We start from the raw sequence: 96,429 nt of genomic DNA, 5'->3' as shown, positions 1-96,429 counted from the left end.
TACTACCTTGTTGCGATGCTTGCCGTTGGTCAGGCGCAGCGCGCAGTCCAGCTTTGCCTTGGCAACGTCGATTCCTAAATGAAACATGTTGTGGTCCTCTTGCGATCTACCTTGTGAATGCGGGCTATCCGGCGTGCCGGTGCCAAAGATACTGTCCGATCTTGACATTGAGGGGTGGGTAACTGGTGCGAGATCTACGATGCTGGCTTTGAGCCTAAGGGCGGATACGGCATCCAGTTACCCGGTCTTGATATGCCTACCAAGAATTTTGACAGCGGTTAATGTTGTTCGCAACACCATCAACTGCATGAGAGGAATAATACAAGGTCGGATTAGGCCCTCGTCCGTAATCCGACAACATTGTTGGCTTGGGCCGGTGGTGATGTCGGATTACGCCGCTGCGCGGCTAATCCGACCTACCGAGATCCCATGTATCAGTTGATGTAATTAAACAGCGACAATCCCGACACCTGGGTAAACGACTTCTGCGCCGCCTGCAGCGTGATCTGCTGCTGGGTAAACAGCGACACGGTCTTGACCATGTCCAGGTCCTGCAGATCGGACAGCGTGGCCGAGTATTGCAAGTCAAGGTCGTCGCCGGAGCTGGCCAGGTAATCGAGTTCCTTGGTGCGTGCGCCCACTTCGGCGCGCACCGACAGCACGTTGTCGTAAGCGGTGCTGAGGATGCTGCTGGCGGCGCTGAGGTTGTTGGCCAGGCGCGCCTGGCCGGCGTCGCCGTTGCCCGAGGTGCGCAGCGCACCGATCAGGTTGGTCATGGTGGTAAACAGCGACTCCTTGGCGCTGGGCGCGACGCCGAACTTGTCCTGGTCCGACGGCTTGCCGTTGAGCACGATCTGCTGGCCGTCGAAATTGATCGCCTGCCCTGCCGTAAAGGGCAAGGGCGTGGCCGGGTTGGGCACGGTCTGGCCCAGCGTCAGGTCGTTGACGGTATAGGTGGTGACGGCCGCGTCGCCGGTGCCGGTCACGGCAAAGCTGATCTCGTACTTGTGGCCGGTCAGCGCGGTGGCGTCGGTGACGGTGCTGCTGGTCACGATGCCGGCGCCGCCGCGGCCGTAGTTGCCGCTGTCGGGCGTGACGGTAAAGGTGCCGTTGCCGGTCATATTGTTCTCGAACACGGCCGCGCCCGAGTCGCTGACGGCCAGGTAGCGCGCGGAACCGACCTGCAGTTCGCGCTGGCCCTGGTCGCCAGCGTAGGCAGCGCCGGTCGGCGTCTGGCTGAACGGCTGGGTGGTCGATTTATAGCCGCCAAACAGATAACCGCCGGAACCATCGGCCGTGTTGGCAATGCCCAGCAGGTCGGTCATGCGCCCTTCGAGTTCCTTGGCAATGGTGGCGCGCTCTTCGTCGCGCAGGCCGGGATTGCCGGCCTTGACCACCAGTTCCTGCACATCGGCAATCAGGTTGTGGGTGCTGCCCAGCGCCAGCTCTTCCTGCGACAGGAAATTGGTGGCGTTTGAGCGGTTGGTGGCAAATTGCGTGTTGAGCGACTGCGACTGCGTCACTTCCAGCGCGCGCGCCGAAGCGATCGGATCGTCGGCTGGCGTCAGGTTCTTGCGGTTGGTCGACAGCTGCATCTGCGTGCGGTTCAAGGCGCTTTGCAGATTGTTCAGCTGCGTGCTGCCCTGGTCATAAATCATTCGTGTGCTGATGCGCATAAGATGTCCTTGTCTGCGGCATCATTGCCGCACGAGAATAATTAACGACCCAGGCCGATGACCACGTCAAACAGGGTACTGGCAATCTGCATGACCTTGCCGCACGCCTGATAAGCCTGCTGGTAGCGCAGCAGGTTGGCCGCCTCTTCATCGAGATTGACACCGGACACGGCCTGCTGCTGGTTGGTAGTCTGGTCCAGCAATGCCTTGCTGGCCAGCCCGGCCACCTGCACTTCGCGCGTCTTGTTGCCGACAAAGCTGACTGTCTCCGCGTACGAGCCCTGGAAAGTGGCTTTGCCACCGTCCATGATGTTCTTGGTTTGCAAACTGGCCAGCGCCACCGCATTGCGGTTGTCGCCCACGCCGCCGGTATTGGGGGCAATGGTAAATTTGTCGCCATTGGCCGGCGTGCCGGTCATGCTGACATTGATGCCGCCAAAGCTGAAACTGTCGCCTTCGGCATAGGGAATGCTGGCGGTGCCGGCCGGGTAGGTGGTGCTGGCGCCGTTGACGCCCTTGACGGTTACGGCCTGGCCGGCCGGAAAACCGCTCAGGGCGTTGCTGGCCTTGTCATACGTGAGCGTGATGGTCGAGCTCAACTGGTTGCCCGCCGCCAGATAGGCGCTGTCAACCGAACCGGCCGACAGCTTGCCGTTGCCGGTATTGGCCACTGGCGCACCGGTGGCAATCGGCGCAGCGGCGGCCAGCTTGTTGCGATCGGTAATCGCCACTTGCAGGCCCGCAGCGCCGTTGATGGTCGGGCGAATCACATAGTTGTCGCCTTCGGCGGCGGTGCCGGAGATCGAAAAATCGACGCCATCGATGGTTTGCGGCCCGGTCTGCGGATACGGGTCGATCACCGTACGCGCGCCATCGCTCTGGCGCGTCACCACATAATTGCTGCCGTCATAGCGCAACCGGTAGTCGCTGCCGGTCAGTTTGGACGGATCGCTGATCTTGGCCGACAGCTCGGTGGTGCTGGTCGGACTGTTGTTGCGGTCGCCACCGATGACCGGCTCGGGAATTTTGAAAAAGTCGCCGCCCAGGTCGCCGTTCAGGTCCAGGCCCAGCTTGTGCTGCTCATTGAAGGTGGTGGCCAGCGCAATGGCCACCTTGCCCAGCGAATTTTGCACGCGATCGAGCGTGCCGCTGCGAAACTCCAGCAAACCGCCCAGGGAACCGCCCGTCAGGGCGTTGTCCGGCAGCACCGTGACGGTCTTGCCGGTAACATAACCGACTTCCACCCGGTTCGGGTCGGTCAGCGACGGCGTGGCCGCCAGCTCGAAGCTACGGTCGGCCACCACCAGCGGCTGGCCGGAGCCGATGGAAATGGTCAGCGTATTGTTCGAGCCCGGCTGGGCCGTTGCCTTGACGTATTTATTGAGTTCCGTCACCAGCTGATCGCGCTGGTCGAGCAGGTCGTTGGGCGCCAGGCTGGGGTCGACCGTCAGTTGCGAAATCTTGGTATTGAGTTCGGCAATCTGCTTGGCGTAGGTGTTGATGACGTTGACGTGCGAGGTGATCTGCGAATTGACGCCATCGCCGATTTCGGCCAGGCGGCCATCGAGTCCCTGGAAGCGTGAGGTGAGCGAACTGGCGCTCGACAGCAAAGCCTGGCGCGAGGAAACTGATGACGGATTGGAACTGAAATCCTGCACGCCCTTGAAAAAGTCCTGCAGCGAAGGCGACAGGCCGGCCGTGCTGTCGGCCAGCAGATTGTCGATCTGGCTGATCTGGGTGTAATAGGCGTCGAGCGAACTGGTTGAGCTTTGCGCGGCATTGACCTGGGTCGACATGAAACTGTCGTACTGGCGCTTGATCTGCGACACTTCGGTACCGGTGCCCACATAACCATAACCGGCATAGTTGGCATTGGCCGTCTGCTGCTGCACCGTCTGGCGATTGTAGCCAGGCGAGTTGACGTTGGTAATGTTATGCCCGGTCGTGGACAGGCCCACCTGTGCTGCAAGCAGGCCGCTTTTGCCGATAGCGAGTAGATTCGAGGTCATGATAGCTGTATGGGTTCCTGTCCAGATTATTTACGGCAGTATCGGCGAAAACTTGAAGCGGCAAGATCGGATCGCTCAGCCCACCAGCGAGCCCTTGATGATTTTTGTCAGTTTGGCAGCATAGTTCGGGTCGGTGGCATAGCCGGCTTTTTGCAGGCCATGCGCGAAACTGCTGGCGTCGCCGGCGTTGGCCAGCACTTTTTCATAGCGCTTGTTGGTGGTAATCAACTGCGCATAATCCTTGAAGCTGTCGGCATAGCTGTCGTAGGCGCGGAATTTCTCGACCTTGCGCTGCGCCTTGCCGTTCACGTATTCCGTGGTGACGGCGTCGACCACCTTGCCCTTCCAGTCGGCGCTGGCCTTGATGCCAAACAGATTGTGGCTGCTGCTGCCATCGCGGCTGATGATTTCGCGCTTGCCCCAGCCCGTTTCCAGCGCGGCCTGGCCCAGCATGAACTTGGCTGGAATGCCGGTGGCGCGGCTGGCCTCTTCGGCGTGTACGCCCAGCTTTTCCTGGAATGCGCGCACATGCGGCGCCTGGCTGGCATTGGCCTTGTCCGACAGGCTCTTGCCGTCGGCCGCGCCAGTGCTCTCAGTACTACCGGTGGCGGCGGCCTGCTGCTGGCGAAACGCGGCCAGTGCGGAGGCCATGCTCGAGGCGCGCGGCGAAGCGGCGGCGTCTTCGGCGCTGAACTGGGTGGTGTTCGACAACTGACGCATCAGCACATCGGCCAGACCAGTGCCGCGCTTGGCCAGATTCTGGCTGGTTTGCTGGTCCAGCATCGAGGTATACATCTTGCTTTGCTGACTGTCGAGCACGCCATCTTGCGGCGTGGCGTCACGCATGCTTTTCATCATCATATTGATGAACATGGCTTCGAACTGCGTGGCTGCTTCTTTCAGCGCGGCCGGATCGCGCGACTTGGCGGACTGGCGCAGGCCGTCCATGCCCTTGACGTCGTAGGCGGCGGTATTGCTGAGGTCGGTCTGGCTGATCATGGCGTCCCCAATCAAATAATTTCAAGTTCGGCGCGCAGCGAACCGGCCGCCTTCATTGCCTGCAGGATGGCCAGCAGGTCTTGCGGCGAGGCGCCGATCGCATTGAGCGCCTTGACCACGTCCGACAGCGAGGCGCCGCCTTTGACCAGCATCACCTTGCCCGGCTCCTTCTTGATATCGATCTGCGCCGTCTGGGTGGTCACGGTGCGACCGCCCGACAGCGGCGCCGGCTGGCTCACCTGCGGCTCGGTATTGATGGTTACCGACAGATTGCCGTGCGAAATGGCGCACGTTTCCAGCGTAACCGACTGGTTCATCACCACCGAACCGGTGCGCGCGTTCATGATGACTTTGGCGGCCAGCCTGGCCGGGTTGACTTCGATGCTTTCCAGCTGGCCCAGGAAGGCCACGCGCTGGTCGCTGCCGGCAGGCGAACGCACCTGGATCACGCGTCCGTCAAGTGCGGCGGCGGTGCCAGGGCCGAAGCGGCTGTTGACGGCGTCGACCACGCGGCTGGCGGTGGCGAAGTCGGTGGCATTGAGTTCGAGGCGGACAATATCGTTCGCACCGAGCGCCGACGGCACGCTGCGCTCGACGGTGGCGCCGCCGGAAATGCGGCCCACGCTCAGGTGGTTGACAACCACCGAACTGCCGGCCGCCTGCGCGCCCACGCCGCCGACCAGCACATTGCCCTGCGCCATGCCATAAATCTGGCCATCGGCGCCCTTCAATGGCGTCATCAGCAAGGTGCCGCCGCGCAAGCTCTTGGCGTTGCCCATCGACGACACGGTGATATCGAGCAACTGGCCGGGCTGGGCAAACGCCGGCAGCGAGGTGGTGACCATCACGGCCGCCACGTTTTTCAGCTGCAAACTGGTGCCTTGCGGCAAATTGACGCCCTGCTGCTGCAGCATCGCCGCCACGCTCTGGATGGTAAATGGCGTCTGCGTGGTCTGGTCGCCGCTGCCGTCCAGGCCCACCACCAGGCCATAGCCCATCAACTGGTTGTCGCGCACGCCGGCAATGCTGGCCAAATCCTTCAGGCGCTCGGCATGCGCGGCCGGCGCCAGCATGGCCAATACCACGGTGCAGGCGGCCAGCAGGCGGGAAAGAGTGTTGGTCGCCATGATCAGAACGGCAGGATGCTGAGGAAGAAGCGCGAGGCCATCGAGGCCAGCTCGGCGCGGTCGATCTGGCTGTTGGTGCGGTATTCCACGCGTGCGTCGGCCACCTGGGTCGACGGCACCACATTGCCGATGCCGATGGTGTCGGGATTGACCATGCCCGAGAAACGGATGAATTCGGTGCCCTTGTTCATGGCAATCTGCTTTTCGCCAGCCACGATCAAGTTGCCGTTTGGCAGCACTTCAATCACCGTCACGCCGATCGTGCCGGAAAAGGTATTGCTGGCCGACTGGTTGTCGCCATCGGCATGCTTGAGCGCGCCTTCCACCGCCACCGAGCTGCCGAAGCGCCCCTGCAGCAAACCCGGCGTGCCGAAACTGGCGCTGCCGGTCTTGTTGCCCGAACTGGCGCCGGCCTTGACGGCGTTGGTGCGTTCGGTAATGGCGATGATCATGGTGTCGCCCACATGACGCGCGCGGCGGTCTTCAAAAGCCGGACGGTAGGTCGACGGCTGGTAGATCGAACCGTTGGCCACCACTACCGGCTCAGGCATGGGCGCGCGCGTGGTGGTTGGGTACTGCACGATGGAGGTGGGAGTGATGGCGCAGCCGGACAACAGAGCGGCGGCAAGAACGGCAAGAATCGGGGTGTGCATGACAGGTCTCCGCAGCCAGCGCCGCGCACGGCGCTGGCTGCTGGCGTGATGAGTAAATGAAAAATCAGAGTTGCGACAGTTTTTGCAGCATCTGGTCAGAGGTGGTAATGGCCTTGCTGTTGATCTCGTAGGCGCGCTGCGTCTGGATCATGTTGACCATTTCCTCGGCGACATTGACGTTCGAGGTTTCGATATAGCCCTGCATCAACAGGCCGGCGCCGTTGGTGCCTGGCGTATTGTTTTGCGCCACGCCCGAGGCGCCCGTTTCCATATACAGGTTTTCGCCTTTGGACTCGAGGCCGGCCGGATTGACAAAGGTGGTCAGTTGCAGCGCGCCGATCTGCGCCGGCGCCACCGTATTGGGCAGGGTCACCGAGACGGTGCCGTCGCGCGCGACCGTAAGGCTCAGCGCATTGGTCGGCACCGTAATGGCCGGCTGGATCACGAAGCCTTCGGAGGTGACCAACTGGCCGTTGGCGTCGGTCTGGAACGAGCCGTCGCGCGTATAGGCGGTGGCGCCGTCGGGCAGCAGCACCTGGAAAAAACCGGTGCCGTTGATCATCACATCGCGCGAATTGCCCGATGCCTGCGGATTGCCCTGGGTATGGATGCGTTCGGTAGCGACGGTGCGCACGCCGGTGCCGATCTGCAGGCCCGAAGGCAGCTGGGTTTGCTGCGACGACTGCGCACCGGGCTGGCGCACGTTCTGGTACAGCAGGTCTTCGAATACGGCGCGCGACTTCTTGAAGCCGGTGGTACTGACGTTGGCCAGGTTATTGGCGATCACGTCCATCTGCGTCTGCTGTGCTTCCAGGCCGGTCTTGGCAATCCAAAGGGAACGAATCATGATTTTCTCCGATAAACAGCGCCGCTGGCCCTGTCGACAATTTCTATGTGACCATTATGCGGCCGCTCCTATCAATTCAAAGCGAGGATCTGGGTGGCTTTCGCCGCGTTATTCTCGGCATTCTTGAGCAGACTCATTTGCGTTTCAAACTGGCGCGCCAGCGCAATCATGGTCACCATCGAGTCAACCGGGCTGACATTACTGCCTTCGAGCGCGCCGGTGGTGAGCTTGACGGCCGGGTCGGCCGTCGGCACGCTGCCGTCTTTCAGGCGAAACAGGCCGTCGTCGCCGCGCACCAGGTTCTGTTCGGGCGGGTTGACCAGCTTGATGCGGCCCAGCACCGTTGACGGTCCCGGCGGCACATCGGTGGAGATGGTGCCGATGGTGCCGTCGCTGGCAATCGATACCGTCACGCCCGGCGGCACGGCCAGCGGCCCGGTATCGCCCTGCACCATCAGCCCGGACTGGGTCTGCAGCATGCCGTTTTCATTGAGCTTCAGGGCGCCGTTACGGGTGTAGGCTTCGGAGCCGTCGGCCGACTGTACCGCGATCCAGCCGGCGTTTTCCACCGCCACATCGAGCGCGCGCCCCGTATGCTGCATCGGTCCTTGCGTAAAATCGGAACCGACCGTCGAATCGACCACAAAGGTGCGCGTCGGCATCATGCCGTCGGCCACCACCGGCACCGCCCGAAAGCTGTCGAGCTGCGCACGAAAGCCGGTGCTGGTCGCGTTCGCCAGGTTGTTGGCCGTGGTCGCCTGCTTCTCCATGATGTGCTTGGCGCCGGAGCTGGCGGTGTAGATAAGACGGTCCATTTTTTTCTCCAGGGGGCGGAGCCCCCAGCATTAACGCAGGTTGACCAGGGTTTGCAGGATCGAATCCTGCGTCTTGATGGTCTGCGCATTGGCCTGGTAGGCGCGCTGGGCGGTAATCATGTTGACCAGCTCGGCCGTCAGGTCGACGTTTGACACTTCCACCGCCGAGGCGCGCAGGTTGCCGGCGTTGCCGGTGCCCGGCACGTTGGTAATCGGACCGCCAGAATCAGGCGATTCCGACCAGGCATTGTTGCCCAGCGGCTGCAAACCGTTCGGATTGGTAAAGCTGGTCAGCACTACCTGGCCCAGGTCGCGCGTGCGGCCGTTGCTGTATTGCCCCTGTATCACGCCGTCCGAGCCGACCACGAAACGGCTCAGCTGGCCAGCCGCATAGCCATCGGCCACGGTTTTCTTTTCACTGGTCGCAATACCGAGCTGGGTCGAATTGCTGAAATCAACCTTGATCGACAGGGTATCGTTGGCGCCGGTAGCCGGGAAGATCGGCAGGCTGACGGTCACCGGCAGCGTTTGCGGCGGTGTCTGCGCCAGCATGGCAGCCTTGTCCAGGCCGCCCAGGCTGTTGAAAATCAGCGAACCTGTCTTGACCGCAGGCACCACGGTGGCGGAAGCGATGGCAGCGTCGATCTGGTCGGGCGTACGGCTGGAATTGACGCCGTTGGCGACCGCCGAACCATAGGTTTCGGCAATCGCACCGAGCTGGGCCGTGCTGGCGCCGGCAGCGGCTGCGGCACTGCTGACGGCGGCGCCGGCCGCATTGGCATAGGCCACGGCGGCGGCCGACACATTGGCCGGCACCTGCGGCACGGCAGTCACGGCCGCCTGGTAGGCGGCGCGCGCAGCGAGCGCCGCCGGATCGGTCTGCAGGGAAGCGGCAGCCTTCATGCTGGTCACTTCCATATCGTCGTTGGCCGTATAGACGTCCCAGGTATTGGTACCGGTCTTGACATAGAACATCGACATGGTGTGCGCATTCCCGAGCGTGTCGTAGACCGCCACCGGGATCTGCTTGTTGTACGACTTCGGATTGGTCATCGTAAATGGCGTATCGGTCGGCATTTCCGAATTAGAATTGAGATTGACTTGGGTATCGACCGTGGTGGTGGCTTGCGGGCGCATGTCGGACGGGTCGATCTGCAGCGGCACAATCGCGCCAGCGAGAATCTTGCCATTGACATCGGCCGAATAACCGGTCAGCTGCGCATTCTGGGCATTGATGACAAAACCGTTCTTGTCGACCTGAAACTGGCCATTGCGCGAATACTGGACGGTGCCGCCAGCCAGGGTGCGGAAGAAACCGCCGCCGTTGATCGCGATATCGAGCGGATTGGACGAGGTTTCCAGATTGCCCTGGGAGAACGACTGCGTGACTTGCGAGACTGCCACGCCGATGCCGGCCTGGTTGCCCGATACGCCATACAGCGAGCTGGCATAAATGTCGGCAAACTGCGCCTGCGACTGCTTGAAGCCGACGGTGCCGGAGTTGGCAATATTGTTGCCGATCACGTCCAGCGATTTGGCGGCGCCATTCAAGCCGCTCAGGCCTTGTTGGAAAGACATTGTATGCTCCTGGAAAGGATATTTCTTAAGTAAAAGGTCGTACTTACAAAATCTGTTTTACATCGGCCATGGTGATGCTGCCCACGCCCGGCACATTGAGTTTCACGCCGGACGAGCTGGTCGACACGCTGGCCACCGAACCAAAGGTCAGGCCGACCGCATCCTTGAGCTTCTCGCCGCCGCGGGTGGCCACCACCTCGAAGGTATAGTTGCCATCGGCCAGCACGACCGCCTTGCCATCCTTGTCGAGCTCGCCTGTCTCGCCATTCCAGCCCATCGGCACGGCGCCGGCGTCCTGTGCGCCCAGGTCGATCGAGTGTACTTCCTTGCCGGAACTGTTGTAGATCACCACCTTGACATTGTCGGCCGGCGTCGCCAGTTCCACCCCCAGCAGCGAGGCGCTCTTGGTGAGCGTCAGGTTCTTGCCTGGCGTCAATACACCGTGGCCGATAATATTGGCGGCCTGCATCGACTCGGCCTGCTGGTAGCTGGTTTTCAGCGTTTCAAGCGTGGCGTTAAGCTTGTTGACGCCGGTTACCGTCGACAGCTGGGCCAGCTGGCTGGTCAGCTGCGCATTGTCGAGCGGATTCATCGGATCCTGGTTTTGCAGCTGCGTGACCAGCAGCGTCAGGAACTTGTTGGTGTCCGCTTCCACGCTGCCGTCGGCCGCCGTGGTTTTCTTCGGATTCATGGTTGCCATCAGATCGGTCGTGATGGCGGGAGCGTTGGTGTCGATGGTTGCCATAAGGGTCTATCCGGCTTACTGGCCGAGGGTCAAGGTTTTCAACAGCAGCGACTTGGCTGCATTCATGGTTTCCACATTGGTCTGGTAGGAGCGCGAGGCCGACAGCATATTGACCATCTCATCGACGGTATTGACGTTGGGCATGGTGACATAGCCCTTGTCGTCGGCCAGCGGATTTTTCGGGTCGTACACCAGTTTCATCGGCGACGGATCCTCGATCACCTTTTGCACCTTGACGGCCGTGCCGCCATTGGCCAGCGGCACCGCTTCAAACACCACCTGCTTGGCGCGGTAGGCTTCGCCGCTGGCGCTGGTGGCGCTGTCGGCGTTGGCCAGGTTGCTCGCGACCGTGTTGAGGCGCTGCGCCTGGGCGCTCATTGCCGAACCGGAAACATTAAAAATATTAAACAGCGACATGATTATTGTCCTCCCTGTATCGCGTTGAGCATGCCCTTGATCTGCGAATTGAGCAGCGTGATGCCAACTTCATAACGAATTGAATTGTCGGCAAAGGCGTTGCGTTCCAGGTCCATGTCGACCGTATTGGCGTCGACTGCGCCCTGCGCCGGCGCGCGGTACAGCAATGGCGTGCCGTCTGGCAACGTTTCCGGACGCCCGGGACCGGCCGTCTTGCTGTCCGGACCCACGCCCTTGCCCGGCAGATGCTTGTTCGCCGTCGCCATCAGGGCCGCAGGCGCGCCTTCGGCCTTGGCCAGCGCGCCTTTCAGGGCGCTGGCAAAATCGATATCGCGCGCCTTGTAATTGGGCGTATCGGCATTGGCAATATTGGACGCAAGCAGTTCCTGGCGCGTCGAGCGCAGGCTCAGCGACGTTTCATGAAAACGCAGGTAATCGTCGAGTTTTCCTATCATGTCCGGCTCCGCAAAATATCCGCCACTGGCGCTTCGATCAGGCAAGCATGGCGACAAGACTGTTTACTAATGATGACAGGAAGCATGGTACGGTTCAGCGCGGCCGATTCATCGCCCGATCAGACCTGGCTTTCCCCCCTTAATCAGCGCTTCAATGGGTTTGTGGGCGACTATCATGGCAGTATTCCGGAGGTCCATCATCATGCAAACACCGCGCATCCTGCCCTTATTTTTTGCTGCACTGGCAATACTAACCCAGTTGCCGGCGCAGGCCCAGGCTGGCCGCCAGTCGCCGGAGGCGCTGCGTCAGACCGTACAGCAATTTTTGCAGCTGCAAAGCAACGGCCTGCCCGGCCAGGTCAAGGTGACTGTGGGCGCCGTCGATCCGCGCCTGAACCTGGCCGCCTGCCCGGCGCCGCAGGCGTTCATGTCGCCCGGCAGCCGCGCCTGGGGCAAGACCACGGTGGGCGTGCGCTGCACGGCGCCGGCCAGCTGGACTATTTACGTACAAGCGAACGTGGCCGTGATCGGCGACTATATCGCCAGCGCCGTACCGCTGGCGCCCGGCCAGGAAATCGACGCCAGCCAGCTTGTCACCATGCAGGGCGACCTGGCGGCACTGCCGGCCGGCGTGGCCAACGACATGGCGCAGGTGGTCGGCGCCAGCACCATGATGTCCTTGCCAGCAGGCACGCCGATGCGTGTCGATACCTTGCGCCGCAAGCCCGTGGTGATGCAGGGCCAGCTGGTCAGGGTAGTATCAAGTGGCAATGGTTTCCAGGTCGCCTCGGAAGGGCGCGCCATCGGCAACGCCGGCGAAGGCCAGACAGTACAGGTACGCACCCAGGGCGGCGCCCAGGTCAGCGGCGTGGCGCGTGCAGGCGGACTGGTGGAGGTTGCCTTCTGAAGATAGGCAGAGCGCAAGATAGACAGCGAATTAGTAGTCTGGCACACTAAAGTTTCGGCGTAATGCGCCGATAAGAAGTCATATACCGGAGTTTCCTGACTTCGACCAGACGAGGATCACGCTGTGAAAATTACCGATAACATTAAAACCAACCTTGGTTTGCCCGTCACGCCGACGGCAACCAATGGTGCGCGCAACGCCGAGAAGGCGCAAGCCACACCGACTTCGTCGGATAGTGTACGCCTGTCCTCGCAAGGACAGGCACTGGCGACCAGTGCAACGACCAACAGCGCAGCCGTGTTCGACACCAAAAAAGTCGAACGCATCAAGCTGGCTATCGCTGACGGACAGTTCCAGGTCAATTCTGAAAAAGTGGCAGACGGTCTGCTCGACACAGTCAAAGACCTGCTGCACTCCCGAACCCGATAGGTTTTCCCATGCAATCCGTGACGCCATTTTCCAGCCTGCGCAATGAACAAGAACTGATGAGTTGCCTGCTGGTGCTGATGAAACAGGAACAGCTGCATCTGGTTGTAGCTGATATTGAGGCGATCACGGAGCTCACGGTAGAAAAAACTGCACTGGTCGGACAATTGAGCCAACTGGCATCGCAACGCCACCAGGCGCTTGCCGCCTGCGGCTTTGCACCAGCCGAGTCCGGCATGGACGCCTGGCTGGCAACCACCGACGAGGCCGAAGCGGCGCCGCTGTGGGCCAGCCTGCTGGAAACCACGCGCGAGGCAAAAGAGCTGAACCGCCTCAACAGCCTGCTGGTCAACAAGCACATGCTGCACACGCAAAGTGCACTGGCGGCCATGCGCCCACCGGCCCAGAGCGGCAACTTCTACGGCCCCAGCGGCCAGACCACCAGCAATACCGCCAACCGGCGCGTGGTGATCGGCTAGCTTCCAGCGATCGTTGTACCAGCCTGGCCGGCGAGCTGCTGGCGGCGCTGCAGGTGTTCGCGCCAGCGCAGTCCCGGTCTTTCAACCAGTACATGCAAGCCATATGCGGCCAGCAGCGCGGCGCCCAGGTAGACGCCAAACGCGGCCAGCGGCAGGCCGTCCAGGCTGTCGCCCAGCCAGGCTGAGACCACATGAAATACCTGCTTGTGCGTCAGATACAGGCAAAACGCCAGCGTGGCCAGCAGCTGCACGCCTGGTACACGCACCGGCCAGGTCTGCCTGCTGCTGCAAGCGACCAGCAGGCAGGCAAAACTCCAGGCCAGCAAGGGATAGCCGAACACGATGCCGGCAAAGCCTGGCACGCCCTGCATCAGCCACATCACACCAGCCACGCCAAGCAGGCCGGCACACAGCAACAGCCAGCCGTGCGACTGCAGTACGCTCCAGGCGCCGGGGCGAAAGGCGCGCAGGGCAGCAAGCAAGGTGCCGGCCAGCAGGCCGTCAAGCCGGGTTGGCGTTGGAAAATAAATCAATCCCACGAAGCGCTCGAAGTAGTCGGCCGTGCCCTGCACCGGCGCCAGCTCGTGCTGCCACAACCAGGCGCGCAGCAGCATGCCGCCCAGCAGCACGCCGATAGCCAGCAGCAGGCTCTTGCCGATGCCGGGCCGGCGTGCCAGCAGCCACACCACAAGCGGCAGCAGCAGGTAGAAATGCTCTTCCACGCATAGCGACCAGGCATGCGAAAAGGCGCGCTGGTCCAGATCAGCGGGCAACAAATTGACGGTAAAGCTTAAAAACTGCCAGACAGGGCGCATGCTTTCGGCCTCGCTCCAGGCCGGCAGCAACAGATACAGCGCCAGCACGGCCAGATAGGCCGGCAGGATGCGCAAAGCGCGGCGCAGCATAAAGTCCTGCCACCACGGCCACCAGGCTGGCCGCGCGCCGGACGTCAACGGACGCAGCACCTGCCAGCCGATCAGATAGCCGCTCAGCACGAAAAACAGGTCGACGCCCATCCAGCCATAGGCTACCAGCGGCCCCGGCAGGCGCGGACCCAGGCTTTCCAGGTGGTACAGCATGACCCAGGCGATGGCCAGCGCACGCAGCAGATCGAGCCCCGGCAGCCGCCGGGCCGCACCCTCAGCCACCGGCCTGTTTCGGCTGGTGCCCCAGCTTGACCAGCGCCGCCATCAGCGTGGCCACATGGTCGCCCTGCACTTCGATCACGCCATCCTTGACGGTGCCGCCCGAGCCGCAGGCGCTGCGCAGCTGCTTGCCCAACAGCGCCAGCGCCATGGCGTCCAGTGGCAGGCCTTTGACAACGGTGACGCATTTGCCGCCGCGTCCCTTGGTCTGGCGCGCCACGCGCACCCGGCCGTCACCGATCGGCGCGGCGTTCGCGTTGGCCTTGCACGCGCATTGCGCCAGCGCCTTGCGGCAATCGGGGCACATGCGGCCGGTTTCGGTGGAATACACCAGGCTGCTGGAGGAGTTGTGTTTCATGCTGTTGGATAAATTTAAGGTATTTTCACGTATTTCACGTAGGTCGGATTAGCGCTACGCGCGTAATCCGACAACACCACTGACGCCAACAATGTTGTCGGATTACGCGGGGCGTTGCCCCGCTAATCCGACCTACGAGGAGCCGGGGGTCGGCACTTCCGTCACCGTTTCCGGTATGCCCGACAGAATGGTGACAGCCACGCGCCGGTTGCGCGCGCGCCCGTCTGCAGTGTCGTTTGGTGCGACCGGGATATTGTCGGCGTGGCCGACGGCCGTCAGGCGTGCAGCCTGCACGCCGCTGGCGATAAACAGGCGCACCACGGCGCTGGCGCGCGCCGATGAGAGTTCCCAGTTGGAGGCAAAGCTGGAGTTGCTGATCGGTAAGATATCGGTGTGGCCCTCGACCTGCACGTCGTGGCTGTCGTCCTTGAGCAGCACGGCCACCGCGCGCAGCGCCTGGTCCGATTCGGGCGTGAGGCCGGCCGCGCCGGGATCGAACAGCACGCTGGCGTTGATTTCCACGCTCACGCCGCGGCTGGTCTGCGTCACGCGCACCTTGCCCTCTTTCACCAAAGGGGCCAGGGTCGAGGTCAGGTCCTGCGCCAGGCGCGTCATGTGTTCGCGCTCGCGGCGGATCGCTTCGGCGCGCCGTTTCAGGGCCGGATTGGGCAGCTGGATCGATTGCGGCGCATGCATGATGATCGGCGGCGCACCCTTGTCGAGGCTGAACGCCTGGCCGATGGCGTCGGAAAACACGCGGTACTGGCCGGTATTGACCTGCGCCAGCGCATACATCACCACGAAGAAGGCAAACAGCAGCGTGATAAAGTCGGCATACGAGATCAGCCAGCGGTCCTGGTTGTCCGGCTCTTCGTCATACTTCCTGCGCGCGCGCCGCATCATGCTCAATGCTCGTGCAGCAGGCTGGCCACGCGCTCTTCGATAATGCGCGTATGGTCGCCGGTGGCGATATCGTAGAACACGGCAGCGGCAATTTCATACTGCACCACGCGGCGCGAGACGATGGCCTTGAGTTTGTTGGCCACTGGCAGGAACAGCAGATTGGCCAGCCCCACGCCATAGATGGTCGAGACAAACGCCACCGCAATGCCGCCGCCAAGCTTGCTGGGGTCGGCCAGGTTTTCCATCACGTGGATCAGACCCAGCACGGCGCCCAGAATACCAATGGTGGGCGAATAACCGGCCGCCGACTCCCACACCTTGACGGCCTGGCGCTCGGCCAGTTCATAGGCGGTGATTTCCACATCGAGCAACTGGCGCAGCTTGTCGGGCGCAATGCCGTCGACGATCATGCGCAGGCCCTTGGCATTGAAGCGGTCGCTGGTATTTTCCATCAGCTTTTCCAGCGCCAGCGGACCGTCGCGGCGCGCCGTCAGGCTCCACTGCGCGATATCGCGGCCCAGCTCGACGCGCGTGTCGGCCGGTGGAAAAAACACCCAGCGCAGCATCTCCAGCCCGCGCACAAAGGTGCGCAGGCGCGTCTGCAGCAGCACCGCACCGAAGGTGCCGATCACCACGATGGCAAATGCGGCCGGCTGCAGCAGCGAGGCCATCTTGCCGCCCTCGAGCGCCTGGCCGACCAAGAGGCCGGCCAGCGCCAGCGCCAGCCCGATTACGCTGGACCAGTCCACGCCTGCTCCCGTAAAGTTGCGCGCAGGCGCGCGACGGCTTGCGTATGGAGCTGCGAGACGCGCGACTCCGATACGCCCATGACCGCGCCGATCTCTTTCAGGTTCAGCTCTTCCTCGTAATACAAGCTCATCAGTATTTTCTCGCGTGGCGGCAAGGCATCGATGGCGTCGATCACGCACTGGCGGAAATCGGTGTCGAGCAGGGAGCGCAGCGGATCGCTTTCCTCGTCCACGCAATGGCGGTCGAGGAAACTGTCGTTGCCGTCCGGATCATGGAAGTCTTCGTAGTAGACCAGCTGGTGGCCGCCGCCTTCGCCCAGCATTTCCTGGTAGTCGTGCAGCGACATCTTGAGCAGCTTGGCCACTTCCGATTCGGTCGGCGGCTGGCCCAGGCGCTGCTGCAAAATGCTCATCGCCTCCTCGATCTTGCGCATGTTCTGGCGCATGCTGCGCGGCAACCAGTCGCTGGTGCGCAATTCGTCGAGCATGGCGCCGCGGATGCGCAGCACGGCATAAGTCTCGAACTGCGCACCATGGGTTTCTTCATAACGGGTAATCGCGTCGAGCAGGCCGATCATGCCGGCCTGGATCAAATCATCGACCTCGACCGACGGAGGCAGTTTCGCCTTCATATGGTGCGCCAGACGCTTTACCAACGGAATATGCTCCGTCAGCAAATGGTCCTTGTTCGATTTCCCTTTTACCGTGTACATAGGCTGCTTGTTATTATCTTTATCAAGTACTGCTGCTTATTCGTCAGGCGCTGAAATGGTGCGGGCTCCCCGTCTGGTACAAGGTGGAACCCAGCACCGGCGCCGCCGAACGGGCCAGCCGCTCGGCCAGACCGCGAAACGCCACCGACGCACCGGCCAGCGGAAACGCATCGACCACGCTGCGGCCCAGCCGCGCTGCCCGATGCAAATACTCGTCGGCAGGCACCGAGCCCATCGACGTCAGCTTGACGGCAAGATAACGACTTGCCGCTTGTGCCATATTATCGTATACCACTTTCGCTTCATTTTCGGAAGCGCCGGTGACCAGAATACCGAACGGACGGCGGCCCAGTTCCTGGTTCAGGCGCTTGATCAGGCTGTAGGCAGCCTTGATCGAGGTGGCGCTGGTCGACACCTGCACCACGATATCGGACGAGGCCATCAGGGGCACCGGGAAGCACACGCCGCCCTGGCCGCCTTCATCGACTTCGCCGTCGACCAGCACGATGCCGCTCTGGCGCGCCAGCACGTCGAAGGTCTTGGCCAGGCGGCGCGCATCGTCGTCGCTGGCGTAATCGGGACTATCCATCAGATAGTTCGGCAGGCCCAGGCTGGCCACGCCGAAGCCTTGCGGCACCTGGTGGATCACCTGGTTCAGGCCGCACTGCTGGCGCGCCACGTCGCGCAGGGTGGCGCCGTGCGCCAGGCCCAGGCGCGAGGCGACGCCGTCGCCGCTGGAGCTGGCGTCGACCAGCAGCACTTCATTGCCCACGTGCGCCAGCGAGGCGCCCAGATTGATCAGCATGGCGCCCTTGTCGTCCTGCGGCGTGGCCGACAGGAACGTCATCACCCGCGGTTTCGGGCCGGCAAGCATGCGGCGCAGGCCTTCGGCCTGGTCGAAATCGAAATTAGCCAAGATGCCCCCCACGCGCTTCGTTGTTACGGGCCGCCGCCTGCGCCATCAGCAGCGGCAGTTCGGCGTCGGAATACTGGGTGGCGGCGCTGTCGCGCTTGAGCTTGAAGGCGCGATCGATCAGGTAGGCGCGGTCGGCCAGGTGCAGGTCTTCCGGTACGCGCTGGCCATTCGAGACGTAAAACAGGTTCAGTTTCTGGCGGATGATGACGTCGATCACATTGCCGATCGAAGCTGCTTCATCGAGCTTGGTCATGATGCAGCCGGCCAGGCCGCTACCCTGGTAGGCGCGCACCACTTCGTTCAGCGTTTCCTGGGTGGCCGTCGAGTTGAGGCACAGCAGGCGCTTGACGTCGGCGCCGGCGCCCGACAGCATCGCCACCTGCTCGGTCACCATCTGGTCGCGCTGGCTCACGCCGACCGTATCGATCAGCACCGTATGCTTGTTTTTGAGTTCTTTCAGGGCAATGCGCAGGTCGGCCTCGTCCTTGACCGAATGCACCATCACGCCGAGGATCTTGCCGTAGATGCGCAGCTGCTCATGGGCGCCGATACGATAGGCGTCGGTGGTGATCAGCGCCAGTTTTTCCGGGCCGTGGCGCATCACGCAGCGCGCGGCCAGTTTGGCGGTGCTGGTGGTCTTGCCCACACCGGTCGGGCCGACCAGCGCAAACACGCCGCCCTGCTCGAGCATCGCGTCTTCGTTGGCGACCGAGTTCAGGTTACGACTCAGGACGGTTTTAATCCAGCGCAGGCTTTGCGCACCGTCCAGGCCGGCCGGCAGCTTGTCGATCAGGTAGCGCGCCAGGCTGGCCGAAAAACCGGCCGCCAGCATTTCGCGCAGCACCACGTTCTTTTGCGGCTCGCGCTGCTGGGTCGAGCCCCACGAAATTTCGGCCAACTGGGTTTCCATCATGCCGCGCATGGCGCGAATTTCATTCATCATGCCGTTCATTTCGGCAGCGGCGTTTTCTTTGACGTGCGCCAGCGCGCTGGCCATCATCTGCTGCATGCGCGCCATATCGACCGCTTCAGCGGCCGGCGCAGGACGTGCTGCCGGCGCGGCGCTCGGACGCTGCGGCACGGCAAACTGGGTCTGCAGCTGCGGGCGCGGCTGGGCCATGTCCGACGCTGCCGGCGGCGACGCCAGCGAAGCGGCATCGTCATTGGCCAGCGCCAGGATTTCCACCACGCCGTCGGCCTGGCGGTTCGACAGGATCACGGCGTCCGGCCCCAGCGCTTCGCGCACCTTGCGCAAGGCATCGCGCGACGTTGCGCCGATAAATTTTTTCACATTCATGGACGCCCTCCCGTCATCGGGACTGCACGCTGTGAACTGGACTGTGTGACCATCTTCGACTCCTGTTGCATGAGTGCGGTCTTCAAGATGAGACGCAAATCACTCTGACAGTCTTGATTATCGACGATGCACTGAGGAAATGATCGAAAGAAAAGGCGGGGAAAGTGGGCTTATTTCGAGGAGGTAGGTCGGATTAGGCCCCAACGGGGCCTAATCCGACCTACGGTCTTCATCGATACCACCCTTACTGAGCGCCCACCAAACTGGTCACGCGAATGGTCTTGGTTTCCGGCACCTCGGCGTGCGACAACACTTTGAGCTGCGGCAAGGCGCGGCGCAGGAAGCGCGCCAGCAGTGCGCGCAGCGGGGCCGGCACCAGCAGCACCGGCGTCAGGCCCAGCGCTTCCTGCTGCTGCGCGGCCAGGCTGGCCTGGTGCGCAATCGTGTCGGCCAGGCCCGGCTCAATGCCGGCGCCGTCGCCGCCGGCGCTCATGGCCTGCATCAGCAGGCGTTCCAGGCGGTTGTCGAGCGTCATTACCGACAGTTCGGCAGCGCCAGGGAACAATTGCTGCACGATGGCGCGGCCCAGCGAGACGCGCACCAGCGCCGTCAGGTCGTTGGCGTCCTGGGTATGCACGGTATGTTCGGCCAGGGTTTCAATAATGGTGCGCATGTCGCGGATATGCACGCCTTCCATCAGCAGGTTCTGCAGCACTTTTTGCAGCGTCGACAGCGACAGCATCTTCGGCACCAGGTCTTCCACCAGGCGCGGCGCTTCCTTGCCCAGATGGTCGAGCAGCGACTGCACTTCGGCGCGGCCCAGCAGTTCGGACGCGTGCGAGGTAATCAGATGGTTCAAGTGAGTGGCCACTACCGTACCGGCGTCAACCACCGTGTAACCCATCGACTGGGCCTGGTCGCGCAGGCTGGCGTCGATCCAGGTGGCGGGCAGGCCAAAGGCCGGGTCGCTGGTGGCCACGCCGGGCAGGCTGCCACTGGCCATGCCGGGGTTGATCGCCAGGAACTGGCCGTTGAACGCTTCGCCGGTGCCCACTTCCACGCCCTTGAGCGTGATGCGGTAGGCCGAGGGTTTCAGTTCGAGGTTGTCGCGGATATGCACGGGCGGCGCCAGGAAACCCACTTCCTGGGCAAACTTCTTGCGGATGCCCTTGATGCGCTTGAGCAGCTCGCCGCCCTGCGACTTGTCGACCAGCGGAATCAGGCGGTAGCCCACTTCCAGGCCGAGGGTGTCGACCGGCATGATGTCCTGCCAGCTGGCCTCCTCCTGCTCCGGCGCCACGGTGGCCTGCGGCGCTTCAGGCGGCGCTTCGGCGGCAGCCTGTTTCTTTTGCGCGGCCTTGGCGGCCAGGTATCCGGCGCCCCCCAGCAAACCGGCCAGCAAAATGAACACCAGATTGGGCATGCCGGGAATCAGGCCCATGCCGCCGATAATGCCGGCAGTGATATACAGCACTTGCGGCTTGGCAAACAGCTGGCCGACCAGTTGGGTGCCGATGTCCTGGTCGCTGGCCACGCGCGAGACCACGATACCGGCAGCGGTCGAGATGATCAGCGATGGAATCTGCGCTACCAGGCCGTCACCGATGGCCAGCAGCGTGTAGTTCTTGACGGCGTCGGCAAAGGGCATGTCATGCTGGATCAGGCCGACCAGCAGGCCGCCGACGATATTGATAATGGTCACCATGATGCCGGCAATCGCATCGCCGCGCACGTATTTGCTGGCGCCGTCCATGGCGCCGTAGAATTCGGCTTCCTGTGCTACCTCAAGGCGGCGGCGGCGCGCTTCGTCTTCGGCGATCAGGCCGGCGTTCAGGTCGGCGTCGATCGCCATCTGCTTGCCCGGCATCGCGTCAAGTGCAAAGCGGGCGCCCACTTCGGCGATACGGCCGGCGCCTTTGGTGACCACGGTGAAGTTGATGATGGTCAAAATAATGAACACCACGATACCGACCGTGTAGTTGCCGCCAATCAGGAAGTGGCCAAACGCTTCGATCACTTTACCGGCCGCATCGGCGCCGGTATGGCCTTCGGTCAGCACCACGCGGGTGGAGGCCACGTTGAGCGACAGGCGCAACATGGTCGACACCAGCAAAATGGCCGGAAAGGCCATGAAGTCGAGCGGCTTGACGGTATACAAGGCCGTCAACAGCACGATAATCGACAGCGCGATATTGAAGCTGAAGAAAATATCGAGCACAAAGGCCGGCAGCGGCAGGATCATCATCGCCAGCAGCATGACGATCAGGATCGGCGCGGCGAGTCCCTTGCTGGCGCTGCCTTTGAGTCCGCTGAGCCAGCTGGGCATGGTCAGGCCGTTCATGGGTTACTTCCTTTATCGTTCTTGTTCTGCTCGGCAGTGTTTTGTGAGGCGGGGTTGTGCGGGTCCAGTTCAGGCGGCACATCGAGTTTGTTCGGCTTGTCCGGCCGCTGGCCGTGGCCCTTGCCATAGCTGCGCAGCTGGAATACATAGGCCAGCACTTCGGCCACGGCGCCATACAGCGCTTCGGGAATCTCGTCGCCGATCTCGGTATGCTTGAACAGCGCGCGCGCCAGCGCCGGTGCTTCCAGGATCGCCACCTTGTGCTCGCCGGCCAGTTCGCGGATCTTGGCGGCCACCTCGTCGGCGCCCTTGGCCACCACCTGCGGCGCACCGCGCGAGTTTTCACCATACTTGAGCGCCACCGCATAGTGGGTCGGGTTGGTCACCACCACATCGGCCGTCGGCACATCGGCCATCATGCGCCGGCGCGACATCTCATGCTGCATCTGGCGGATCTTCTGCTTGATCTGCGGATTGCCGTCGGACTCCTTGGCTTCCTGCTTGACTTCCTGCAACGTCATCTTCATCTTGTTGGCGTAATGCCACATCTGGTACGGACCGTCGATGGCGGCAATCAGGCCCAGTGCGCCGACGATAAACAAAAAGGCACTGATCAGCATGCTGATCATATGGGCCGAGCCGCTGCGCAGCGCTTCGACCGACAGGCCGATCACGGCGTCCTTGTGGTACTGCATCACCAGATAAGCCACGAAACCGACCACGATGGTCTTGCCGATCGCCTTGATCAGCTCGACCAGGGCGTTTTTCGACACCATATTGCCCAGGCCGCGTATCGGGTTGAGCTTGCCGAACTTGGGAACAAACGCCTTGGAGCTGAACAGCCAGCCACCTACCAGCAACGGCGAAGCGAGCGCCACGATCATGATGGCAATCGCATACGGCAGGCAGGTCAGCAGCACCGAGCCGACATCGTGGCCCACGCGCAGCAGCATCACATTGGGATTCATGATCTGCTCGCGGTCCAGGCTCAGGCCCGACACCAGCACCGCCGACAGGCGCCGCACGATCGATTCGCCGGCAAACCACAGGCAGCAGCCGGCCGCCATCAGCACCGTAAAGGTCGCTACTTCACGCGATCGCGGAACGTCGCCTTCCTCACGCGCCTGCTCGAGGCGCTTCGGTGACGCGGATTCGGTCTTTTCTGCGTCGCTGTCGTCCGACATCAATCAACTCCGGTGAAGTCCTGCGCCTGGCTAGGCGCAATGGGACTGGGCAAGCTGTATTATCGGCGCACCGCAGGGGCGCCCATCAGGCGAACAGCAGGCAAAACCCCCTGCATTTCACGGATGAAACGTCAGGCCGGGCGCGCACGCCGACCGTCGAACTGCCTGACGTTCTGCTCGATGGCGCCGAACACCGACTTGCCGTCGTCGCCCAGCATCTCGATGCGCAGGCTATCGCCAAACTGCAGATAGGGCGTACTGGCAGCACCATCGGCAATGATCTCCTGCGTACGTCGGTCAACGATACTGGAAAAACCCTTTTTGACTTCCTTGTTGGCGACGCCGCCAGCACTGATCACGGCGCCGGCCCTGACCGGACGCGTGCGGCACAGATGGGCCAGCAGTTGCGGATAATTGAAGGTCATGTCGGCGCCGGCGTTGGGCTGCCCCGCCAGCTTGCCGTTCACGCTCGAGCGCAGTGGCAGGTGCACCCTGCCGCCACGCCAGGCGTCACCCAGTTCATCAGGTGTAATGGCCACCGGCGAACAGGCCACGGCCGGCTTGGCCTGCAGGAAACCGAAACCGGTACCGGCCTCTTCGGCGGCCACGTTGCGCAGCGTAATGTCGTTGAACAGCATCAGTAGCTTGATGCCCATCTGCGCCTGGTCGGGCGTGGCGGCCATTGCCACATCGTCGGTAATCACGGCCAGGCCGGCCTCGTAATCGATGCCCCACTCCACATGGGCCAGTTCGATATCGGCGCAGGCGCCCAGGAAATTGTCGCTGGCGCCCTGGTACAGGCGCGGCGTCTCGCGCAGGTCGGCCGGCACCTCGCGTCCGGCGGCCTTGCAGGCGCGCTCAATCTGTTGCAGGTAAGACACGCCAGCCACGCGCGCACTGCTGCGCGGCAACGGCGCCAGGCAGTTGGCGGGATCGAAGTCAAAGGCGCGATGGCCGCGCCCACTGTTAATGGTCTGATACAGCAGGTCGAGCTGGGGCGCGATAAAGGTCCAGTCATCGAGCGCCTTTTGCAGCGTGGGCGCAATGCCGTCGGCCAGGTGCGCCGTCTTCAGGTCGCGCGAGACGACAGCAAGCTGGCCATCGCGCGTGCCGTCATTTAATGTAGCTAACTTCATGGTTTCAAATGATGGGGTCAGGCCAGCAACGCCAGTTGCTCACGCGTCAGGTAGCACCATTCGCCTTCGGCTATGTCCAGCGACGCCAGCGTCAGACTGCCGATGGCGGAGCGGTGCAGTGCGCTGCAGTGGTTGCCGGCGGCGGCCAGCATGCGCTTGACTTGGTGGTATTTGCCCTGCTCGAGCACGATTTCCAGCTGGTGCTCGCCGCGCTTGATGCAGGTCAGCGCAGCGAGCGGCGCCGGTTCGTCATGCAGTTTCACGCCGGCCAGCAGTTGCGCCACCAGCTCATCGGTCACCGGGTCTTGCGTGGTGGCCTGGTAGATTTTCGGAACATGGCGCTTCGGCGACGATTGTGCATGGATAAAGGGGCCATCGTCGGACATCAACAGCATACCGGTGGTATCGTGGTCAAGCCGGCCGACCGGCTGCACTTCGCGCCAGCTGAACTGCTCGGGCAACAGCGTCAGCACGCCGGGGTGATGGCTGGGCTTGCGTGAGCATTCGAAATTGGCCGGCTTGTTGAGCGCGATATACACATGCTCATGGTAGACCCACTCTTCATCAAATACATTGAGCACCAGGCCGTCGGTTTCAACGGTGGTGCGGTAATTGGTCTGGGTGACGCCGTCGATCACGACGTCGCCGTCTTCAATCAGGGAACGACAGTACTTGCGGGTGCCAAAACCCTGCGATTGCAGGATGCGGTCTAGGGATAATTTGCTCATGGGCGTGACTTTACCAGATGCGGCAGGCAGCGGGAAGTCGCGCTGCTGCACAGTTACTGACGAGTTCAAGGACTGTTTTTGGCCTGGCAGGCCATTTCTTTTGAGATATGTCAAATAGCAGGAAATTTGCTTGGCTAGACTGAAAACCTCATTAGGAATTTGCCTACTGAGCATTAGGAATATCGACCTGAGCCGCTAGTTAGCCAAGAAAGATTGCCATGACAAACCCTACCCGTTCACTGGAAAGCTGTGTCGCCGAGATGCGGACACGCATTGCCGCCGAACACAACGCCATGCACCTGGCCCAACTGACCCTGGCGCGCTGGCGCGCTCCGCTTGCTGGCGCCAGTGCCGTCGCCAGCACCATGCCGGCCAGCCAGTCGCGCTGGTACGCACAGACGCAACAGCACTTTCATGCCTGGCTGGCCGACGGCGGCTTTGCCCGCACTGGCGCCAGCGAACCAGGCACGGCGCTGACAAGCTGTCGGCATGAGCAGGAACAAACAAAGTGATCAAGTCGGCAGCCAAAAGGAAACGGCGGCATTGCGCCGCCGTTCCCAAGTCCCATCGGGACTATAGTGAGGAATATAAATTCACTCAGAACCGCATCGTCGATGCGGCAAGTAGTTCAAGACCTGCATTCAAGTTCGTACCGACCACTTGTGAAGATTGTCGTCTGATTTATCTCATCCTCCCTTGAAGTGAACTACGATACCAATATAGCTCACCTGACAGTATTTTCAAGTGAAAATTATTCAGCGTAATAACGGCTGGGTTTGCTGCGCAGCAGCCTTGATGGCGCCCGCGCCCATGGCCGCGCCAAATTTTTTCAGCACCCGCTCCGGCAAGCCTTCATGCTGGGTATAGTCGACGATGTCTTCGGCCTTGACGATGTCGCGCGCCACGCTGTCGACCGTGCCAAAATCATCGGCCAGGCCCATTTCCACGGCGCGCGCGCCGGTCCAGTACAGGCCGGAGAAAGTGTCGGCAGTTTCTTTCAGGCGCTTGCCGCGGCCGCTGCGCACCACCTCGATAAACTGGTCATGAATTTCGTCCAGCATGCCCTGGGCATAGGCCTTCTGCTTGTCGCCCATGGGGCTGAACGGGTCCATAAAGCCCTTGTTGACACCGGAGGTGAGCAGGCGGCGTTCGACGCCGACCTTTTCCATGGTACCCGTGAAACCAAAGCCGTCCATCAGCACGCCGATCGAGCCGACCACGCTGGCCTTGTTGACATAGATGCGGTCGGCCGCTGCCGCTATATAGTAGCCACCCGAGGCGCACATCTCGTCGACCACCACATACAGCGGCTTGTCAGGATAGCCTTTGCGCAGGCGGCGCATTTCATCAACGATCATGCCGGCCTGCACCGGGCTGCCACCCGGACTATTGATATGCAGCACCACGGCCACCGAACCGCTGTCGGAAAACGCCTTGTCCAGCGCCGGGATCACCACGGCGGCCGAGCCGCTGCCTTCGGCCTCGATGCTGCCGTTGATATCGATCAGCGCCGTATGGCGGCCCAGCGTCTCGCTGTCGTCGGTATTGTTATAGTCATAAAAGACCCACAAGGCGAACAGCACGATCAACAGGCTGAACAGCTTGAAGAAAATGCTCCAGCGCCGGTGCGCGCGCTGCTCCTGCAAGGTGGCAAACACCAGCTTTTCCAGCACGTCCCGTTCCCAATGGCCGGCCGGCGCGCCGCCGACGGGCTTGTCATTCGTGTTATCGCTCATAATTTGCCTTGCAAGAATCTACTATTTTTTTACCGGCGTAACATAATCGTCGGGCTGCCAGTACAACTGGCCGTCGCGCTCGCTGACCAGGATCGGACGCAGTCGCCCGCCCTTGCAGGGGCCGCCTGCACACAGGCCACTTTCCGGCACATACACGGCGCCATGCGTCGAACACATCAGATACAAGCCGCTCGATTCGAAAAATTCGCCTTCGGCCCAATCGAGTTCGATCGGCACATGGGCGCAGCGGTTCAGGTAGGCATACGCCTTGCCTTCGTGACGCACCACGAAACCGGTCGCGGCCTGGCCGCCAGCGAGCACGGCAAAGCGCACACCCTTGCCGCCGCTGGCGACCGCATCGGCCGGGCCAATCAACAACTCTTCGGGCGCGTCCATCATGCGTGCTCGCTCAGCCATTGATGCAGCTGCGCCACGCTCGGCGCCGAATACAGGGCCGGACAGGTTTTGAGCTCGTGGACCGGATGGGCGCCATATTCGACGGCAATACCGGCCGCCCCCGCGTTGCTTGCCATCTGCAGATCATGCGTGGTGTCGCCGATCATCACGGTGCGGCGCATGTCCTGCCCCAGTTCACGCGTCAGCTCCTGCAGCATGGCCGGATGCGGCTTGGAAAAAGTTTCATCGGCGCAACGCGTGGCATCGAACAGCGACAGCAATTTGACGGCGTTGAGCGAACGGTTCAGGCCCACGCGGCTCTTGCCGGTGGCAACGGCCAGGAAATAGCCTTCGCCGGACAGCTCCTGCAGCATTTCCTGTACACCCGGAAACAGCGTCATCTCATGATCACGCGACAGCGCGTGATAGCGGTAGCGCTCGGCCATGCGTGCGTGGAACTTCGGCTCGAGACCGGGCATGGCCAGCTGCATCGCTTCGAGCAGGCCCAGCCCGATCACATGCGAGGCCAGCAAATCGGTCGGAACCGGCAAGCCCAGATCCCTGGCCGCGGCCTGGATGCATTTCACGATGGTCGAGGTACTGTCCATCAGGGTACCGTCCCAATCGAAGACGATCAGATCAAATTGCTTTCTTGCCATGTTTCCCGACGACCCAGCCGCCGGCTCCTTGAAGTAATGTTGGCCGCCAGCCGCCTTGTGAGCAGCTGCTGCGGCAATTAGCGTGCAGCCATGGACAACGGTTTGCCCAAGCTTACCAAGAAACGCTGGCACTCGGCGGCCAACGGTGCATTGAGCGTCATCGGCCGGCTGCTGTCCGGGTGGATGAACGTGATCTGGTGCGCGTGCAGGAACATGCGTTTGAGCGCGCCGCGCGTGGCGTCGGCCTTCAACAAGGCGCGATTGAGCGCAAAGTCACCGTATTTGTCGTCGCCGACAATCGGAAAGCCCGACGACGACAGGTGCACGCGGATCTGATGCGTGCGGCCGGTCTTCAGTTCAGCTTCCAGCAAGGCAAAGTCATTGTACTTATGCAATAGCGAAAACACCGTATGCGACGCCAGACCATCGGCCTGTACCGAAACGCGGCGCTCACCATCCGCAGTTGTATATTTATGCAATGGCAACTTGATATGCTGGCGCGCATTCTTCCAGTCGCCAGCCACCATCACCAGATAGCGCTTGTCGGTCACGCCGTCGCGCATCTGCTCGTGCAGATTAGTCAGCGCCGAACGTTTCTTGGCCAATAACAACAGGCCCGAGGTGTCGCGGTCGAGCCGGTGTACCAGTTCCAGGAACTTGGCGTCCGGGCGCGAAGCGCGCAATTGCTCGATCACCCCGAACGACACGCCCGAGCCGCCATGCACGGCCACGCCGGCCGGCTTGTCGATCACCAGCAGGTGGGCGTCTTCAAAGATGATAGCGAATTCGGCGGCCGGCGCGCCGGTATGGGCCTTTTCGGCCACGCGCACCGGCGGTATGCGCACCACGTCGCCGGCGGCCAAGCGGTACAGCTGGTCGATGCGGCCCTTGTTGACGCGCACCTCACCGGAACGCAGGATGCGGTAGATGTGGCTTTTAGGCACGCCCTTGCATACTCTTAGCAAGTAGTTATCGATGCGCTGACCGGCCTCTTCTTCGGCGATCGTGACGAATTGTGCTTGCGGTTGAACCGGGGGTGTTGAAGGGGGAACAACATCATTTTGACTCTTCATTTACTATGTCTTCCCAGAAATCTCTCTAAGTCCTTCATTTTGAATATATAATCATTTCGCTGCGGCCCTGGCTGCTGCTGGTGTAAGAATAAAAGCACATTTTACACAGGGGCGTCTCCACCGGCCCCGCCAAATTGCAAATTCGGTGGAAAAAAATGTATACGCACCAGCCTCGCGTAGATCAAGGTTGCACCGTAGTTGTAATCGGATAAGGCGCGGGGATGCTGAAGAGAGTGACCTGGATTATAAGGATAAGTACCCGTTAGCGAGGCTGATCGAGCCGGGCTCGCGGGTTGATGAAGTTGATAACGCTTGCCGTTTTCGCCAAACCCCGTATGAAGCCACAGTATTGAGGGTTGTCGATGAATAGGCTGAGGCTCGGGCCTCGCCATCGCGATTCCAGTATGTGAGCCTTACGATTTGGCTCTGAATTTGCTGACCGCTTGCATTCTCTGCACCTGACACGGGTGCATCAGATGAGTGCAGGTGTCATGTCACTCGGCATGTCGATCGACCTCATGCGCCACGTTGCGGCCGTAACGTCATCACGTTATTGCGCCGCACGACCCGGCATTTCCCCCGCCATCACTCCCGTTCTCGCGTATATCCCTGTACTTTTGCTGTTTCTCCGGAAACAGCTTTGAGACGGCCTACGGGTCGCGGAGTTATAAAAATGAAACGCATGTTGTTTAATGCAACGCAGCAAGAAGAATTGCGCGTTGCCATCGTCGACGGTCAGAAACTGATCGACATCGATATCGAGACCGCCGGGCGCGAACAGCGCAAGTCGAACATCTACAAAGGCGTGATCACCCGCATCGAGCCTTCGCTCGAAGCCTGCTTCGTCAGCTACGGCGAAGACCGCCATGGTTTCCTCCCCTTCAAAGAAGTTGCCCGCACGTATTTCCGTGAAGGCGTCGATGTGCGCAATGCGTCCGTCAAGGAAGCGCTGCGCGAAGGCCAGGAAATCATGGTCCAGGTGGAAAAGGAAGAGCGCGGCAACAAGGGCGCGGCGCTGACCTCGTTCGTGTCGCTGGCCGGCCGCTACCTGGTGCTGATGCCGAACAACCCGCGCGGCGGCGGCGTATCGCGCCGTGTCGAAGGTGAAGAGCGCCAGGAATTGCGCGAAACCATGGACAAGCTCGACTTGCCAGCAGGCATGTCGGTGATTGCCCGCACCGCCGGCATCGGCCGCAACGTCGATGAACTGCAGTGGGACCTGAACTACCTGATGCAACTGTGGCGCGCCATCGAAGGCGCCGGCAAGTCGGCCAACGGCGCGTTCCTGATCTATCAGGAAAGTTCGCTGGTGATCCGCGCCATTCGCGACTACTTCCAGCCAGATATCGGCGAGATCCTGATCGATACCGACGAGATCTACGAACAGGCACACCAGTTCATGAGCCACGTGATGCCCGATATGGTGCACCGTGTAAAACGCTACAGCGACGATGTACCGCTGTTCTCGCGCTTCCAGATCGAACACCAGATCGAGACGGCCTACTCGCGCACGGTGCCGCTGCCATCGGGCGGCGCGATTGTTATCGACCATACCGAAGCGCTGGTCTCGGTCGACGTCAACTCGGCACGCGCCACGCGCGGTTCCGACATCGAGACCACCGCCTTCAACACCAACTGCGAAGCGGCCGAAGAAGTGGCGCGCCAGCTGCGCCTGCGCGATCTGGGCGGCCTGATCGTGATCGACTTTATCGACATGGAAGTGGCCAAGAACCAGCGCGAAGTCGAACAGCGCCTGAAAGACGCGCTGCACCATGACCGTGCACGTGTACAAATGGGCAAGATTTCGCGCTTCGGCCTGATGGAACTGTCGCGCCAGCGCCTGCGCCCTTCGCTGTCCGAAGGCTCGCACGTGACCTGCCCGCGCTGCTCGGGCACCGGCCATATCCGCGATACCGAATCGTCCGCCCTGCAGGTGCTGCGCATCATCCAAGAAGAGGCGATGAAGGAAAACTCGGCCACCATCCACGTGCAAGTGCCGGTGGACGTGGGCGCCTTTTTGCTCAATGAAAAGCGTGGCGAAGTGCTGAAGATCGAAAGCCGCCACCGCATCACCGTGATCCTGATCCCGAACAAGCATCTGGAAACGCCGCACTACAAGCTCGAGCGCATCAAGCATGACGATCCGCGCCTGGAAGACGCGCAAGCCAGCTACAACCTGGCCGAGCACGCTGAAACCGATATGGCCTACAGCAAGCGCCAGAAGGAAGAAGCCAAGCCGCGCCAGGAAGCCATGGTCAAGACCATTACGCCTGAGGCCGCACCTATCGTCGAGCGTAAACCGGTCGACGTGGCGCCAGCACCGGCGCCAGTGCCAGCGGCACCGGAAGGCATTATTGCCAAAATCATGCGTTTCTTCAGCGGCGCGCCAGCACCGGTGGCGGCAGCGCCTGCACCCGTAGCGCCGGTCAAGCCGGCAGCGACGACAGACCGTGGCGACCGCAACAGCCGTGGCCCGCGTGGCCGTGGCCGCAACGGCAAGCCGGGCCGCGACGAACGCGAACCTGGCCAGGCGCGTCCAGGCCAGGAAGAAGCAGCCAAGGAAACCGACGGCCAGGACAAGGCAGCACGTCCGCCACGCCCGCCGCGTCCGCCACGCGAGCCGCGTGAAGCACGCGACCCGGCAGACGCAGCAGCACCACAACGCGCAGAGCGCGAGCCACGCGGCGAGCGTCCTGAGCGCGGCGAGCGCGGTGAGCGTCCTGCACGCCAGCCACGCGAAGCGCGCGAACCACGCGCCGACAAGGCCGCCTTTGAAGTCAAGCCGGAACTGAAAGCCGACGTCAAGGCCGAAGAGCTGGCCGCCGTGGGCGTCACGGCCACCGCCATCAATGTGGTGGTGCCGTCGGCAGGTCCGGCAACGGATGCACCAGCGCCAACGAGCCTGGTCAAAGCCGAGGGCAATTCCGGTCCGGAAGGTGAAGAAGGCGAAGAAGGCGAAGGCGAAGAGCCGCGCCGCCGTCGTCGTCGTGGCGGCCGCAACCGCAATCGCCGTGACCGTGAAACCGGTGAGTTGATCGAATCGGCAAACGGCGAAGGCCAGGACGCACCGGTGATCAGCTTTACGGTTGCCCCCGCGCCAGAAACCTTGATCGCCAGCGTGGCAGTGGCCGTGGAAACGACCGAAGTTGCCGCCACCGACACCACGCCAGCACTGGTGGTCACGGAAGTGGTGGAAGTGACCGATGTGGTCACGGTCACGCCAGTGCAGGAAGTAAAGCCAGCATCGACTCCTGCAGCGGCCGCCGAAGCGCCTGTTGCTGAAGCACCTGCTGCTGAAACCGCGCCAGCCGTGGAGACGCCAGTACAGGCACCAGTACCGATGCCTGAAGCAGCTGTTGCCGATACCGCTCCGGCAGCCGAAGTCATCGTGCCTGCCGCTGCCACGGAAGCCGTGATTGCTGCAGCCCAGGCCGTGCCGACAGAAGCGGAACCGGCACCAGCGGCCGAGTACAGCTTTGCTGCACCAGTGGAAGCGGCGCCGGCAGTGGTTCAGGAAGCTGCACCAGTGGCTGAGCAAACCAGCGCTGCGCTCGCCGAGCCTGCGCCAGTGGCAGCAGTAGCTGCAGAGCCTGCAGTTGTCGAGCCTGTCAGCGCACCTGTGACGGCACCGGCAGCAGTGACCGAGGTGGCTGCTGCCGAGCCGGCACCCGTTGTAGCCGACGTTGCAGCACCAGCATCGGCGCCAGTGCCAGTGCCAGTGCCAGCAGCAGCGCCAGCCGTTGCCGCGCCGGTGGACCTGAACGCCGTACTCGGTTCGGCTGGCCTGACCATGGCAGCGACCGACCCGGAAAAACTGCGTCTGGCGCGCGAAGCTGCCGCCAATGTCGTGAAGCCGGAGCGCAAGCCGCGCGAACGCAAGCCTTTGCCGCCGCAATCGGATGAGCCGCTGATCCAGGTCAATACGCTCAACAAGTAATCAGCGCCGGGTTCGCCCTACGCAAACCAGCCAAAAGGGAAGCGTGAGCTTCCCTTTTTTCATGCCGCCAGCAAACACGCCGCCAGCCATGTCCACCACACTGCCTCCCGACCACGTCACCTTGCGTACCGCCTTCTGGTACTGGCTCAAACTTGGTTGTGTCAGTTTCGGCGGCCCGGCCGGGCAGATCGCCATGATGCACGCCGAACTGGTCGAGCGGCGGCGCTGGATTTCTGAACAGCGATTTTTGCATGCACTCAATTACTGCATGCTGCTGCCCGGGCCCGAAGCGACCCAGCTGGCCATCTATATCGGCTGGCTGTTGCACCGCACCGCTGGCGGCGTGCTGGCCGGGCTGCTGTTCCTGCTGCCTTCGCTCGGCGTACTGATCGCGTTGTCCTGGCTGTATATGGCCTACGGCCAGCTGGCCGCGGTGAGCGCCATCCTGTACGGCGTCAAGCCGGCAGTGGTCGCCATTGTGGTGGCGGCAGCGTGGCGCCTGGGACGGCGTACCTTGCGCAGCCCGGCCTTGCTGGCCCTGGCTGGCGCTGCTTTTCTCGGCATCGCCGTGCTGCATCTGCCATTTCCCTTGATCGTGTTGGGTGCGGCCCTGCTGGGCCTGATCGGCGGCATGCTGCTGCCGCAACAGTTTGCCCCTCCTGCCGCCCCTTCTGCCGCCCCTGGCACCGCTGCGCAGCCGCATGCGGCAGCGCTGATCGACGACCATACGCCAACGCCATCGCATGCCAGGCTGAGCTGGCCGCGCCTGCTGCGTACCTGCCTGCTCGGGCTGTCGCTGGCGTTGCTGGCCTGGGCCCTACTCGCCTGGGCCGGTGGGCGCCATCACCCGCTGTCGCAGATGGCGGTCTTTTTCGGCAAGGCCGCCTTGCTGACCTTTGGCGGCGCCTACGCCGTGTTGCCTTATTTATACCAGGGTGCGGTCGAGCATTTCCACTGGCTCACTGCTGCCCAGATGATGGACGGCCTGGCGCTGGGCGAGACCACGCCGGGGCCTTTGATCATGATCGTGGCCTTTATCGGCTTTGTCGGCGCCTGGGGCCAGGCCGCTGTCGGTGTGCCACTGTGGCTGGCAGGCTTGTGCGGCGCGCTGGTCACGGCCTGGTTTACGTTTCTGCCATCGTTTATCTTTATTCTGGCCGGCGCGCCGCTGGTCGAAGCCACGCGCGGCAACCTGCGCCTGCAGGCGCCGCTGACGGCCATCTCGGCCGCCGTGGTCGGCGTCATGGCCAGCCTGGCCGTATTTTTCGGCCGTCACGTGTTTGTACCGGGTGCCGATCCGGGCGGCATCGACTGGCTGGCCGTGGCGCTGGCCGGCACGGCTTTGCTGGCGCTGTTACAATTTCGGGTGGGCACCATCAAACTGCTGCTGTCCTGTGCCATTTCCGGCCTCGTGCTATCGTACCTGCCTTGACCTTCCTTACCGTGTTCTACCTTCATGCCTGACAAGATCATCTACCTTGCCGACGCCCGCCATGGCGCGCTGTCGATACCGAAGCTGCTGGAGCCGGCAACCGGCCAGCTGTCGGACCGGCGTGGGCGGCCGCTGCATGACTTGCGCATTTCCATCACGGACCGCTGCAATTTCCGCTGCGTCTATTGCATGCCGAAAGATGTCTTTGACAAGAACCATGTGTATCTGCCGCATAAGGATTTGCTGTCGTTCGAGGAAATCACCCGCATTGCGCGCCTGTTCGTGGCGCACGGCGTGGAAAAAATCCGCCTGACCGGGGGCGAGCCGCTGCTGCGCAAAAACATCGAACGCCTGGTCGGCATGCTGGCCGAACTGCGCACGCCATCGGGCCAGCCGCTGGACCTGACGCTGACCACCAACGGCTCGCTGCTGGCGAAAAAAGCGCAATCGCTCAGGGACGCCGGCCTGAACCGGGTTACCGTTTCGCTCGACTCGCTCGACGAGACCACCTTCAGGCGCATGAACGACGTCGACTTTGCGGTAGCCGACGTCCTGCACGGCATCGATATGGCGCACCAGGTGGGGCTGGGGCCGGTAAAGGTCAATATGGTGGTCAAGGCCGGCATGAACGATCAGGAAATCGTGCCGATGGCGCGGCACTTCAAGGGTACGCCGACCATTTTGCGCTTTATCGAATACATGGATGTGGGCGCCTCGAATGGCTGGGACCTGAAGGAAGTGATTGCATCGGGCGAAGTGGCGCGCCGCATCGGCGCACACATGCCGATCGAGCCGATCGACCCCAACTATGCGGGCGAGACGGCAGCGCGCTGGCGCTACAGCGACGGTAGCGGCGAAATCGGCCTCATTTCCAGCGTGACGCAGGCGTTTTGCGCCGACTGCAGCCGCGCCCGCCTGTCGACCGAAGGCAAGCTCTATACCTGCCTGTTCGCCACCGGCGGGCACGATCTGCGCGCACTGCTGCGCAGCAGTCATAGCGATGCAGAAATTTCTACCGCCATCGGACGGCTGTGGCGCGTGCGCGGCGACCGCTATTCCGAATTGCGCGCCAGCCAAAGCAGCAAGGATGGCACGGCCCTTGACGCCGGTAAAAAGAAAGTGGAAATGTCGTATATCGGCGGCTGAATCGCGCCAGCAGATCGCCGGCCGCATGCCGGCACTGCTAACATGACGGCTGGCGCCATCAACCGCACGACTTTCGCATGATCGAACAACACTCCATTACCGGCCTGGTCCTGGCCGGCGGCCTGGCAACACGCATGGGCCGGGTCGACAAGGCCATGCTGCCACTGCACGGCCAGAGCCTGCTGCAGCACATCGTGCAGCGCCTGGCGCCGCAGGTTGGCCTGCTGGCCATCAACGTCAATACCCCTACTGAACAATATGCAGCGCTGGGCCTGCCGCTCTGGCCCGATGACCTGGCCGATCACTGCGGTCCGCTGGCCGGCCTGCAAAGCGGGCTGCGTCGCGCCGCCACGCCATATGTGCTCAGCGTGCCATGCGATACGCCGATGTTGCCGCCTGACCTGGTGCAGCGCCTGGCCGCAGGGCTGGAAGCGGCCGGGGCCGACCTGGCCATCGCGGTGACCGAAGAAGTCGATGCCGGCGGCCAGCGCCTGCGCCGCCGCCATCCGGTATTTTGCCTGGTAGGGACGTCGGCCCTGCCCCAGCTCGACGCCTATCTGGCCAGTGGCGAGCGCAAAGTCAGCGCCTGGCACGGGCCCTTGCGTGTGGCCGAAGTGCTGTTCGAGAACGAACTGGCCTTCCGCAATATCAATACACCTGAACAACTGGCGGCACTGGAAGCCGAAGGCCTGTCGGTCGACAGCGCGCAGGCCATGCTTGCGGGCGCAGTCGCACCGGTTGCCGAAGTCGAACAATTGCCGGTGCAGCAGGCGCTGGGACGGATACTGGCCAGCGATATCATTTCACCGATCAGCGTACCGGCGCATGACAACTCGGCCATGGACGGCTACGCACTGCACGGCGCCGACCTGGCTGGCGGCGGCAGCGTCAGCCTGCAGGTCGCCGACACCATCCTGGCCGGGCGACCCGGCACGGTGGCGATTGTGCCGGGCCAGTGCGCGCGCATCATGACCGGCGCGGTAATGCCGACCGGCTGCGACAGCGTGCTGCCGCAGGAACTGGTGCGCCAGGCCGACGACGGCCGGATCGTGTTCGACGCAGCAGCCATCCGGCCCGGCGCCAACCGCCGCTTCAAGGGCGAAGACCTGATGGCCGGCCAGCCGGCGCTGCTCGCAGGCAAGCTGCTGGGTCCGGCCGAACTGGGCCTGGTCGCCTCGCTGGGCATTGCCAGCGTACCGGTGCGGCGGCGCCTGCGCGTGGCGTTTTTTTCCACCGGCGATGAATTGCGTTCGCTGGGCGAAGCGCTGACGCCTGGCGCCATCTACGACAGCAACCGCTACACCCTGCTGGGCATGCTCGAGCGGCTCGGCTGCGAACTGCTCGACATGGGCATCGTGCGCGACCATCCCGACGCACTGGAAGCGGCGCTGCGCCAGGCCTGCGCGCAGGCCGATGTGATCATTACCTCGGGCGGCGTGTCCTCCGGCGCGGCCGACTTTACGCGCGAGGTGCTGGCGCGGCTGGGCCAGGTGGCATTCTGGCAGCTCAATATGCGCCCGGGCCGGCCAATGGCGTTCGGCACCATCGGCACCGACGGCCACCAGGCGCTGCTGCTGGGATTGCCGGGCAACCCGGTGGCAGTGATGTCGACTTTTTATTTTTTGGCCCGCCCTACGCTGCTGCGCATGATGGGCGCCGATCCGGCCGCCACCGCGCTGCCGCGCCTGCGCGTGCCGGCGCAGGCGGCGATCCGCAAGAAACGCGGCCGCACCGAATTCCAGCGCGGCATCGTCAGCATCGACGGCGATGGCCGCCAGCAGGTCAGCGTGACCGGTGCGCAAGGCTCGGGCATCCTGCGTTCGATGAGCGAAGCGAACTGCATGATCGTGCTGCCCGAAGCGCAAGGCAACGTGGCTGCCGGCGAACTGGTCGATATCGTGCTGTTCCATGGTTTGACCTGACCGCATCGCGCTTTGCCGACGCCACCGTCCTGCTTGCAGGCGGTGGCGTTTTCATTGCAGCTGGAAAAGTAAGTTTTTGAGAGGAAACATCAATCAGATTCTTATGTAATTTACCTAACATTTATTATAATAATTTTATTTATTTCTTGAGACTTTAATTTCTTCGGTGATAACATCGAATCTCATCTTCTGGATAGATTTCGATATGATTTCCTCTAAGAAACTGGCAGTCCAACGCATCGCTTGCCATAGCAACGGTTATCTCCTTACCATGCTTTGCCTGCTGATGGCGTGCTTCCTGGCGTCTCTGCCCGCCCCCGCCTACAGCGCCAGCCGCGCTGCCGTGCTGGAAAACTGCAACTGGAACCGCCCCGGCGTCGACCCTTTCATGGGAGACGTGGTGGCCGCAGTGGACCGGTATACCGAGATTGCCCCCGCCGTGCGGGAGGAGCTGAAACAGCGCATGCGCGATCGCCAATATGACGAGATCGTGGTGATCAGCCGCGACGCGATCACAGGCAAGGAACGTTACGACGCCCGCATCAGCCAGATGCATTTTGGACAGGGCCGGGTATGCAAGAATGTGACACGCGCTGGCTGGAGCGACACAATGCGCGAGCGCGGACTGGTCTACTGCGTCAAGGGCGAATGCATCCTGGTGCCGACCATCTGCCGCAATGTCAGCCGCATTGCGCTGGCCGGCGGCGGCATGCCTGCCGGTGGCGCTGGCGGTGCAGGTGCTGGCGCTGCAGGCGAAGGCGGCGCTGCCGGCCCCGGCGGCGTGGTACCCATCGGCGCCTGGCCCGAAGGGCCGCCCGGCATGCATGCTACCGAACTGGGCGTACCCATCATCGATAATCCGGACGCGCCGCGCGGCGGCATCGCGACCGGCGGCAATACGGCCTCGAGCACGCCGCTGCCTTCATTTATACCGGGCTCGACCGTGTATATGGGCGGCGGTGGCGGCGGCGGCTCCCGCGGCGGCGGCGGCATGATCAGCCCGCCGGTGCAGCCCACCGTGATCGTGCCGACGCTGCCAACCGAACCGAGCGTGATCCCGGCAGTGCCCGAGCCGCAAACCTGGGCCATGCTGGCGGCCGGCCTGCTGCTAGTGGCCGGTGCCGCCTGGCGCCGCCGCGGCGCCTGAATGCAGGCTATGACGGTAATGCCGCTAAATTAAGCTTTTTCAAGCATTGAAAGTCGCAAGGCGAAAAAATGGCGGGCCAGCGACGCGAGCCCGAGAAAATGCCGATGGCGGCGTTGCAGCTCCTCGCCGTACTGGCGTACTGTCTTCGTCGCTGCGCCTTGCCCTCGACATTTTTCAGGCCCGCTTGGCCCGGTGCTCCTGTGCCGGCGCAAGGCGTGTTGTCACTTTTTAGTGGTGTGCTTGTGGCGCTGGGGCGCTAACTAGCGGCATCAGGCTATGGCGGCGGATCGCCGTCGGCGCTGTCGCTGGCAGAACCGAGCAATAGCGCCGCCGCCTCGCCCGGCAGCGCTTCGACCGACTTGAGCTTGCGTGTCATCTGGCGGCTGCGCACTTCGGCGCTTTCGATATTGCGCGCTGCTTTTTCCAGCGTCTGCCGGGTTTGCGACAGCACGTCGCCGAATTTGGCAAACTCGGTTTTCACCGCGCCCAGCACCTGCCACACTTCGGACGACCGCTTTTCCAGCGCCAGCGTGCGAAAGCCCATCTGCAGGCTGTTGAGCAAGGCCGTCAGCGTGGACGGGCCGGCAATGCTGACGCGATGAACGCGCTGCAGTTCATCGGCCAGCCCCGGGCGGCGCATCACTTCGGCATACAGGCCTTCGGTCGGCAGGAACAGGATGGCGAAATCGGTGGTGTGCGGCGGCGCCAGGTATTTGTCAGCAATAGTTTTGGCTTCGCCGCGCACCGCGCGTTCGAGTTCGCGCCCCGCTAGCAGCACGCCCTCGGCGTCGGCGCGTTCGGCCGATTCGACCAGGCGTTCGTACTGCTCCTTGGGAAACTTGGCATCGATCGGCATCCACACGGGCGCTCCGCCATCGGTCAGGCCCGGCAGTTTCAGCGCAAACTCCACGCGCGCGCCGCTGCCGGCGATAGTTTCCACGTTCTTGGCGTACTGGTCGACGGTCAGTACCTGTTCCAGCAGCATTTCCAGTTGCACTTCGCCCCAGGTGCCGCGCGTCTTGACGTTGGTCAGCACCCGTTTCAGGTCGCCCACGCCCAGCGCCAGCTGCTGCATCTCGCCCAGGCCCTGGTGCACTCTTTCCAACCGTTCCGACACCTGCTGGAATGAGGCGGACAGGCGCGTTTCCAGCGTGGCGTGCAGCTTTTCATCGACTGTCTTGCGCATTTCTTCAAGGCGCGCGCCATTGTCGCTTTGCAACTCGCGCATCTTGCTTTCCAGCGTGGCGCGCACTTCGAGCAGGCGCTGCGCATTCGATTCGGTCAGCTTGGCCAGGCTCTGATTGGTGCTGTCGGCAAAGCGCGCCAGGCTTTGCGCCTGCTCTTCGCGCCCCACTTTGCCTTGCGCCTGCATCTGCGCACGCAGGCTGTCGAGCTGCTGCAAGGTGGCTGCCTGGAACTGCGCCAGGCCGCTGGCCAGGTCCTGGCGCGTGGCCTGCGCCGACGCCTGCAGCTGCAGCCGCACTTCGCGTTCGACGCGGTCGATGCGCTCCAGGCTTTGCTGCTGGTGCTGCTGAACCAGCGCCAGCGTGGTGGCGCCGTCGGTGCCACCGCCGCGTGGGCGCAGCAACAGCAAGACCAGCAGCGCCATCACCACGACCAGCGCGCCCAGCAACATATAGAACTCGGTTGAAGTCATGATCAGTCGGGCTTGTTGCGCATCCAGTCGGCGGTCTGATAGAACGATTCCATCAGGCGCACGCGCAGGGATTCTTCGATGCCGGTGTCTTCCATGGCCCAGGCCATGGCGCGCAGCCACTGGTCGCGCTCGCTGGTGCCGATCGCATACGGCAGGTGGCGCGCGCGCAGGCGCGGGTGGCCGAACTTTTCGATATACAGATCGGGCCCGCCCATCCAGCCGGTCAGGAAGAAATACAGCTTGTCGCGCGAGCCATCGGTGGCCGGCGGATGCATGGCGCGGATGCCGGCAAACTCCGGCTCGAGCTCCATCAGGTCGTAAAAGCGGTCGACCATCTGGCGCAGCACGGACGCGCCGCCGATGGTCTCATACAGGGTAGTGGTGGTATCGGTCATGGCCGCCATGATAGCGCAAGCGGCCATCGACTGTTTTCATCAGCTGCCACTAGACCAGCGCCAGCTTGCGCAGGCGCCGCGTCGATGGCCAGCGCGCAAGCTCGACTTCATCGCGGATGGCTGCGCACGCCGCCAGCACGCGCGCAAGTTCGTCGTGGCGCAGGCCGGCATTGATGGTCAGGCGCACCAGTGAGCGGTTCTTCGGCGTGGCCGGCGCGCAAAATACGGCGCCATACACGCCATGGCGCTCGAGCGCCTTGCGCAGCCTGAGCGTATCGGGCTCGATACCCGCTTCGAGCGCGATAATCTGCTCGCTACCCTCGCGCATGTTATAGCCCAGCTCGGCCAGGCCCGCACGCAGCACGGCGCTGTTGCGGTGCAGCGCAGCGCGGCGCGTATCGGCGACGGGCGAGGCGATGAAATCGAGCGCGGCGTCGAACCAGGCCAGCTCATGCTCGAGCAGGCAGGAACTGAAAATGGCCGGCCGTGATTCTGACAAAAAATAGCCCTTGAAACGCTCGGAGCAGGTGATCAGGCCGGCGCGCCCGCCAAACGCCTTGGCCAGCGAGGCGGTGCGAAAATGCACGCGCGACGCCAGTGCCTGCTCAACCACCAGCCCGGCGCCCTGTGGGCCATGCGTGCCCAGCGAATGCGACTCGTCGACGATCAGCATGCTGTCGCTGCGCTCTGCGATCTCCACCATCGCGGCCAGCGGCGCCACGCTGCCGTTGGTGCTGTACAGGGCGTCGATAACGATCACGCCCGGGCCATGCCGCTCGAGCAGCCGCTGCAACTGGGCCACATCGTTATGCAAAAAGGCGTGCGCCTGGGCTTGCGCCGACTGCGCGCCCTCCCACAATGAGGCGTGGGCCTGCATGTCGAGGTAGACCGGCATGCCTGGGCCGGCCAGGCTTTGCAGCAGCCCGACATTGGCGGCCCAGCCCGATTGCGCCAGCACGCACGCTTCGCTGCCCAGGAAAGCGGCCAGACGGCGCTCCAGACGGTGCTGTCGGCTGCCTTGCTGCAGGAACACCGATGACATCAGCATGGCGCCGCCGCCCGACAGCACCTGCGCCTGCGCGGCCAGCAAGGCCGGCTCGGCCGCGATATTGAGGTAATCATTACCGGCAAGCATGACCGCATGGTCCGGCATCGCCTGCCATTGATGCAGGTGTTCACCGCCGAGCAGCTTGCCGATGCGTTCGACGTAATGCGCATCCATGCGCTGGCGCACCAGGGCCGGCAGATGCTGCTCGGCGTGCATGACGGTAGTTGTCATCAAGTTGGAAGACAGCGAAGAAGACAGTGGCTGGTTCATAAGAGCTCCATCAGTGGTTGTGGGGGAAATACCGCAACCAACATGCGTGAGCACCGGGCCTGCCGATTGATATAGCGCAAAGAAGCGCGCAATCGTCCTTTTTCCAAATGGAAACGGGCCGATCATGTGGTACCGACCTCCCGACCAGCCTGTCCACCACCCTTGAACCCAGTGATGCAAGCGCGCTCTCCCTCAGGAACATTCTGGCAAGGCACGCTGCTGCGGCCCTTCCTGCAGTTCCACGACACCATGGAACACATGCCAGTGCGGCGCAACCAGGTGCGCGCGCTGGCCGTGATCGGCGCCATCGGCATGCCGCTGTACTACACGCTGTGGCATACGCTGTTGCCGCAGCCTTACGAGTCGCCCATCCTGCGCATCGTTGCCGGCCTGCTGTTCCTGCCGGCGCTGTGGCCGGCGCGCTTTAGCAACCGCTGCTTCAGCATCTACCTGTTTATCGGGCTGACGTTCGAGCTGCCGTTTTTCTTCACGCTGATGTTCCTGATGAACCACGCCTCCACGCTGTGGGTGCATTCGCTGCTGGTGGCGCTGATCGTGCTGTTTCATTTCGACACGCGCATTGCCGCACTGGCCTACCTGGGCGGCACCGTGCTGGCCTGCGCGGTCTTTGCGCTGATCGGCGATCCGGCCTTTCTGCTGCAGCGCGAAGTGTTGCAACAACTGCCGGTACACTGGTTTGCCATCGCCGTGCTGTCGGTGGTCAAGGCCGGGCGGCAGGTGGGCGAACAGCAAAAGCTGGCCGGCCTGGCGGCGGGTCTGGGCAGCGTGGCGCACGAATTGCGCACGCCGTTAGTGAGCGTGGAGGCCAATGTGCGCGGCCTGCAGCGCCGGGCCGCCATGCCCGAGAACGACACCAGCGACCATGCCGCCGCCACGGAAGCGCTGGCGCGCATCCAGTTTGAAGTGCGCCATATGCATCATATGATCGATCTGTTCCTGCTCAGCGCCAGCGCCGTCAACCAGAAAATGGAAGCGAACGAAACCGTTTCCATGCATGCCAGCGTGCTAGCCGTGCTGGCGCGCTATCCGTTTGCCAGCAGCGCGGAGCGCGACAGCGTTAGGCTCGAACTGCGCAGCGACTTCCGGTTTGCCGGCCAGGGCGAGCTGTGCGTGGTTATCCTGCTGAACCTGCTGCGCAATGCGCTCAAGAGCCTGCAACGCGCCGGCAAGGGGCGCGTGCGCATCATTATCGACGGTGCACGCCGCACGCCACGCCTGTTGGTCATCGATACCGGCAGCGGCATTGCCGCCAGCCGCCTGCCGTTGATCTTCGACCGCTTTTACTCCTACCCGGCCCACACCGGCAGCGGCATCGGCCTGGCGCTGTGCCGGCAAATCATGCAGGCCTGGCGCGCGCGCATCGCCTGCGTGTCGCGCGAGCACGGCTACGCCATTTTCATCCTCGAGTTTCCCCAACCTGCAAGGTGACGCATGCCCCTGCCCGTCTACACCCATCCCACGCTGACCGTACTGGTCGACGACAGCAGTTCCTTCCTGAAAAGCCTGTCGTTCCAGCTCGACCCGGCACTGGCGCGCAAGACCTTCCACGACGCCGGCGCCGCGCTGCAATGGCTGCATCAAGCCACGCGGGCGCACGCCGGCGACAGCGCGCTGCATGTCAACTTCGATACGCAGAACCTGCCGCCCGACCAGTGCAACGTGGCGCTCGACGTCGAGCGCATCTGGCGCATCAGCGGGCAGGCGCAGCGCTTTGCCACGCCCTCGGTGCTGGTGGTGGACTATTCGATGCCGCAGATGAACGGACTGGAATTGTGCCAGGCAGTGCGCGAGCTGCCGTGCAAGAAGATATTGTTTACCGGCGCGGCCGATGAAAAGGTGGCCGTGTCGGCCTTCAACCGTGGCCTGATCGACCGCTATATCAAGAAGAGCGACGACGATGCGCTCGACATCCTGGAACGTGAAATAGTCGCCTTGCAAGGCGAGTACTTCCAGCAACAGTCCGACACCCTGCGCGACCTGCTGGTGCTGCACAACTACCCATTCCTGCAGGACGAGGCGCTCACTGCGCTGGTGCACGCGCTATGCCGCCAGCACGGCTTTGTCGAGCACTATATTTTCCCCAATCCCGGCGGCATCCTGTTTTTCACGCGCGACGGCCGGGCCCAGCTGATGATCATTGAAACCGCGCACAGCCTGCACACGCAATACGAAATGGCGCGCGACAGCGCCGCACCGCCGGCGCTGCTCGAAGCGCTGCTGGAAAAACGCCTGATCCCCTATTTTTCAGGGCCCGACAGCGATGGCATGTATAGCGCCAGCATCGGCGAGAACTGGTTCCGCTACTGCGCCCCGCCGCAACTGTGCCGTGGCCAGGAAGACTATTACTGGGCGCTGTTCAACCTGCCACCGCATCTGCTGGCGCAGCCGGTGCTGTCGCATGCGCAGTTTCTGAAAACGGCGCCGTAGGTCGGATTAGGCCCCAAAGGGGCCGTAATCCGACACCATTGTTGGCGTCTGCGGTGTTGTCGGATTACGGCCCAGAGGGCCTAATCCGACCTACGCCACATCCCCTCACCCCTCGCGCAAGGTCTGCAGCGGCGGATGCTTCAATACATTGCGCAAACCCAGCCAGCCGCCGGCAATCGCGCACAGGGCGCCGGCCAGCAGGCCAAACACCCACACGCCCGGTGCAAAGCTCCAGGCAAATTTGAACTGGTAAGTGGCCAGCGCCCAGCCCATGGCGGCCGCGCCACTGGCCGCCAGCAGGCCGGCCAGCGCGCCGACCAGCGAAAACTCGATCAGCTGCGCCTGCGCCAGCTGGCGCCGGGTGGCGCCCAGCGCACGCAACAGGCCCGCTTCGCGCGTGCGTTCGTCCTGCGAACCCATCAGCGCGGCGTACAGCACCAGCAGGCCTGAAGCGAGCGTAAACGCAAACAGGAATTCCACCGCCGTGACCACCTGGTCGAGCACCGCCTGGATCTGCTTGAGCACGCCACCGACATCGACCACCGTCAGGTTCGGGTAGTCGCGCAGCAGCGCATTGCCCAGGCCAGCCTGCGCTGCAGGCAGATGGAAGGCGGTGATCCAGGTCTGTGGCGTGTCCTTCATTGCATCGGGGTTGATGATGACAAAGAAGTTCACGCGCATCGAACCCCATTCGAGCTTGCGCAGGCTGGTGACTTTGGCCTCAACGGTTTCTCCGGCAATATCGAAGCGCAGGCTGTCGCCCAGCTTCAGGCCCAGCGTTTTGGCGATGCCTTCCTCCACCGACGCTTCGGCCGGTGCGCCCGGCGAGTTGGCGAACCACTGGCCGGCGACCAGCTGGTTTTCCTGCTGCATCTGCGCCATGGTCGACAGGTTGAATTCGCGGTCGGCCAGGCGCTTGGCGCGGTCGTCCTGGTAGGTGTCTTCGGTAATGGTCTTGTCATTTACCGCCACCAGGCGCCCGCGTATCATCGGATACAGCGGCGCCTCGGCCACGCCGACTTTGGCCAGGCGCGCCGCCAGCGGCTCTTTCTGCTCGGGCAGGATATTGATAATAAAGCGGTTGGGCGCATCGGGTGGCGTGGCGTCGCGCCAGGCATGCATCAGGTCGCCGCGCACCACGGTCAGCAACAGCAACGCCATCAGGCCCAGCGCCAGCGACACCACCTGGATCACGGTGGCGCCCGGACGGCGCTGCAGGGAAGTCACGGCAAAGCGCCAGCCCTGGTGGTTGACCAGGCCACGCAGGCTGCGCAGTGACCTGATGCCCAGCCAGCCAGCCAGGCCGAATACGGCAAAGCCGCCCAGAAAACCGACAGCCGTCAGCAGCGCCAGTTTGAGATCGCCCGCCTGCCACAACAGCAGCAGCACAAACACCGCGATGCCCATGCCATAGGTGGCCAGCGCCAGCGGTTGCGGCGACGCCTGTTCGCGGCGGATCACGCGGTTGTGCGGCACATTGCGCAGTTGCAAAATCGGCGGCAGCGCAAAGCCCAGCAGCAACAGCATGCCGGTGGCCACGCCCTGCAGCGCCGGCAGGATCGATACCGGCGGCAAATCACCCTGCACCAGCTTGCCCAGCAGTTCGAGCAGCACCAGATGGCCACCAAAGCCGACCACCACGCCGATCACGCTGCCCACCAGCCCGACGATCAGGAACTCGAGCACATACATGGCAGTGACCTGGTTTTGCGTCAGCCCCAGGCAGCGCAGCATGGCGCACGCGTCGAGGTGGCGCAGCATGAAGCGGCGCGCCGCCATCGCCACGGCCACCGCCGCCAGCATGGCCGACAGCAATCCCACCAGCGACAGGAAACGGTCGGCGCGCTCCAGCGTCGACTGCATCTGCGGGCTGCCCGACTCAAGCGACTCGACGCGCACGCCCTTGATATTTTGCGTGCTGATCTGCTGCTCGACCCAGCCCTGGAAACTGGCGATCTCACCCGCTCTGGCCGGCGGCGCCGACAGCAGCAGCCGGTACGACACGCGCGAGCCGTCCTGCACCAGCGCGGTGGCCGGCAGGTCGGACAGAGGCAGCATCACACGCGGCGCAAAGTTCAGGAACGAGGCGCCACGGTCAGGTTCACTGGCGATCAGCTGGGTCACGGTAAATGCTTTGTCGCCCAGCTTGAGCGTATCGCCCAGTTTGGCGTTCAGGGTCGATAAAATAGCCGCATCGACCCACAGCGTGCCGGGCGCCGGCACCTGGTCCGTGGGCTTGCCGACAGCATCGCTGGCCTCGGTAATATTGGTGGTGATTTTCAGCTTGCCGCGCAGCGGATAGCCGGGCGAGACGGCCTTGATGGAAGCCAGTTGCGAGAGCGACTGCTCGCCCTCGCCGGCCTGCGCCATGCTGGGAAAGGTCACCGTATCGGCCAGCAGCAGGCCGCGCCTTTGCGCCTCGGCGCGCCAGGCGGGGTTGACGGGCTGGTCGGCGCTGATCACCAGGTCGGCGCCCAGCAACTGGTGCGCATCGCGGTTCAGGCCCGAGCGCAGCCGGTCGACAAAAAAGCCCACCGCCGACAGCGCGGCCACGGCCACGATCAAGGCGATCAGCAAGAATCGCAGTTGTCCGGCGCGCCAGTCACGCCCGGTCATGTTCAGGGAAAGGCGTAGCATCGGCGGCGGAGAACTTTCAATCAGTTGGTTGGAAAGTGTGGGGCGAAATAGGCGTCAACGCGGGCCAGTAACGCATCTTTTTGCGCCTGTGGCAGGAAGGCGGCAACAAAGCCGTTGCGCGACAGCTGCCTGGCGTGATCCAGCTCGAGCGGCAGTGCCTCGAAAATGGCGTCGTAGTTGTCGTTCATATAGCCGCCAAAATAGGCCGGATCGTCCGAGTTGACCGTCACCAAGAGGCCGGCAGCAAGCAGTTCGGCCAGGTTATGGTCGTGCATCTGGTCAAACACGCGCAACTTGGTGTTCGACAGCGGGCACACCGTCAACGCGATCTGTTCGCGCGCCAGGCGCGCCGTCAGTTCGGCGTCTTCCAGACAGCGCACGCCATGGTCGATACGCTCGACTTTCAGGTCGTCCAGCGCGGTGCGGATATACGCCGGCGGGCCTTCTTCGCCGGCATGCGCCACCAGATGCAGGCCCAGCTCGCGGCAGCGCGCAAACACGCGCGAGAATTTTTCCGGCGGGTTGCCCACTTCCGAGGAATCGAGGCCGATTCCGATAAATTTGTCGCGGTACGGCAAAGCCTGTTCCAGCGTGGCAAACGCATCTTCCTCGCTCAGGTGGCGCAGGAAGCACAGAATCAGCGTCGCACTGACGGGGCTGTCCTGGCAGGCGCGGTAAATTCCGTTGATCACGTCGGCCATGGCCACGCCGCGCGCCGTATGGGTCTGTGGATCGAAGAAAATTTCCGTGTGCAGCACATTGTCTGCTTCGGCGCGTGCCAGGTAGGCGCGCGTCATGTCGTAAAAGTCCTGTTCTTTCAGCAGCACGCTTGCGCCGGCATAATAAATGTCGAGAAAGGACTGCAAATCGGTAAAAGCATAGGCGCTGCGCAACTGTTCGACCGACTCATACGCGAGCGCCACGCCATTGCGTTCGGCCAGTGCGAAAATCAGTTCCGGTTCGAGCGAACCTTCGATATGGATATGCAGCTCGGCCTTGGGCATGCCGCGTACGACCGCGCGCAATTGCTGGTTCATCATGGGGACTTCCTTTTTGATCTTGTTCATCACATGCTGGCGGGCGCACAGCGCACCACGCCATCAAATATGCACGCATCTTAGCGCAAGATGGTGCAGCGCATCGACCGGCAGCGCTTTTTGATGCTGGCAAACGCGGCCCGATGCGGCGTCGGCGCGCCCAGCCGAATTGTCGTATGATGGTCACAAGAGGAGCGAAAAACTTCTGCAGAGCGGCATTAAAAAAGGTGAATTTATTCAATTAAATCAAGCGCTTGCAGACTGGTTTTAAAGATATGAAGAAACATGTTTTGACTTCCTCATCCTTTAGAGCAATAATTATTTTCAAGGATCAAGGCGGCAGCAAACACGGCAGCACGATGGTCGATTCACGCGCTATTTTCACAAGACAGAAAGCCGGCTGACCCCATCAGCACACGGCATCAGGCGCCAGTTTTTTGGTCCGGGCAAGCCGGACTGCACAAACAGCTGGGCACACTTTATCCGCATATATAAAAAAAACAGTACGGAGGCAAGCAGACAGGCGGCGAGCGTGGCATAGACCAGGTGGGCCCGCACGGTGACAGGCAAGCTGGTTTTACATTAAAGGACATGGAACATGACCATTTTTGACAACTACGCAGCACGTTACGAGCGCACCCGCGAAGAGGAAATGTCGCTCTCCGAGTATCTGGCCCTGTGCAAGAAGGACAAGCTGACCTATGCCAGCGCGCCCGAACGCATGCTGGCGGCCATTGGCGAACCGCAACTGATCGATACGCGCAACGATACGCGCCTGTCGCGCATCTTCGCCAACAAGGTCATCAAGATTTATCCGGCCTTCCGCGAGTTCTACGGCACCGAGGAAGTGATCGAACAGGTGGTCTCGTATTTCCGCCATGCGGCGCAGGGACTCGAGGAACGCAAGCAGATTTTGTATCTGCTGGGGCCGGTGGGCGGCGGCAAGTCGTCGATCGCCGAAAAGCTCAAGTCGCTGATGGAGCATGTGCCCTTCTATTGCCTGAAAGGCTCGCCCGTCAACGAGTCGCCGCTGGGCCTGTTCAACGAGGAAGAAGACGGCACCATCCTCGAAGAAGACTACGGCATTCCGCGCCGCTATCTGCGCAATATCCCCAGCCCGTGGGCAGTCAAGCGACTGCATGAATTCAATGGCGACATCAACCAGTTCCGCGTGGTCAAGCGCTACCCGTCGGTATTGAAGCAGATCGCCATTTCCAAGACCGAGCCGGGCGATGAGAATAACCAGGATATTTCATCGCTGGTCGGCAAGGTCGATATCCGCAAGCTTGAAGACTATGCGCAGGACGACCCCGACGCCTACAGCTATTCGGGCGGGCTGTGCCTGGCCAACCAGGGCCTGATGGAATTCGTGGAAATGTTCAAGGCGCCGATCAAGGTGCTGCACCCGCTGCTGACGGCCACCCAGGAAGGCAACTACAAGGGCACGGAAGGATTCGGCGCGATTCCGTTCGACGGCATTATCCTGGCCCACTCGAACGAGTCGGAATGGAAAACGTTCAAGAACAACCGCAATAACGAGGCTTTTCTCGACCGTATATATATAGTGAAGGTGCCGTACTGCCTGCGCGTGTCCGATGAGATCCGTATCTACGACAAGCTGATCGCCAATTCCTCGCTGGAAAGAGCGCCGTGCGCGCCCGGCACCCTGCGCATGATGGCGCAGTTCGCCATCCTGTCGCGCCTGAAGGACCCCGAGAACTCGAGTATCTTCTCCAAGATGCTGGTCTACGATGGCGAAAACCTCAAGGACACCGATCCCAAGGCCAAGTCCATGCACGAGTATGTCGACTATGCAGGCGTGGACGAAGGCATGAACGGCCTGTCGACCCGCTTTGCCTTCAAAATATTGTCGAAAGTCTTTAACTTCGACAACTCCGAAGTGGCGGCCAATCCCGTGCATCTCTTATATGTACTGGAGCAGCAGGTCGAGCGCGAACAGTTTGCGCCCGAACTTGAGCAGCGCTATTTCTCGTATATCAAGGAACATCTGGCGCAGCGCTATGTCGAATTCATCGGCAAGGAAATCCAGACCGCCTACCTGGAAAGCTATTCCGAATACGGCCAGAACATTTTTGACCGCTACGTGACGTTTGCCGACTTCTGGATACAGGACCAGGAATACCGCGATCCCGATACCGGCGAGAGCTTCGACCGCGAATCGCTCAATAACGAACTGGAAAAGATCGAGAAGCCGGCCGGCATTTCCAACCCCAAGGATTTCCGCAACGAGATCGTCAATTTCGGCCTGCGCGCGCGGGCCTCGAATGGCGGAAAGAATCCGGCCTGGACCAGCTATGAAAAGTTCCGCACCGTCATCGAGAAAAAAATGTTTTCCAATACGGAGGAATTGCTGCCGGTGATCTCCTTCAATGCCAAGGCCAGCGCCGACGACGCCAACAAGCACGCCGACTTCGTGGCCCGCATGGTGGAAAAAGGCTATACGGCCAAGCAGGTGCGCCTGTTATGCGAGTGGTACTTGCGGGTACGCAAGTCGTCATAGCGGGAGCGCAGGCGCGTGCCGCCGGACCGGGTTCGGCAGCACGCGCGAGACCCAAGTGAAGGAGGCACCCTTTGACTTACCTTATCGACAGGCGCTTGCAGAGCAAGAACAAGTCGGCCGTCAACCGCGAGCGCTTCCTGCGCCGCTACAAGGGCCAGATCAAGGACGCCGTCGGGCGCGCCATCAAGGGACGCTCGATTACCGATGTGGAAAACGGCGAAAAGGTCAGCATTCCGGTCAAGGATGTGGGCGAGCCGGCGTTTGGCCATGCCCACGGCGGCGTGTGGGAAGTGGTCAACCCCGGCAACCGCGAATATCTGAAAGGCGACCAGATCGCGCGGCCCAAGGGCGGCGGCGGCAACGGGCGCGGCCAGGCTGGCAACAGCGAGGAGACCTCCGAAGACGATTTCATCTTCGAGCTGTCGCGCGAAGAATTCATGAACTACTTCTTCGAGGACCTGGAACTGCCGCATATGGTGAAAACCCAGCTGACGGCCACCACCGACTGGAAGAACCAGCGCGCCGGCTACAATATGTCGGGCACGCCATCGAATATCCACGTGCTGCGGTCCTTGCGCGGCGCGCTGGGCCGGCGCATTGCCGTGGGCGGCGGTTCGCGCAAGCAGCTGGCGCTGGCCGAAGAGCAACTGGACGGGCTGCTGGACGACGGCGCGCCTGACGACAACGGCGATGTGATCGAACTGCGCAAGCTGATCCACCACCTGCGCACGCGCCTGCTGGCGATTCCCTTTATCGATCCGTTCGACCTGCGCTATACCAACCGCATCAAGGTGCCTAAACCGTCCACGCAGGCGGTCATGTTCTGCATTATGGATGTGTCGGGCTCGATGGATGAAACGCGCAAGGATACGGCCAAGCGCTTCTTTATCCTGCTGTACCTGTTTCTCAAGCGCGTCTACGACAAGATCGACGTGGTATTTATCCGCCACCATACGGCCGCCTCCGAAGTCGATGAACATGAGTTTTTCAATTCGCGCGAATCGGGCGGCACGGTGGTGTCGTCGGCGCTGCATCTGCTGAACAAGGTACTCGACGAACGTTATGGCGGCGGGCAATGGAACAGCTACGTGGCGCAGGCGTCCGATGGCGACAACTGGGACAACGACTCGGTGCTGTGCCGCCAGTTGTTGATCAATACCATCATGCCCAAGGTGCAGTACTACACCTATGTGGAGATTACCGACGGCCCGCAGCAGAATCTGTGGGAGCAATATGCGGGCGTGCTCGACCACCATGCCCATTTCGCCATGCAAAAGATCGTCACGCCGGCCGACATCTATCCGGTGTTCCGCGAACTGTTCAAGAAACAGGTGAAATAATGAGTGCAGCCTTTGACCGTGCCAGCAATACCCCGGGCGAGCCGTTCGAGCGGGTGCGCCATCCGAACGCCCTGCCGGAGCAGTCCGAATGGACGTTCGAGCTGATCGAGCAGATCCACGAGGAAATCGCCCGCGTCGCCCGGCAGTTTGGCCTGGATACTTATCCAAACCAGCTGGAAATCATTACCGCCGAGCAGATGATGGATGCCTATACCTCGGTCGGCATGCCGGTGTCCTATAACCACTGGTCGTTCGGCAAGCATTTTCTGTCCACCGAGAAAAGCTACAAGCGCGGCCAGATGGGCCTGGCTTACGAGATCGTCATCAACTCCAACCCCTGCATCGCCTATTTAATGGAGGAAAACAGCCTGACCATGCAGTCGCTGGTAATTGCGCATGCCGCGTACGGGCATAATTCCTTCTTCAAAGGCAACTATCTGTTTCGCGCCTGGACCGACGCCGACGCCATTATTGATTACATGGTGTTTGCCAAGAACTATATCAGCGACTGCGAACAGCGCCATGGCGTCGAAGCGGTCGAACTGTTGCTCGACTCGTGCCACGCGATCCAGAACTATGGCGTAGACCGTTACAAACGCCCGGCCAAGCTGTCGATGGCCAAGGAATATGCCCGCCAGAAAGAACGCGAAGAATACGTGCAGTCGCAGATCAACCAGCTGTGGCGCACCCTGCCGCGCCGCGACGACGATGATGAAGAAGAGGAACAGCGCCGCAGCGCGCCGCGCTTCCCGCCCGAACCCGAAGAAAACCTGCTGTACTTTATCGAGAAATATGCGCCGCTGCTCGAACCATGGCAGCGCGAGATGGTGCGCATCGTGCGCAAGATCTCGCAGTACTTCTATCCGCAGCGCCAGACCCAGGTCATGAACGAAGGCTGGGCCACGTTCTGGCACTACACGATATTGAACCAGCTGTACGACGAGGGCGTGGTGGGCGACGGCTTCATGATGGAATTTCTGAAAAGTCATACCAATGTGGTCTACCAGCCGCCCGTCGACAGTCCTTATTACAGCGGCATCAATCCGTATGCACTGGGTTTTGCCATGATGAGCGATATCCGCCGCATCTGCGAGCATCCCACCGACGAGGACCGGGCCTGGTTTCCCGACCTGGCCGGCAGCGACTGGCGCAAGAGCCTGGACTTTGCGATGCGCAATTTCAAGGACGAAAGCTTTATCGCCCAGTACCTGTCGCCGCGGCTGATCCGCGAGTTTCACTTCTTTGCCGTGCTGGACGACGACAAGAACGACAAGCTGGCCATCTCCGCCATCCACGACGAAGCGGGCTACCGCTATGTACGCCAGCAACTGGCCGAACAGTACAACCTGGGCAACCGTGAACCGAATATCCAGGTCTGGTCGGTCAATACCCGCGACGACCGCGCGCTGACCTTGCGCCATACGCAGTTCCTGCGCCGCCCGCTCAACCAGCAGGCCAACGAAGTGCTCAAGCATGTGGCGCGGCTATGGGGTTTCGACGTGCATCTGGATACGGTCGACGCGCAGGGCACCGTGCTGGGCAGCCTCAACTGCCGCCGCGAGAAGCGTAATCGCCGCGACGATCCGGCGGGCCGGCCATGAAATTTCGCTGCGCAAAACATAAGTGCGCCGTATGGCGGCATAGTAAATTAATATGGCTGATAGAGCGGCTGCGCGTCGGCGTTTGCTTCGCAGCCACCGTAAAGGGTCGGCAAGCGCACCGGTTTGGTGCGTATCAACATGAAAATGGCTTGTTGGGAGCGCAATATTTTCCCAAAAAGAAAGATTTCTATCCAAATTTCACAGTTTGCATCGATCATATGACGAAATTTAATTTCGCCGGATGGGGACATCGATAAACTTAGCCTCCGTGAGTTGAAAGAGGGGTAAAAATCCGACAAGACTGCCTTTTTTTCTGCCCGAAAGCGTGCAAAGATGGCATAAGCAAGTACGATTTTGGAGCGTAAAAGGGGTAAAAATTTAACCGGTTTTAGGCGTTAAAAATCTGTGTAAAATAAAGAATTCGTATGTATAATTCGGCGACGTCCCGGATACGGCTGGAGCTTTGTGTCGTCATTTTGGGGTTCAGTTGCAACACAAGTGAAGGTATTTGGAGAAAGCAGGCATGAATTTTTCGAACGAGAAAAGTCAGAAGAACTACACAGGGATTACGATCGTCGTCCTGCTGCACGTTCTCGCGGCTTACGGGATTGCGACGGGCTTGGGCAAGCGCTTGGTCACCAAAATGATGGACCCGGTTGAAACCAAGATTATCGAGGAAGTCAAACCGCCTCCACCAAAGGATCTTCCACCGCCACCACCGCCGCCAGAAATGAAGGCGCCACCGCCGCCATTCATTCCGCCAGTCGAGGTGAACGTGCAGCAGCCGCCGCCACCACAGAACGTGATTGCCAACACCACCCAGGTGAAGCCAGCCACCAATGTGCTGACACCTCCAGCGCCGCCGGCACAGCCTGCGCCAGCAGCGCCGCCTGGACCAGCCAAATCGGTACGTACTGCGGCTGTGGTTGATTTCAGCGTCTGTGAAAAACCGGCCTACCCGAAATCGTCGCAACGCAATGAAGAAACCGGTGTCGTGACGCTGTCGTTCCTGATTGGTGTCGACGGTAAAGTTGCTGATTCTAAAATCGTGAAGTCGAGTGGCTTCCGCGATCTGGACAAAGCTGCGGTAACAGGTATCAGCCGCTGCACATTCAAGCCTGCCACGGTTGACGGCAAGCCGGAGCAAGGCTGGCAGCAAATGCAATACGTTTGGTCGCTGGATTAAAACCCGAGGCAGTTTTCTGCCTCACATTATGATTTCGTTGTCGTCACGTTCAGCGATCTGTTATTTTTAATTTTGGAGGAAGCATGTTTAAGAATACCCGTTTGTCCGCATTTTTTGCCGCGGTTCTGTTGTCCGTTACCGCTACTACCGCTCTGGTAGCAGCGCCAGCTTACGCTGACGCGCCAGCATCGGCAGCCGCCACGGCCCCTGCGGCAGACGCACCAGCAGCACCAGCAGCTGACGCAGCAGCCCCAGCAGCCGATGCCGCCGCTCCAGCAGCAGAAGCAGCAGCTCCAGCCAAAACCGAAGAAGTCCACAACCCGTTCGGCCTGTCGGCTGTGTGGGACGGTGGTTTCGTACCACGCGCTACCCTGATCATCCTGGCCATCATGTCGATCGGCAGCTGGTACATCATCATCACCAAACTGCTGGACCAGATGAAGATCTTCAAGCAAGCCAAAGAAACGGCTGCCAAGTTCTGGAAAGCTCCTTCGATCGCTGCCGGTTCGGCAACGCTGGAAGAAGGCTCGCCATTCCGCTTCATCGCTGAATCGGGCACCAAGGCTACCGCTCACCATGACGGCGCCCTGCTGGAACAAATCGACCTGTCGACCTGGGTGACGATGTCGATCCAGCGCGCTTCGGACAAAGTTCAGTCGCGTCTGCAAGATGGCCTGTCGTTCCTGGCAACCGTTGGTTCAACCGCACCGTTTATCGGTCTGTTCGGTACCGTTTGGGGTATTTACGGCGCGCTGACCGCTATCGGCATGACCGGTAACGCATCGATCGACAAAGTGGCAGGTCCAGTTGGTGAAGCACTGATCATGACCGCATTCGGTCTGCTGGTCGCTGTTCCTGCCGTTCTGGGTTACAACTGGCTGGTTCGTCGTAACAAAACCGCTATGGAAGACATCCGCTCGTTCAGCGCCGACGTTCACTCGGTTCTGGTTTCCGGCGCAATGTCCACCAGCGAAGCTGGCCGTGCTGCCGGCGCTAAAAAGATCGGATAAGAATCATGTCGATGTCCGTCGGCTCCGACAGCGGAGATGAAGATCAGGTAATGTCAGAAATCAACACGACGCCGCTCGTCGACATCATGTTGGTTTTGCTGATCATTTTCTTGATCACCAGTCCGGTTGTTCTCAAGCTGCAGAAAATCGATCTGCCGATTGAGGCCAACCAAGCCCTGCAAACCAAGCCACAGAACGTTAACATCGTTGTTAACAAGGATGGCGAGATTTACCTGGGCCAGACCAGACTGAAAGACACGAACGAACTGTTCGATTATCTTAAAGTTGAAGCAGTGAAAGTACCGCAGCCGGAAGTACACGTTCGTGGCGATCAGGAAGCACGTTACGAAGCGATCGGCCGCGTTATTTACACGACCCAACGCGCCGGCATCCAGAAGGTTGGCTTCATCACCGAACCACCTGACAAGAGCTGATAGCAACTGACTGCGGCGCCCTGGCAACAACGGGGCGACAAGGTCAGAAGCTTGCCGGGCGGCAGTATCGCCCGGCGCTTCGTTGGACTTCTTAAAGGAAACACTATGAGTATGAATGTCGGTTCGGGAAGCGCAGCAGGCGCGGATCCGGAACCAATGATGGAACTGAATATGACGCCCCTCATCGACGTGATGCTGGTGCTGATTATCATGTTGATCATTACGATTCCTAAACAAAACCACTCGGTGAACCTGAACATGCCGGTCGGCACCCCGCCACCGCCAACAACGGAACCAGTGGTCGTCACGATCGATGTCGATTTTGACGGTACCATCTTGTGGGACAATCAGGTCGTTCCTGACCGTGCCGCACTGGAAGCCAAGCTGAACAACGTTGCTGCGCAAGCAGACCAGCCGGAAGTGCATCTGCGTCCGAACAAGCTGGTGGAATACAAAGTCGTGGCCGGTGTCATGGCAACGGCGCAGCGTTTGGGCGTGACCAAAATCGGTCTGGTCGGAAACGAGCAATTCCAGTAAGCTGTACCATCAGGTTCTCTTTACATCCGAATAGGCAGGACTTCCTGCCTATTCGCTTTTTACTGAAAGACTTTCTTATGTCCAAGTTTCGTCTCGCTCATCTCGGCCTCGTCATGGCCGCAATCGGTTTTACCGCAGCAACGCCTGTCATCGGTCTGGGCTCGTTGGCCTATGCTGCCGACACCGTGCGCGCCGAAGTCGGCAAGCCACTGCAAGAAGCGCAAAAACTCACGAGCGCCGGCAAAAACAAGGAAGCACTGGCCAAGCTGCGCGAAGCTGACGCCGTCGGCAACAAGACCGCCTTTGAAAGCTACCAGATCGAACGCGTGCGCGCCTCGGCCGCTGCTGGCGCCGGCGATAACAACGCCGCCATCAAGGCTTTTGAAGCCGTCATCAATTCCGGCCGCCTGAGCGCCGCCGAAGCACCGAAATTCACGCAAGGCCTGGCCGGCATGTACTACCGTAACAAGGACTGGCCAAACGCGATTACCTGGTTCAAGCGCTCGCTGAAAGACCGCGAAGATCCACAGACGCGCGACTACCTGATCCAGGCTTACTATTCGAGCGGCAACTACGCCGAAGCGGCAAAAGAGCTGCAGGCCAAAGGCGGCAACTCGGAAGCGAGCCTGCAGATGCTGGCCAACATCCAGCTGAAACAGAATGACAAGGCCGGCTACGTGGCCACGCTGGAAAAACTGGCGTCGAGCTATCCGAAGTCGAGCTACTGGGCTGATCTGCTGAACCGCGTATCGGGCAAGCCTGGCTTCTCGCAACGCCTGGGTCTGGACGTTCAGCGCCTGCGCCTGGCCAACGGCCTGTTTACCAAGCCATCCGAATACATGGAAATCAGCCAGCTGGCCCTGCAGGCCGGCAATCCTGGCGAAGCGCTGTCGATTATCGACCAGGGCTACAAAAAAGGCGTGCTGGGCACCGGCGCCGATGCAGCGCGTCACCAGCGTCTGAAAGATCTGGCCCTGAAAACCCAGGCTGACCTGAAAGCCGGCGCTGCCAAATCGGAAGCCGAATACGTCAAGAACAAGGACGCTGACGCTCTGAGCAAACTGGGCTTCGCACTGGTCTACGACGGTCAGACCGACAAGGGCCTGGCGCTGATGAACGATGCAGTCAAGCTGGGCACGGCCAAGTATCCTGAAGAAGCCAAGCTGCACCTGGGCATCGCTTACATCCACGCCGGCAAGAAAGCCAACGCCAACACCACCTTGAAAACTGTCAAGGGTACCGATGGCGCGGCTGACCTGGCCCGTTACTGGACACTGATGAATAAGTAATCCAGTATCAGCTGACTGAAAAAGCGTTGCCGGCAGACTTGCCGACAACGCTTTTTTGTCATTTCAGCAGTGAAATTTGCAGCGATGCCACCGGCCCGGGTGTGCATAGTTGAAACAGTCCGTATAATCCCCCTTTTGGCACAGTTTTCATCCCATTCCCATGAAGGTATTTCGCGGACTTCCCAATGCCGCGTCACGCGCGCCCTGCGCGCTGACCATCGGCAATTTTGACGGTGTCCATATCGGCCATCAGGCCCTGCTCGCGCGCGTGCGCAGCGCAGCGACCGAGCTTGGCGTCGAGGCCGCGGTGATGACGTTCGAGCCGCATCCGCGCGAATTCTTCGCCCGCCGCACCGGCGACCTGTCGAAGGCGCCGCAGCGCATCGCCAACCTGCGCGACAAATTGCAGTCGCTCGACGACGCCGGCATCGACCGCGTGATCGTCGAGCACTTCAGCGCCCAGTTTGCCGCCTTGACCCCGCAGGAATTCACGGAAAAAGTCCTGGTCGAAGGGCTGCACGTGAAATGGCTGATGGTGGGCGACGACTTCTGCTATGGCGCGCGGCGCGCCGGCGACGTGGCCATGCTGCAGGAAGCGGGCCGCCAATACGGCTTCCAGGTCGAAACGCTGCCTACCGTCATGAACGGCACGACCCGCATTTCCTCGTCGGCCGTACGCCTGGCGCTGGCGGCCGGCGACTTTGCGCTGGCCAAGCAGCTGCTGGGCCATGCCTATGCCATTTCCGGCCATGTGATCCACGGCCAGAAACTGGGCCGCACGCTGGGCTTTCCGACCCTGAACCTGCGCGTGGCGCATCGCCCGGCCCTGTCCGGCATCTTTATCGTGCAGGTGCACGGTCTGGCGCCAGAGCCGTTGCCGGCCGTGGCCAGCCTGGGCGTGCGCCCGACGGTTGACGACAGCGGGCGCGTCCTGCTTGAAGTGCATCTGTTCGACTTTGCCCAGTCCTGCTACGGCAAGCTGGTGCGCGTGGAGTTCCTGGAAAAGCTGCGCGACGAAGAAAAGTACGATGACCTGCCGACCCTGACGGCGGCCATCGAACGCGATTCCAATCAGGCGCGCGCGTATTTTCAGCAGCGCAGCGGCGCCGTCACGGCAACCGACCGAATTTGATCCTGGCCAGCTCCGCCTCCGGGCGGCCTTGATCGCCTGATCCTTGCCGCCACACCTTATTCAATACAAGTAAAGAAGATTATGTCCGATCAAAACAAGCCAGCGGCACCAAAACAGAACAAGAAACCTGAAAGCAAGTACCCGGTCAACATGACCGAAACCACCTTCCCGATGCGCGGCGACATGGCCAAGCGCGAGCCGCAATGGGTACAGCAATGGCAGGACAAGAAAATCTACGAGCGCGTGCGCAAGGCCGCTGCCGGCCGTCCGAAATTCATCCTGCATGACGGCCCACCGTACGCCAATGGCGATATCCACCTGGGCCACGCCGTCAACAAGATCCTGAAAGACATGGTCGTCAAGTCGCGCTCGCTGTCGGGCTTTGACGCACCTTACGTCCCTGGCTGGGACTGCCACGGCATGCCGATCGAAATCCAGATCGAAAAACTGTACGGCAAGAATCTGCCAACCGCCGAAGTGCTGGAAAAGGCGCGCGCCTACGCCAATGTGCAGGTCGAGCGCCAGAAGAAGGACTTTATCCGCCTGGGCGTGCTGGGCGAGTGGGACAATCCCTACCTGACCATGGCCCATGGCAACGAGGCTGACGAACTGCGCGCGCTGGGCAAGCTGCTGGAAAAAGGCTATGTCTACCGCGGCCTGAAACCGGTCAACTGGTGCTTCGACTGCCAGTCGGCGCTGGCCGAGGCGGAAGTGGAATACGCGGAAAAACGCGATCCGTCGATCGACGTGGGCTTCCCGTTTGCCGAGCCGGAAAAAGTGGCGGCCGCCTTTGGCCTGCCATCGCTGCCGACCAATAACGGCTTTATCGTGATCTGGACCACCACCCCGTGGACCATCCCGTCGAACCAGGCGCTGAACGTCAATCCGGAAGTCAAATACGCACTGGTACAAGCCGAGCGCGATGGCCAGCCGCTACTGCTGATCCTGGCGCAGGACCTGGTGGTGGCCAGCCTGGCGCGCTTCAAGCTTGAAGGCACCACCATTGCCACCTGCGACGGCGCAGCGCTGGGCGGCATCAACTTCCGCCATCCGCTGCATGCCAGCGACGCCTTTTACGACCGCCTGTCGCCTTTGTTCCTGGCCGACTACGTGACCACCGAAAGCGGTACCGGCGTGGTGCACTCGGCGCCGGCCTATGGCCTGGACGACTTTATCTCGTGCAAGGCGCACGGCATGAAGGACGACGACATCATCAAGCCGGTGATGGCCGACGGCAAATTTGCCTCGACGTTGCCGCTGTTTGGCGGCATGACCATCTGGGAAGCGTCGAAACCGATCTGCAACGCCCTGAAGGAAGCGGGCGCGCTGTTTGAAGTGAAGATGTTCGACCACAGCTATATGCACTGCTGGCGCCATAAAACGCCGATCATCTACCGCGCCACCTCGCAGTGGTTTGCCGGCATGGATGTGACGCCGAAAGACGGCGGCGCCACCCTGCGCGAGACCGCATTGCAAGGCATCGCCGACACCGAGTTCTTCCCGGACTGGGGCCAGGCGCGCCTGCACGGCATGATCGCCAACCGTCCCGACTGGACCCTGTCGCGCCAGCGCCAGTGGGGCGTGCCGATGGCCTTTATCGTGCACAAGGAAACGGGCGAACTGCATCCGCGCACGCCGGAACTGCTGGAACAGGTAGCAAAGCTGATCGAAAAGAGCGGCATCGAGGCATGGCAGTCGCTGGATCTGGCTGATCTGATCGGCGAGGAAGCGGCGATCTACGCCAAGAACAAAGACACGCTCGACGTCTGGTTCGATTCGGGCGCCACCCACCAGACCGTGCTGGGCGGCCCGCAAGGCCACGGCTCGCATTCGACGCAGCTGGCCTTCCCGGCCGACCTGTACCTGGAAGGCTCGGACCAGCATCGCGGCTGGTTCCACTCGTCCCTGCTGGTGTCGTCGATGCTGAACGGCCGTCCACCGTACAAGGCGCTGCTGACGCACGGCTTCACGGTTGACGGCGAAGGCAAGAAAATGTCCAAGTCGCTGGGCAATACGCTGGCGCCGCAAAAGATCTCCGACACGCTCGGCGCCGATATCCTGCGCCTGTGGATCGCTTCGACCGATTACACGGGCGAGCTGTCGATCTCCGACGAGATTCTCAAACGCGTGACCGAATCGTATCGCCGCATCCGCAATACGCTGCGCTTCCTGCTGGCCAATACCTCGGACTTCAATCCGGCAACCGACGCAGTCGCCATCGAAGAGCTGTTCGAGATCGACCGCTATGCGATCGCCAACATGGCCTCGCTGCAGCAGCAGATCGAGAACAACTATGCGCGCTACGAATTCCATCCGGTGGTGTCGAAGCTGCAGACCTACTGCTCGGAAGACCTGGGTGGCTTCTACCTCGACATCCTGAAGGACCGCCTGTACACCACCGGCCTGACCTCGACGGCGCGCCGCTCGGCGCAGACAGCGCTGTGGCATATCACGCAAAGCCTGCTGCGCCTGATGGCCCCTGCCCTGTCATTTACCGCCGAAGAAGCGTGGGCCATCTTTGCCGGCCCGGAAGCCTACAGCGCCAGCGACGAGACCATCTTCACGCAAACCTGGTGGCAGCTGCCGGCGGTGGCCGATGCTGAAGCGCTGCTGGAAAAATACACGGCCTTGCGCGCCGTGCGCACCGATGTGACCAAGCAGCTCGAGGACCTGCGCACTTCGGGCGCGATCGGCTCGTCGCTGCAGGCCGAACTGACCATCAAGGCCGCACCGATGAAGTACAAGCTGCTGGAATCTTTGGGCGATGACCTGAAGTTCGTGTTTATCACCTCGCAGGCCAGCGTGACCGAAGTGGCCGATGAAGCGGCTGAAGAAGTGGTGGTTGCCGCCTCGACGGCAGCGAAGTGCGAGCGCTGCTGGCACTACCGCAGCGATGTGGGCAGCGATGCCGCCCACCCGACCCTGTGCGGCCGCTGCGTCAGCAATTTGTTCGGTGCGGGCGAGAAACGCCGCTTCGCTTAAACTGTCGCCCCGCAGGCAGTAACATGCCTGCATTCTGCCCGCCGCCAGCGCTCCCGCTGGCGGCGGTTTATCTTTCCCTGGAAAACCATGGCCACTAAAAACCGTGTAGTGTCGAAATCGTCGTCCTCGTCGTCTTCCCTGATTCCATGGCTGGGTATTGCCGCCATCGTGATCCTGTTTGACCAGATTACCAAGATCACCGTCCTGCGCACCTTCCGTTATGCAGAGGAGCTGGCCATTACCTCGTTCTTCAACCTGGTGCTGGCCTTTAACAAGGGCGCAGCGTTCAGTTTCCTGTCCGACCAGGGCGGCTGGCAGCGCTACTTCTTTACCGCCATTGCGCTTGGCGCCGCCGGCTTCATTCTCTACCTGCTGAAAAAACACGCGGGCCAGCGCATGTTCTGCTGGGCGCTGGCACTGATCCTGGGCGGCGCGCTCGGTAACGCCATCGACCGCCTGGTGTACGGCCATGTGGTCGACTTCCTCGACTTCCACTGGAAAAGCTGGGGCCATTTCCCGGCTTTCAATATCGCCGACACCGCCATCTGCATCGGCGCAGCGCTGTTCATCATCGATGAACTGCGCCGTGTCAACAAGAAGTAAGCCAACGAAATAAGCGAACTACAAGCGGAGAACAGCATGGAATTGTCCGGCAAAAAAATCGTCCTCGGACTCTCCGGCGGCGTGGCCTGCTACAAGGCGGCCGAACTGTGCCGGTCGCTGACCAAAGCCGGCGCCTCGGCGCAGGTGGTAATGACGGATGCGGCCAGCCACTTCATTACGGCGGTCACCATGCAGGCGCTGTCGGGCCATCCCGTGCATACCAGCCAGTGGGATGCGCGCATCGCCAACAATATGGCCCATATCGACCTCACGCGCGGCGCCGACGCCATTCTGGTGGCACCGTGTTCGGCCGACTTCCTGCGCAAACTCGCCCACGGCGCCTGCGACGACCTGCTCTCGACCCTGTGCCTGGCCCGCCCAAGCCAGGTGCCGCTGCTGGTGGCGCCGGCCATGAACGTGGAAATGTGGCAAAACCCGGCCACGCAACGCAATGTACAGCAGCTGCGCGAGGACGGCGTGCACTTTTTCGGCCCGGCCGCCGGCGAGCAGGCCTGCGGTGAAGTGGGCCTAGGTCGCATGCTTGAACCGGAGCAATTGCTGGCCGAACTGGTGGCCTCGTTCCAGCCCAAGGTCCTGGCCGGCAAGCGCGTGCTGGTCACGGCCGGCCCGACCTTTGAAGCGATCGATCCGGTACGCGGCATTACCAATCTGTCGTCCGGCAAGATGGGCTATGCGGTGGCGCGCGCGGCGCGCGAAGCGGGCGCCGAGGTGCTGCTCATTTCCGGACCGACAGCCCTCGAAGCGCCATTCGGCGTGCGCCGCATCGACGTGCAAAGCGCGCAGCAGATGCATGATGCGGTGCTGTCGCAGATCGACGGCCAGCACGTCTTCGTCGCGGTGGCCGCCGTGGCCGACTGGCGCGTGCTCAACGCCAGCGAACAGAAAATGAAAAAGCAGGCCGACGGCTCGGTACCTGAACTGAAATTTGCCCAGAACCCCGACATTCTCGCCACCGTGGCGGCGCGCACCAACCTGCGCGGCTACCCGTATTGCGTGGGCTTTGCGGCCGAATCGGAAAACCTGGTGGAATTCGGCTCTTCCAAGCGCGAGAAAAAAGGCATTCCGCTATTGGTCGGCAATATCGGCCAGAACACCTTTGGCCAGGACGACAACACCATTATCCTGTTCGACGAAGACGGCCACACCGTGCTGCCGCGTGCATCGAAACTGGAACTGGCGCGCCAGCTGATTTCGGAAATTTCCAAGCGCGTCAGCAAGCTCTCGCTCCTGAAATAATTTTTATCCGCCTGACAGAAACAGCATCAATGAAAACCATCGACATCAAAATTATCGACCCGCGCATGCAAGACCAGCTGCCGGCCTATGCAACCCCCGGCAGCGCCGGCCTCGACCTGCGTGCCTGCATCGATGCGCCGCTGACCATCGAAGCGGGCCAGACCGTGCTGATCCCGACCGGCCTGGCGATCCATCTCGCCGATCCCGGCTACGCCGCCATGATCCTGCCACGCAGCGGCATGGGCCACAAGAACGGCATCGTACTGGGGAATCTGGTAGGCTTGATCGACTCCGATTACCAGGGCCAGCTGATGGTCTCGACCTGGAACCGGGGCGCGAGCGCATTTACGCTCAACCCGATGGAGCGCTTGGCGCAATTGATTATCGTGCCGGTGCTGCAGGTAGGCTTCAAGGTTGTCGAGGAGTTTGGCGACAGCGAACGCGGCACGGGAGGCTTCGGCAGCACCGGTAAAAACTAAAGCATTCAAGGAAGACACTATGACAGGTACCCGCCAATTGACCTCAGCCCCGCTGCGCCAGCTGGCCATGCCCCTCTTGCTCGCTGGCGTAGCCATGCTGAGCGCCTGTACCACCCCGACCGGCAGCGTCAGCGGTCCGTTCAATATCGTGCCGCCGCCCGATGGCGCACCTGCCTACACGGCGCAGCAAAAGGCGGCGCAGGAAGAACTGGTGCGCATGGTGGCGCTGCAGGATCGCCTGTCGAACGTGTCGGCACCGCTGCTGATCAACAACGCCGACCTGTGCAAGAGCTATGCGCGCAACCTGCTTGGTTTTACGGCGCAGAACAAATACTCGTACCCTAGCATCTATGCCGACGCTGCGCAGGCAGCACTGGGCTATGGCGAGCAGATGCAGGTGTCCAATGTGCTGCCGGGCAGTGGCGCGGCGCGCGTCGGCCTGCGCAAGGGTGATGCGCTGCTGGCAGCCGAAGGCCGGCCATTGCCGTCCGGCCCGCGCGCCGAAGCCCCGTTTGGCGCCATCGTCGGCCCGCTGGCAGCGAAAAGCGCCAATATCAGCATGAAGATCGATCGCCAGGGCAATCAGCAGGACCTGAATATCCCCGTCACGCGCGCCTGCGCGTTTCGCGTGGCGATCGGCAATGCCGACAATATCAACGCCTATTCCGACGGCAGCCGCATTATGCTCACGCGCGGCATGCTGCAGGCGGCACAGAACGATGAAGGCATTGCCTTTGTAATAGCACGCGAGATGGCGCACAACATTCTCGACCATGCGCGCAGCCAGCGCACCGGTGGCAGCGCCGGCAGCGTGATCGACAGCCTGGGCGCGGTACAACCGGACACGGGCATGCTGACCGGCGCGGCCGGCATCAAGGCCATGCCGCAGGATCTCGACGTGCAGGCCGACACGCTGGCCATCTACCTGCTGGCACGCGCCGGCTATAACATCAACAATGCGGCGAGCTTCTGGCAGCGTTTTTCATCGCAGACGCCAGCAACCGTGACCAACGGCTACACCGCGTTGCACCCGGGCGTGACCGCGCGCGTGGCAGCGATCAACCGCGCCGTGGCGGATGTCAAGGCCAAGCAGGCTGGCAAAAAGCCGCTCAAGCCCTGAATGCTTGCTTGCATCAAACCCGGGGCTATCCCTGATGCCGTAGGTCGGATTAGCGGGCAAAGCCCCGCGTAATCCGACAACACCACTGACGCCAACAATGTTGTCGGATTACGGCCCGAAGGGCCTAATCCGACCTACTCCGACCTACCTCCACTTGCTGATATTGGGAAAATCCGGGAAGTAAGTCCCCATGGTCCACGTCAGCACGCCGCAAAATATCACTGACAGAAACAATGCGACGAGCAGCTTGCCGAACTTCGGGATGCCTTCTTCCTGAGTCTTGTTTTGATCGATCATGTGTGTCTCCGCAGGCGATGGGGATAACATAGTATAGTCCAATGTCTGCCGCCATAGCGCGGCCTATCTTTCAAGCGTACATGGACAGCCTCGACCTCGAAGTACTCAAAACCAGCGCCGGCTGGATCGCCGACGGCCACCGCTGCCAGCTCGTCACCGTGGTCAAGACCTGGGGTTCAAGCCCGCGTCCGGTCGGCGCCACGCTGGCCATCTGCGACGACGGTACGGTAGTCGGTTCGGTCTCGGGCGGCTGCATCGAGGACGACCTGATCGAACATGTGCGCCAGCATGGCATCGTGCGCCAGTTGCCCGAAATCGTCAGCTACGGCATCAGCGCCGACGAAGCGCACCGTTTCGGCCTGCCCTGCGGCGGCACCATCGAACTGGCGATCGAGCCGCTGCATGCAGCCAGCGGCGTGGCCGAACTGCTGGCGCGCCTGGCAGACCATCAGCTGGTCGAACGCCGCCTCGACCTGCGTACCGGCGCCGTCAGTCTGCAAACGGCCGTACCGAATGCGGTGCTGCAGCTCGATGCCGATAGCCTGGTGACCCAGCATGGCCCGCGCTGGCGATTGCTCATTATCGGCGCCAGCCAGCTGTCGCGTTTTGTGGCGCAGATTGCCATTGCCATGGACTACCATGTGATCGTGTGCGATCCGCGCGAAGAATACCGCGGCGGCTGGAATGTGCCCGGCGTGCAGCTGCTGCACGCCATGCCCGACGACCTGGTGCTCGACTTGCAACTCGATAGCCGCAGCGCTGTGCTGGCCCTCACGCACGACCCGAAACTCGATGACCTGGCGCTGATGGAAGCGTTGAAGTCGCCGGCGTTTTATGTCGGCGCCATCGGCTCGCGCGTCAACAACGCCAAACGGCGCGAACGGCTGCTGCAGTTCGATGTCAGCGCCGAGCAGCTGTCGCGCCTGCATGGTCCGGTCGGCCTGTATATCGGCAGCAAGACGCCGGCTGAAATTGCCATTTCCATCCTGGCCGAAATGACGGCCGTCAAAAATGGCGTGCCCGATGCCCTGCAGATCCAGCACGCCGACGCACTGAACCAGGCAGCATGACGGCGCTGCAATGGAATGTGGCGCTGCCGCCCGGCTACCGGCGGGGCGATGTGCTGGCCTTCCATGGCCGCGACCAGCAAGGCGTGGCCGAGCAAGTGAGTGCCGACCGGCTGCGCAAAGGCATCATGCACGACGGCCTGTGCGTGGCGTTCGAGATCGCCTTCGGGCCGCAACAGGCAAGCTGTACTGCCGACATCGACGGCGCGCCCGCCCCCGGCATGGCAGCGGCCCTGCACGCTGCCGTGCGCAATATGCTGGGCCTGCGGATCGACCCGCAGCCGTTTGCCCAGCTGGTGGCAAACGATGCACTGATGGCGCCGCTGGTGGCGGCCAACCCTGGCCTGCGCATCGTGCAGTCGGCCACGCCATTCGAGGCGCTGACCTGGGCCATTATCGGCCAGCAGATCAACCTGGCCTTTGCGATTGCACTGCGCCGTACCTTTATCGAACAGGCCGGACGCCGGCACAGCAGCGGCCTGTGGTGCTACCCCGAGGCGCAGCAGGCGGCGCAGCTGAACCCGGAAGAACTGACCAGCCGCAAATTCTCACGCGCCAAGGCCGAGACCGTGCTGCGCCTGGCCGCGCTGGTGACCGATGGTTCGCTGGTGCTGGCACTGCCTGCCGGCGGCGACGTGGCTGGCATTTCACAAGCGTTGCTGGCGGTCAAGGGCATCGGCCCGTGGACGGTCAACTATGCGCTGCTGCGCGGCTATGGCTATGCCGACTGTTCGCTGCATGGCGACGTGGCGATCCGCGCTGCGCTGCAAAAGCTGCTGGGCGAAGACAGCAAACCCGATATGGCGCGCACCGAGCAGTGGCTGCGCCGCTATGCGCCACAACGCACCATGGCTTGCGCCCACCTCTGGGCCAGCCTGCAGAACTAAGGCAATACTTCCACTTTCTGGAATACTGAAATCCAGATATTGCCACACCCTTTTCCCCGCAGCAGCGCTACCATCCCCTACTGAAGAGCTAATCCCAAAGACGGATGGCCTTCCCGCTCCCCATTCCCCCTTCCGAGGAAAAAATAATGACATCCCTCACCATCAACGGCAAACAGCATACGGTTGATTTGCCCGAAGACACACCGCTGTTGTGGACGCTGCGCGACGAACTGGGCATGACCGGCACCAAATTCGGCTGCGGCATGGCGCTATGCGGCGCCTGCACCGTGCACCTGGACGGCGTGGCGATCCGCTCATGCGTTACGCCAATTTCCGCTGCTGCCGGCAAGCAAATCACCACCATCGAAGCAGTCGGCCAGGACCAGATCGGCCAGGCCCTGCAGCAAGCCTGGCAAGAACATGGCGTGCCGCAATGCGGCTACTGCCAGTCCGGGCAGATCATGTCAGCCACCGCGCTGCTGCGCGAAACGCCCAAACCGAGCGACCAGCAGATCCGCGAAGCGATGAGCGGCAATATCTGCCGCTGCGGCACCTATACCCGCATCCATGCGGCCATCAAGCAGGCAGCCGGCGTTGTCAGCGCCAAAGGAGCGGCCAAATGACCATCATGGAAAACCTGCCTGCCTCGCCGGCGCGGCGCCACTGGCTGAAAGCGGCCGGCGCGATTGCCGGCTTGAGCCTGATTGCCGGCCCGAGCGGCCTGGTGATGGCGGCCGAAGAGAAAAAATACGGCGGCGACGGCATGGCCGGCGGCGTGATCGACAACCCGCTGGTGTTCCTGTCGATTGCCCCGACTGGCGTGGTCACCATCATGATGCACCGCTCGGAAATGGGCCAGGGCATCCGCACCAGCCTGCCGATGGTGGTGGCCGATGAACTGGGCGCCGACTGGGCGCAGGTGGCAGTGCAGCAGGCGCCGGCCGACGAGGCGCGCTACGGCAGCCAGGATACCGACGGTTCGCGCAGCATGCGCCACTTTTTCCGCGCCATGCGCCACGTGGGCGCTACTGCACGGCTGATGCTGGAAACGGCGGCGGCGGCGCGCTGGAATGTGCCGGTTGGCGACGTGAAGGCCGACAACCACGCCGTGCTGCATGCAGCCAGCGGACGCAGCCTGTCGTTCGGCGAGCTGGCCGAAGTGGCGGCCAAGCTGCCGGTGCCGCAACGCAGCAGCATCGTGCTGAAGCAACCCGAACAGCTGCGCTATATCGGCAAGGACAACAAGCGCGGCGTCGACCTGCACGATATCGTGACTGGCAACACGCATTTCGGCATCGATACGCGCCTCGATGGCATGCATTACGCCGTGATTGCGCGTCCGCCCGTGTTTGGCGGTAAGCTCAAAAGCGTCGACAAGACGGCTGCCCTGAAAGTGCCGGGCGTGCTGCGCATCGTGGAACTGGCTGGCAGCCCGCCGCCGGCGATGTTCAATCCGCTGGGCGGCGTGGCCGTGATTGCAAAAAATACCTGGGCCGCCATCAAGGGCCGCGAAGCGCTGGTGCTGGAATGGGAAGCTGGCCCGAACGGCACCTACGATTCCAAAGCCTACCGCAAGACGCTTGAAGCTTCGGTACGCAAGCCGGCCAAGCCGGCGCGCGACCAGGGCAAGACGGTGCAGGTGCTGGCCGCAGCACCTGCGGCGCGCAAGCTCAGCGCCGAATACTATCTGCCGCATCTGGCGCACGCCACCATGGAGCCGCCGGCCGCAACCGTGCGCGTTGCCAATGGCAAGGCCGAAGTATGGGCCTGCGTGCAAGCGCCGCAGGCCACGCGCAGCAACGTGGCCAAGGCGCTGGGGCTCGGCTTTGACGACGTGACGGTGCATGTGACGCTGCTGGGCGGCGGTTTCGGCCGCAAGTCCAAGCCCGACTTTGCAGTGGAAGCGGCGCTGCTGTCGAAAGCCATGGACGGCGCGCCGGTCAAGCTGACCTGGACCCGCGACGACGACCTGCAGCACGACTACCTGCATACAGTCTCGGTGGAACGCATCGAAGCGTCGCTTGACGCCAAGGGCCGCCCGACCGCCTGGCTGCACCGCACGGCGGCGCCCAGCATTACCTCGACCTTTGCGGCCGGCTCGAAAAGCCCGGCGCCGTTCGAGCTGGGCATGTCGGCCATCAATGTGCCTTACGCGATCGACAATATCCGCGTCGAAGTGCCGGAAGCCGAGGCCCATACGCGCATCGGCTGGTTCCGTTCGGTATCGAATATTCCGCATGCGTTTGCGATCCAGTCGTTTACGGCCGAACTGGCGCATGCGGCCAAAAAAGACCATCGCGACTATCTGCTGGAGTTGCTGGGACCGGCGCGCAAGATCGATCCGGCCGCGCTGTCGGATAACTGGAACTACGGCGAAGACCCGGCAAAATACCCGGTCGATATCGGCCGCATGCGCCATGTGATCGAGCTGGCCACGGCCAAGGCAGGCTGGGGCCGCAAGCTGCCCAAGGGACGCGGGCTGGGGCTGGCCGTATCCTACAGCTTTGTCACCTACGTGGCGGCGGTGATCGAGGTGGAAGTCAATGCGGCCGGTGAAGTGAGCATACCGCGCATCGATATCGCCATGGACTGCGGCCCGCAGATCAACCCGGACCGCGTGCGTTCGCAGATCGAGGGTGCCTGCGTGATGGGTGTGAGCCTGGCCATGAGCGGCGAGATCAGCTTCAAGGAAGGCCGTGTCGAGCAAAGCAATTTCCACGACTACGCGGTGCTGCGCGCTGCCGACGCGCCGCGCGTGATCCACACCCATCTGGTACCGGGCACGCTGGACATGGAACTGGGCGGCGTGGGTGAACCGGCCGTGCCGCCGATCGCGCCGGCGCTGTGCAATGCCATCTTTGCCGCCACGGGCAAGCGCATCCGTGCGCTGCCGGTGGGGATGCAGCTGGCGAAGAAGGCTTAGGGTTCAGGGTTAAGGGTGTCGTCGGATTACGCCGCTACGCGGCTAATCCGACCTACGCCGGCTTTTCCGTTGAACATAAAAAAAACCGCTGACCCTTTTGCGAGGAATCAGCGGCTTCGAATTGGTTGCGGGGACAGGATTTGAACCTGTGACCTTCGGGTTATGAGCCCGACGAGCTGCCAGACTGCTCCACCCCGCACAAGAATTATATACCAGATTGTGACGCGGCGTAAAGGGTAGCGTTGACATATTGCCCGCAATGCAAAAGGCCGCTGACACTTTGCAGTATCAGCGGCCTTTCAGGTATTGGTTGCGGGGACAGGATTTGAACCTGTGACCTTCGGGTTATGAGCCCGACGAGCTGCCAGACTGCTCCACCCCGCACAAGAATTATATGCGCAACACAGGGGTTTAGGCAATAGCTATCTTTGCACCGCCCGCAATAGCGCCATTTGATGGGCAGTCGGTGTACAGTAAGCGTTACACTCATGACTAAACCAATACACTCTTTTCCCTAGCCGCCCATGAAATTCTGCTCCGAATGCGCCCATCCCGTCAGCCTGTCGATACCGGACGGCGACAACCGCCTGCGCCATGTCTGTCCACAATGCGGCACCATCCATTACCAGAATCCGAAAATGGTGGTCGGCTCGATTCCAGTGTGGGAGGTCGACGGCAAGGCGCAGGTGCTGCTGTGCACGCGCGCCATCGAGCCGCGCTACGGCTACTGGACGCTGCCGGCCGGCTTTATGGAAAACGATGAGACCACCGCCGAGGCGGCAGCGCGTGAAACGGTCGAGGAAGCGGGTGCACATATCGAGTTGGGCAATCTGTTCTCGCTGCTCAACGTGCAGCGCGTACACCAGGTGCATTTGTTTTACCTGGCGCGCCTGCTCGACCTCGATTTTGCGCCCGGCATCGAAAGCCTGGAGGTACGCCTGTTTGCCGAGGAAGCCATCCCCTGGGAAGAGCTGGCCTTCCCCACCGTGCGCACCACGCTCGAACTGTTCTTTGCCGACCGCGCCAAACTGCGCGAAGGCGGCAGCTATGGCGTGCATACAGGCGACATCACCCGTCCGATGGCCATTCCTGCAGACTGAGGCGCGATGATTCCCTGGCTCGACCTGCATACGCCGTTTCCCGACGTCTCGCGCGCGCTGACGGCCACCGACGAGGCGCCGGGCCTGCTGGCGGCCGGCGCCGACCTGTCGCCCAGGCGGCTGTTGGACGCCTACCGGCACGGCATCTTCCCGTGGTTTTCCGAAGGCCAGCCGATACTGTGGTGGAGCACCGATCCGCGCATGGTGCTGATGACGGAAAACTTCAAGGTTTCCGACAGCCTGCAGAAAGCCATCCGCAAGGTCGAGCGCAGTGCCGCCAGCGACGGGCGCTGGCAGCTGCGCTTCGACGGCAACTTCGAGGCCGTCATGCGCGCCTGCGCGGCGCCGCGCAAGGATGGCCCGGGCACCTGGATTTCCGAGGAAATCGTGGCCGGCTACACGGGCCTGCACAAGCTCGGCTATGCGCATTCATCGGAGCTGTGGCTCGATGGCGAACTGGTCGGTGGCGCCTATGGTGTGTCGATCGGGCGCATGTTTTATGGCGAATCGATGTTTGCGCGCGTGAGCGACGGCTCGAAGATCGCGCTGGCGCAACTGGTGCGCTTTCTCAAAGAGCGCGGCGTGGCCATGATCGACTGCCAGCAGGAGACGCGCCACCTGGCGTCCTTGGGCGCGGCGCCCATTTCGCGCAAGCAGTTCCTTGATCATCTGCGCTTGGCGATCACGGCGCCGCAGATCACCGACTGGCACGCTGCGCCCGGCGCCTAGCTATGCTATGGTTATACCGAATATCGCTGCCTGCGCCGCCTGATACTGGACCGACATGACGCACCTGAACGAACTACCGTTTGCCACGCTGCAGTTCTATACGACGGCGCCCTACCCGTGCAGCTATCTCGATGACCGCCAGGCCAGGTCGCAGGTGGCCACGCCTTCGCACCTGATCAACAGCGATGTGTATTCGGAACTGGTACGCAACGGCTTTCGCCGCAGCGGCATCTTTACTTATCGCCCGTATTGCGACGGCTGCCAGGCCTGCATTCCGGTACGGGTGGCAGCCGAGCGCTTTGCGCCCAGCCGTACCCAGCGGCGCGCCTGGAAACGCCATGCCGACCTGCGCGCCGGCGTGGCCACGCTGTCGTTCCTCGACGAACACTACGAACTGTACCTGCGCTACCAGAGCACGCGCCACGCCGGTGGCGGCATGGACCAGGACAGCCGCGACCAGTACGCGCAGTTTTTGCTGCAAAGCCGCGTCAATACGCGCCTGGTCGAGTTCCGCGACCCCGCCGGCACGCTGCGCATGGTCAGCATTATCGACGTGCTGGCCGACGGCCTGTCGTCGGTCTATACCTTCTTCGATCCCGACGTGGACGGCGCCTCCTACGGCACCTACAACATCCTGTGGCAGATCGAGCAGGCGCGCGAACTGGCCCTGCCCTATGTCTACCTCGGCTACTGGATCGAGCAAAGCCCCAAGATGGCCTACAAGATCAACTACCGCCCGCTCGAAGCGCGCATCAAGGGCTTGTGGGTGGAGCTGTAAACCCGTAGGTCGGATTAGGCCCTTCGGGCCGTAATCCGACAACATTGTTGGCGTCAGCGGTGTTGTCGGATTACGCGCGTAGCGCTAATCCGACCTACGGGATCCACCTCATTTGCTCTTGTCCGGATAAGCCGGCCGCACCGGCTTGACCGGCGGATTTTTCGCCAGCTCTTCCTGGATCACGGCAATCGCTTTCTCCAGCTGCGGGTCGCGCCCGGCGATCACGTCGGCCGGCGTTTGCTCGACTTCGATATCGGGCGCCACGCCTTCGTTTTCCACGCCCCAGCCGTTTTCACGGGTCCAGAAGGCCAGGTTGGGCGCAGTGATCGTGCCGCCGTCCATCAGCACCGGAAAGCCCAGGATGCCGACCAGGCCACCCCAGGTGGCCTTGCCGATTAATGGCCCCATGTTGTTCTTGCGGAACATCCATGGAAGCAGATCGCCGCCCGAACCGGCCGTCTCGTCGATCAGCATCGCGCGCGGCCCCTGGATCGAGGCTGACGGCGTCTTCATGTCGGCGCCGTAGCGCATGGCCCACCAGGCGATTTCCTTCTTCTGCAGTATCTCGATATAGTAGTCGGCCACGCTGCCGCCGCCATTGAAGCGCTCGTCGATAATGATCGCCTGCTTGTCGGCCTGCGGGAAGAAGTAGCGCTTGAAGTAGGTGTGGCCCAGGCCCGCCGTATTGGGCACATACACATAGGCAACCTTGCCGCCGGTAGCAGCATTGACCTTGCGCATATTGCCTTCGATCCAGTCGCGATTGCGCAGCGCCTCTTCGCCGGCCACCGGCACCACCGTGATGGTGCGTGCGCCCTTGCCGTCGGGGTTCGGACCGACGGTAATATCGATGGCTTTGTCAGCCGTGTTTTCAAAGGCGCTGTAGAGGTTGGTTGGCGGCGTCAGGGCACGGCCATCGACAGCCAGCAGGTATTCGCCGGCCTTGACGTTCAGGCCAGGCTCGGTCAACGGCGCGCGCAGCTTGGGGTTCCAGTTCAGGCCGCCATATACCTTGCTGAAACGATAGCGGCCATTGCTCACGTCATAGTCGGCGCCCAATAGGCCGCCCGGCACTTTTTTCGCGTCGATAAAATCGTCGCCGCCACCGCCGCGATGATGGCCCACCGCCAGCTCGCTGCACATCCACTGTATCAGCCGGTTCAGGTCGGCCCGGCTCGACAGTTCGGGCAGGAAAGCCGCGTACTTGTCGCGCATGGCCTGCCAGTTGACGCCGTGCATGCCCGGATCATAAAAGTAGTCGCGGTTGATGCGCCAGACCTCGTTGAAAATCTGCGTCCATTCGGCGCGCGGATCAGCCTTCACTTCGATGGCGTCGACCTTGACCTTGCCTTCGCCCGGCGCCAGCATTTTTCCGGTGGCCGATCCCATGGCCCAGTTGTCCTTGCTGCGGTACAGCAGCTTCTTGCCATCGGCCGACACCTCGAAATCGTCGGCATCGGCCACCACGGTTTCGGCCTTGCGCTCCTTCAGGTCAAAGCGCTGGACGGCTTTCTTGCCGTCGTTCTCGCGCAGCAGGAATATCTGGCCAGCAGCGCCAGCGGCCAGGCTGGAAAACTGCGCGGCCGTCAGCGGCAGGTCGACGATGCGCGTAGCGATGCCGTCAAAATCGATGCTGATTGGCGCTACCGGCGCCACCGTCACTTTCGGATCATCGCGCCCTGTCTTCGGATCGATCTTCGCTTCGGCTTTGCTGTCCGTCTCGACCCTGGCGCCGTCTTTTTTCTGCTCGCTTGCGGCTGCCTTTTCCTCGTCGCTTTCCTTGATCAGCGGCGACGGCAGGTCGCGCCGAAGCACCGCCATCCAGACCGTGCGCGTGACCAGGTTGTCTTCGTTCTGCTGCGAGAACCAGTTATTGCTCGGACCGGCATTGGTCGAGGCAAAGAAGTACAGATATTTGCCGCTCTTGTCGAAGACTGGCTCGGCCACGTCCGACAGGCCGTCGGTGACCGGCATCGACTTGTGCTGCTCGACCGAGTAGATATAGGCACTGCGCGTATAGGTGGGCGAATTGAGGGTGTAGGCCAGCCAGCGCGAATCGGGCGCCCAGGCCGCGCGCAGGCTCTTGTCGACACCGTACATCGGCTCGGTGGCGACTTTCTGTTGCTTGCCGGTGTACACGTCGATCATATACAGGCTCCAGCCGTTGTCGGCAAAAGCGATCTTGCTGCTGTCGGGCGACCAGACGGCGCTGTCGTAAAAGCCGCTGCCATTGAGCTTGAATTTTTTCACCGGCCCCTTGCCGTCCTGCGCGCGCACGTGCAGTGCGTACTCGCCCGACTCGTCGGAAAAATACGCAACCGAGCGGCCGTCGGGCGACCAGATTGGATTGCGTTCATGCACGCCAGCCGTCTGCGTCAGGTTGCGCACATCGCCCTTGTCGGCCGGGATGGTGACGATCTCGCCGCGGTACTCGAACGCCACGCGCGCGCCCGATGGCGAGATCGACGCGTCGCGGATATATTTTGGATTCTTGACCCAGCGCGGGCGCGTCTGGCCCAGGTCGGCTGCCACGCCGATGGTCAGCTTTTTGCTCTGGCCGCTGGCCAGGTCCAGCGAGTGCAGGTAGCCGGCCTGCTCGTAGATGAGCTTGCCGCTGGTGGCCGAGGCCGAGGCATTCAGCACCGGGAAATCGGTATGCTGCGTCAGCTGGCGCACTGCCTTCGTCTTGAGATCGTAGGCGTACAGATTGAATTCGCCATTGCGGTCGGAGCGGAAATACACGGTGTCGCCCAGCCAGATCGGATCGACATCGTTCGAGCGCGTGGCAGGCTGCGGGATTTTTTCAATCGACTTGTCTTTGGACGAGAACAGCCACAGCCAGGAATTGGTACCGCCGCGATAGCGCTTCCACTGTTTGAAGGCCGGCATCAGCGGGTTGTAGGCAATGCGCGTACCGTCGGGCGAATAGGTGGCGCGCGAGGCGTTGGGAATCTCGAGCTGGGTTTCCACGCCGCCGGCCACCGGCACCGTAAACAGTTTTTGAAAGCGGTTATTGAAAGCCGCGCGCGGCGACGTAAACATCACCGCCTTGCCGTCTGGCGTAAACGCCTGCGCCAGGTCCACGCCCGGATGGAAGGTCAGCCGGCGCGGCACGCCGCCGGCCGCCGCGATCACATACACATCGATATTGCCGTCGATATTGGCGCTGTAAGCAATCAGGCTGCCATCCGGGGAAAACACCGGATTGGACTTGTCGCCCAGGTCGGAGGTCAGGCGCCGCGCACCGCCGCCATCAAGATTGGTCAGCCACAGGTCGCCGGCATAGATAAAGGCGATATGCTGGCTGGACACGGCCGGCTCGCTGATCATGCGGGTGTCTAGCGTATTGGGCAGGGCATAGGCCGGCTGGCTGGCCAGAAGCGTTAAGGCGCCGGCGGCAGCCAGCGCTGCCAGGATACGGTTCTTTTTCAATGATGTCTCGCTTTTCGGGGTTGAGGAAAATACGCGCACAACAGCTGCCTCGCGCCGTGTGATGGAGAAAATTGGCAAAAGGCAATGAAATACTATACATGGATGCACCATGCGAACACGGTAAAATATGCGAAAAATCTTATTAAGCGCCCATGTCCGAAAATTTCCTGTATTCCCTTGCCCGTCCGCTGCTGTTCTCGATGGATGCCGAAGCGGCCCACCATTTCACCCTGCCGGCCCTGAAACGCGCCGCCAGCCTGGGCCTGACCAAACTGGTCGGCAAGCCGGCCGCCGACCCGCGCACCGTGATGGGCATTACCTTCCCCAATCCGGTCGGCCTGGCCGCCGGGCTCGACAAGGATGGCGCCTATATCGATGCGCTGGCCGACCTCGGTTTCGGCTCGATCGAAGTGGGCACCGTGACGCCGCGCGCGCAGGCCGGCAATCCCAAGCCACGCATCTTCCGCCTGCCGCAGGCGCAGGGCATTATTAACCGCATGGGTTTCAATAACGGCGGCGTCGATGCATTTGTCGCCAATGTACAGGCTTCGAAGTTCTATCAGAACCGCGCCGGCGTGCTGGGCCTTAATATCGGCAAGAACGCCGATACGCCAATCGAGCGCGCGGCCGACGACTACCTGCTGTGCCTGGAAAAAGTCTATCCGTACGCCAGCTATGTGACGGTCAATATCTCCTCGCCCAACACCAAGAACTTGCGCCAGCTGCAAGGCGCCTCGGAACTCGACGCGCTGCTGTCGCAGCTGAAACAGGCACAGGCACGGCTGGCCGACCAGCACAAGCGCTACGTGCCACTTGCCTTGAAAATCGCACCGGACATGGATGGCGAGCAGGTGAAAAGCATCGCCGATTCGCTCACACGCCATCAAATCGACGGCGTGATCGCCACCAATACCACGCTCTCGCGCAGCGCCGTCGAGGGCATGCAGCATGGCGCGGAAGCCGGGGGTCTGTCCGGTGCGCCGGTGTTTGAACTGTCCAATACCGTGATCCGCCTGCTGAAAGCCGAACTGGGCGACGCGCTGCCGATTATCGGCGTGGGCGGCATTATGCGCGGGCAGGATGCGGTGGCCAAGCTCGACGCTGGTGCGCAGTTGGTGCAGCTGTATAGCGGCCTGATCTACGCTGGACCGGGTCTGGTCGGCGACTGCGCACGCGCCCTGCGCGGCAAGAAGGCGGCCTGATGGACAAGATACTGCTTGGTTCGAGCCCGCTTGAGGTCAGCAAGATATGCCTGGGCACCATGACCTTTGGCGAGCAGAACAGCGAAGCCGAAGCGCACAGCCAGCTCGACTATGCGTTGGAGCGCGGCATCAACTTTATCGACACCGCCGAAATGTACCCGGTGATGGCCAGCGCCGAGACGCAGGGCAGCACCGAGCGCTATATCGGCAGCTGGCTCAAGAAAAGCGGCAAGCGCAGCGAAGTGGTGCTCGCCAGCAAGGTGGCCGGTCCGAACGCGCAGATGCACTGGATTCGCAGCGGCAAGAGCAACCATGACGCGGCCAATATCCGCGCCGCCGTTGAAGGCAGCCTGCGCCGCCTGCAGACCGACCATATCGACCTGTACCAGTTGCACTGGCCCAGCCGCAACCTGCCCATCTTTGGCGCCAGCGTGTTTGAGCCGCGCAAGGAGCGCGCCAGCGTGGCCATCGAAGACACGCTGGCTGTCCTGGGCAAGCTGGTCGAGGAAGGCAAGATCGGCCATGTGGGTGTCTCGAACGAATCGTCGTGGGGCGTATGCGAATATATCAAGCAGGCCGAACTGCATGGCCTGCCGCGCATCGCCAGCATCCAGAACCTGTATAACCTGACGGCGCGCCACTACGAGACCAGCCTGCTCGACGAAACCTGCCACCGTGAAAACGTGGGCCTCTTGGCCTACAGCCCGCTGGCGTTCGGCCAACTGACGGCCAAGTATCTCGACGACCCGCAGGCGCGCGGGCGCCTGACGATCTTCCCGGCCGGCTGGAGCCCGCGCTATATCCGCCCGGCCACCATCGAAGCGGCGCGCCAGTACGCGGCGCTGGCGCGCGAGCATGGATTGACTCCGGCGCAGCTGGCGCTGGCGTGGTGCTACTCGCGCTGGTTCGTGGCTTCGACCATTATCGGCGCCACCAGCCTGGAGCAGTTGCAGCACAATATCGACGCTTACGACATCAAGCTGTCGCACGAGGTCATCAAGGCGGTTGATGCGATTCATGCCGTATTGACCAATCCAGGCCAGTAGGTCGGATTAGGCCCTTCGGGCCGTAATCCGACAACACCGCAGACGTCAACAATGTTGTCGGATTACGCGGGGCTTTGCCCCGCCTACGCGGCCCGGCTAATCCGACCTACCCGACCTACCCGACCCACCATCCGCCGTTGGGTTTCCGCAACACCTTCCAACTTCCCGCAGCGCACCATTGCCCCCCTCCCCATGCCCGCCGTATGCTGGCAAGCAGGTCATATGCGGTACAACCGCAAATTTCCCACGCATCAGCTGTTTATCGCATAACGATAGGCGGAACCATTCGTCGGCACCGCGCGTGCCCAACTGTTAATCTGTTTGCATCGAGCCTGTGGCTCGCACAAGCGCACAGCGTCAACCAGACAGCCCAACTTACTGAAGAGATACAAGTCGATGAGTTCATTGCCCCGTACCCCCGTTAAAACCGTTCTTGCCGCCAGCCTGGTGGCGTGCTTTGCCCTGCCCGCCCACGCCCAGCAGGAACTGCCTGCCGAAGGCGAATTGCAGTCGGTGGTTGTCACCGGCACCTTTGCCAAGAACCGCCGCACCATCGACTCCGAATCGCCGATCGATATCCTGACCTCGCGCGATCTGCAAAGCACCGGCTCGGCTGAACTGGCCACCGTGCTGGCGCGCCTGCTGCCGTCGCTGAACTTTGCGCGCGCCACCGGCGCCGACGCCAGCGACGCCGTGCGCCCGGCGCAGCTGCGCGGCCTGTCACCGGACCAGACGCTGGTGCTGGTCAACGGCAAGCGCCGCTATACCTCGGCCGTGGTCAACGTCAACGGCTCGCTGGGCCGGGGCTCGGCACCGGTCGACCTCAATGCCATTCCGCTGGCCGCCATCGACCATGTGGAAGTGCTGCGCGATGGCGCCGCCGCCCAGTACGGTTCGGACGCGATTGCCGGTGTGATCAATATCATCCTGAAAAAAGGTGCAGCCGGCGGCGATGTGGAAGTGGGCTACGGCCAGACCCAGGAACGCGACGGCAAGCAAAAAAGCATCAAGGGTTCGGCCGGTTTTGCGCTCGGTGAAAACGGCTGGCTGCGCCTCTCGGCAGAAGTGGCCGACCGCGATCCGACCAACCGCGCCGGCGCCGACTTCCGCAATCCGCTCGAACCGCGCTACGGCAAGGTCAACCAGCGTTATGGCGATGCCGAAAGCAAGCCCGCTACCGTCTTCTTCAACAGCGAATACCATCTGAACGACAATATCGACTGGTATGCGTTCGGCAACTACGGCAAGCGCGATACGTCGGCTGCAGCAACCTGGCGCACCGCCTACAACGGCACGGCGCTACGCACACCAGTCTATCCGGAAGGCTTCCTGCCGCTGCAAAACAGCACGTTGACCGACCAGTCCATCGTCACTGGTCTGCGCGGCGAAGCTGCCGGTTGGCGCTGGGATGCCAGCCTGAACTACGGCAGCAACAAGTTCGAACTCGACCTCGACAACACCATCAACCTGTCGATCGGCAATCTGGGCGTGGACAGCCCCACGCATTTCTATGCCGGCTCGCTGAAAAACGAACAGAGCGTGTTCAACCTCGATGCGGCGCGCGAGTTTCCGGTCGACTTTTTCTCCGGTCCGCTGACGGTGGCCGTCGGTCTTGAAGCGCGCCATGAGAAATACAGCATCGGTGCCGGCGACGCCGCCTCGTACTTTGGCGGCGGCTCGCAGGGCTTTGCAGGCTTCCGCCCGGCCAACGCCGGCAGCCACTCGCGCCATAACGAATCGGTGTACGTGAACCTGGAAGCGGAAGTGACGAAAAAGCTGTCGGGCGGCGTAGCGCTGCGCCATGAACGCTACAGCGACTTCGGCAGCACCACCTCGGCCAAGGGTTCGGCGCGCTATGCATTCAACGACGCTTTCTCGCTGCGCGGCACGGCCTCGTCGGGCTTCCGTGCCCCATCGCTGGCGCAGCAGTACTACACCATTACCACCACCAACTTCCAGGTGGTCAATGGCGTCAATACGCCGATCGAGACCGGTACCTTTGCCGTCAATACGCCGCAGGCACGCGCCTTGGGCGCGCAGGACCTCAAACCTGAAAAGGCACGCAACTACAGCCTCGGCGTGCAGTTCCAGCCCAACCGCAACTTCACCACTTCGGTTGACGCTTACCGCATCGATATCGACAACCGCATCCTGTTCTCGGCCAACCTGGCACTGAACGATGCCTTGAAGGCGCAGCTGGCCGCACAGGGCACGCCAGTGGGCGCAGCGCGCTACTTTACCAACGCCGTCGATACCCGCACCGAAGGCGTCGATATCGTCAGCACCTACCGCATCGAACTGCAGGAAAAAGACCGCCTGGACCTGACAGTGGCGTATAACCACAACAAGAGCTCGGTAGAAAAGATCGCCGACAACCCGGCCCTGCTCACGGCCAACAACCTGCTGCTGATCGACCGCCAGACCGTAGCCCGCGCCACCGTGACGGCGCCAAAAGACAAGTTCAGCCTGGCTGCCGACTACGTTGTCGGCAACTGGAACGCCCATGGCGTGGTCACGCGCTATGGCAAGTTCACGGTGCCGCAGAACAATGTGGCGCTGGACCAGAACTACGATCCGCAGTGGGTACTTGACGTGTCCGGTTCGGTCAAGCTGGGCCAGAACTGGCGCCTGGTGGCCGGTATCGACAACGTCACCAACCGCTACCCGGCCCAGGTGACCAGCGCCGGCAACCTGAACGTCGGCGGCACCCAGCCCTACAGCATCTTTGCGCCGAACGGCTTCAATGGCCGTTATTACTACGCCAAGGCTGGTTATAGCTGGTAACAGTCTGACGGGCACCGCCATGTAAAAAGCCCGGAACGCTTTGCAGCGTTCCGGGCTTTTTTATGATTGAGGCGTAGGTCGGATTAGGCCCCCTCCGGGGCCGTAATCCGACAACATTGTTAGCGCCAACAATGTTGTCGGCGCAGTTACAACGTCTCTTCCCCCGCCATGGCACGGTCAATATCGTCGCGCGTCAGGTCCGGCGCCAGCTGCAAAATAAACTCGTAGGCATACGAGCGCAGGTAAGCGCCACGGCGCACGGCCAGGCGGGTGGTATTGAACGCAAACAGGTGCGATGCCTCGACCGCACGCAGGCCCTTGTCGCGGCCGTGGTCGAACGCCATTGAGGCAACAATGCCCACGCCCAGCCCCAGCGCCACGTACTGCTTGATCACGTCCGAGTCCATGGCGGTCAGGACGATATCGGTGGTCACGCCGGCCTTGGCAAAAGCGTCGTCGATATGGCCGCGGCCGGTAAAGCCCTTGTCATAGGTGATCAAAGGATACTTGGCCAGGTCTTCCAGGCGGATCGGTGAGCTGTCGAGCAGCGGATGGCCATCGGGCACCACGATCAGATGGCTCCAGCGGTAGCATGGGAACGACACCAGGTCAGGGAACTGGCTCAAGCCCTCGGTGGCAATGCCGATATCGGTCTTGCCCGACAAAACCCATTCGGCGATATGCTCGGGCGCGCTTTGCTGCAGCGCGATGCGTACCTCGGGAAACGCAGCGCGAAAGCTCTGCACCACTTTCGGCAGCGCATAACGGGCCTGGGTATGGGTGGCGGCCACCGACAGCGTGCCGTTGGTCTGGCCACTGTATTCAAGGCTGGCCTGCTGCAGGTTTTCCGCCTCGATCAGCAGGCGGTCGATGATTTTCAAAATGCCCTTGCCCGGCTCGGTCAGGCCGGTCAGGCGCTTACCGTTGCGTTCGAAAATCACCACGCCCAGCTCGTCTTCGAGTTCACGGATTTGCCGGCTCACGCCCGGCTGCGAGGTAAACAGGGCATTGGCCACTTCGGTCAGGTTATAGCCGCGGCGCGCTGCTTCGCGGATGGAGCGCAGTTGTTGGAAATTCATGGCGATCCAGTGTCAGTATTCAATCAGTTTCTTGCCGAAGGTTCGACGAAAACGTGCAAACGTTTCGGGCGCACCACCAGCGTCTCACCCTCTTTCAGCGCCAGATGGCTGAAGCGCTCGTTCGACATTACCGCTTCGATCAGCTCGCTGTTATCGACGCGGTGCAAATCGAGCTGGGCCAGCGGGCCGATCGCATGGGCACGGCTGAGCTTGACGACGATGCCTTCGGCGCCCGGCGTATAGCGGTCGATTTCCAGGTCGTGCGGGCGCACATAGGCGGTGCCCTTGCTGTCGCTGACGTTGGCGTAGTCGGGCACGTCGAAGCTGGCGTCGCCGGTGGCCATCACGCCGTCATGTACGCGACCGTGGAACAGGTTGACGTTGCCCAGGAAGCCGTAGACGAATGGCGAGGCCGGCTGGTTGTAGACCTGCTCGGGCGAGCCGAGTTGCTCGACCGTGCCCTTGTTCATCAGCACGACCTGGTCGGCCACCTCCAGCGCCTCTTCCTGGTCATGCGTGACGAAAATACTGGTCACATGCAGGTCGTCATGCAGGCGGCGCAGCCAGCGGCGCAGCTCCTTGCGCACCTTGGCGTCGAGTGCGCCGAACGGTTCGTCGAGCAGCAGCACGCGCGGCTCGACCGCCAGTGCGCGTGCCAGCGCGATACGCTGGCGCTGGCCTCCCGACAGTTGCGGCGGATAGCGGTCAGCCAGCCAGTCCAGCTGCACCAGTTCCAGCAGGTCTTTCACCTTGCGGCGGATCTGGTCTTCGGAAGGACGCTCGCTGCGCGACTTGACGCGCAGGCCAAAGGCCACGTTTTCAAACACGGTCATGTGCTTGAACAGCGCATAGTGCTGGAATACAAAGCCGACCTGGCGCTCGCGCACATGGCGACTGGAGGCGTCTTCGGCGTCGAGCAGCACCTGGCCCGAGTCCGGGTGTTCGAGGCCGGCAATAATACGCAGCAAGGTGGTCTTGCCGCAACCTGACGGGCCCAGCAGCGCGGTCAGCTCACCGGCAGGAAAGTCGAGCGAAATATTGTTGAGGGCGACGAAATCGCCGAAACGCTTGTTGATATTCTTAACTGCGATAGTCATGATCAGTGCTCCGTAGAACGTAAGGCGGAATCGTCGGCGTCGTTTTCGTTGAGACGCCATTCAATAAAAGCTTTCAGGGCCAGCGTCACCAGTGCCAGCAGCGCCAGCAGGGAAGCGACGGCAAAGGCGGCCGAGAAGTTGTACTCGTTGTACAGAATCTCGACTTGCAGCGGCATGGTGTTGGTTTCGCCACGGATATGGCCCGACACCACCGACACCGCGCCAAACTCGCCCATGGCGCGTGCATTACACAAAATCACCCCATACAGCAGGCCCCACTTAATGTTCGGCAAGGTCACGCGGCGGAAAGTATCCCAGCCCGATGCACCGAGCACAATGGCGGCTTCTTCCTCTTCGCTGCCCTGCGACTGCATCAGTGGAATCAGCTCGCGCGCCACGAACGGGAAGGTAATGAAGATGGTGGCCAGCACGATGCCCGGCACGGCAAACAGAATCTTGATATCGTGCGCCGCCAGCCACGGGCCGAACCAGCCCTGGGCGCCGAACATCAGCACATAGATCAGGCCGGAAATGACGGGCGAGACCGAGAACGGCAGGTCGATCAGCGTCAGCAAAATGCTTTTGCCACGGAACTCGAATTTGGCGATACACCACGATGCGGCCACGCCAAACACCAGGTTGAGCGGCACGGCAATGGCGGCCGTAATCAGCGTCAGCTTGATGGCGGAAATCGCATCCGGGTCGATAATGGCGGCCACATAGGCTTCCCAGCCTTTCTTGAACGCTTCGACAAATACCGCGACCAGCGGCACGATCAGAAACACCGTCAGGAACAGCAGCGCGATGGAAATGAGCACGGTGCGCACCCACAGCGGTTCGAGCACCACCGGGCCGACCGACGGCTCGAAGCGGCGCGCCTTGGGCAGCGCGTCTTCGGTGGCTGCGACGGCAGAGACTGTATTACTCATGATTTCTTGGCCTTTCCGCGCGTCCACGCTTGCAGCAGGTTAATCGTCAATAACAGCAGGAAGGACACCACCAGCATCACCACCGCAATCGCGGTGGCGCCGGCGTAGTCGTATTGCTCGAGCTTGGTAATAATGAACAGCGGCGTAATTTCCGACACCATCGGCATATTGCCGGCGATAAAAATGACCGAGCCATACTCACCGGTGGCGCGCGCAAAGGCCAGCGCAAAACCGGTCAGCAGCGACGGCATAATGGTTGGAAAGATCACGCGGATAAACGTTTGCAGTGACGAAGCGCCCAGGCTGGCGGCCGCTTCTTCGAGTTCGCGCTCGGCGTCCTCCAGCACCGGCTGCACCGTGCGCACCACGAAAGGCAGGCCGATAAAGGTCAGCGCCACCACCACGCCCAGCGGCGTAAACGCCACCTTGATGCCGAGTACGCCTTCGATAAACTGGCCGAACCAGCCGTTCGAGGAATACAGCGCCGTCAACGTAATACCGGCCACGGCGGTCGGCAGCGCAAACGGCAGGTCGACCAGTGCATCGATAATGCGTTTGCCGGGAAACTTGTAGCGCACCAGCACCCAGGCCAGGATGCCGCCAAACACCACATTGAACAGCGCCGCGATCAAGGACGCGCCAAAGGTCAGGCGATACGAAGCCATCACGCGCTCGGAAGTGACGGCGCGTACAAAGCCTTCCCAGGTCATGGTAAAGGTATTGAGAAACACCGACGACAGCGGGATCAGGACGATCAGCGCCAGATAGAACAGGGTAAAGCCCAGTGATAGTTTAAAACCCGGCATGACCCGAAACGGCGCCCCCCGCGCCTTGATCGGTGCTGCTGCAGACATAGACACTCCTTGTTATTACATTTTCGAGTAACAGGACGCCATATTCACATGTTATCGTTATAAAAAGAACTAACCTTTTCTCATTTGCTTAGATGGGATTTGCATGTAGTATCAATGCCAGCGGACGAAAAAAAACGCACCGGGCAGGTGCGTTTTGGCCAGATCGGCGTGAACCGCGCCGTTTATTTGTTCGGCTGCGGCGTCAGGCGCAGATACGGCTTGGCGGCCGTATAACCTTTCGGGTATTTCTGCTTGATCACTTCCGGATCCTGCACAGGCAGCGGAATGATCACATCGTCGCCGTCTTTCCAGTTGCCCGGCGTAGCCACGGTATAGCCGTCGGTCAGTTGCAGCGCATCGATCACGCGCAGGATTTCATCAAAATTGCGGCCGGTGCTGAGCGGATAAGTCAGGATCAGGCGGATCTTCTTGTTCGGATCGATAATGAACACCGAGCGCACGGTAGCGGTGACCGACTGTTCCGGATGGATCATGTCGTACAGTACCGATACCTTCTTGTCGACGTCGGCAATGATGGGGAAGCCAACCACGGTGTTCTGCGTCTCTTCGATATCCTTGATCCAGTTCTTGTGCGATTCGGCAGCGTCGACCGACAGGGCCACGGCCTTGACGTTGCGCTTGTCAAATTCAGGCTTGAGCTTGGCAGTCAGTCCCAGTTCGGTGGTGCAGACCGGCGTAAAGTCGGCCGGATGCGAAAACAGCACGACCCAGGAGTCGCCTGCCCATTCGTGGAACTTCAGTTGGCCGATCGAGCTGTCTTGTTCAAAATCAGGGGCGACATCGCCCAGGCGTAAGGTCATGGTGATCTCCTCGACAAAAGTGTATGGTTTTTATGCTGCAAAACGGTGGCGGCGGTCCAGCGTGGCCAGGTCGGACAGCGTCTGCAATTGCGCCTGGCCGTAGATCCAGTCGCCGAGCTTTGACTCGGCGTTGATATGACCGAGCGCGCCACCGTCAATATACTTGCAATTCCAGCGCCGTGCCCACTGCGCGGCATGTTCAAGCGTCATCCACGGGTCGGTCTGGCTGGCAATCAGAATACCCGGGCAAGGCAGGCGCTTGTGCGGCAGCTGCGCCGCCACGCCGAACTTGTCCGGATCGGCCGGCCCCACCAGCAGCACGCCGGCCACGCCGTCCGGATCGCGCGCCAGGCTGTGCGCCGTCGTCAGGCAGCCGAAGCTGTGCGCCACGATCAGGGTCGGACGGCGCTCTTCGCGTCGCACCCGGTCCAGCTTTGCCGACCAGGCCGCCAGATCGGGCGTTTCCCAGTCATCCTGTTCCACGCGCTCGAACTGCGGATACAGGCGCTGCCAGCGGCTTTGCCAGTGTTCCGGGCCGCTGTTGTGCAGGCCCGGCACGATCAATACCCGGTAATCGGAAAAGCTGCGCAGCGCCATCATGGCTCCCTGGATCAGTCTGGTTTATTTTGGCTGCTTATTTTGGTTGATAAATGCTGTCAAAAATGCCGCCGTCGGCAAAGTGCGCCTTTTGCGCAGCAGTCCAGCCACCTGCCACCTGGTCGATGGTAAACAGATTGACCTTGGCAAACTGGTTGGCGTATTTCTTGGCGGCCTTTTCGCTGGTCGGACGGTAGTAGTTCTTGCCGATAATGTCCTGTCCTTCATCGGTATAAAGATAGTTCAGATAGGCTTCAGCCACCTTGCGCGTGCCATGCTTGTCGGCAAACTTGTCGACCACGGCCACCGGCGGCTCGGTCAGGATACTGACCGACGGCGTGATGATGTCGAACTTGGTCGGGCCCAGCTCCTTGACGGCCAGATAGGCTTCGTTTTCCCAGGCGATCAGCACGTCGCCGATGCCGCGTTCGACAAAGGTGGTGGTGGCGCCACGCGCGCCGGAATCGAGCACCGGCACGTTTTTATACAGTTTGGACAGGAATTCCTTGGCCTTGGCTTCGTTGCCGCCCGGCTGGCGCAGGGCATAGCCCCAGGCTGCCAGATGATTCCAGCGGGCGCCGCCCGAGGTTTTCGGATTCGGGGTAATGACGGATACGCCTGGCTTGATCAGGTCGTTCCAGTCCTTGATGCCTTTCGGGTTGCCCTTGCGTACCAGGAACACAATGGTCGAAGTATAGGGCGAACTGTTGTGCGTGAGCTTTTTCTGCCAGTCCGGCGCCAGCAGCTTGTGCTCGGCCAGGGCGTCGATGTCATAGGCCAGCGCCAGCGTCACCACGTCCGCTTCCAGGCCGTCGATCACGGCGCGCGCCTGCTTGCCCGAGCCGCCATGCGATTGCTTGATCTTGACGTTGTCGCCGGTCTTGCCTTTCCACTCCTTGGCAAAGGCCGTATTGACATCCTGATACAGCTCGCGCGTCGGATCGTAGGACACATTGAGCAGCGTGATATCGGCAGCTTGCGCCGTTTGCAGGACTGCGAAGGCGCTGATGGCGGCGGCAATAATGAGTTTTTTCGACAACATCCAAGTTCCCCGTATGGTTAAGCTTTCAGAACCATCAGGTTACGGCCAGTCGCTCATTAAGAGAACGAAGCGTTTCACCGTTTGATATGCAATTTTCGCATATGCACACTGCAACAGACGCGCTCAGTAAAACCGGTTGAACAGCACCACGACCCAGGTCGCTGCTGCCAGCAGACAGGTCAGCAGCACGGCGGCGCTGCCGAAATCCTTGGCGTTTTTCGACAGCGGATGGCGCTCGAGCGAAATGCGGTCGACCACTGCTTCGAGCGCGGAATTGATCAGCTCGACGATCAGCACCAGCACCAGCACGCCGATCAGCACCAGCTTTTCAAAGGCCGAGATACGCAGCAGCAGCGCGATAATCGTGCCGACCACGAACAGGCCAAGCTCCTGGCGAAACGCATGCTCATGCTGCCAGGCCGATTTCAGGCCGTCGATCGAATAGAAAAAAGCCGAGTAGATGCGCTTGAGACCGCTCTTGCTCTTGAACTCACTTTCAGGGGGCGTAGCTTGCATGGGAATGATAGCGAACAGCGCAGTGCGCAGGGAGCGGCCATTATGCCGCCAGGCGTAGGAATTGTGACAATATTTTTCAACCGTGCCCGGCAAACATTCACTATTTTTTCACATCATGGTATAAAGTACAGCATGAATACTGCATTGCACCATATCCATCATGAAAATTGAACCTGTCACCGGCCCCAAGACGACGATACAGGTAATCGAGCGCATGACGGCCCTGCTAGACGCGCTGGCAAAATATTCCGATCCGGTCAGCCTGAAGGAACTGTCAAAAGTTTCAGGACTGCATCCGTCGACGGCGCACCGCATCCTTAACGACCTGGTGCTGACGCGTTTCGTGGACCGCATCGAGCCTGGCACCTATCGCCTCGGCATGCGCCTGCTGGAACTGGGCAATGTTGTCAAAAGCCGTTTGAGCGTGCGCGAAGCAGCGCTCGACTTTATGCGCCAGTTGCACAAACGCACCCAGCAGACCGTCAACCTGTCGGTACGCCAGGGCGATGAAATCGTGTATATCGACCGCGCCTATTCCGAGCGCTCGGGCATGCAGGTGGTGCGCGCCATCGGTGGCCGCGCCCCGCTGCATCTGACTTCCACCGGCAAGCTGTTCCTGTCCATCGACGAGCCCAAGGCCATCCGTGCCTATGCCACGCGCACCGGCCTGGCCGGCCACAACAAGAATTCAATTACCGATCTGGCCAAGCTGGAGCGCGAACTGGGCCAGGTGCGCAGCACCGGCTATGCGCGCGACAATGAAGAACTGGAACTGGGCGTGCGCTGCATTGCGGCCGGCATCCATGACGACTCGGGCAAGCTCATTGCCGGCCTGTCGATCTCGGCGCCAGCCGACCGCCTGCAGGACGACTGGCTGAAAGACCTGGTGGACACGGCCCGGCAGATTTCCGTCACGCTGGGCTTTATTCCACTCGACAGTATCAACTGACTCAGCCCAACTGACTCAGCCGCCAGGCAGGCTCATATTGGCAGGCTTGAGCGCTTCGAGCCATTTGCGCATGCGCCCGGCGTCGGCCGTGCGCGACTGCTTGCCCTTGGAATCGAGAAACACCATGATCACCGAGCGGCCTTCGATCACCGCCTGCATCAGCAGGCAGCGCCCGGCTTCATTGATAAAACCGGTTTTTTGCAGGCCGATCTCCCAGCCCGGATTGGCCACCAGGTGATTGGTGGTGCCAAACTGCATCGGATGACCGCTGGCCTCGACGATGGCCTTGGCGTCGGTCGAATACTGGCGCAGCAGCGGCTGCTGGAAAGCGGCCATGGCCAGCTTGGCCAAATCGTGCGCACTGGCCACGTTCATTTTTGACAGCCCGTTGGAGTCGACATAATGGGTGTCCTTCATACCTAGCTGGCGCGCCTTGCGGTTCATTGCATTGACAAAGGCCGGCAGGCCGCCCGGATAGTTGCGGCCCAGCGCCGAGGCGGCGCGGTTTTCCGAGCTCATCAGCGCAATATGCAGCATATTGGCGCGTGTCAGTTGCGCGCCCACCTTCAGGCGCGAACTGCTGAACTTGGCACGGTCGACATCGTCGTCGGTGATCGTCAGCAGCTCATCCATGTCCTGTCCGGCTTCGACGACCACCAGGCCGGTCATCATCTTGGTAATCGAGGCGATCGGCAGGGCCACGTTGGAATTTTTCTCGAACAGCACTTCCGCATTGCTCTGGTCGAGCACCAGCGCCACGCTGGACTTCAGGTCGAGCGGATCGCGCGTCAGGTTCAGGCCGGCCAGGTCGCCCATGGTGGGCATCGGCGCGGCCATCGGCACGGCGGCGCTGGCCACTTTCTGGTAAATCACCTTGCGCTTGCCACGCACGGTCACCACGCGGCGCACGGTCTGTTCACGCGCTGTCGCCGTCGGGCGCGCTTTGCGCACCACAACCCTGGCTTTTTTGGGTGTCTGTTTTTTGGTCGTTTGCTTTTTGGCAGTCGAGGATTTGCTGCCTGCTTCTTTGGCTTGCACGGCCGGAGCCGGTGCCAGCGCAAACAGCAGGGAAGCCAGGACGCCGAGCGCCAGTGTAAACTTAGCCATTCAATATTTCCCCGTGTAGCTGATGCACAGCTGTTGCATTATCGTAGTGTAGCGAAATGCAGAGTAATCGCAAGCCATTTAACAGTCTGGGCAGCTTTTAGTGCGCTAAGGGAACACAAAGCATTGACACTTGTCCAACTTCAGTTGTCCTGCCATCACACTTCTTTGCGCATGCGCGTAGACAATCCTACTTTCTTACCACGAACAGCACGCCCAGCACGGCCACCAGCATGCCGGCCACGCCGAGCAGGTTGAACGCTTCGCCAAACATGATCCACGCCATCACGGCAGTGGTGGGCGGCGTCAGGTACAACAGTCCCGTGACCTTGGTGGCGTCGCTGCGCCGTATCAGCGCAAACAGCAGGAAGATGGCGCCGATCGACAGCACCAGCACCGACCACAGCAAGGCGCCGATAAAGTTGCCGGTCCACTGCACCTGGCTTAACTGCCAGTCCAGGCCCTCAAAATACCAGGCAAACGGCAGCACCACCACGATGGAGGCGGAAAATTGCACCACCGTGCCGGTGCGCAGGTCAAACTGCGGACAATGGCGTTTCTGGAACATGGTGCCGGCCGTCATCGACAGCAAGGCAAACACGCACAGCAGCACGCTGGTCACGCTCAAGCCCACCAGGTTGATCTTGGCATACACCACCATCGCCACCCCGAGCAGGCCAAAAAACAGGCCCAGCCACTGGCGCGGACGCACCGATTCGCCGATCAGCGGCGCCGCGCAGGCCGTCAGCACCGGCTGCATGCCGACGATCAGCGCCGACAGGCCGGCCGGCATGCCCAGCTTGATGGCGCACCAGACGCCGGCCAGGTAGCCGGCCTGCATCAGAATGCCGGCCACGGCGATCTGGCGCAACTGCCCGACCGGCCACGGTGCGCGCAACAGCAGCACCAGCGGCAACAGGATCACCAGCACGCCCAGGAAACGCAGCAGCAGAAAGGTCAGCGGCGGCGCATAGGGCAGGCCGAACTTGGCCACGATAAAGCCGGTGCTCCAGAGCAGCACGAAAAAAGCTGGCAGGGCCATCGGCGCCATTGTGGCAAGCAAGCCGGACTTGCTACTGGTGGAAACATTGGACATGAATGAACTCGGAGAAATGGCAGACGACAGGCAGGCACGCCGAAGTTGCAAGTTTAACATGGCACCAGAAGTGGCGTCAGGACAGCCTCGATACCATTATTCTGAATAGAAATATTTCTCTTCAGTAATTAAGTATTTCCCTTTAGAAACAAAGACTTTTGACTCAAATCTATTCAATTGTTGCATCGCACAAGATTCGCTTGACTTCAGATTTTTTCACCGTAAAATGAGGTTTGTTGCGTTGCACAAATCCTTGTTCAGCTTGAAAAGTTAGAAATTCCCTGCTTCCCCCTATCGGTAAACGCAGCATCAAATTAACCAGATTTCAATATTTTGGAGATTCATATGTTTTCAATCCCTGAGCAGTTTTCGTCCGCCACCAAAGCCAACCTGGAAGCCCAGTTTGCCCTGTTTTCGTCGCTGACCGGCAAGGCCTTCGAAGGCGTTGAAAAAATCGTCGAACTGAACCTGACGGCTGCCAAAGCAACGCTGGAAGAATCGACTGCTACCGCCAAGCAACTGCTGTCGGCCAAGGATCCACAGGAATTTTTCTCGCTGACGGCTGCCCAGGCTCAGCCAGGCGCTGAAAAAGCCATCGCCTACGGCCGTCACTTCGCTGCCATCACGTCGGGCACCCAGGCTGAATTCAGCAAGGCCGCCGAAGCGCAGATCGCTGAAACCAACCGCAAAGTCATTTCGCTGGTGGAAGAAGTGAGCAAGAACGCGCCAGCCGGTTCGGAAAACGCTGTTGCCATCTTCAAGACCGCGATCGGCAACGCCAACGCCGGCTACGAGCAATTTGCCAAAAGCAGCAAGCAAGCCGTTGAAACGCTGGAAGCGAACTTTGCTTCGGCCGTGAACCAGTTCACGCAAGCTGCTGAAAAAGTCGCGCCACGCGCTGCTCAGTAATTGCTATTACGGACCGCCGCCGGCGGTCCCGACCAGCTCCTCCAGGCATCCATCCCGGTTCTCCCTCGTGGATGCCATTATGCCCCGCTCAAGCGGGGCATTTTTTATGGGCGCCAGCCTGGCTTATTCGCCCAGGTAGGCCGCCCTGACCCGGGCATCGTCAAGCATGTCGGCCGCATTGCCGCTCATGGTAATGAGGCCGCTGTCCATCACATAGCCGCGGTCGGCCGCCTGCAGCGCCAGGCGCGCATTCTGTTCCACCAGCAAAATCGTGATGCCTTGCGCCGACACGGTGCGGATCACCTCGAAAATCTTTTCCACCATAATCGGCGACAGGCCCATCGACGGTTCGTCCAGCAGCAGCAGGCGCGGGTGACTCATCAGCGCGCGCGCCATGGCCAGCATCTGCTGCTCGCCGCCCGACAGCGTGCCGGCCATCTGCGCCGCACGCTCCTTCAGGCGCGGAAAGACATCGAACCAATGCGCGATATCATCCTCGATAGCGGCCTTGTCGGTACGCGTATAGGCGCCCATCATCAGGTTTTCCCGGATCGACATGCGGGTAAACACGCCGCGCCCCTCCGGCACCATCGCCAGCTTCTTTTCAACCAGGTGAAACGACTTGCTGCCCTTGAGCGTCTCGTCCAGATAGTGGATGCTGCCCTCGACCTTGCATTGCGGCAGCGTACCGGTAATTGCTTTCAGGGTGGTGGTCTTGCCTGCGCCGTTGGCGCCGATCAGCGCGATCAGTTCGCCTTCGCGCACCTCCAGGTCGATGCCTTTGACGGCCTTGATGCCGCCATATGCAACGCTGAGGCCCGCCACCTTCAATACTGCCTTGCTCATGCGTGCGCTCCTCCCAGGTAAGCTTCAATCACGGCCGGATTGCGCTGGATCTCGGCCGGCAGGCCTTCGGCGATGCGCTTGCCGTATTCCAGCACCGTAATGCGGTCGCACAGGCCCATCATCAGCTTGACGTCATGCTCGATCAGCAGCACGGTCTTGCCTTCAGCCTTGATTTTCACCAGCAGTTCGCGCAGTGCCAGCTTTTCGGTAGCGTTCATGCCGGCCGCCGGTTCGTCCAGCGCCAGCAGCTGCGGATCGGTGGCCAGCGCGCGCGCAATTTCCAGGCGGCGCTGGTCGCCATACGACAGGAAGCGCGCCGTGCGGTCGGCAAACCGGGCGATGCCGACAAAGTCCAGCAACTCCATCGCGCGCCGGCGTATCGACGCTTCCTCCTCGCGCGCCGCCTTGTGGCGAAAGATGGCGCCAAACACGCCCTGGTGCGAACGCACGTGGCGCCCCACCATCACGTTTTCCAGCGCCGTCATGTCGCCAAACAGGCGGATATTCTGGAACGTGCGGGCAATGCCGGCCTTGGCCACCTTGTGCGGTGCCGACGGCGAATACGGCTTGCCGGCCAGTTCGAAGGTGCCGGTGTCGGGCTGGTACAAGCCCGTGATGACATTGAAAAAAGTGGTCTTGCCAGCGCCGTTGGGCCCGATCAGGCCGACGATCTGGCCTTGCCGGATCGTGATACCGACATCGGTCAGGGCCTGCAAGCCGCCAAAGCGCTTGTTGACGCCGGCAATATGCAAGATGATCTGTTCGCTCATGCTGACTCCTTACGCCGACATCACGCCGGTGGACTTGTTGGGCTGGTCCACATCGTGGTCAGGACGGTCTTCGCTTTTCGGCGACGGCCACAGGCCGGCCGGGCGGTTGAGCATGATCAGCACCATCGCCAGGCCATACAGCAGCTGGCGCAGCACTTCGGCCTCGATCACCACGCGACCGAACAGCGCCTGCTGGGCCGGCTCGACCACATGGCGCAGCAGTTCGGGAATCGAGGCGAGGATCACGCCGCCAAGGATCACGCCAGGAATATGGCCGATGCCGCCCAGCACCACCATCGCCAGCACGGCAATCGACTCGGTCAGCGAGAACGATTCGGGCGACACAAAGCCCTGGAAGGAGGCAAACATGGCGCCGGCCACGCCGCCAAACGACGCGCCCATGGAAAAGGCCAGCAGCTTGACATTGCGTGTATTGATGCCCATCGCCTTGGCCGCGATCTCGTCCTCGCGGATGGCCACCCAGGCGCGGCCCAGGCGCGAATGCTGCAGGCGGCTGGTGACGAACACCGTGACGACGCACAGGAAGAGGAACAGGAAATAATAGGCGTTCACCGACGGCATGGCAAAGCCGCCCAGCATCACGGTGCTGTTGGAGCCCGGTTCGCCGGCCAGCGAGACGCCGAAGATGCGGATCGGATCGATCAGATTGATGCCCTGCGGCCCGTTGGTAAAGTTGATCGGGTCGTTCAGGTTGTTCATGAAGATGCGGATGATCTCGCCAAAGCCCAGCGTGACGATGGCCAGGTAATCGCCGCGCAGCTTGAGCGTCGGCGCACCCAGCAGTGCGCCGCACAGACCGGCCATGCAGGCGGCCAGCGGCACGATGGCCCACAGCGACAGATGAATGCCGTTCTCGCGGATTTCCGGCCCCATCAGTTGTACCAGCGATTCACCCAGCAGCGGATACTGGTTGACCACCGATTCGAGCAGCATCGCAAACTGTGGCGAGGCCAGCAGCGCCGTCAGGTAGGCGCCCACCGCATAGAAAGCGATATAGCCCAGGTCGAGCAGGCCGGCAAAGCCCACCACGATATTGAGGCCCAGCGCCAGCATGATGTACAGCAGCGCCATATCGATAATGCGTACCCAGGAATTACCGAACTGAGCCGCAAAAAATGGAAAGATCAGCAGCAGCGCAGCGAGTCCCAGCATGCCGGCATACGCCTTGGCCGGGTTCTTTTTGGCGTTAAAATCAAGCAATGGCATGGTGTGTTCTCCGGATCAGGCGCGGTCGGCCACGCGTTCGCCCATGATGCCGGACGGACGCAGTGTCAAAACGATAATCAATACCACGAAGGCAAAGATGTCCTGGTAATGGCTGCCCAGGAAACCGCCCGTGATATCGCCGATATAGCCGGCGCCCAGGCTTTCGATCACGCCCAGCAGGATGCCGCCGATCATGGCGCCATAGATATTGCCGATGCCGCCCAGCACGGCCGCGCAAAACGCTTTCAGGCCGGGAATGGCGCCCATGGAAAACTGGATCGACGCATAGTTGGCGCCCCACATCACGCCGGCCACGGCCGCCAATGCAGCGCCGATGGCAAACGTGGCCACGATGACCTTGTCCGAGTCGACCCCCATCAGGCCGGCCACGCGCGGGTTTTCGGCCGTGGCGCGCATGGCGCGGCCCATCCGTGTTTTTTCCACCAGCAACACCAGCGCGCCCATGGCCAGTGCGGCCAGCGCCAGCAGCAGTATTTGCGTCTGTGAAATGACAGCGCCGCCGATATTGATCGGCTCGGTTGACAGCAATTGCGGGAACGGCAGCGGATTGCGGGTCCAGATCATCATGGCAAAGGTTTGCAACAGGATCGATACGCCGATGGCGGTAATCAAAGGCGCCAGGCGCGGCGCATTGCGCAGCCGACGGTAAGCGACGCGCTCGATGGTGATATTGACCAGCACGCAAATGGGAATCGCCCCCAGGATGGCGGTGGCCAGTTTCAGATAGCCGGGCCAGTCCGGCACATAGATTCCCAGCAGCTTCAGGATGCTCAACCCGACCATGGCGCCCACCATCAGCACATCGCCATGGGCAAAGTTAATCAGGTTCAACACCCCATAGACCATGGTGTAGCCGAGCGCGACCAGCGCATACATGCTGCCCAGCACCAGCCCGTTAATGATTTGCTGGAGGAATATATCCATCGTCAGATTGCCCTCTTGATCTGTGTATTATCGGGAACACCATCTGCTGGTCCATGCTGCCGATACAAAAACGGCACCGGAGGAAATAGTTTCCTGCAGTGCCATCCTTCGATCATTTTCACCAAAGCGGTGCACGCACCAAAATGGGCGTGACCGCGCTGAGTCATAACGACAACATATTCAAGCTCTGGACAATCATAACGATCTTTTGCAAAAACTAAACTTGGAATATATCGATATTTACTTAATTAAATTCAGTTTTACCCGTTAAGCCTCGGCCACTGTGCGGCGTATGCCGTCCAGGCCCTTGGGCATGGGGAAAGTCACCGCTTCCTGCACGCCGTCGAGCGGGCGCACGCTTTTCACGCC

86 protein-coding genes and 2 tRNA genes (1 of these 88 running past the window's edge) are annotated in these 96,429 nt (G+C 61.6%); 37 read left to right on the top strand and 51 right to left on the bottom strand.

What is annotated here, in order from left to right; translation table 11 throughout:
- Positions 1-434 precede the first annotated feature (434 nt).
- From flgL to flgB, 11 genes are all read right to left on the bottom strand, one after another.
- On the bottom strand, positions 435-1,676 hold the full coding sequence (flgL, locus tag GCM43_RS09755) for a flagellar hook-associated protein FlgL (protein WP_193315583.1): 1,242 nt from the start codon (positions 1,674-1,676) through the stop codon (positions 435-437).
- A gap of 41 nt (positions 1,677-1,717) precedes the next feature.
- The gene (flgK, locus tag GCM43_RS09750) at positions 1,718-3,685 is read right to left on the bottom strand and encodes a flagellar hook-associated protein FlgK (RefSeq protein WP_152243602.1); all 1,968 of its coding nucleotides are present in this window, start codon (positions 3,683-3,685) and stop codon (positions 1,718-1,720) included.
- Positions 3,686-3,760: 75 nt separating this feature from the next.
- The gene (gene flgJ / locus GCM43_RS09745; protein WP_152243600.1) at positions 3,761-4,684 is read right to left on the bottom strand and encodes a flagellar assembly peptidoglycan hydrolase FlgJ; all 924 of its coding nucleotides are present in this window, start codon (positions 4,682-4,684) and stop codon (positions 3,761-3,763) included.
- Positions 4,685-4,695: 11 nt separating this feature from the next.
- Complete coding sequence (locus GCM43_RS09740; protein ID WP_152243598.1) at positions 4,696-5,811, bottom strand: flagellar basal body P-ring protein FlgI; 1,116 nt, start codon at positions 5,809-5,811, stop codon at positions 4,696-4,698.
- A gap of 2 nt (positions 5,812-5,813) precedes the next feature.
- Positions 5,814-6,464, bottom strand: a complete 651-nt coding sequence (locus GCM43_RS09735) for a flagellar basal body L-ring protein FlgH (RefSeq protein ID WP_152243596.1) — start codon at positions 6,462-6,464, stop codon at positions 5,814-5,816.
- Between the two features lie 64 nt (positions 6,465-6,528).
- Positions 6,529-7,311: a flagellar basal-body rod protein FlgG gene (gene flgG / locus GCM43_RS09730; protein ID WP_152243594.1), complete on the bottom strand. Its 783-nt coding sequence runs from the start codon at positions 7,309-7,311 to the stop codon at positions 6,529-6,531.
- A gap of 71 nt (positions 7,312-7,382) precedes the next feature.
- A complete protein-coding gene (locus tag GCM43_RS09725; protein WP_152243592.1) occupies positions 7,383-8,126 on the bottom strand; it encodes a flagellar basal body rod protein FlgF in 744 nt (247 codons plus the stop codon).
- A gap of 30 nt (positions 8,127-8,156) precedes the next feature.
- A complete protein-coding gene (locus tag GCM43_RS09720; RefSeq protein ID WP_152243590.1) occupies positions 8,157-9,704 on the bottom strand; it encodes a flagellar hook protein FlgE in 1,548 nt (515 codons plus the stop codon).
- A gap of 43 nt (positions 9,705-9,747) precedes the next feature.
- Positions 9,748-10,449: a flagellar hook assembly protein FlgD gene (locus GCM43_RS09715; RefSeq protein WP_152243588.1), complete on the bottom strand. Its 702-nt coding sequence runs from the start codon at positions 10,447-10,449 to the stop codon at positions 9,748-9,750.
- Between the two features lie 15 nt (positions 10,450-10,464).
- Positions 10,465-10,866, bottom strand: coding sequence for a flagellar basal body rod protein FlgC (flgC, locus tag GCM43_RS09710; RefSeq protein WP_152243586.1), 402 nt, complete (start codon positions 10,864-10,866; stop codon positions 10,465-10,467).
- Between the two features lie 2 nt (positions 10,867-10,868).
- Positions 10,869-11,321 carry a flagellar basal body rod protein FlgB gene (gene flgB, locus GCM43_RS09705; protein WP_152243584.1) on the bottom strand — a complete coding sequence of 151 codons (453 nt, stop codon included), beginning with the start codon at positions 11,319-11,321 and terminating at the stop codon, positions 10,869-10,871.
- 202 nt (positions 11,322-11,523) lie between these two features.
- On the opposite strand from flgB, the gene flgA reads away from it, so the two are divergent.
- From flgA to GCM43_RS09690, 3 genes are all read left to right on the top strand, one after another.
- The gene (gene flgA, locus GCM43_RS09700) at positions 11,524-12,228 is read left to right on the top strand and encodes a flagellar basal body P-ring formation chaperone FlgA (RefSeq protein WP_152243582.1); all 705 of its coding nucleotides are present in this window, start codon (positions 11,524-11,526) and stop codon (positions 12,226-12,228) included.
- Positions 12,229-12,351: 123 nt separating this feature from the next.
- Positions 12,352-12,657, top strand: coding sequence for a flagellar biosynthesis anti-sigma factor FlgM (gene flgM / locus GCM43_RS09695; RefSeq protein ID WP_152243580.1), 306 nt, complete (start codon positions 12,352-12,354; stop codon positions 12,655-12,657).
- An 8-nt stretch (positions 12,658-12,665) separates the two neighbouring features.
- Entirely contained in the window at positions 12,666-13,133 is a 468-nt protein-coding gene (locus tag GCM43_RS09690; RefSeq protein WP_152243578.1) for a flagella synthesis protein FlgN, read from the top strand.
- On the opposite strand, the gene GCM43_RS09685 is transcribed toward GCM43_RS09690, so the two are convergent.
- The 11 genes from GCM43_RS09685 to GCM43_RS09635 all read right to left on the bottom strand — a co-directional run bounded on the left by GCM43_RS09685 (position 13,130) and on the right by GCM43_RS09635 (position 24,603).
- Entirely contained in the window at positions 13,130-14,281 is a 1,152-nt protein-coding gene (locus GCM43_RS09685; protein WP_226929417.1) for an acyltransferase family protein, read from the bottom strand. The two genes, GCM43_RS09690 and GCM43_RS09685, sit on opposite strands and share 4 nt — an antisense overlap.
- The gene (locus tag GCM43_RS09680) at positions 14,274-14,636 is read right to left on the bottom strand and encodes a translation initiation factor Sui1 (protein WP_152243576.1); all 363 of its coding nucleotides are present in this window, start codon (positions 14,634-14,636) and stop codon (positions 14,274-14,276) included. Before GCM43_RS09680 ends, GCM43_RS09685 begins: the two co-directional genes overlap by 8 nt.
- A gap of 132 nt (positions 14,637-14,768) precedes the next feature.
- Positions 14,769-15,536 (bottom strand): flagellar motor protein MotD, encoded by a 768-nt coding sequence (gene motD, locus GCM43_RS09675; RefSeq protein WP_152243683.1) that lies wholly within the window; start codon positions 15,534-15,536, stop codon positions 14,769-14,771.
- Between the two features lie 5 nt (positions 15,537-15,541).
- Positions 15,542-16,288 carry a flagellar motor protein gene (locus GCM43_RS09670; protein ID WP_152243574.1) on the bottom strand — a complete coding sequence of 249 codons (747 nt, stop codon included), beginning with the start codon at positions 16,286-16,288 and terminating at the stop codon, positions 15,542-15,544.
- A complete protein-coding gene (locus GCM43_RS09665) occupies positions 16,270-17,001 on the bottom strand; it encodes an RNA polymerase sigma factor FliA (protein ID WP_152243572.1) in 732 nt (243 codons plus the stop codon). Before GCM43_RS09665 ends, GCM43_RS09670 begins: the two co-directional genes overlap by 19 nt.
- A gap of 43 nt (positions 17,002-17,044) precedes the next feature.
- Positions 17,045-17,917 carry a MinD/ParA family ATP-binding protein gene (locus tag GCM43_RS09660; protein ID WP_152243570.1) on the bottom strand — a complete coding sequence of 291 codons (873 nt, stop codon included), beginning with the start codon at positions 17,915-17,917 and terminating at the stop codon, positions 17,045-17,047.
- On the bottom strand, positions 17,910-19,214 hold the full coding sequence (flhF, locus tag GCM43_RS09655; RefSeq protein ID WP_152243568.1) for a flagellar biosynthesis protein FlhF: 1,305 nt from the start codon (positions 19,212-19,214) through the stop codon (positions 17,910-17,912). Before flhF ends, GCM43_RS09660 begins: the two co-directional genes overlap by 8 nt.
- Positions 19,215-19,458: 244 nt before the next feature.
- The gene (gene flhA, locus GCM43_RS09650) at positions 19,459-21,555 is read right to left on the bottom strand and encodes a flagellar biosynthesis protein FlhA (protein ID WP_152243566.1); all 2,097 of its coding nucleotides are present in this window, start codon (positions 21,553-21,555) and stop codon (positions 19,459-19,461) included.
- Positions 21,552-22,739: a flagellar biosynthesis protein FlhB gene (gene flhB / locus GCM43_RS09645; protein ID WP_152243564.1), complete on the bottom strand. Its 1,188-nt coding sequence runs from the start codon at positions 22,737-22,739 to the stop codon at positions 21,552-21,554. The genes flhA and flhB overlap by 4 nt, the downstream gene beginning before the upstream one ends.
- 131 nt (positions 22,740-22,870) lie before the next feature.
- The gene (locus tag GCM43_RS09640; RefSeq protein ID WP_152243562.1) at positions 22,871-23,875 is read right to left on the bottom strand and encodes a fumarylacetoacetate hydrolase family protein; all 1,005 of its coding nucleotides are present in this window, start codon (positions 23,873-23,875) and stop codon (positions 22,871-22,873) included.
- A 17-nt stretch (positions 23,876-23,892) separates the two neighbouring features.
- On the bottom strand, positions 23,893-24,603 hold the full coding sequence (locus tag GCM43_RS09635) for a pseudouridine synthase (RefSeq protein ID WP_152243560.1): 711 nt from the start codon (positions 24,601-24,603) through the stop codon (positions 23,893-23,895).
- A gap of 218 nt (positions 24,604-24,821) precedes the next feature.
- Between GCM43_RS09635 and GCM43_RS09630 the strand changes: the two genes are divergently transcribed.
- On the top strand, positions 24,822-25,115 hold the full coding sequence (locus GCM43_RS09630; protein ID WP_152243558.1) for a hypothetical protein: 294 nt from the start codon (positions 24,822-24,824) through the stop codon (positions 25,113-25,115).
- Between the two features lie 243 nt (positions 25,116-25,358).
- On the opposite strand, the gene GCM43_RS09625 is transcribed toward GCM43_RS09630, so the two are convergent.
- The 4 genes from GCM43_RS09625 to GCM43_RS09610 all read right to left on the bottom strand — a co-directional run bounded on the left by GCM43_RS09625 (position 25,359) and on the right by GCM43_RS09610 (position 28,467).
- Positions 25,359-26,339 (bottom strand): S49 family peptidase, encoded by a 981-nt coding sequence (locus tag GCM43_RS09625; protein ID WP_152243556.1) that lies wholly within the window; start codon positions 26,337-26,339, stop codon positions 25,359-25,361.
- A 21-nt stretch (positions 26,340-26,360) separates the two neighbouring features.
- Positions 26,361-26,735 carry a Rieske (2Fe-2S) protein gene (locus GCM43_RS09620; RefSeq protein WP_152243681.1) on the bottom strand — a complete coding sequence of 125 codons (375 nt, stop codon included), beginning with the start codon at positions 26,733-26,735 and terminating at the stop codon, positions 26,361-26,363.
- Entirely contained in the window at positions 26,735-27,394 is a 660-nt protein-coding gene (locus GCM43_RS09615; RefSeq protein WP_152243554.1) for an HAD-IIIA family hydrolase, read from the bottom strand. Before GCM43_RS09615 ends, GCM43_RS09620 begins: the two co-directional genes overlap by 1 nt.
- Before the next feature lie 77 nt (positions 27,395-27,471).
- The gene (locus GCM43_RS09610; RefSeq protein WP_152243552.1) at positions 27,472-28,467 is read right to left on the bottom strand and encodes an RluA family pseudouridine synthase; all 996 of its coding nucleotides are present in this window, start codon (positions 28,465-28,467) and stop codon (positions 27,472-27,474) included.
- A 673-nt stretch (positions 28,468-29,140) separates the two neighbouring features.
- Here GCM43_RS09610 and GCM43_RS09605 point away from each other — a divergent pair.
- The 5 genes from GCM43_RS09605 to GCM43_RS25800 all read left to right on the top strand — a co-directional run bounded on the left by GCM43_RS09605 (position 29,141) and on the right by GCM43_RS25800 (position 38,051).
- Positions 29,141-32,404: an Rne/Rng family ribonuclease gene (locus GCM43_RS09605; protein WP_152243550.1), complete on the top strand. Its 3,264-nt coding sequence runs from the start codon at positions 29,141-29,143 to the stop codon at positions 32,402-32,404.
- An 88-nt stretch (positions 32,405-32,492) separates the two neighbouring features.
- Positions 32,493-33,836, top strand: a complete 1,344-nt coding sequence (chrA, locus tag GCM43_RS09600) for a chromate efflux transporter (protein ID WP_152243548.1) — start codon at positions 32,493-32,495, stop codon at positions 33,834-33,836.
- A 24-nt stretch (positions 33,837-33,860) separates the two neighbouring features.
- Positions 33,861-34,982, top strand: a complete 1,122-nt coding sequence (gene moaA / locus GCM43_RS09595) for a GTP 3',8-cyclase MoaA (RefSeq protein ID WP_152243546.1) — start codon at positions 33,861-33,863, stop codon at positions 34,980-34,982.
- A 77-nt stretch (positions 34,983-35,059) separates the two neighbouring features.
- Positions 35,060-36,904: a molybdopterin molybdotransferase MoeA gene (moeA, locus tag GCM43_RS09590; protein ID WP_152243544.1), complete on the top strand. Its 1,845-nt coding sequence runs from the start codon at positions 35,060-35,062 to the stop codon at positions 36,902-36,904.
- 205 nt (positions 36,905-37,109) lie between these two features.
- Positions 37,110-38,051: an MHFG family PEP-CTERM protein gene (locus GCM43_RS25800; protein ID WP_193315582.1), complete on the top strand. Its 942-nt coding sequence runs from the start codon at positions 37,110-37,112 to the stop codon at positions 38,049-38,051.
- 274 nt (positions 38,052-38,325) lie between these two features.
- Here the strand turns inward: GCM43_RS25800 and GCM43_RS09580 are convergent, their stop codons facing one another.
- Genes GCM43_RS09580 through cqsA form a run of 3 tightly spaced genes read right to left on the bottom strand, consistent with a single transcriptional unit; the run spans position 38,326 to position 41,421 of the window.
- Positions 38,326-39,708, bottom strand: a complete 1,383-nt coding sequence (locus tag GCM43_RS09580; protein WP_152243542.1) for a DNA recombination protein RmuC — start codon at positions 39,706-39,708, stop codon at positions 38,326-38,328.
- Between the two features lie 2 nt (positions 39,709-39,710).
- On the bottom strand, positions 39,711-40,112 hold the full coding sequence (locus GCM43_RS09575; protein ID WP_413770938.1) for a group II truncated hemoglobin: 402 nt from the start codon (positions 40,110-40,112) through the stop codon (positions 39,711-39,713).
- 40 nt (positions 40,113-40,152) lie between these two features.
- Complete coding sequence (gene cqsA / locus GCM43_RS09570) at positions 40,153-41,421, bottom strand: alpha-hydroxyketone-type quorum-sensing autoinducer synthase (RefSeq protein ID WP_193315581.1); 1,269 nt, start codon at positions 41,419-41,421, stop codon at positions 40,153-40,155.
- A 174-nt stretch (positions 41,422-41,595) separates the two neighbouring features.
- Here cqsA and GCM43_RS09565 point away from each other — a divergent pair, with 174 nt between their 5' ends.
- Positions 41,596-42,870 carry a sensor histidine kinase gene (locus GCM43_RS09565; protein ID WP_226929416.1) on the top strand — a complete coding sequence of 425 codons (1,275 nt, stop codon included), beginning with the start codon at positions 41,596-41,598 and terminating at the stop codon, positions 42,868-42,870.
- 3 nt (positions 42,871-42,873) lie between these two features.
- Positions 42,874-43,869: a response regulator gene (locus GCM43_RS09560; RefSeq protein ID WP_152243538.1), complete on the top strand. Its 996-nt coding sequence runs from the start codon at positions 42,874-42,876 to the stop codon at positions 43,867-43,869.
- Positions 43,870-43,974: 105 nt separating this feature from the next.
- Here the strand turns inward: GCM43_RS09560 and GCM43_RS09555 are convergent, their stop codons facing one another.
- A complete protein-coding gene (locus GCM43_RS09555) occupies positions 43,975-46,506 on the bottom strand; it encodes an ABC transporter permease (protein ID WP_152243536.1) in 2,532 nt (843 codons plus the stop codon).
- Positions 46,507-46,526: 20 nt separating this feature from the next.
- Complete coding sequence (locus GCM43_RS09550; RefSeq protein ID WP_152243675.1) at positions 46,527-47,546, bottom strand: adenosine deaminase; 1,020 nt, start codon at positions 47,544-47,546, stop codon at positions 46,527-46,529.
- Between the two features lie 595 nt (positions 47,547-48,141).
- Between GCM43_RS09550 and GCM43_RS09545 the strand changes: the two genes are divergently transcribed.
- The 3 genes from GCM43_RS09545 to GCM43_RS09535 all read left to right on the top strand — a co-directional run bounded on the left by GCM43_RS09545 (position 48,142) and on the right by GCM43_RS09535 (position 53,005).
- Complete coding sequence (locus GCM43_RS09545; protein ID WP_152243534.1) at positions 48,142-50,064, top strand: PrkA family serine protein kinase; 1,923 nt, start codon at positions 48,142-48,144, stop codon at positions 50,062-50,064.
- 71 nt (positions 50,065-50,135) lie between these two features.
- The gene (locus GCM43_RS09540) at positions 50,136-51,404 is read left to right on the top strand and encodes a YeaH/YhbH family protein (RefSeq protein WP_152243532.1); all 1,269 of its coding nucleotides are present in this window, start codon (positions 50,136-50,138) and stop codon (positions 51,402-51,404) included.
- Complete coding sequence (locus tag GCM43_RS09535; RefSeq protein ID WP_152243530.1) at positions 51,404-53,005, top strand: SpoVR family protein; 1,602 nt, start codon at positions 51,404-51,406, stop codon at positions 53,003-53,005. The genes GCM43_RS09540 and GCM43_RS09535 overlap by 1 nt, the downstream gene beginning before the upstream one ends.
- A 47-nt stretch (positions 53,006-53,052) precedes the next feature.
- Here GCM43_RS09535 and GCM43_RS09530 read toward each other — a convergent pair whose 3' ends face one another.
- Positions 53,053-53,256, bottom strand: a complete 204-nt coding sequence (locus tag GCM43_RS09530; protein WP_152243529.1) for a hypothetical protein — start codon at positions 53,254-53,256, stop codon at positions 53,053-53,055.
- 272 nt (positions 53,257-53,528) lie between these two features.
- Here GCM43_RS09530 and GCM43_RS09525 point away from each other — a divergent pair, with 272 nt between their 5' ends.
- The 11 genes from GCM43_RS09525 to GCM43_RS09470 all read left to right on the top strand — a co-directional run bounded on the left by GCM43_RS09525 (position 53,529) and on the right by GCM43_RS09470 (position 65,034).
- Entirely contained in the window at positions 53,529-54,191 is a 663-nt protein-coding gene (locus GCM43_RS09525; RefSeq protein WP_152243526.1) for an energy transducer TonB, read from the top strand.
- Between the two features lie 83 nt (positions 54,192-54,274).
- The gene (locus GCM43_RS09515) at positions 54,275-55,201 is read left to right on the top strand and encodes a MotA/TolQ/ExbB proton channel family protein (protein ID WP_226929415.1); all 927 of its coding nucleotides are present in this window, start codon (positions 54,275-54,277) and stop codon (positions 55,199-55,201) included.
- 5 nt (positions 55,202-55,206) lie between these two features.
- Positions 55,207-55,635 carry an ExbD/TolR family protein gene (locus GCM43_RS09510; RefSeq protein WP_152243522.1) on the top strand — a complete coding sequence of 143 codons (429 nt, stop codon included), beginning with the start codon at positions 55,207-55,209 and terminating at the stop codon, positions 55,633-55,635.
- A 105-nt stretch (positions 55,636-55,740) separates the two neighbouring features.
- Positions 55,741-56,172, top strand: coding sequence for an ExbD/TolR family protein (locus tag GCM43_RS09505; protein WP_193315580.1), 432 nt, complete (start codon positions 55,741-55,743; stop codon positions 56,170-56,172).
- A 77-nt stretch (positions 56,173-56,249) separates the two neighbouring features.
- Complete coding sequence (locus GCM43_RS09500) at positions 56,250-57,461, top strand: tetratricopeptide repeat protein (RefSeq protein WP_152243520.1); 1,212 nt, start codon at positions 56,250-56,252, stop codon at positions 57,459-57,461.
- 160 nt (positions 57,462-57,621) lie between these two features.
- Positions 57,622-58,593: a bifunctional riboflavin kinase/FAD synthetase gene (locus GCM43_RS09495; RefSeq protein WP_152243518.1), complete on the top strand. Its 972-nt coding sequence runs from the start codon at positions 57,622-57,624 to the stop codon at positions 58,591-58,593.
- A gap of 81 nt (positions 58,594-58,674) precedes the next feature.
- Entirely contained in the window at positions 58,675-61,575 is a 2,901-nt protein-coding gene (gene ileS / locus GCM43_RS09490; RefSeq protein ID WP_152243516.1) for an isoleucine--tRNA ligase, read from the top strand.
- 87 nt (positions 61,576-61,662) lie between these two features.
- Positions 61,663-62,178, top strand: a complete 516-nt coding sequence (gene lspA, locus GCM43_RS09485) for a signal peptidase II (protein WP_152243514.1) — start codon at positions 61,663-61,665, stop codon at positions 62,176-62,178.
- A 36-nt stretch (positions 62,179-62,214) separates the two neighbouring features.
- Complete coding sequence (gene coaBC, locus GCM43_RS09480; protein WP_152243512.1) at positions 62,215-63,435, top strand: bifunctional phosphopantothenoylcysteine decarboxylase/phosphopantothenate--cysteine ligase CoaBC; 1,221 nt, start codon at positions 62,215-62,217, stop codon at positions 63,433-63,435.
- Between the two features lie 29 nt (positions 63,436-63,464).
- Positions 63,465-63,914 carry a dUTP diphosphatase gene (gene dut / locus GCM43_RS09475; protein WP_152243510.1) on the top strand — a complete coding sequence of 150 codons (450 nt, stop codon included), beginning with the start codon at positions 63,465-63,467 and terminating at the stop codon, positions 63,912-63,914.
- Positions 63,915-63,933: 19 nt separating this feature from the next.
- Positions 63,934-65,034, top strand: coding sequence for a M48 family metallopeptidase (locus GCM43_RS09470; RefSeq protein ID WP_152243508.1), 1,101 nt, complete (start codon positions 63,934-63,936; stop codon positions 65,032-65,034).
- A 144-nt stretch (positions 65,035-65,178) separates the two neighbouring features.
- On the opposite strand, the gene GCM43_RS25795 is transcribed toward GCM43_RS09470, so the two are convergent.
- Positions 65,179-65,331, bottom strand: coding sequence for a hypothetical protein (locus tag GCM43_RS25795; protein WP_193315579.1), 153 nt, complete (start codon positions 65,329-65,331; stop codon positions 65,179-65,181).
- Positions 65,332-65,411: 80 nt separating this feature from the next.
- On the opposite strand from GCM43_RS25795, the gene GCM43_RS09465 reads away from it, so the two are divergent.
- The 4 genes from GCM43_RS09465 (at position 65,412) to GCM43_RS09450 (ending at position 70,208) form a co-directional block, all read left to right on the top strand.
- The gene (locus tag GCM43_RS09465) at positions 65,412-66,401 is read left to right on the top strand and encodes an XdhC family protein (RefSeq protein WP_152243506.1); all 990 of its coding nucleotides are present in this window, start codon (positions 65,412-65,414) and stop codon (positions 66,399-66,401) included.
- A complete protein-coding gene (locus tag GCM43_RS09460) occupies positions 66,398-67,285 on the top strand; it encodes a DNA-3-methyladenine glycosylase 2 (protein ID WP_152243504.1) in 888 nt (295 codons plus the stop codon). Before GCM43_RS09465 ends, GCM43_RS09460 begins: the two co-directional genes overlap by 4 nt.
- Positions 67,286-67,431: 146 nt before the next feature.
- Positions 67,432-67,908, top strand: a complete 477-nt coding sequence (locus GCM43_RS09455; protein WP_152243502.1) for a (2Fe-2S)-binding protein — start codon at positions 67,432-67,434, stop codon at positions 67,906-67,908.
- A complete protein-coding gene (locus GCM43_RS09450) occupies positions 67,905-70,208 on the top strand; it encodes a xanthine dehydrogenase family protein molybdopterin-binding subunit (RefSeq protein ID WP_152243500.1) in 2,304 nt (767 codons plus the stop codon). Before GCM43_RS09455 ends, GCM43_RS09450 begins: the two co-directional genes overlap by 4 nt.
- A gap of 122 nt (positions 70,209-70,330) precedes the next feature.
- Here the strand turns inward: GCM43_RS09450 and GCM43_RS09445 are convergent.
- A tRNA-Met gene (locus tag GCM43_RS09445) sits at positions 70,331-70,407 on the bottom strand.
- 108 nt (positions 70,408-70,515) lie between these two features.
- Positions 70,516-70,592 (bottom strand) — tRNA-Met (locus GCM43_RS09440).
- A gap of 140 nt (positions 70,593-70,732) precedes the next feature.
- On the opposite strand from GCM43_RS09440, the gene GCM43_RS09435 reads away from it, so the two are divergent.
- From GCM43_RS09435 to GCM43_RS09425, 3 genes are read left to right on the top strand one after another with little or no spacing between them, the layout of a single operon-like run.
- Entirely contained in the window at positions 70,733-71,308 is a 576-nt protein-coding gene (locus GCM43_RS09435) for an NUDIX hydrolase (RefSeq protein WP_152243498.1), read from the top strand.
- 6 nt (positions 71,309-71,314) lie between these two features.
- Positions 71,315-72,037: a leucyl/phenylalanyl-tRNA--protein transferase gene (gene aat, locus GCM43_RS09430; protein ID WP_152243496.1), complete on the top strand. Its 723-nt coding sequence runs from the start codon at positions 71,315-71,317 to the stop codon at positions 72,035-72,037.
- Between the two features lie 55 nt (positions 72,038-72,092).
- Positions 72,093-72,815 (top strand): arginyltransferase, encoded by a 723-nt coding sequence (locus GCM43_RS09425; protein WP_152243494.1) that lies wholly within the window; start codon positions 72,093-72,095, stop codon positions 72,813-72,815.
- Positions 72,816-72,923: 108 nt separating this feature from the next.
- On the opposite strand, the gene GCM43_RS09420 is transcribed toward GCM43_RS09425, so the two are convergent.
- Positions 72,924-76,247, bottom strand: a complete 3,324-nt coding sequence (locus GCM43_RS09420; protein ID WP_152243492.1) for a S41 family peptidase — start codon at positions 76,245-76,247, stop codon at positions 72,924-72,926.
- A gap of 152 nt (positions 76,248-76,399) precedes the next feature.
- Between GCM43_RS09420 and GCM43_RS09415 the strand changes: the two genes are divergently transcribed.
- The 3 genes from GCM43_RS09415 (at position 76,400) to GCM43_RS09405 (ending at position 81,279) form a co-directional block, all read left to right on the top strand.
- A complete protein-coding gene (locus tag GCM43_RS09415) occupies positions 76,400-77,449 on the top strand; it encodes a quinone-dependent dihydroorotate dehydrogenase (RefSeq protein ID WP_152243490.1) in 1,050 nt (349 codons plus the stop codon).
- Positions 77,449-78,495, top strand: a complete 1,047-nt coding sequence (locus GCM43_RS09410; RefSeq protein ID WP_152243488.1) for an aldo/keto reductase — start codon at positions 77,449-77,451, stop codon at positions 78,493-78,495. Before GCM43_RS09415 ends, GCM43_RS09410 begins: the two co-directional genes overlap by 1 nt.
- Positions 78,496-78,891: 396 nt before the next feature.
- Complete coding sequence (locus tag GCM43_RS09405) at positions 78,892-81,279, top strand: TonB-dependent receptor plug domain-containing protein (RefSeq protein ID WP_152243486.1); 2,388 nt, start codon at positions 78,892-78,894, stop codon at positions 81,277-81,279.
- A gap of 146 nt (positions 81,280-81,425) precedes the next feature.
- On the opposite strand, the gene GCM43_RS09400 is transcribed toward GCM43_RS09405, so the two are convergent.
- The 8 genes from GCM43_RS09400 to GCM43_RS09365 all read right to left on the bottom strand — a co-directional run bounded on the left by GCM43_RS09400 (position 81,426) and on the right by GCM43_RS09365 (position 88,214).
- The gene (locus GCM43_RS09400) at positions 81,426-82,358 is read right to left on the bottom strand and encodes a CysB family HTH-type transcriptional regulator (RefSeq protein WP_152243484.1); all 933 of its coding nucleotides are present in this window, start codon (positions 82,356-82,358) and stop codon (positions 81,426-81,428) included.
- A gap of 23 nt (positions 82,359-82,381) precedes the next feature.
- Positions 82,382-83,455, bottom strand: a complete 1,074-nt coding sequence (locus GCM43_RS09395; protein ID WP_152243482.1) for a sulfate/molybdate ABC transporter ATP-binding protein — start codon at positions 83,453-83,455, stop codon at positions 82,382-82,384.
- A gap of 2 nt (positions 83,456-83,457) precedes the next feature.
- Entirely contained in the window at positions 83,458-84,384 is a 927-nt protein-coding gene (cysW, locus tag GCM43_RS09390; protein WP_152243480.1) for a sulfate ABC transporter permease subunit CysW, read from the bottom strand.
- Positions 84,381-85,190 (bottom strand): sulfate ABC transporter permease subunit CysT, encoded by an 810-nt coding sequence (cysT, locus tag GCM43_RS09385; RefSeq protein WP_193315587.1) that lies wholly within the window; start codon positions 85,188-85,190, stop codon positions 84,381-84,383. Before cysT ends, cysW begins: the two co-directional genes overlap by 4 nt.
- A gap of 230 nt (positions 85,191-85,420) precedes the next feature.
- A complete protein-coding gene (locus GCM43_RS09380; protein ID WP_152243476.1) occupies positions 85,421-86,059 on the bottom strand; it encodes a peroxiredoxin in 639 nt (212 codons plus the stop codon).
- Between the two features lie 30 nt (positions 86,060-86,089).
- Complete coding sequence (locus tag GCM43_RS09375) at positions 86,090-86,656, bottom strand: RBBP9/YdeN family alpha/beta hydrolase (protein WP_152243673.1); 567 nt, start codon at positions 86,654-86,656, stop codon at positions 86,090-86,092.
- Between the two features lie 37 nt (positions 86,657-86,693).
- On the bottom strand, positions 86,694-87,698 hold the full coding sequence (locus tag GCM43_RS09370; protein ID WP_152243474.1) for a sulfate ABC transporter substrate-binding protein: 1,005 nt from the start codon (positions 87,696-87,698) through the stop codon (positions 86,694-86,696).
- Positions 87,699-87,821: 123 nt separating this feature from the next.
- Complete coding sequence (locus GCM43_RS09365; RefSeq protein WP_152243472.1) at positions 87,822-88,214, bottom strand: diacylglycerol kinase; 393 nt, start codon at positions 88,212-88,214, stop codon at positions 87,822-87,824.
- A gap of 160 nt (positions 88,215-88,374) precedes the next feature.
- On the opposite strand from GCM43_RS09365, the gene GCM43_RS09360 reads away from it, so the two are divergent.
- Positions 88,375-89,163 carry an IclR family transcriptional regulator gene (locus GCM43_RS09360; protein WP_152243470.1) on the top strand — a complete coding sequence of 263 codons (789 nt, stop codon included), beginning with the start codon at positions 88,375-88,377 and terminating at the stop codon, positions 89,161-89,163.
- Positions 89,164-89,178: 15 nt separating this feature from the next.
- On the opposite strand, the gene GCM43_RS09355 is transcribed toward GCM43_RS09360, so the two are convergent.
- Both GCM43_RS09355 and GCM43_RS09350 read right to left on the bottom strand, forming a co-directional pair.
- Positions 89,179-90,270 (bottom strand): serine hydrolase, encoded by a 1,092-nt coding sequence (locus GCM43_RS09355; RefSeq protein ID WP_152243468.1) that lies wholly within the window; start codon positions 90,268-90,270, stop codon positions 89,179-89,181.
- Between the two features lie 187 nt (positions 90,271-90,457).
- A complete protein-coding gene (locus tag GCM43_RS09350; RefSeq protein ID WP_152243466.1) occupies positions 90,458-91,363 on the bottom strand; it encodes a DMT family transporter in 906 nt (301 codons plus the stop codon).
- A 345-nt stretch (positions 91,364-91,708) separates the two neighbouring features.
- On the opposite strand from GCM43_RS09350, the gene phaP reads away from it, so the two are divergent.
- Complete coding sequence (phaP, locus tag GCM43_RS09345) at positions 91,709-92,272, top strand: TIGR01841 family phasin (RefSeq protein ID WP_152243463.1); 564 nt, start codon at positions 91,709-91,711, stop codon at positions 92,270-92,272.
- A 123-nt stretch (positions 92,273-92,395) separates the two neighbouring features.
- Here the strand turns inward: phaP and GCM43_RS09340 are convergent, their stop codons facing one another.
- From GCM43_RS09340 to ispH, 5 genes are all read right to left on the bottom strand, one after another.
- Complete coding sequence (locus GCM43_RS09340) at positions 92,396-93,118, bottom strand: ABC transporter ATP-binding protein (RefSeq protein WP_152243461.1); 723 nt, start codon at positions 93,116-93,118, stop codon at positions 92,396-92,398.
- A complete protein-coding gene (locus tag GCM43_RS09335) occupies positions 93,115-93,888 on the bottom strand; it encodes an ABC transporter ATP-binding protein (protein WP_152243459.1) in 774 nt (257 codons plus the stop codon). The genes GCM43_RS09340 and GCM43_RS09335 overlap by 4 nt, the downstream gene beginning before the upstream one ends.
- 9 nt (positions 93,889-93,897) lie before the next feature.
- Complete coding sequence (locus tag GCM43_RS09330) at positions 93,898-95,115, bottom strand: ABC transporter permease subunit (RefSeq protein WP_152243457.1); 1,218 nt, start codon at positions 95,113-95,115, stop codon at positions 93,898-93,900.
- A gap of 15 nt (positions 95,116-95,130) precedes the next feature.
- On the bottom strand, positions 95,131-96,060 hold the full coding sequence (locus GCM43_RS09325; RefSeq protein WP_152243455.1) for a branched-chain amino acid ABC transporter permease: 930 nt from the start codon (positions 96,058-96,060) through the stop codon (positions 95,131-95,133).
- Positions 96,061-96,327: 267 nt separating this feature from the next.
- A protein-coding gene (gene ispH / locus GCM43_RS09320; protein WP_152243671.1) for a 4-hydroxy-3-methylbut-2-enyl diphosphate reductase crosses the window boundary here: on the bottom strand, positions 96,328-96,429 show its 3' portion. The gene runs 852 nt beyond the window's last position; only the last 102 of its 954 coding nucleotides appear in the window; its start codon lies beyond the right edge, outside the window; its stop codon occupies positions 96,328-96,330.

This window comes from Janthinobacterium aquaticum, from assembly GCF_009208565.1.
Lineage (GTDB): Bacteria > Pseudomonadota > Gammaproteobacteria > Burkholderiales > Burkholderiaceae_D > Janthinobacterium.
Note: the sequence above shows the minus strand (reverse complement) of the source record. Positions and strands in the feature narration are given on the sequence as shown.

Excerpts from the sequence above, each read along its gene's own strand:
- flgJ (WP_152243600.1), bottom strand. The coding sequence starts at position 4,684 with ATGATCAGCCAGACCGACCTCAGCAATACCGCCGCCTACGACGTCAAG.
- GCM43_RS09735 (WP_152243596.1), bottom strand. The coding sequence starts at position 6,464 with ATGCACACCCCGATTCTTGCCGTTCTTGCCGCCGCTCTGTTGTCCGGC.
- GCM43_RS09725 (WP_152243592.1), bottom strand. The coding sequence starts at position 8,126 with ATGGACCGTCTTATCTACACCGCCAGCTCCGGCGCCAAGCACATCATG.
- GCM43_RS09400 (WP_152243484.1), bottom strand. The coding sequence starts at position 82,358 with ATGAATTTCCAACAACTGCGCTCCATCCGCGAAGCAGCGCGCCGCGGC.
- GCM43_RS25795 (WP_193315579.1), bottom strand. The coding sequence starts at position 65,331 with ATGATCGATCAAAACAAGACTCAGGAAGAAGGCATCCCGAAGTTCGGC.
- flgL (WP_193315583.1), bottom strand. The coding sequence starts at position 1,676 with ATGCGCATCAGCACACGAATGATTTATGACCAGGGCAGCACGCAGCTG.
- moeA (WP_152243544.1), top strand. The coding sequence starts at position 35,060 with ATGATCGAACAACACTCCATTACCGGCCTGGTCCTGGCCGGCGGCCTG.
- GCM43_RS09325 (WP_152243455.1), bottom strand. The coding sequence starts at position 96,060 with ATGGATATATTCCTCCAGCAAATCATTAACGGGCTGGTGCTGGGCAGC.
- GCM43_RS09335 (WP_152243459.1), bottom strand. The coding sequence starts at position 93,888 with ATGAGCGAACAGATCATCTTGCATATTGCCGGCGTCAACAAGCGCTTT.
- GCM43_RS09720 (WP_152243590.1), bottom strand. The coding sequence starts at position 9,704 with ATGTCTTTCCAACAAGGCCTGAGCGGCTTGAATGGCGCCGCCAAATCG.
- phaP (WP_152243463.1), top strand. The coding sequence starts at position 91,709 with ATGTTTTCAATCCCTGAGCAGTTTTCGTCCGCCACCAAAGCCAACCTG.
- cqsA (WP_193315581.1), bottom strand. The coding sequence starts at position 41,421 with ATGAACCAGCCACTGTCTTCTTCGCTGTCTTCCAACTTGATGACAACT.
- GCM43_RS09610 (WP_152243552.1), bottom strand. The coding sequence starts at position 28,467 with ATGAAGAGTCAAAATGATGTTGTTCCCCCTTCAACACCCCCGGTTCAA.
- GCM43_RS09625 (WP_152243556.1), bottom strand. The coding sequence starts at position 26,339 with ATGAGCGATAACACGAATGACAAGCCCGTCGGCGGCGCGCCGGCCGGC.
- GCM43_RS09560 (WP_152243538.1), top strand. The coding sequence starts at position 42,874 with ATGCCCCTGCCCGTCTACACCCATCCCACGCTGACCGTACTGGTCGAC.
- GCM43_RS09450 (WP_152243500.1), top strand. The coding sequence starts at position 67,905 with ATGACCATCATGGAAAACCTGCCTGCCTCGCCGGCGCGGCGCCACTGG.
- GCM43_RS09665 (WP_152243572.1), bottom strand. The coding sequence starts at position 17,001 with ATGTACACGGTAAAAGGGAAATCGAACAAGGACCATTTGCTGACGGAG.
- GCM43_RS09460 (WP_152243504.1), top strand. The coding sequence starts at position 66,398 with ATGACGGCGCTGCAATGGAATGTGGCGCTGCCGCCCGGCTACCGGCGG.
- flgC (WP_152243586.1), bottom strand. The coding sequence starts at position 10,866 with ATGTCGCTGTTTAATATTTTTAATGTTTCCGGTTCGGCAATGAGCGCC.
- GCM43_RS09515 (WP_226929415.1), top strand. The coding sequence starts at position 54,275 with ATGTTTAAGAATACCCGTTTGTCCGCATTTTTTGCCGCGGTTCTGTTG.
- GCM43_RS09500 (WP_152243520.1), top strand. The coding sequence starts at position 56,250 with ATGTCCAAGTTTCGTCTCGCTCATCTCGGCCTCGTCATGGCCGCAATC.
- flgK (WP_152243602.1), bottom strand. The coding sequence starts at position 3,685 with ATGACCTCGAATCTACTCGCTATCGGCAAAAGCGGCCTGCTTGCAGCA.
- GCM43_RS09565 (WP_226929416.1), top strand. The coding sequence starts at position 41,596 with ATGCAAGCGCGCTCTCCCTCAGGAACATTCTGGCAAGGCACGCTGCTG.
- GCM43_RS09630 (WP_152243558.1), top strand. The coding sequence starts at position 24,822 with ATGACAAACCCTACCCGTTCACTGGAAAGCTGTGTCGCCGAGATGCGG.
- GCM43_RS09615 (WP_152243554.1), bottom strand. The coding sequence starts at position 27,394 with ATGGCAAGAAAGCAATTTGATCTGATCGTCTTCGATTGGGACGGTACC.
- flgG (WP_152243594.1), bottom strand. The coding sequence starts at position 7,311 with ATGATTCGTTCCCTTTGGATTGCCAAGACCGGCCTGGAAGCACAGCAG.
- GCM43_RS09550 (WP_152243675.1), bottom strand. The coding sequence starts at position 47,546 with ATGATGAACCAGCAATTGCGCGCGGTCGTACGCGGCATGCCCAAGGCC.
- moaA (WP_152243546.1), top strand. The coding sequence starts at position 33,861 with ATGCCTGACAAGATCATCTACCTTGCCGACGCCCGCCATGGCGCGCTG.
- lspA (WP_152243514.1), top strand. The coding sequence starts at position 61,663 with ATGGCCACTAAAAACCGTGTAGTGTCGAAATCGTCGTCCTCGTCGTCT.
- chrA (WP_152243548.1), top strand. The coding sequence starts at position 32,493 with ATGTCCACCACACTGCCTCCCGACCACGTCACCTTGCGTACCGCCTTC.
- GCM43_RS09620 (WP_152243681.1), bottom strand. The coding sequence starts at position 26,735 with ATGGACGCGCCCGAAGAGTTGTTGATTGGCCCGGCCGATGCGGTCGCC.
- GCM43_RS09425 (WP_152243494.1), top strand. The coding sequence starts at position 72,093 with ATGACGCACCTGAACGAACTACCGTTTGCCACGCTGCAGTTCTATACG.
- GCM43_RS09530 (WP_152243529.1), bottom strand. The coding sequence starts at position 53,256 with ATGTCCCCATCCGGCGAAATTAAATTTCGTCATATGATCGATGCAAAC.
- GCM43_RS09410 (WP_152243488.1), top strand. The coding sequence starts at position 77,449 with ATGGACAAGATACTGCTTGGTTCGAGCCCGCTTGAGGTCAGCAAGATA.
- GCM43_RS09470 (WP_152243508.1), top strand. The coding sequence starts at position 63,934 with ATGACAGGTACCCGCCAATTGACCTCAGCCCCGCTGCGCCAGCTGGCC.
- GCM43_RS09350 (WP_152243466.1), bottom strand. The coding sequence starts at position 91,363 with ATGTCCAATGTTTCCACCAGTAGCAAGTCCGGCTTGCTTGCCACAATG.
- cysT (WP_193315587.1), bottom strand. The coding sequence starts at position 85,190 with ATGCCGGGTTTTAAACTATCACTGGGCTTTACCCTGTTCTATCTGGCG.
- flgA (WP_152243582.1), top strand. The coding sequence starts at position 11,524 with ATGCAAACACCGCGCATCCTGCCCTTATTTTTTGCTGCACTGGCAATA.
- GCM43_RS09375 (WP_152243673.1), bottom strand. The coding sequence starts at position 86,656 with ATGGCGCTGCGCAGCTTTTCCGATTACCGGGTATTGATCGTGCCGGGC.
- GCM43_RS09535 (WP_152243530.1), top strand. The coding sequence starts at position 51,404 with ATGAGTGCAGCCTTTGACCGTGCCAGCAATACCCCGGGCGAGCCGTTC.
- GCM43_RS09715 (WP_152243588.1), bottom strand. The coding sequence starts at position 10,449 with ATGGCAACCATCGACACCAACGCTCCCGCCATCACGACCGATCTGATG.
- GCM43_RS09575 (WP_413770938.1), bottom strand. The coding sequence starts at position 40,112 with ATGGCGGCCATGACCGATACCACCACTACCCTGTATGAGACCATCGGC.
- aat (WP_152243496.1), top strand. The coding sequence starts at position 71,315 with ATGATTCCCTGGCTCGACCTGCATACGCCGTTTCCCGACGTCTCGCGC.
- GCM43_RS09605 (WP_152243550.1), top strand. The coding sequence starts at position 29,141 with ATGAAACGCATGTTGTTTAATGCAACGCAGCAAGAAGAATTGCGCGTT.
- GCM43_RS09740 (WP_152243598.1), bottom strand. The coding sequence starts at position 5,811 with ATGGCGACCAACACTCTTTCCCGCCTGCTGGCCGCCTGCACCGTGGTA.
- GCM43_RS09545 (WP_152243534.1), top strand. The coding sequence starts at position 48,142 with ATGACCATTTTTGACAACTACGCAGCACGTTACGAGCGCACCCGCGAA.
- GCM43_RS25800 (WP_193315582.1), top strand. The coding sequence starts at position 37,110 with ATGATTTCCTCTAAGAAACTGGCAGTCCAACGCATCGCTTGCCATAGC.
- GCM43_RS09380 (WP_152243476.1), bottom strand. The coding sequence starts at position 86,059 with ATGACCTTACGCCTGGGCGATGTCGCCCCTGATTTTGAACAAGACAGC.
- cysW (WP_152243480.1), bottom strand. The coding sequence starts at position 84,384 with ATGAGTAATACAGTCTCTGCCGTCGCAGCCACCGAAGACGCGCTGCCC.
- coaBC (WP_152243512.1), top strand. The coding sequence starts at position 62,215 with ATGGAATTGTCCGGCAAAAAAATCGTCCTCGGACTCTCCGGCGGCGTG.
- GCM43_RS09680 (WP_152243576.1), bottom strand. The coding sequence starts at position 14,636 with ATGAAACACAACTCCTCCAGCAGCCTGGTGTATTCCACCGAAACCGGC.
- GCM43_RS09355 (WP_152243468.1), bottom strand. The coding sequence starts at position 90,270 with ATGGCTAAGTTTACACTGGCGCTCGGCGTCCTGGCTTCCCTGCTGTTT.
- GCM43_RS09555 (WP_152243536.1), bottom strand. The coding sequence starts at position 46,506 with ATGCTACGCCTTTCCCTGAACATGACCGGGCGTGACTGGCGCGCCGGA.
- GCM43_RS09405 (WP_152243486.1), top strand. The coding sequence starts at position 78,892 with ATGAGTTCATTGCCCCGTACCCCCGTTAAAACCGTTCTTGCCGCCAGC.
- flhA (WP_152243566.1), bottom strand. The coding sequence starts at position 21,555 with ATGAACGGCCTGACCATGCCCAGCTGGCTCAGCGGACTCAAAGGCAGC.
- GCM43_RS09465 (WP_152243506.1), top strand. The coding sequence starts at position 65,412 with ATGGACAGCCTCGACCTCGAAGTACTCAAAACCAGCGCCGGCTGGATC.
- GCM43_RS09365 (WP_152243472.1), bottom strand. The coding sequence starts at position 88,214 with ATGCAAGCTACGCCCCCTGAAAGTGAGTTCAAGAGCAAGAGCGGTCTC.
- motD (WP_152243683.1), bottom strand. The coding sequence starts at position 15,536 with ATGCGGCGCGCGCGCAGGAAGTATGACGAAGAGCCGGACAACCAGGAC.
- dut (WP_152243510.1), top strand. The coding sequence starts at position 63,465 with ATGAAAACCATCGACATCAAAATTATCGACCCGCGCATGCAAGACCAG.
- GCM43_RS09415 (WP_152243490.1), top strand. The coding sequence starts at position 76,400 with ATGTCCGAAAATTTCCTGTATTCCCTTGCCCGTCCGCTGCTGTTCTCG.
- GCM43_RS09635 (WP_152243560.1), bottom strand. The coding sequence starts at position 24,603 with ATGAGCAAATTATCCCTAGACCGCATCCTGCAATCGCAGGGTTTTGGC.
- GCM43_RS09340 (WP_152243461.1), bottom strand. The coding sequence starts at position 93,118 with ATGAGCAAGGCAGTATTGAAGGTGGCGGGCCTCAGCGTTGCATATGGC.
- GCM43_RS09525 (WP_152243526.1), top strand. The coding sequence starts at position 53,529 with ATGAATTTTTCGAACGAGAAAAGTCAGAAGAACTACACAGGGATTACG.
- GCM43_RS09455 (WP_152243502.1), top strand. The coding sequence starts at position 67,432 with ATGACATCCCTCACCATCAACGGCAAACAGCATACGGTTGATTTGCCC.
- flgB (WP_152243584.1), bottom strand. The coding sequence starts at position 11,321 with ATGATAGGAAAACTCGACGATTACCTGCGTTTTCATGAAACGTCGCTG.
- GCM43_RS09495 (WP_152243518.1), top strand. The coding sequence starts at position 57,622 with ATGAAGGTATTTCGCGGACTTCCCAATGCCGCGTCACGCGCGCCCTGC.
- ileS (WP_152243516.1), top strand. The coding sequence starts at position 58,675 with ATGTCCGATCAAAACAAGCCAGCGGCACCAAAACAGAACAAGAAACCT.
- GCM43_RS09360 (WP_152243470.1), top strand. The coding sequence starts at position 88,375 with ATGAAAATTGAACCTGTCACCGGCCCCAAGACGACGATACAGGTAATC.
- GCM43_RS09330 (WP_152243457.1), bottom strand. The coding sequence starts at position 95,115 with ATGCCATTGCTTGATTTTAACGCCAAAAAGAACCCGGCCAAGGCGTAT.
- GCM43_RS09580 (WP_152243542.1), bottom strand. The coding sequence starts at position 39,708 with ATGACTTCAACCGAGTTCTATATGTTGCTGGGCGCGCTGGTCGTGGTG.
- GCM43_RS09370 (WP_152243474.1), bottom strand. The coding sequence starts at position 87,698 with ATGTTGTCGAAAAAACTCATTATTGCCGCCGCCATCAGCGCCTTCGCA.
- GCM43_RS09690 (WP_152243578.1), top strand. The coding sequence starts at position 12,666 with ATGCAATCCGTGACGCCATTTTCCAGCCTGCGCAATGAACAAGAACTG.
- flhB (WP_152243564.1), bottom strand. The coding sequence starts at position 22,739 with ATGTCGGACGACAGCGACGCAGAAAAGACCGAATCCGCGTCACCGAAG.
- GCM43_RS09435 (WP_152243498.1), top strand. The coding sequence starts at position 70,733 with ATGAAATTCTGCTCCGAATGCGCCCATCCCGTCAGCCTGTCGATACCG.
- GCM43_RS09505 (WP_193315580.1), top strand. The coding sequence starts at position 55,741 with ATGAGTATGAATGTCGGTTCGGGAAGCGCAGCAGGCGCGGATCCGGAA.
- GCM43_RS09510 (WP_152243522.1), top strand. The coding sequence starts at position 55,207 with ATGTCGATGTCCGTCGGCTCCGACAGCGGAGATGAAGATCAGGTAATG.
- GCM43_RS09395 (WP_152243482.1), bottom strand. The coding sequence starts at position 83,455 with ATGACTATCGCAGTTAAGAATATCAACAAGCGTTTCGGCGATTTCGTC.
- GCM43_RS09640 (WP_152243562.1), bottom strand. The coding sequence starts at position 23,875 with ATGAAGTTAGCTACATTAAATGACGGCACGCGCGATGGCCAGCTTGCT.
- flhF (WP_152243568.1), bottom strand. The coding sequence starts at position 19,214 with ATGAATGTGAAAAAATTTATCGGCGCAACGTCGCGCGATGCCTTGCGC.